Below are 114742 nucleotides of genomic sequence, written 5' to 3'. Positions count from 1 at the left end.
CGGATCGCGCTTGGCGCGCTGCTCGACCGTGTCGAGGGCACCGTAGACGATGCCTTCGGCGACCGACTTCTTGCCGTCGAGCATGACGGAGTTCATGAACTTGGACAGCACCACGTCCCCGAACTTCGGGTCGGGCAGGATTTCGCGCTTTTCGGGGCGACGACGACGGGACATTGTTTGATACCCTTCTTAACTTCAGGCGCCGGACGGAGCCGGCAGAGCCTTACTTCGGACGCTTGGCGCCGTACTTCGAACGGGACTGGCGACGGTCCTTGACACCCTGGGTGTCGAGCACGCCGCGCAGGACGTGATAGCGGACACCCGGAAGGTCGCGAACGCGGCCGCCGCGGATCAGGACCACCGAGTGCTCCTGGAGATTGTGGCCTTCGCCGGGGATGTAGCTGATCACCTCGCGCTGGTTCGTCAGACGAACCTTGGCGACCTTGCGAAGCGCCGAGTTCGGCTTCTTCGGGGTGGTCGTGTAGACGCGGGTGCAGACGCCGCGCTTCTGCGGGTTCTGCTCCATCGCAGGAACCTTGGATTTCGCCTTCTGCGGCTCGCGACCCTTGCGGATCAGCTGATTGATCGTCGGCATGAAGCCCTTCACCTTAAGTTACTTTACTGAGGCGCAAAATGCGCAAAAAACAGGGCGGCCAACCGGCCCCCTGGCCCTTGCGTCGCATCAGCAATGTTCAAGCTCTTGTGCCCGTCCAGGCACGGCATCTGGGTCTTCGAGAAGAACCACCACCGGCCCCGGGCGAGGCGGCCTATAGCCGCGAGTCCCAGATGGGTCAACGGGCGAAGTTTGCAAGGCCTTGAGCGGATTCGGTTTCGCCGCCCTCGGGCAGCCGCGACGGCTCAGGCCGCGGTCAAATCCAGCCGCCGCTCTATCCGTTCGATACGTGTCCTGAGCCCCGTCAGCTCCATGCGGATCTGGGCCAGGTCGCCCATCATCGCTGCAACATGCTGCTCCAGCGATGAAAGGCGCGCGTTCTGGCTTTCCTGAACCCGCCGGAAGTCGGCGAACTCGGCATGCATTCGCTTCAGCAGTTCCAGCGTGTGCTCAGCGACGTCCATGCATCCTGTCTACCGCATCGGCGATGAACAACCAACTACTCGGTCGTCTCGCCGGTCCACTCGTCATTGTCGTGGTCGCGCTCGGCCTGCTCCTTGGTCTTGTGGACCACCTTGTCCTTGTGCTCGGGCGGGCCGTAGATCGTGTAGAGGCGCAGCGGCTCGGCGCCGGAGTTGACGACGTTGTGGCGTGCGCCGGCCGGCACGATCACCGCGAAATCGTCCTTCACCGCATTGGCCGCGCCGTCGATATAGACGGTGCCCTCGCCTTCCTCGACGCGGAAGAACTGGTCGCGGTCCTCGTGGACCTCCTCGCCGATCTCCTCGCCCGGCTTCAGCGTCATCAGCACCAGCTGGAGGTTCTTGCCGGTGTAGAGCACCCGCCGGAAATCCTCGTTGGCGACGGTGACCTCCTCGATGTTGTCGCAATAGCCCTTCATTCGCTCTTCGCTCCTTTCGTGGCTCCTGAACACGCGCGGCGGCTGCGCTGTTCCCGCTCAACGGAGCGGATCGTGACCCCAGTTCATCAGCGAATAGCGCCAGCGCGAGGTCACCATGTTCTCCGGCTCCTGGGCACGGTGGCGGCGGACGAAGCCGACGACCTTGCGCATGTGGGCGTAATCCTCGTCGTCGCGCGCGGCGTCGGGCGTGCGCAGGATCGCGGCAATCCGCCGCGCCGAGGCCCGGCCGATGCTCTCGCTCTGCCCGGGCCGCGTCTGGCCGACCGCGCGGCTCTCCTCCGTTTCCAGCCACGCCTCGATCTCCTCGGCGCTCATGTTGACCGCCGCCTCGAACGCGGCGCGGATGCTGGCGCGGTCGGGCGTCACCCCTCGTTCTTCACGATCTCGCCGCCCTTGATGACGACGTCGACATCCTCGAGCGCGCGGACGTCGCGGATCGGATCGCCGTCGACGGCGACGATATCGCCCCAGCGGCCGATCGCGATCGCGCCGACGTCCTTCTCGCGGCCGAGAGCCTCGGCGGCGGTGCGCGTCGCCGCCTGGATCGCCTCCATCGGCGTCATGCCGTATTCGACCATATAGCGGAACTGGCCGGCGGCGGTGCCGTGCGGCATCACGCCGGCGTCGGTGCCGAAGACCATCTTCACGCCGGCGCGGTGCGCAGCGCGGAAATTGTCCCGCTGAATCTGCGCGACCTCGCGGTCCTTGCGCAGATTGTCCTCGAGCACGCCGTTCGCGGCGCCCTCGGCCTGGGTATATTCGGTGTTGAAGATGTCCATCGACAGATAGGCGCCGCGCTCCTTGGCAAGGCGAATGCCCTCCGCGTCGATCAGGCTGGCGTGCTCGATCGTGTCGATGCCGGCGCGGATCGCCGCCTTGATGCCGGCGGCGCCATGAGCATGGGCGGCGACCTTTAGGCCCCATTGATGGGCCTCCTCGGCGATCGCCCGCAATTCCTCCTCGGAAAGCTGCTGCTGGCCGGGCTCGGTGTTGCGGGAGAAGACTCCGCCGGTGGCGCAGACCTTGATCACCTCGGCGCCGTATTTGCGCTGCTCGCGCACCCGGGCGCGAAGCTCCTGCGGTCCGTCGCCCACCGCCTTGCCGCGCGCGGCGAGCGAGGGCGGAAGGTAGGTCTGGTCGCAATGGCCGCCGGTCGCGCCGAGCGCATGGGCGGCGGGCACGATGCGCGGGCCTTCGATCAGCCCCTCCTCGATCGCCTGCTTGTAGCCGACGTCGGAATAGTTTTCGGAACCGACGTTGCGCACCGTGGTGAAGCCGGCGCGGAGCATGTCGCGCGCATTCTGCACGCCCTGCGCCACCCAGAACATGTCGGTGAACTGCAGGCCCGAATAGCCGCCGTAGCGCGGATTGGCGTCGAGATGGACGTGCATGTCGATCAGGCCCGGCAGGATCGTCTTGCCGGGCAGATCGATGCGGCGCGCACCGTCGGGAATGTTGGGGCGGCCGCCGTTGCGCGACACCACGGTGGAGATGCGGCCGTCGGTGATCACCACCACCGGCTCCTCGACGACCCGGCCGGCGAGCACGTCGATCATCCGGTCGGCGGTGACGACGACCGTCTCTGCCGGCGCGGGAGCAGCGGCAGCGCCGGCCAGGAGCGCAAGGAGGAGTAGATGGCGCATCGGTAACGGCTCCGTCGGCAAGGTTGCACGCCGACCTAGCCGCAGCGAAACGGATTAGGCCAGCAGCTTCTTCATCTGGTCCAGCACCGTGATGCCGGAGAGCAGGCCGAACAGGGCGACGGCCCAGACCAGGGCCGCGATCCGATAGCCGGCGGGGCGCAGCTCCGGCGCGAGCAGGCGGCGATTCAGCACGATCAGCAGCGCCGAATAGACGAACATCATGAAGGCGGCGACGCAGCCGGCGATGACGAGCAGGACGAGCGGCTGGTCGATGCCGCTGGCGATGATCGCAATGCCGGTCAGCACGATCGTCCAGACGATGCCGGCATAGACCACGCTCTCGCTCCGCCGCCGCCAATAGTTGGTGCGCAACACGTCGGCGGCGAGGCGGCTGGTATAGTCGACGATGCCGAGCGCCGCGGCGAAGAGGGAGAAGGCGCCGATCGCGAGGAACAGGGTGCCGAACCAGGGCCCCACCCTGTCGGCCAGGATTCCGGCCTCGATCGCCAGGAAGGAGATGTCTCGCGGCAGCCCCTCGCGGCCGGAAAGCGTGGCGTAGGCGAGCAGCGAGGTGAACAGGATGGTGACGAAGCTGATCGCGACGAAGGTGGCGAGCTGCTCGACATTGGCGAAGCGCCACCAGGCCCGCCACCGCCCCATCGCCTCGGCATCGGGCTCGAAGCGCCAGCCCGTCGCGGCATCGGCGACCGGCTCGCCGGTCAGCGGGCTGACGATCCGCGGCGCGTGCGCGCCCATGCCGAAGCCCTTGTCGCGGATCCAGTTCGACTGGCAGAGATTCTGCCCGCCGCCGGCGCCGGCATAAGCAAGCGCACCGAGCAACAGCGGCCAGCCGAGCTCGCCCGCGGACATCGCGACTTGCGCGGCCATTGCCGGAGCCTCGATCCACGCGCCGGGCGGGATTGCGAACAAGGTGGCGACCACGATCAGCAGGCCGACCGCCGCGACCTTCAGCATCTGCGTTCGCTCGAGCGCCCGGTAGACGACCGGAGAGAGCGTCAGGACCAGGCCGATCGCGACCAGGATTCCGATCGCGATCCAGCGCACGTTCCCGCCGACGAGATAGGTGACGAGGGTGGCGGCGCCGGTCGCCCAGCCCGGCCAGAGATTGGCGGCGATGGCGAGCAAGGCGAAGACCAGGCCCCAGTGGCGGCCGAGGCGGCTGAAGCCGGTCAGCACCGTCTCTCCGGTCGCCAGCGTGTAGCGCTCGATCTCCATGTTGATGAAGAACTGGGTGGCGAGGCCGACGGCGGCGGCCCAGAGGAAGACGAGGCCGACCTGGCTCGCGATATAAGGGTAGAGGATGAACTCGCCCGAGGCGAGGCCGACGCCCGCGGCGACGATCCCGGGACCGACGATCCGCCACGGCGAGGCGGGCGGCGCGGGCAGCGTCGCCGGCTTGAGCGGCGGCAGATATCCCGCCTCGGCCTCCGTCCGCCCCTCGCCCGAACGGTTCATTGCGCCGGGGCCGTCACGCGCGGCGGCGGGGCGAACGGCGCGATGCCGAACTTCGCGTAGATCTCGCTCGGGAAATAGACCGTGCCGTCCTTCACCACCATCGAGATCGTCTTGATCGCTTTCAGGTCCTTCGTGGGATCGCCGGGGACGAGGAAGAAGTCGGCGAGCTTGCCCTTCTCGATCGAGCCGAGCCTCTGATCCTGGCCGAGATAGGCCGCCATGTCCCAGGTCGCGCGCTTCAGCACCTCCGCGGGGCTCATGCCGAGCCGCTGGAACAGCTCGAGCTCGCGGTGATAGGTGAAGGCGCCGCCGAGATCGGTGCCCGGCACGATCATCACGCCGCGCTGGTGCAGCGCCTTCAGCGTCGCGACGATCTGCTCAAAGGCGGCACGATAGGCAGCATCGTCGCCCGGCTCGGAGAGATCGACCCAGGCCTGCTTCGCCTGGCGCTGCTCGGCGACCGGGAGATGGTCGAGATAGTCGGCCATGCCGACGGGAACCTCGCCGTTCCGCGTCTGGGTGAACGTCTCGTGGATCGCGATCGTCGGATCGATCGCGATCTTCCGGCTGACGATCATGTCCATCGTCTTCCTGACCTTCGGCTGATCGAGGTCGAAGCCCTTGAGCCGCCGCAGCGCGGTCAGCCGCAGCAGGTTGCGCGTATCCTCACCGGGCTGGAGCACCCAGCCGAGCACGAACTGGTTGATATGGGTGAGCTCGTCATAGCCCGCCTCCATCATCGCATCGGCGGTCGAGAAGGCGGGCACGTGACCGGAGACGCGCATGCCGAGGCGGTGCGCCTCCGCGACCATGGCCGGCACCCACGCCGGATCGACGCTGTTGTAGATCTTGATCTGCCAATAACCGCGCGCGCCGTACCAGCGCACCGCTTCGACCGCTTGGGCCTCGGTCTCGGCGACGATGCCGTTGTTCGAGCTGAAGGGGCTGCGGCCCTCGATGAAGCCGCTCTTGACGATGCGCGAGCCGGCCGACCGGCCGCTCTCGATGCGCGCGATGATGGCTTCGAGCTCGTCATTGTCGTTGCCCATGTCGCGGATCGTGGTGATCCCCGCGGCGAGGTTGAGCACGGCGTCGTCCTCGGAGACGTGGCCGTGCATTTCGGTCATGCCCGGAACCAGCGTGCCGCCGGCTCCGTCGATCGTCACCTCGCCCGGCGTCGCCGGGCTGTCGAGCGGCTCGACGGCGGCTATCGCGTTGCGCCAGACCAGCACCGATTTGGGCTCGGTGAGCGCCAGCGCCTTGGGATCGAACAGGCGCACGTTGCGGATCCGCACCGGCGCCTCCCAGCGATGGGCGGCGGCCTTCTGGATCTCGGCGTAGCGCGCCGCCGACATCGTCTCGGCGAGATCGCGGAGCCTCTGGTCCTCGCCTTCATAGCCCTTGCGGACGGTGACGCCGCGGCCGCCGATCGAGGCGAACAGCCGGCCCTCGCCGTCGAGCAGGAAATAGGTCGGATTGAGGCTCATTCCGGTCAAGGCGTAGGCGGTGACCTCGATCGGCCCGCCGGCGCCGCGCACCGTCAGCGTCTCGCCCTTGTCGAGCCGCAGCGTCCCGCCGGGACGCGCGGGCATCTGGTGGTCGGAGTCGGCGAGCAGCGCGCGGCCGTAGAGTCCGAGCGCGAAGGGGCTGCCGTTCTGGGCGATGTAGAGGCTCGGCGCCTGGACCGCAGCGCGCCCCGAGCCTGTGGTGTCGGTCCAGCGCGCCGTCTTCCCGCTCAGGGCAAACGTCTCGTCCACCTTGCCGCCGAACGTCGTCGCGCCGGTCACCCGCCAGGCGGTGGGGATGCCGTTCGCATCGACGGTCAGCGTCTCGGCGATCGTCGGCCCGCGCCCGTTGTTCTTGACGTCCCATTCGATCGAGGTACGCGCACCCTCGGTCGTCGCATCGAGATGACCGACGTTCCGCCCGCCGACGATCACGGTGTAGCTTTCGCTCCGCGGTGCCGCGGACAGCGGTGCGATGGCGGTGGCGGAAAGAAGGGCGGCGGCGAGCGAAGAGGCACATTTCATGCCCGAGATAGAGCATGGCCTCCGACGGGCTTCAAGCCGGCCGGTTCAGCCGCGCCCGCACCGCGGCAACGAACGCCTCGGCGGCACCATCATCGTCTTCGAAGCCCCTGATTCGCACGAGATCATGCCGCAACTCTAAAACGATCTCGCGCACATCTACCCAGTTCGCGCGTCGGGTCTCAATGCGAACATCTTCAACCTCGTCCCAGACTGCAGGTCGTGCGCGGAGGCTCGGATGGAAAGATATGCCACGCTGAGACGCCGTGGCAGCGACTCCGTCGGCCCAGCGGTGGCCGAGCCGGACGAACCACCACAACAGGAGTCCGGCCGGAAGCAACCAGAGCACCGCTATGCCGCCGACGGTCGCGCCATTAGCGAGTTCGGCGAGGGCGCGCCGCCTGCCGTGCCCGAGGAAGCCGGGGCGAGCCGCTGCGACTCCGAAGGCGACGATGCAGACGGCGAGCAGGGGCAGCACACAGCCCATGTTGCCGGTGGCGAAGCGCAATTCCACGGACGTGCCGGCGTTCGGCTGCGCACTGGCCGGCGGCGTGTCGACAGAGTGTGAAGGCGGAATCACGCCGCTTCACAGCATGGGCGCCGGCTCTGCGCAATGAAGCGCTTATTGGCCGATCTTGCCCTGCAGCTGCTTCGCCTGGTCGAGGTGACGCTGGATCGGAGCCGCCACGGTCGATGCGTGCTGCTTGAGCGGTGCCGCGTCGCCGCTCGCGGCATAGCCCTGGACCAAGGCCAGCGCCGTCTCGTGCGCGGGTATTTGCTGGGAGAGGAAGAGCTTGTCGAAATCGGCGCCGCTCGCCGCCTGCAGCGCCTGCACATTGCCCTGCTGCTCCGCGGTCATGGCCGACAGGACGGGAACGGGCGGCTGCACCTGGGCCGCCGCCGTCTTGAGCTCGGCAGTCGATTTCTCGTGATCGGTCACCAGCATCCCGGCGAACGCCTTCACCTCGGCATCCTGCGCCTTCTGCTGCGCGAGCCGGGCGCTCTCGATCTCGAACATGTCGCTCGCCGCCGCCGTGGCGACGTAATCGGCGGCCGTTCCGGCCTCGGTGGTCGCCGCCGTGTTGCCGGTCGCGGGCTCGCCGGTCGCCATGTTGTCGGTGGCGAGGCTGTCGCTCGCCTCGGCGCTCTCGTTGGCGCCGCCGCCGCCGCTGCATGCGGCGAGGGTCAGGGCCGTCGACGCGAAAAGGATGGTGAGCCGCATTGCCGCTCCTCCTCGATCATGATGATCGGCCCCGAACGTCTCGCGAGAGGCGCCGTTCCGCCGCAGCGGAACGGATCGCTCAATAATGCAGCGCGCGTCCGTAGGCGTCGAGAACGCTCTCGTGCATCATCTCGGACAGCGTCGGGTGCGGGAAGACCGTGTGCATCAGGTCTTCCTCGGTCGTCTCGAGCTGCCGCGCGATCGCATAGCCCTGGATCAGCTCGGTGACCTCGGCGCCGACCATGTGCGCGCCGAGCAGCTCGCCGGTCTTGGCGTCGAAGACGGTCTTGATGAAGCCTTCCGCCTCGCCGAGCGCGATCGCCTTGCCGTTGCCGATGAAGGGGAACTTGCCCGTCTTCACCTCGTGCCCCGCCTCCTTCGCCTTGGCCTCGGTCAGCCCGACCGAGGCGACCTGCGGCCGCGAATAGGTGCAGCCCGGAATGTTCCAGGTCTCGAACGGATGCGGCTTCTTGCCGGCGATCGCCTCCACGCAGACCACGCCCTCGTGGCTGGCCTTGTGGGCGAGCCAGGGCGGACCGGTGACGTCGCCGATCGCATAGACGCCCTCGACGTTGGTGCGGCCGTAGCCGTCGGTGACGATATGGCCGCGGTTGGTCTCGATGCCGAGCGCCTCGATCCCGATGTTCTCGGTGTTCGGAACGATGCCGATCGCGACGATGCAGTGGGAGAATTCCTCGGTCGCGCCGCCCTTCAGCGTCGCCTTGACGCCGCTGGCGCCGGTCTCGATCTTCTCGACGCCGGAGCTGACGTGGATCTTCATCCCCTGCTTGGTCAGCGCCTTGTGCACGAACGCGGAGACCTCCTCGTCCTCGACCGGCAGGATGCGGTCGAGCATCTCGACGATCGTCACCTCGGCGCCCATGTCCGAATAGAAGCTGGCGAACTCGACGCCGATCGCGCCGGAGCCGATCACCAGCAGCTTCGACGGCATCTCGCTCGGCACCATGGCGTGGCGATAGGTCCAGATGCGCTTGCCGTCGGCCTTCGCGAACGGCAGGTCGCGGGCCCGCGCGCCGGTCGCGACGATGATGTGCTTGGCGTTGAGCTCGGTCGTCTTGCCGTCCTTGGTGACGGTGAGCACGCCCTTGCCCTTCAGCGCGCCGTCGCCCTCGACGACCGTGACCTTGTTCTTCTTCATCAGACCCTTGACGCCGGCGTTGAGCTGCCCGGCGACCTTACGGCTGCGGTCGACGATCTTGGCGAGGTCGAAGCTCACTTTCTCCGCCGAGAGGCCGTAAGCCGAGGCGTGGGTGAGATAATGGTTGATCTCGGAGGTCCTGAGCAGGGCCTTGGTCGGGATGCAGCCCCAGTTGAGGCAGATGCCGCCCAGCTTCTCGCGCTCGACGATCGCCGTCTTGAGCCCGAGCTGACTCGCCCGGATCGCCGCGACATAGCCGCCGGGCCCGGAGCCGAGAACGATGAGATCGTAAGTGTCAGCCATTCTCGCCCCCTCTTACGCCAGCATGCCGAGCGGGTTCTCGACCAGGCGCTTGAACGCCTGCATCAGCTGGGCGCCGTCGGCGCCGTCGATCGCGCGGTGATCGAAGCTGCCGGTGGCGCTCATCACGGTCGCGATCTGCAGGCTGTCGTCGACCACGTAGGGCCGCTTCTCGCCGGCGCCGATCGCCATGATCATGCCCTGCGGCGGATTGATCACCGCCTCGAACTGCTTGATCCCGTACATGCCCATGTTGCTGAGGCTGGCGGTGCCGCCCTGATATTCCTCGGGCTTCAATTTGCCTTCGCGGGCGCGGCCGGCGAGCTCCTTGATCTCGGTGGCGATCGCCGAGAGCGCCTTGGAATTGGCGTCCTTGACGATCGGCGTGATCAGCCCCGTCGGAGTCGAGACGGCGACCGAGATGTCGGCGCGCTGGAACGTCACCAGCTCGCTGCCCGTGTACATGACGTTGCAGCTCGGCACTTCCATCAGCGCCGCCGCCAGCGCCTTGATCAGCATGTCGTTGACCGACAGCTTGACCCCACGGCTCTCCAGCCCGGCGTTGAGCTCGGAGCGCAGCTTGAGCAATTTGTCGAGCTGGACGTCGACGGTGAGATAGATGTGCGGGACGGTCTGCTTCGATTCGGTGAGGCGGCGCGCGATCGTCTTGCGCATGTTGGAGAGCTTGACTGCCTCGTGCGGGATGTCCGGCACGCCGTGGACGACCGGCGCCGGCGCCGCTGCGGGCGCACCTGCCGGAGCCGCCGCGGGCGCTGCGGCCGGCCTGGGCTGACCCGGCCGGGCGCCGTCGATGTCCGCCTTGACGATGCGGCCGCCGGGGCCGGTGCCCTGCAGCGCCGAAAGATCGATACCCTTCTGCTCGGCCAGCCGCCGCGCCAGCGGGCTGGCCTTGACGCGGTCGCCTGCGCCGGGCTGCGCGCCCGTCGGCGCCGCCGCGGCGATCTTCTTGTCCTCGGCCGGGTTGGCGCCATAGCCCTTCACCTCGGGCGACGGCGCGGGCGTGGCCGGCTGGCCGGCGCCGGTCTCGCCGCCGTCCTTGGCGACGGGCTCGGCCGCCGCGGCCGGTGCGGAGGCGGCACCGACGTCCTCGCCCTCGGAGGCGATCAGCGCGATCACGGTGCCGACCTTCACCTCGTCGGTCCCCTCCGCGACGAGAATCTTGGCGATCGTCCCTTCGTCGACGGCCTCGAACTCCATCGTCGCCTTGTCGGTCTCGATCTCGGCGAGCAGGTCGCCGGCGGCGACGGTGTCGCCCTCCTTGACCAGCCATTTTGCGAGGGTGCCCTCTTCCATCGTGGGCGAAAGGGCGGGCATCTTCAGTTCGATGGGCATTTGCGCCGAACTCCTGGGCGTCGACTTGGCTTCATGCCCAAACAGCATAGGAAGGCCCGCGGTCAAGGCCTGTCCTTCGCGCGCACCGCCGCCAGCGCACCCGCCCGCCGTCCGCTGCGCTTGAAAGGCCTGTCGATCCGTCGCACCATGGCCGCTCGAAACGGGGGCAAGCATGGGTTCCTACCTGGTGGTGATCGACGACACGAACGAGGGACGAGTCGCGTTGCGCTATTCGGCGCGGCGCGCGGCGCGGACCGGCGCGAGCGTCGAAGTGCTGGCGATCGTGCCGCCGGCCGAGTTCGTCCAATGGGGCGGCGTCCAGGCGGCAATGGAGGAGGAGGCACGGCTTCGTGCCGAGGCGATGCTGCTCGAGGCGACCGGCGCGATCGTCGAGGAGGCGGGCATCCGCCCGTCGATCCTGGTCCGCCAGGGCGAACCGGAGAAAGCGATCGCCGAGCTGCTGAAGGAGCGCAGCGACATCTCGGCCTTGATCCTCGGCGCCGCCGCGGAAGGCGGGCCGGGGCCGCTGGTCACCCATTTCTCGGGGGCGATCGCCGGCACGCTCCCCTGCCCGCTCGTCATCGTTCCCGAGCGACTCGCCGAAGAGGCGCTGGACCGCCTGACCTGAGCGGCCGCCCTGCGGGGCGCGTGGAAGGGAACGGCCGGCGTCCCCCGGGGTTCAGCCCCGCTCGCCGGGATACGGCGCGACGCGGTGCGCCTTCACCCGCTTGGTCCTGACCTTCACCCGCGGCGCCGGAGCCCGCTCGGTGACATAATCGTAATAGGTCACCTGCTCGACCACGGGGGCGGTGGTCACCGTCGTCTCCGTCACCACCACCGGTCCGCACGAGCAGGCGCCATAGCCGTAGGTCGCGCCGTAGCCATAGCCGTAGCCCTGATGGTAGCCGGCCGGCGGCGGCGGCGGCCCGTAGCCCGGGCCCGGCGGCGGCGGGCCGTAATCGGGCCCTTCGGCATAGGCTTCGTCGCCGCCGCAGCCGTTGCGGTCGCAATTCTCGGCCCATTCATAGTCCCAGCGCTCGGGCTGGAAATCGCCGTCTCCGACATAGACCGGAATGCCGCTGCGATCGTAGCCCCAGCGATCCTGATAGCGGTCCCACTCATAACCGTAGCGGCCGTCGCGGACCCGGCCCTCGCGGTCGATCAGCAGGGCGTCGTCATAATAACGGATCCAGCGCGTGCCTGCGTAGGGCTGCGGGAAGCCGTACATCCCCCAGTTCTGGACGACGAACTGCGGGCCCCACCAGAAGGACGGAACGAAGCCGCCCCGGTTGATCCGCGAGATGTGCCCGAAGCGCCCGCCGCCGCCGCGCATATTGTGATGAAAGCGCGTGACATTGCCGCCGTGCATCTGGCCGGGCGCGTGACCGACCATCGCCCCCGGCGGCGGACGATGCATCTGGCGCATGCCGGCGCCGGGCCCGGCCGAGCCCAAATGGCTTCCCCGCGGCGCCATCGGCGCACCCTGGGCGCCGGCGGCCGCCGCGCCCGCGATCGCGACGGGCGGCACGGCATAAGGATCGGGATCGGACACGGTCTGGGCCGCGGCGACCGGCGCCAGAGCGGCCGATGCGGCCAATGCGACAACCAGCTTGAGCGTGCTCATCTCTGCAGTCCCCTGTGCGTAAGCAGGCGCGCCCGAACCGCAGGCCGGTCCTGACGTTAACGCTTTCTTAACGCTTGGACGCAGTTTTTTCTACCGAGGCGAGCCGCGGCGCCAGGAGCCGTGCCAAATCGACACAGCCGGCGACATCCTGCGCGTCGAACCGTGCGGTGCGTGGACTGTCGAGATCGATGACGCCGATCAGCATGCCTTCGTGCACCACCGGCACGACCAGCTCCGACGCCGAGGCGGAGTCGCAGGCGATGTGGCCGGGGAAGGCATTCACGTCCTCCACGCATTGCGGCTCGAGCGTCGCCGCCGCGGCGCCGCACACGCCTTTGCCGAACGGAATGCGGATGCACGCGGCGCGACCCTGGAACGGCCCGAGGACGAGCTCCCCCTCGACGTTGCGGTAGAAGCCGGCCCAGTTGAGGTCCGGCAGCGTCTCCCAGAGCAAAGCCGCGATGTTGGCCATGTTGGCGACCGCATCCGGCTCTCCGGCCGTCAGCGAATCGGCCGCCGCGACAAGCTCGCGGTACAACTCGGCCTTGTCTCCGGCCGCGATCCTGAAATCGTACACTCTCGTCTCCGTCTCTTCCGGCGGGCGCGCCGCTCAGTCGAGGCTGATCCGCCCGCGGCCCTGCTTGATTGCGCCGCGCTGCTTCTTGCCTTCGAGCCTCTTCGCCTTGGCGGCGCGCGACACCTTGGTCTTGATCCGCTTAGGCTTGCGGATGTGGGCCTTGCCGATCAATTCCGCCAGCCTCGCCCGCGCCTCCTGGCGGTTGGCGTCCTGGCTGCGGTGGGTGCGGGCGGTGATCACGATCTCGCCGTCGCTTGTCATCCGGCTGCCGGCGAGCTCCTTCAGCCGTCGGTAGACCGGCGGCGCCAGGCCGAGCTTGAAGACGTCGCAGCGCAATTGCACCGCGGTCGCCACCTTGTTGACGTTCTGCCCGCCCGGGCCGCTCGAGGCGATGAACGTCTCCTCGAGCGCGTCTTCCGGGAGGACGAAGGGCTCAGGCGTCTCCATCGGCGAACCCGGCGGCGGTGAAGGTCGGCGGCAACGGCGCCAGCGCCTCGATCGGCGCCTTGCCCGGCCGCTCGACGCTCAGCGTCCGCGCGTGAAGCAGCATCGGCCCCCGCCCCGCGCCGTAGACCGGGTCGCCCGCGATCGGCAGGCCGAGCCCTTCGGCGGCGTGGACGCGAAGCTGATGGGTGCGGCCGGTCTGCGGCATCAGCAGGAGCAAGGCCCGGCCGTCCTTCACCGCCAGGCGGCGCCACCGCGTTACCGCCGGCTTGCCCTTGTGCGCGTCCGGCACGATCCGCCATCCCGCCTCACGGCTCGAGATCTTGGCGAGCGGCATGTCGATCTCGCCTTCCTCCGCCTCCGGCACGCCGTCGAGCACGGCGAGATAGGTCTTTTCGACCCCGCCCGCCTCGAACGAAGCGGCGAAGCGCTTGTGCGCCTTGGGATTTCGCGACAGGAGAAGGCAGCCGCTGGTGTCGCGGTCGAGCCGGTGGACCGGCGCCGGCGGGCGCTGGAAGCCGAAGCGCAGGGCGGGCAGATAATGCTCGAGGCTCTCGCGGGTCCGGGGTCCGGGGTGGACGGCGAGGCCGGCGGGCTTGTCGATCACCAGCGCCTCGGCATCGATGAAGAGGACGCGATCTTCCCACATCGCGCCGCCCTGCCACGACTGTGGCGGATACGCAACGACCCGCGCAAGTTTCGGTAATCCGGCCTTAATCTCGAATTAACCTTTTGCGTTCATACCTCCAATAGTTAATGACTAGGCGACCAGCGAAGCGAGGGCGAAAAATGCCCTGCACGCGGAGCAAAAGGGGCGATGCCGATATGCGAGTGCTGCTGATCGAAGACGAGCCGACGACGGCGAAGAGCATCGAGCTCATGCTGGGCGCAGAAGGCTTCAACGTCTACACGACGGACCTTGGCGAAGAGGGTTTGGACCTCGGGAAGCTCTATGATTACGACATCATATTGCTCGATCTGAACCTTCCCGACATGCACGGTTACGACGTGCTGAAGAAGCTCCGCATGGCGAAGGTCGGCACGCCCGTCCTGATCCTGTCCGGCATCAGCGAGATGGATTCGAAGGTGCGCGCCTTGGGCTTCGGCGCCGACGACTACGTCACCAAGCCGTTCCACCGCGACGAGCTGGTCGCCCGCATCCACGCCGTGGTGCGCCGCTCCAAGGGCCACAGCCAGTCGGTCATCCGCACCGGCAAGCTGGCCGTCAACCTCGACGCCAAGACGGTCGAGGTCGACAGCGCCCGCGTCCACCTCACCGGCAAGGAATATGCGATGCTGGAGCTGCTCTCGCTCCGCAAGGGCACGACCTTGACCAAGGAAATGTTCCTCAACCACCTCTACGGCGGCATGGACGAGCCGGAGCTGAAGATCATCGACGTCTTCATCTGCAAGCTCCGCAAGAAGCTCTCCCTCGCCTGTGGCGGCGACAATTACATCGAGACCGTCTGGGGCCGCGGATACGTGCTGCGCGATCCGGACGACATCGAGCAGGCCCAGGTCGCGTAGCGCCGGCCGAAAGATCACGTACGCCGGACATCCGGCGTGGGGAAGAACCGGCGTCCGCGCGAGCGGGCGCCGGTTTTGCTTTGGGCCCCAGCCGCCTTCACGAATCGCGTGAAGCGGCTAGCGCGGCGGCTCGGCGCCGGGCAGCGCGATGGCCGATTGGCGCAGCACCAGCGCCGGACGCACGTCGGGCAGCGACAGCGGCTCGAGCGCGTCGCCGACGATCGGGGCGAGCAGCTTGAGGGCGGCCATGTTCCCCATCTCGCGGATCGGCAGCCGCACCGAGGTGAGGTTCGGCCAGACCCGCGCCGCCATCGGAAGATCGTCGAAACCGACGATCGAAAGCTGGGCAGGCAGATCGAGGCCGCGCTCGCGCGCCGCCTGCATCACCCCGATCGCCATGTCGTCATTGAGCGCGAAGATCGCGGTCGGCGGATCGGCGAGGCCGAGCAGCCTGTGCCCCATCTCGACGCCCGATTCGAACGTATAGGCGCCTGCCACGTCGCAGGCCGGATCCAGGGTGATCCCACGCTCGGCAAGCGCCGACAGGAAGCCTTGGCCGCGGACTTCCGACGAGCAGAAGGAGGAGGGCCCACGCACGAGCGCGATGCGCCGGTGTCCCTGGTCGACGAGCCAGCGGGCAGCCTCGGCGGCGCCGAGCTGGTCGTTGGTCGTGACCATCGCCTCCGGCTCGTCGAGCGCGAGGGCGGCGACCCGGACATAACGGCAGCCAAGCTCGCGGAGCAGGGCGATGATGCGCTCGTCCTCGGAAAGCGGCGGCGGCAGGATCGCGCCCGCCAGCCTTTGCCGCTCGACGAAGCCCCTGATGTCGTCGAGCAGCGAGGGCGCCTCGCGGGAGCAGGGATGCACGACCAGCTCGAATCCCAGGGGTCCCAGCGCGTCGAGGACGCCGAGCTGCATGTTGACGACGTAGGTGGGGCTCGGATTGTCGTAGATCAGGCCGACGAGGAACGAGCGCCGGAAGGCGAGGCTGCGCGCCTGGAGGTTCGGCGTGAAGCCGAGCGCGCAAATGGCGTTGTCGACCCGCTCGCGGACGTCCTCCCCGACCGTCGCGACGCGATTGATCACCCGCGAAACCGTCTTCTTCGAGACTCCGGCGAGGTGCGCGACGTCGTTGATCGTCGGCCGCTTTCCGGGGCCGGACGGAGTGTGCTCGTTGTCAGGCACGTCGGTCATCGTCCCCTCCGCGTCCGGGCGCCGGTTCCCGCGCGGCGCTGATCACTCCTGCCGCACCCTGGGACGGAGTGCGGATCCTCAATAGCAGTGGCGTGCCCATGGTCGACAGCCGCGCGATCAGCGTCCGAGGAACCCGAGCCGGCGTGCCCAGGCCTGCCAGTCCTGCGGCCAGCGCGATGCCGGCCGATCCGAAGCCAGGCTGAAGCCGAAGCCGTGGCCGCCCTCCTGGTAGACGTGAAGCTCGGCCGGGACCGCCGCGGCGGCAAGCGCGGCGTACAGGGCGAGACTGTTCGCCACCGGTACCGTCCGGTCGTCCGCAGCGTGGAAGACGAACGTCGGGGCGAGGCCGGATCGGACGCGCTCGTTGAGGGCGCGGGCCGCCTCGGCGCTCGCCTGGACGGCGCGGCCGGGCCGCGCGCCGATGTTCATCACGGCATAGCCGAGCACGGCCATGTCGGGTCGTGCGGAGAGGCGGTCGGCCGAATCCAGGGGATCGTAGACCGACGCGTCGTAGCGGGTAAGCGACGCCGCCGCGAGGTGGCCGCCTGCCGAAAATCCCATCACGCCGATCCGCGACGGATCGATGCCCCAGCGGGCGGCATTCGCGCGCACCAGGCGGACGGCGCGCTGCACGTCCTGAAGCGGAGCGTCATAACCGGCCGCCCAGCCATCGGCGGGCAACCGGTAATGGAGCACGAAGGCCGTGACGCCCTCACCGGTCAGGTAGCGGGCCCCACCCGCGCCTTCCTTGTCCACCGCCAGCCGCACGTAGCCGCCGCCGGGGAGCACGATCATCGCGGCGCCGTTCGGCCGAGCCGGTCGGAAGACCTCGAGGATCGGGCGCGACACGCGCATCACCGCGCGATCGTGCGCAGCCGGTGATCCACGTTCGAGAACGAGGCGGCGCGTGCTGACGCCGACGGATCCCGGGATCCTTCCCTTCGGCCAGAGCTCGATCACCTCGCTCGAGAGCAGTCCCGCCGGTTCCGGCGGCGCCGGGATGACGACCGGCCGCTGGGGGGTCCCGGTCAGATCCTCGCCCGCGGCGGGCCAGGTCTCGCCTTGCGGCGCCTGCGCCAGCGTCGGCGAGGCCGCGGCCGCCGCGAGCGTGATCGCCATCAGGTCGCGTCGGCTGAAGCCGTCGGTCATTTCAACACCACCTCGTTGTTGGTGCGGCTGATCTCCGCCGGCTGGCCATCGAGGGAAAGCCGGACGCGCACGCCGGCCGCGGGCGCACCGCGTGGCAATCCGATCGTCGCCACCGCCGTCTTGGGCCGGAGGTCGTCGGGCGCGGAAAGGGCGGGGAAGCGGCCGCGGCCGATCTCGCGCCCGCCTGCCTCGACGATCACCTGCCCTGCCGGCGAGGCTATGGCGCCGAGCCCGTGGACCGTCACGCGCATCCTGTTGCCGGAGACGCGGACGTCTTCCGGATCGATGCCGACGTCGGGGCGCGTCCAGCTGGGCTGACCGGCTTCGACCAGGTCCAACTCGATGACCGACTGGCCGGGCGGCAGCGACAGGCGCGTCTCCTCGCCCGGCCCGAACCTGACGATGCTGCTGCGGGGCGCATCGGCGCGGTCGTCCTGGTTCGCGTCCCTCCCCTCCGCGAGCGTCCAGCGGCCGGGGACCACGTCCGCCCCGACCATCGTCGCCTCCACGGGCACGCCGGTCAGATTGTAGGCGATCAGGCGGAGCTTGCTGCCCGAGGCCTCGGGAAAGAGCAGGGCGACGCTTTCGGCGCTGTCCGGTCCGGAGAAGCGCCACGACACGCGATTGCCGGGGAAGATCTGGCCGCGCCGGGAGGCGACCCCGCCGAGCCGCGAGCGCTGCAGGATCTCGGAGGGAATCTGGACGCGATCGGTCCAGAGCTCGCCCTCGGTCATCATCGACATGCGCTGGCTCGCCGACTGGATCTCGGCCGAATAGAGCTGTTCGAGATAGCTCTTGTCACCGGACGTCTGCCACGCACCGAAGCGCGCAAGGGCCAGGCTGCTCCCGGGACCACCGGTGTTCGACTGGCGGTAGGTGCTGGGCTCGCTGGCCGCTTTCTCGAAAATAGGCCCCCAGGTCTCCCGCTGGCCGAGCTCGGTCATCACGTCCGGGCCGAGCCCGACCAAGTTGCGCGGCGCGCCGGGCAGCAGGGGCCCGAGATATTTCCGCTCGCCCGTCCAGCGATAGGCGGCCCAGAAGGCGGAGGTCGAACCGCCGAGCCCGAGGCCGGCCGTGTTGCCGGCGGGGCCGCCCGGCTCGAATTCCGCATCGCTCGGCCAGTCGATCTGCGACGGAAGCGTCACGCCTTCGCCCTCGGCGGGCCTGGCGTGCGCCAGGAAGCCGTCGAGCGTCTGGACGATCGAGGCCCGCGTCCGCGGCGATCCGTTCCACTGCACCAGGAGCACACCCGGGTGGAACATCAGGAAGTTGTTGCCCTTCTGCCGCTGCCAAGGTCCCTCGCGCCACATGTCGCCGGCGGCAAAGGAGTTGGAGACGAAATGCCGGTGCCCGGCAGGATTGACCTCGGTCAGATCGTCGTAGCGCCGTGCGGTCGCCATCAGCTGTTCGATCGCCCGCGGGCTGCCCCAGTTGAGCAACGCATATTGGGCGACGGTGTTGATCCCTTCCTCGTAGGAATGGAGCTCGTCGGCGCGGATGGTGTTGAGGCCGTTCGTGATCATGCCGCTGCGGTAGATGGCGTCGAGCGTCGCCCCGACGCTCGCCCGAATGCGCTCCGGCTCGAGTCCCATCAGCGCGATCGGCGGCCATTGGTGGAGAAGGTCCGAATCGTCCGAGAGGCCGCCGCCGAAGCCGCCCTCGGGAATCTGTCGGTGATCGATCCACCAATCGACGAAATGCCGCGCGAGCTTCAGATCCTCGATCTGACGCTGCGCCCAGAGCGGCACGCCCGGCGTCGGCGCGCTCTGCGTGAACGGCGGCGGCGGCTGGTCGCCATTCTGCTCGGCCCAGTAGATCCGCCCCACGCGATTGTCGGGATCGGCGCGGAGCAGATCGGTGACGTCCCGCTCGAACTGCTCGTAGACCGGCAACAGCTTGTTGTTCGGCTGCTCCTCGACGAATTGCGCCAGCGCGCCGCGGACCTGCTCCTCGCGGTCGGCGACATGCTCGGCGAGCGCCGCCTCGCGCGGCTTGAAGACCAGGGAGATGCCGGCGCCGTCCAGCGCCGCCGCATCGAAATCAGGGCTGGCCGATGCGATCTGGAGGTAGACGCTGCGATCGCCCGGCAGCAGCCGGTCGCGCGTGTCGAGGAAGAGGGTTCGCGCCTCGCCCGGCTTCACCGACACGTTGACGTCGATCAGGTCGCGGTCGGGCCACAATGGGTCCTTGATACGGACGTTGAGCGGGATCAGCCCGCCATGGGTGGCGGTCGCGCGAAGCGCCGGGATCCGGAGCTCGATCCCGTCCAGCCCCTCGGCCATGTTGGTCCAGCCGTAGCTGAACCGCGCGACCGGATCGCCCGGTGCCACTGCCCTGAAGTCCGCGGGGATGAGCACATGCACCAGCGGCATCGAACGCCCTGCCCTGGCCGCGCGGGCCTTCCGCGGGGCCCCGGCGGGGAGCGCAACCACCGTCTGCCGCTCGTCGGCGACGAACCGGCCGGCGATGTAGCCGTTCAGCTCCGCGAGCGCCGGGTAATCGACCCCCGCACCCGCTTCCACCACATAGTTGAGCCGGGTCGCGCCCGCAGGCGCTGCGCCGGGCTCGACCATGAACAGACCGATCTCCCGGATCGGCGTCTCCTGGAGCCGGTTCTCGAACCGGAGCGCGCCTCCGGTGCGCGGCTCGGCGAGCTGCAGCACCGTGCGCTCCTGCCCCGGCGGCCTGACGCCGATCCTGGTCTCGTGGCCGTCCTTCAGCGCGGTCAGCGCCCCGTCGGCCGCGCCCTGGATCTCGATCCGGTTCCACGCCCGGTCGGGCAGGCTCAGCGTCAGCGCCTTGCCGCCTTCCGAATAGACGTTCCAGTCGGGCAGGACGAAATAGTCGCTGCGGCCGGCCAGCCGCGAACGATTGTAGACTCCGGGCCAGGTCGTCTCGCGCACGCCGTCATTGCCGCGCCAGAAACGGGCCTTGAGGTCGCGAGCCTCTTCCGGGCGCACCGTGGCGATCCGCGTCGAGGCTGCGGAGAGATAGGGCGGCGGATCGGCCGGGCGGTTGAAGCCGTAGCGCAGCCGCCATTCGTCCCGCCACGCGGCCTGGCCCAGGTCGCGCACCGGCGCTGCCGTGCCGGGCGTCGTTCTACCCTCGGCGAGGGCGAGGACCTCGGCGTCGCCGAGCATGTGGTCGAACGTCGAGACCGCGTCGATATCGCCGCCGCGCTGATAGTCGTAGGCGCTCTGCACCTGGTAGCCGGAGATGATGCGGCTGTGCGGCCCGAAGGCGTAGAGGGCGTTGTCGAGCACCGCCGCCTGCATCCTTCGCGCCGCCGGGCGGCCGTTCACGTAGAGGACGAGCCCCTTCGCCTCGTCCCAGGCGAGCGCGAAGTGGGTCCACCGGTCCTTGTCAGGGGCCGGGGCATCGAACGAAACCCGGACGCGCGCCAGGTTTGCGTCGGTGACGAAGGCGTCGAAGCCATGGCCGTTCCAGTCAAGCCGAAGGAAGGTCATGTCCCAGCTGGTGTGATCGGGATAGCCGACGCGGAAGATGACGAACTGCCGGCGGCCGATCGGCTGGTGCGATCGCCAGAAAAAGGACAGGGTGCCGCGCTGCGCGTAGAGATTTCCGGCAGCGCCCCAAGCCAGGATCTGGTTGTCGGCAGCCCGGGCGGCGCCGCCCTGGGCGCCATCCGCAACCAGATCGACATTCTCGAGGAACAGCGGACGCGCCTCGCCGGCCCCCCTCTCCGCCTCGAACCCGGTGTCGAGCGGCGCGCTGAACAGCAATCCGGCCTCGGCACCGGAGTCCGCTTGGGCCGCGACGGGCGCCCCGGAGACCAGCGCGGCGGAGGCGAGAAGCAGCGTACGAAGCATCATCTGGGCCTTTCCTGATCGTCTCCTGTCCGGCCGGCGGTCCTCGCCGCCTGGCCGCTCGCTGCCGTCCCTCAGTTCGGCGCCCCCGAGCTTTGCCCGAGCCGGTAGGCCGGCGTGGTGGCGACGACCGCCGGCGGCACGGCCGGCGGAACGAGTCGGGCAGCGCCATCGAGGCCCCGCCCCGTCACGTTGGCCATCGCGACCTTCGGGCCGGAGAAGACGTTCACGTCGATGGCCTCGAGAGTGACGTTGCGCATGTTGGCGAGCGTGATGCCGTGCCCGCACGTGCCCTTGATCCCGCGCAGCGTGAAGCCGTCGAGCGGCTTTTCCGGGTGGATGTTGACCGCCTCGACCAGGATTGGAACGTCCTTCACCCGGATGCGCTCGAAGGTGAAGTTGCGCACCGTCGGGATGCCCTCCAGCCCGGCGACCGGGAACTGGTCCTGCTTGCCGCTGTCGAGGAAGTTGAGCCGCAGGAAGCCGTAGCCCGCACCGGAGACGTCGAGATCGCGCATCGTGATGTCCTCGATGAAGGCGCCGCGTCCCGGCCGGCTCTTGATGTAGATGGCGAAGGTATGCGCCTGGAGGCATTGGCACCTCTCGACCAGCACGCGCCGGATGCCGCCGGACGTCTCGCTGCCGATGCCGATGCACGCCCAGCGCTTGTCGCGGAACACGCAGTCGGTGATGGTCACGTCCTCGGTCGGCCGGCCGATCACGTTCCCCTCCATGCCACGGCCGGACTTGAGCGAGATGCAGTCGTCGACCGTATCGAAATCACACCGGTCGATGTGCACGCGGCGGCATGAATCGACGTCGATGCCGTCGGCATTCCCTTTGACCGTGAGGTCGCGGAAGACCGCGTCCTCGCAATAGACCGGGTGGATCGACCACATGTCGTTCTGCTCGGTGTAGAGCTCGGTCACGCTGAGGCCGCGCACATCGACGAACTCGAGCAGCGCCGGGTGGCGCAGGCCCGATTCCGCCACCCGCCGGTGGATCTCCTTCGACGCGACGATCCGCCCCTTGCCGGTCAGGGTGACGTTTCGCGCGTCCTGCGCCCAGACCAGTCCGCTGTAGCCGGGCACCCATCGTCCTTCCCAGCGGACCTGCACGATGGGGTAATCGGCGAGATCGGGCGAGCCCTGAAGCGTCGCGCCGTCGCTCACCCGCAGCGTGGTGTTCGATCCGATGCGGAGCGCGCCGACGAGATAGGTGCCGGGAGAGACGAGCACTTCGCCGCCGCCCATCACCGCGCAGCGGTCGAGCGCCTGCTGCACCGCCGCCGTGTCCTTGGTCTTGCCGTCGCCGCGCGCGCCGAACTCGCGCGGGTCCAGCCGCAGGCGGAGGGCAGGGGTGTCGCTCCTGGCGGGCAGCCGCGGCAGCGCTTGTGCCTTTGCCGTTGCGGACGTGCCGAGCGCGGCGGCGATCGAGGTCAGACCGGCAGCGGCGAGGAAGGTGCGACGATTGGAAAGCATTCGGAACCTCATCGGCTGGGTGGCGGCAGGATCGGGTCGCGCGGGCTGCGCAGGATCGGACGCGGCGCGCCCGGCAGGATCGCGGCGATGTCGTCCGGCCTGAGCGGCTCGCCGACCGAGTTCACCGGATTGACCAGCCGCACCTTCGGTCCCAGCGCCGCGATCAGATCGGGCAGGTCGTAGCGGGTGAGCACGGCGGGAAGGTTGACCTCGGCCATGTCACGGCTGAGCGGCCGCGCTACGAAGTCGCGATAGCGAAGAATGCCGCCGTCGCTGGTCACGGCGGTCACGCGGGGATCGAGGACGCCGACGTGTAGCGCCACCGGCGCGAGCGCGCCGACTCCATAGATTTCCAGCCGGCTCGGATCGACCTCGGCGCGGGTGGCGAGCCAGCTCAGCGCGGCGAGGGCATCGTCGGTCCGCATCCCGATCGGCGTACGCCCGACCAGCAGCGCGCGGAGCGACAGCAAGGTCCAGTCGCCGGTCAGGGGGGACTTCGCTTCCTCCGTGCCGCCCGCACCTCTCGGCTCCAGCGCCAGCACGTTCCAGCCGGCCTGCGTCCAGCGCTCGAACAGGCCATTCGGTGCGGACAGCGCCGTCTGCGGCTGGTTGGCCAGGAACAGCATCGTCGGTCGGCGTCCGCGCGTCGCTGCGCGGGCATACAGGCCCTCGACGCGAAGGCCAGGGGCGGCGTCGAACCCGATACGCGAGAGGGCATAGCCGTCACGGCTCTCCGCCTGCGCCTCGGTGACGGCCGGGGCCGGAGCTCCGGGGGCGACCTGCGTGCGGGCGATGTCGCGGATCGCAATGCGCAGCCGCTCGAGCCGCGCCTGCGCCGTCTCTCCCTGCGGCACCTCCGGCGGCTGGGGCGCCTCACGGGCGATCACCGTCCGCAGCGTCTCGCCGCCACCGGAGGTCACGAGCTGTCCCGTTGGGGTGGCCCAGAGCCGGGTGGGATCACCCGTCACGATGCTCTGAAGGGCGGGCTCGCCGGACGTGTCCTTCAGCCACCGGTTGAAGAAACCGATGATCTTGGGCGCGATCGGAGCGAGGTTACCGTGGCCGCCGGGTCCCTCGATCATCGTGATGCGGTCGCCCGCGCCGAGGATCTCGTAGAACCGGCGCGCTTCCGCATAAGCCGCCCGGGCGCCGGCGATCGGGAACATGTCTCCGGTCGTCGAGACCACCGCATAGGGCCGCGGCGCGGCCGCCTCGATCCAGTCGGGAAGGTCGAGCCCGCGCTCGAGAAAGAAGGGGATCGACTGCTCGGCGTCCTGTGGCCCGGGGCCTCCGGGTGCGAGCAGATGATCGAAGTCGTTGACGTAGCAGGCGGTCGCGGTCGCCTTGATGCGCGGATCGATCGCCGCGAGATAGGCGGTGATGGTTCCGCCGCCGGAGCAGCCGAACGCGCCGATCCTCTGATCGTCGACATCGGCTCGCGCCATCAGCAGGTCCACGCCCCGGATCGCATCCTGGATGAAGAAGCGGGAGACGTGGCCGCCCGTCGGCAGCGCCTGGCCGAACGCCATCGAATGCTCGCCGGTCGGGCGCCCCACCTTGGAGGCTCCGATCTCCGGATCGTAATGCTGGATGCGCTCGCCCTCGCCGACGATGTCGATGGCGAGGACCATGAAGCCCGCGCGGGCGAGGTTCACCGCGAAGCCGTGACCGCCGAGACGGCCGTCGATGCCGTGACCCGGCTGGGTGATGATCGCCGGGAACGGCCCCTTGCCCTCGGAGGGCACGTAGAGATTCGCGGTGACGCGATACCCCGGCAGGCTCTCGTACCAGAGGTTCTCGAGCCGGTAGCCCTCCTCCTCGCTGCGTCCGGTGACCTCGAACGCAACCGGTCCGGTGACGCGTTCGAGCCGGATCATCTCGTCGAGCAGCGCCCGCACCCGGACCTGGCGCAGCCGCGCGTCCTCGGCCGTCGCGATCGCGGCGACGGTGGCGGCGCGCTTTGCCGCCTGCACGCGGGCGAGGCTCGTCAGATGCTCGATCAGACGATCACGCGCATTTCCCTGCGCCGGTGCCTGGGCGGAGAGCGGGGGCGCGGCGAGAAGCAACGCGAATGCTGCGGCGGCAGCCGAACGACGGCTATATCCCTTCATGGCGATCATCCCTCCTCTCCCTCAGCCCGACATGTCGGCGGGCTCGACCGCCGCTCCGGGCGTGGGCCCGGTCACCGCCTCCCCGTTGCGCCGCACGTTCTCGTAGCGCAGGCCCTCGACATGGCTGACGATGTCGGGCTCGGCGGCGCGGACGATCGTGCAATCGACGAGCCGGATGTCGCGGATCGGGGCGTGGGCGAAGCCCTGCAGGTCGAGCACGCGCTGGCAGCGGCCGACCACCATCCGCTCGACGGTCAGTCCCCTGAAGACGGGGGTGTAGGCGCCCTTGGCGCCTTCGCCGTAATTGTAGTCGATCGTGATCGCCGCCCGGCCGACCTGCCCCACCGTGACGTCCCGGACGTGGATGTTTTCCAGCGTGCCGCCGCGCGCCGCATTGTTCTTGAAACGGATCGCCGTGTTGAGCTGGGGGCTGTCCATCCGGCAATTCTCGACGAACACGTTGCGCACGCCGCCGGTGATCTCGCTGCCGAGGGTCACGCCGCCATGTCCGTCCGCGAAGGTGCAGCCCGAGACGATCACATTCTCGGTCGGCCGCTTCAGTCGGCGCCCGTCGGCGTTGCGGCCGGACTTGATCGCGATGCAATCGTCGCCCGTGTCGAACAGGCAGTTCTCGATCAGCACGTCGCGGCAGCTTTCGGGATCGCAGCCGTCGTTGTTCGGCCCATGACTCGAGATCGTGACGCCTCGGATCGTCACGTTCTCGCATTCGACCGGGTGGATCTCCCACATCGGCGACCGGATGATCGTCACGTTCTCGATCAGCACGTTGCGACAGCGATAGGGCTGGATGAATTGCGGCCGGATCGTCGAGCCGGGCCCGAAGACGCGCTTCGCAACGGGCACCTGCTCCTCGGCGAGGCGCTTCAGCCGCGCGCCCGGCCGCTCGGACCCGTCGGCGGGGCTGCGCGTCCAGTTCCACCAATGCTCGCGGTCCGCCTGGCCGTCGAGCACGCCATGACCGGTGATCGCCACGTTCTCGCAGTCGAGCGCGTAGATGAAGGGGGAGATGCCCATCAGCTCATTGCCTTCCATGCGGGTGAGCACCGGAGGGAAGTAGAGCGCGGGATCGCGTGCGAAGCGGATGATGCTGTCGCGATCGACATGGAGTTCGACGTTCGAGCGTAGGTGAATGGGACCGGTGAGCCAGACCCCGCCCTCGACCACGACACGTCCGCCGCCCGGCGCCCGCGAGGCGGCGGCGATCGCTTTGGCGAAGGCTTCGGTGGCGAGCGTCCTGCCGTCTGGCACGCCTCCGAATTGCTGGGGCGTGAAGCGGTTCGCGCGCGGAAAACGCGGCGGCCGGATTCGCCGGCGGATGGCTGCGGCCTCAGCCCAGGCCGGGTCGGCGCCGGACGCCGCCGTCGCGCCGCCTCCCAGGCTCAGGATCGCGACCGCGCAGCACGTTCCACCCAGAAAGCTCCGCCGATTGGTACGAATGGAGTCGATTGGCATCGTTCCGGACCCTCTTCGAGACAAAGACCGCGGCGTCCCCCTGAAGGGACGCCGCGGCAGCGGGAGGCCTCAGAAGCTGTAGCGGACGCCGGCGTAGAACTGCCGCCCGCTCTGGAAATAGTCGCCGACACGTTGGGCGACCGAGTCCGTGTACGAGATGGTCGGCTCGTTGGTGAGGTTGATGCCTTCGAGGCTGAGCGTCAGGTTGTCGAAGATCCGGTAGGAGATCGAGGCGTCCACATAGGTGGAGGATTTCGATCCCCCCACGTCGGTGTTGAAGCCCGCCGGCACCGACGTCAGGTAGTTGTCCCGGTAATTGGCCGAGACGCGCGCCTGGAAGGGGCCGTCCTCGTAATAGACGGTCGCGTTGAACGCGTTCTTCGACAGGTTGAGCAGCGGCTGCGTCACGGTGACGACCGAGCCGTTGGTCGTACTGGTGATGTAGTCGATGTCGGCGTCGACGTAGGTGTAGTTGGCCAGCACGCCGAAATTGGCCAGGAAGCCGGGCAGGAAGGTGAGCGCCTGCTGCAGGTTGAGCTCCAGGCCCTTGAGCGGTCCGCCCGGGGTGTTGATCACGTTCGAGATCTGGAACTGGTCGGCGGGCGTGAGGCCCGTGCCGGCGATCAGCGAGTCCGGCAGCCCGGTCGACGCGAACGTGCCCTGGACGGTCACGTTCTGCACGTAGGTCGAGATGTCCTTGTAGAACAGGCCGGCCGAGAGGATCGAGCCGCGTGCCGGATACCATTCGGCGGCGACGTCGAATGTCGTCGCGCGATAGGGTTCCAGGAACGGATTGCCGGTCGAGACCGAACGCGACGCACCGGCCACCGACACGTTGGTCGCGGCCGAGATGCTGGCGAGACCAGGCCGCGCCATCACCTTCGCCGCGCCGAAGCGGAGCAGGACGTCGCGCGACGGCTCGAGCACCAGGTTCATCGACGGAAGGTCGTCATCGTAGGAGCGACCGACCGTCGTCCATTCGAAGCCGCTCGGGTTCACCGTCGTCGGCACGGTCGCGTAGAAACCCGATTGCTGCCGGGTGTGGACCCGGCGGTATCCGATGTCGCCGCGCACCGGCATGCCGGCGAGCTCGAAGTTGAAGGCGAGCTGGATGTAGCCGCCGGTATCGCGCTCGCCGACCGTCCGGTTGTCGCCGCGGGCGCTCGGCGACGTGGCCGACAGCGCGAAGCGCGGATTGCCGCTGAACACGCCGTAGGCGGAGGCGATGGCGTCGAGGTTGGGCGTCAGCCAGCAGCGATCGGTGCCGGCCGGGAGGGGCAAGCCGTCGTAGCCGCAATAGAGCTCGGTGACCCCCGCAACCGTGGTGCCGGCCGGCAGCGCCGGGATGTTGGTCTCGCCGGCGGCGAAGCGCTGGCCACGCGCGTCGAAATCGTAATGCTTGTGCTGCAAGCCGCCGCTGAGGGTCAGATTGTCGTTGAGCTTGTAGCTGAGATCGATCTGCGCGGTGCGATAGGTATTGTCGTTCCAGTTCGGCCGGAGCCGGATGTCGGGGCCGCTGGCGCCGGTCCCGCCGGCCGCCGTGACCACCGGTCCGATGTACCAGTTGGCCGGATTGGTGACATCGAAGCCGTAGTTGATGGCGGGAAAGTTCATCCCCGTCTCGCGCATGTCGTACGAATAGCCGTCGACGTTCTGCCGATCCATCTGCGCGATCAGATCGTAGAAATTGTCGAAGTCGTTGTTCACGTAGCCGCCCAGCACGCTCATGCTGAAGCGATCGCTGAACTCATGCTCGAGGTGGACGGTGTATTGCTGGAAGGTGGTATCGTATTTGTCGATGTAGTTTTCCGAGCGGATATCGACATTGTCGAGGGCCATGTAGACGGCGGTCCCGTTCTCGTCGACTTCGAGGTCGCGGACCACCACCTCCGGCTTGCCCCCGGTGCTCGCAGGGCGGCTGAGCGAGATCGATTCGAGCTGGCGCTCGTTGCGCACGCCCTTGAACTTTGAGAACAGCGCATCGAAGGTCAGCAGCGTCTGCGGGCCGGGCCGCCACTGCAGCGAGCCGGTCACGCCGGTCCGCTTGGTCTCGAGATTATAGTCCTGATAGCGCAGGAACCGGGGGTAGCGCGTCGTCGCCTGGCTGGCGACGTTATAGGCGGGGAGATTGGTGCCCGCGCAGAGCACGGGCCGGGTCGCCGGATTGCAGAACCCGCCGTCGGCATTGCCCTGCTGCCAGCCGACCGTGGAGACGCCGTTCTGCAGCGTCGTCTTCTCGGAATAAGCGAGCGAGGCCGAGACTCCGAACTCGCCGACCCCGGTCTCCCAGCGGGCGCTCCCGAGAACGGCGAAGCGCGGATCGACCTGCTTCGAAAGATCGTTGTAGCCGGCCTGGGCGGAGACGGCGAGCACGTTGCGCTTCGAATCGAACGGGCGCGCGGTGTGGAGGTCGACGGTGGCGCCGAGCGACCCTTCCTCGACGCTGGCCGAGGGCGTCTTGCGGACGTCGATCTGGTTGAACAGCTCCGAGGCGAAGACGTTGAAGTCGAAGCCGCGGCCGCGGTTCGATCCGGTGGTCGCCTGCGCCTCGATGCCGTTGATGCGCACCCGGGTGAATTCGGCGCCGAGGCCACGGACCGAGATGTTGCGGCCCTCGCCGCCGTCACGCGTGATCGTCACGCCGGGCACGCGGGCGATCGATTCCGCGAGGTTGTTGTCGGGGAACTTGGCTATGTCCTCGGCGACGATCGTGTCGACCACGGCATTGCTGTTGCGCTTGAGGTTGAGCGCACGCTCGAGACTGCCGCGAAAGCCGGTGACGACGATCTCGCCCGAATCCTCCGCGCCGGCGGGCTCGGCCGCGTCAGCGGCCTCTCCTGCCGCCGGATCACCCGACTGGACGGCTTCGCCGGCGGGATCTCCGCCGGACGTAGCCTGTGCGAACGCCGGAGCGTGGAAGGCGATGCCCGCGAGTCCGAGGGCGGTGGCGCTCAACAGATACGAGCGAACTTTGCGCATGGATGATCCTCCCCATACCGATCTCACCGCATGTCCCCGCCTGCTCATTTGAGTCTGTCGGCCACTAAGACACCGGTGTCTCGCACTGTCTTGCGGTTGAGACACCGGTGTCAAGCCACTATTTCCACGGTGCAGTGCAGCATTTTTCCTCGCTGCTTCTTGCCTGGTCGGACGCCGCACTGGCGCACGGCCGCCCGTGCCGGCGCTGGACAGCCGCCGCCCGCCGAAGCACCGGCGCCTATTGCCGCTTTGCTGGACCTTCTTGATTCGAGGCCTGTGCCGCTGAGAGCATCACCAGCGCCGGAGCGGCGCCGGTCAAACGGCCTTCGCGGGAGGTGGTTTGCTTGGCCGTCCGCTCAACATCCTTGTCGCCGTCGTGCGCGCCGCTAAGCTCCGGGAAACAGAGTGGGAAAGAGGTCCCGATGAAGAGTCTTCTCGCCATGCTGCTCGCGGGCGGCGCAATCGCGGCGGCGCAAGCCCAAGCGCCTTCTCCGGCGCCCGCGACGATGGATGCGCTGCGACGCAACTTTCCCGCCGATCACGGCACGCTGGCAGCAAGCCTTGCCGGCAAGTCCATTCGGGAGACGGCGCCGCTGGTTCACGCCGGCATGCAGCGCTTCCTCCAGTCGCACCGCGAGAGCATCGTCGCCGCGCCGCCGGCCACGATCCTCGCGCTGGAGGCCCGCCAGGCCGCGCTTCTGCGTGCGGTGGAACGCAAGGACGTGCAGGTCTGCGCCAGGGTCGGCGATCGCGGGCTGTTCAGCACGGAGATGCTGCCGGCGCTGCCCGTCGCGGGTCTCGACGAATATGGCGCCGCCCTGATCGAGGCCGCCCGCCCGGCTGCGGGGAAAACCGCGGCGCCCGACCCGAACGCTGAAGATCTCACGGCCTGGATCGCGGCGATCGAGAAGATCCAGCCGGATGTTCCGGTGCAGAAGATGCTGCTGGACCGGGAGTTTCGGGCTGCCGCAACGCCCGCCCAGCTTTGCCGCGGCGCCGCGGCGATGCACGAGGCGGTGGCGAAGCTGCCGCAGCCGCAGGCCGAGCGGGTCGCAAGGATGTTGCTGAAGAGCTCGGTCGCCCCCGACGGACCCTGACGACCGTCGCAGCGCCGGTCCGCTTACGAAGCCTTCGGCGACACCAGCGGCAGCTCGGCCTGGTCCGGATCGAAGCGGTGCCAGCCGTTGGGGCCCAGCTTCTCGAGCGGCCGGAAGCGCGACTTGTAGGCCATGCGCCGCGAGCTGCCGACCCAATAGCCGAGATAGACGTAGGGCAGGCCGGCGCGGCCGGCGCGCACGATGTGATCGAGGATGATGTAGGTGCCGAGGCCGGGCCGGGTCTCGTCCTCCGGCTCGAAGAAGCTGTAGATCATCGACAGGCCGTCACCCTGCTGATCGGTCAGGCAGGCGCCGACCAGCCGCCCCGGCTTTCCGTCGACGGCCGGCTCGCGATATTCGATGACGTAGGTCTTGACCGGGCTTTGCTCGACCATGTCGGCAAAGTCGCTCTCGTCCATGCCGACCATGCCGCCGTCCGGATGGCGGCTCTTCAGGTAGCGGCGAAGCAGCTCATATTGCTCTTCGGTTGCCCAGGGCTTGCAGGCGGTGACCTCAAGATCGGCATGCCGGCGCAGCATGCGCCGCTGGGTGCCGTTGGGCTGGAACTCGTTGGCGACGACCCGCACCGACACGCAGGCGGTGCAATCGAGGCAGGACGGACGATAGGCGACGGCCTGGCTGCGCCGGAAGCCGATCCGGCCGAGCGCGTCGTTGAGCTCGGCCGCATGATGTCCGGTCAGCTCCGTGAACACCTTCCGCTCCGTCTTGCCCGGCAGATAGGGGCACGGCGCAGGGCTCGTCACGAAGAAGCGGGGAAAGCGGAAAGGTGCGCTCAACGTGGCTCCGGATGTTCAAGGCCTGGTTGCGGCGACTTGTATGCGGCTTCCAGGCCCGTTGGAAAGAACATGCTACGCTAAAAACGGAGACGGCCCCAAGCCGTTCCAGCGTGGGACGATCGCCTAGTGAATCTCTACCGGCTGGACGTTGAACCCCGCCTGACCGAGCCCGTCGACAAGCGCCTTCAACTGATCGGCATCGCGCGCCTCGCACTCGATCTCGATCGACGTGTCCTTGGCCGGCAGCGTGGTGAACACGCGCTGGTGATAGACCTCGATGATGTTGACGCGATGCTCGTCGAACAGCCGCACGACCCGGAACAGCGCACCCGGCACGTCCTGCAGCTGGATGCGCAGCCGGGCCATCCGCCCCGAGCGGGCGAGATCGCGCAGCAGCACCGTGGCCAGCAGCCGCGTGTCGATGTTGCCGCCGGTGAGGATCAGGCCGACGTTCCTGCCGGCAAAACGCTCGCGATGGCTGAGCAGGGCGGCGAGGCCGCTCGCGCCCGCGCCTTCCGCGACCGTCTTCTCGATCTGCAGGTAGAGGCTGACCGCGGTCTCGATGTCGCGCTCGGGGACGAGAAGGATGTCGTCGACGACGCCGCGGATGATTTCGGCGGTCGTGGCGCCCGGCTTCTTCACCGCGATGCCCTCGGCGATCGTGTCGCCCGCGGACGGCAGCTCCTTGCCGCTGATCCGGCAATACATCGACGGATAGAATTCGGTCTGGACGCCGATGATCTCGATGTCGGGGCGAAGCGCACGGGTGGCGATGCCGACGCCGGAGACGAGGCCGCCGCCGCCGATCGGAACGATCAGGGTGTCGATCTCCGGCGCATCGGCCAGCATCTCGAGCGCGACCGTCCCCTGGCCGGCAATGACCTGCGGATCGTCGAACGGATGAACGAAGGTGAGGCCGCGCTCCTGCTCGAGCCGCAGCGCGTGGGTATAGGCATCGTCGAAGCTGTCGCCGTGGAGGACGATCTGGGCGCCGTGCCCCTCGGTCTGCATCACCTTGATGGTGGGAGTCGCGGTCGGCATCACGATCGTCACCGGAACGCCGAGCCGACGGCCGTGATAGGCGACTGCCTGGGCGTGATTGCCCGCCGAGGCGGCGATCACGCCGCGGGAGCGGGTCGCCTCGTCCATCAGCAGCAACTTGTTGAGCGCGCCGCGCTCCTTGTAGGCGGCAGTGAACTGAAGGTTCTCGAACTTCACGTAGACGGTCGCGCCGGTGACCTCGGAGAGGGTTCGGCTGAGCAGGGTCGGCGTGTGCATCACAGCGCCCTCGATCCGGCGGGCGGCCGCCTCCACCTCGGCGAGAGTGACGATCGGGGCGGACTGGGGAGCGGGACTGGCCATCGCGGCGGCCTCTAACATGCGAAGGTCCTTCTGTCTCGGGGACTTGGCAGGCCCACGGCGTGCCATCTGGCGCCGCGCCGAAACTCCCCTTATTCGGGCCTCTCCGCATCCGCCCGAGAAGGCCCGTCCGATGAAGAAGCTCCTGGCGGCCGCCGCTGCCGCCCTGTTCTGCGTCTCCCCCGCCGCCGCCGACGTGCTGGTGGACAACGTCAACGGCTACACGCTGACCAGCGAAGGCCGGCTGGTCCGCTTCGCCGCTTTGCTGGTCGGGGACGACGGCAAGGTCGAGCGGCTCTTCCAGCGCGGGGACAAGAAGCCCGAGCGCACCCGGTACCGCTATGACGCCCAGGGCAAGACGCTGATCCCGGGCCTGATCGACGGCCACGGCCATGTCATGGGCCTCGGCTTCACCGCCCTCCAGCTCGACCTCTCCGACACCGGCTCGCTCCAGGAAGCGCAGGCGAAGATCGCCGCTTATGCCGCGGCGAACCCGAGCCCGCGCTGGATCGTCGGCCGCGGCTGGAACCAGGAACGCTGGGGCCTCGGCCGCTTCCCGACCGCGGCCGACATCGACGCGGTGGTGAAGGATCGGCCGGTGTGGCTCGAACGAATCGACGGACATGCCGGCTGGGCGAACAGCCTGGCGATGAAGGAAGCCGGGATTACCGCGAAAACGGCGGCCCCTGGCGGCGGCAAGATCGAAAAGGGTGCGGGCGGACAGCCGAGCGGCATCTTCGTCGATGCGGCGAGTGAGCTGGTCGCCAAGGTCGTCCCCGCCCCGCTCCCCAGGATCCGCGACCAGGCTCTCGCCAAGGCGCAGGAGCTGATGCTCTCGAACGGCCTCACCGCCACCGCCGACATGGGGACCAGCCCCGAGGACTGGCTGACCATCCGCCGCGCCGGTGACGCCGGCCGGCTGAAGGTGCGGATCATGTCCTACGGCGCGGGTATCGAGTCGATCCTCGCCGTCGCCGGCACCGGCCCCACGCCCTGGCTCTACGACGGCCGCCTGCGCATGGGCGGCGTCAAGCTCTACCGCGACGGCGCGCTCGGCTCGCGCGGCGCCTGGCTCAAGCATCCCTACAAGGATTCGCCGCGCGAGAGCGGGCTCGGCTTCCTGCGCGACGACGAGATCCGCAACCTGATGAGCCGCGCGGCGATGGACGGCTTCCAGGTCGCCGTGCATGCGATCGGCGATGCCGCCAACGCCCAGCTGCTCGGTGCGATCGAGGAGCTCGCCGATACCTACAAGGGCGATCGCCGCTGGCGCGTCGAGCACGCCCAGATCGTCGATCCGGCCGATCTTCCCCGCTTCGCCCGCTTCGGCACGATCGCGTCGATGCAGCCTGTCCATGAAGCGTCGGACTGGCGGATGGCCGAGGCGCGGATGGGCATGGAACGGCTCGGCGGCGCTTATGCCTGGAAGACGATGCTGGCCAACAAGGTCCCGCTCGCCTTCGGCTCCGACTTCCCGGTCGAGAGCCCGAACCCGTTCCACGGGCTCGCGGTCGCGATCAGCCGCGAGGATGCGCAGGGGCAGCCGCCGGGCGGCTGGATGCCCGAGCAGCGCCTCAATCTCGAGCAGGCGCTGCGCGCCTTCACGCTCGGCGCCGCCTACGCCGGATTCGCCGAGGATCGGATCGGTACGCTCGAGCGCGGCAAATATGCCGATTTCGTGCTGATCGACCGCGACATCTTCGCCGATCTGTCGCCCGCCGCGATCCGCGAGACCAAGGTCCTCCAGACCTGGATCGCCGGCACCCGCGCCTGGCCGAACTGACTACAATCCTCCCTGTCGCCGCAGGCGATGGGGAGGGCTGTTATCCTACCAGCCCCGTCACTGCACCGACGGTGAGGATCTGCGGCAGCACCTTGGGCGCGGCGGCGCGCGGCGCGTACCAGAGGTAGAGCGGCACGCCGGAGCGGTCGTGCTTCTCGAGGAAGCGGCCGATCTCGGCATCGCCGCGGGTCCAGTCGCCGACCAGTACCGCCACGTCCCGGGTCTCGAACGCCTCGGCCACCTCGTCCCGTGCGAGAACCGCTTTCTCGTTGACCTTGCAGGTGACGCACCAATCGGCGGTGAAATAGACGAAGACCGGCCGCCCCTCGGCGCGCAGGGCGGCAAGGCGCTGCTCGCTGAACGGCTCGGCGCCGAGCTCGCCGGCGTCCCGCGCCGCGGCGGGCGACGAGACGATGGGAACGAGGAACAGCGCCGCCGTCACGGCCAGCACCGCCGGCGCCAGGGCGGCCCAGCCATGGCGATTCCCGGCCCACCAGAGGGCGGCCGCAACGATCACGGTCGCGCCGAGCCCCAGCGCGACACCGCTCGTGCCGGCCTGCCGCTCCAGGATCCAGGCCAGGCCGAGCGCGGTCAGGAACATCGGGATGGAAAGGACGCGCCGGAAGCGGACCATCCACGGCCCCGGCCTGGGCAGCCGCCGCCGCAAGGCGGGGACGAAGCCGAGCAGCAGGAAGGGCAGCGCGAGGCCGAGGCCGAGGCCGGCGAAGATGGCGAGCGCCGCCGCTTCCGGCAGAACGAGCGCGGCGCCGAGCGCGGCGCCCATGAACGGACCGGTGCACGGGGTCGCGACGAACGCCGCCAGCGCGCCGGTCCAGAAAGCGCCGGCCGTGCCGCCGCTCTCCGCCAGCCGCCCGCCGCCGCCGAGCGACGGCAGCTCGAACAGCCCGGCCAGGTTGAGCGCGATCGCCGTCACCAGCAGCAGCAGGAACAGGATTACCCGCGGGTCCTGCAGCTGGAAGGCCCAGCCGGCCGCGGCGCCCCCCGCCCGCAGCGCGAGCAGGGCGGCGCCGAGCGCGAGGCAGGTGCCGACCACGCCGAGCGTGTAGGCCATGGCTTCCCGCCGCACGTTCTTCTCCTCGCCGCCCGCTTTGGCGAGGCTCAGCGCCTTCAGGCTGAGGATCGGGAAGACGCAGGGCATGACGTTCAGCAACAGGCCGCCGAGCAGCGCGCCGCCAAGCGCCAGCAGGATCGCGGCGGCGACACTTTCGTCCGATCGTTCGGCGACGTGCACCGGCTTGCCCGCATCGGGCACGGGGCCGGGCGTCGCGCGCAGCGTCAGCCCCTGCCCGTTGCCGAGGCCCAGGACGCCGTCCACCGCTTGCGGTGCGAGCGGCCCCGCCGGCGTCTCGATCACCACCACGTCGCCGGTGCGGGAGACGGTCTGCACGGCGGAATGGTCGATCGCCCCTTCCGTCTCGGGGAAGAAATAGGGATCGTCGAGCGCCACCGCCGCCGGGAGCGGAATGGCGATGCGCAGCATCTTGCCCGCGCGATCGAAACGCGCCGGGCTGCCGAGCGGCCTCGGCATGGCTTCGCGCCAGCGGTCGAAGCGCGGCTCTCCGCGACCGCTGCCGACCTTCAGGTCCAGCGCCAGCTCGGCGCTTTCGGGGACGCAGATCTGGTCGGTGCAGACCAGATAATCGGCCTTGCCGCGGATCGGCAGCATCGTCCCCGGAGCGAGGCCGCGCGGCACGGCGAGATCGATCAGCAGCGCATATTCGCCTTCGTAGACATAGTTCATCAGCCCGGCGACGGTGAGCCGCTGAGGGACCGGATAATCAGGGTCTCCAGCCGTCACCCCGGCCGGCAGCTGCCAGGCGATGGGGCGCGACGCGGCGTCGCCGGCGTCTTCTCGATGATCTCGGTTCGCACCGCCTGGTGGAAGCTCAGGATCACGCGGGTGACGGCCTCGAGGCTGAAGGCCTGGAAGCGCTCGAGCTCGAAGATCGAGGCTTCGAGACGCAGCAGCAGGCCGGGATTGGCGCTGTCCTCCAGCATCTCGCGGCCGGGCCAGCCCTCCGGCCATTCGGCGCGGCGGAAGACGGTGGCGAGCCCCTCGGGCAGCGGCCGGGCCGCTGCGCGGAACGAGGCGGGCACGATGGCGAAGCCGCTGAACGGCGGGCCGCCCATGAACTTGGAGCCGGTGATGAAGACGATCGCATCGCGGGCGAGATAATCGGCGATCGCCGGGGAGGTGATCCGCGCCTGGCAGGCGTCGACGACGAAGCTCACCCGGTCGCCGTGCGCGGCGCGCAGCCGGTCGATGTCGTCCAGCGAGGGCAGGATAAGCCCCGTCTTCGATCCGTGGACGACGTGGATGAGGACGTGGCGCCCCTCGTCGCGGACGCCGGCGATCGCCGCTCCCATCTTGTCGGCGATCACCGAGGAGGGACGGGCGCGGCCGTGATCGTCGCGGACCGGGATGTCGATCATCTCGACGTGAGTCTCGCCGATGCCAGGCACCGGCGTGCCCGCGACCGTGGCGATGCCCAGCGCGGTGCTCTCGGCGAAATAGCGGCCGAAGGCGGAATGGATGCAGCCGCTGCCGACTTCGTCCGCGCCGAGCAGGATGTTGTGGGTGCCGCGGCCGCGGCCGGCGACCGAGGCCAGCGCGACATATTCGAGGTCGGTGCCGGAGGGCGCGAAGACGATGTCGGCGTCGCCCGGGATCGCATAAGCGGCACGGATCCGTTTCCGAAGCCGGCTCAAATGCTCTCCATAGGCCACGGCGGACGGCGTCGCGCCGATCGCCTCGATCAGCCTTTCGGCGACTTCATGGGCAGCCGGGGAGATGTCGTTCGCGGTCGACGATGCATAAGCAAGGACGCTGCTCGGCCTCGGCGCCGAATAATAGCGGTTCAGCCCGGTCGCCGGGTCCAGCAGGATGCGCGCGTCTCCGCCCTTCGTCATCGCCACGGTCGCCGCGCTGTCCTCGTGCATCAACTCTTCTCCTCCTCGGACGGCCCCTGTAACGGCGCTCTTGGCCTGCGACCATGGCCGCATTATGTCGCGCCCACCGCCACCCGGCGGCCTCCTTCGAAAGGCTCTCATCCTCGTGCCCGAGCAAATCCGTCCTCTCACGATCCCCCAGGAAGCCAAGGACCGGCTTCGGATCATGTTCATCGCCAAACATGCTCTTTGGGATGGTGGGCTGCACCCAGAGGACGGCAATCACGCGCTCTATCACGTCGAGGTCCGCGAGATCCTCAGGGAGCTCGGCCTCAACCTGACGCTCGCCAACCGTTACGACACCCTGTTCGAGAAGCCGGACGTCGATTTCGTCTTCCCGCTCCTCAACCGCGGCGGCTTCCTCAACAGCGAGATGATGCTGCCCCTGCTCTGCACGCGCGCCGGCCTGCCGTTCCTCGGCGCCTCGCCGATCCTGCGCGGCCTCGCGGACGACAAGCACCTCACCAAGATGGCGGCGCACGCCCGCGGCATTCCGACGGCGCCGTGGACGGTCTACCGCCGCGGCGCGCCGGTCGATCCGGCGCGCTGCCCGGCCGGCGAGCGGCTGGTGATCAAGCCCAACGCCTCCTCGGCGAGCTGGGGCGTTCAGGACGCGCACGACTGGGCCGGCGTCGAAGCGGCGGTCGCGAACATCCACAGCCAGAATCACGACGCGATCGTCGAGCCGTTCCTCAACGGCAGCGACGTCGAGGTTCCGGTGATCACCATCGACGGCAAACCGGTGGTGATGCCGATGATGCTGTTCGAGCAGGCCGATCCGACCCACCTGCGCACCTATTACGAGAAGCGCGACCTCGTCGACCGTGCCCAGAAGTACCAGCTGGTGCCGTTCGAGGATGCGGAGTGGATGCCGATCATCGCCGAGCACACCCGCAGGATGGCCGAAGAATTCCGCCCGTTCGATTACGGCCGCTTCGAGTTCCGGCTCGACCGCGAAGGCGGCAAGGTCCAGTTCCTCGAGGTGAACCTGCAGGCGAATCTGTGGTCGCAGAAGGTCTATGGCCGCTCCGCCAACCTCGCGGGCCTGAGCCAGTCGCAGCTGATCGAGACGATCCTCTGCGAGAGCCTGCGCCGTCACGGTCTTCTCGAACATTGAGCCCGCGCCCCTGATTGGCTATCGCCCCGGCAGCATCAAGGATCTGAACACATGGCCGAATTCGCCCTTCCCAAGAACAGCAGGATTTCCTCCCGGGGCAAGAACCACAAGGCTCCGGCCGGCGGACGGGTGAAGAAGTTCAAGATCTACCGCTACGATCCCGAGACCGGGGAGAACCCGCGCTACGACACGTTCGAGCTCGATCTCGACGAGACCGGGCCGATGGTCCTCGACGCCCTGCTCAAGATCAAGAGCGAGGTCGATCCGACCCTCACCTTCCGCCGCTCGTGCCGCGAGGGCATCTGCGGCTCGTGCTCGATGAACATCAACGGCCGCAACGGCCTCGCCTGCACGACCGCGATCGAGGATTACAAGGGCGACGTCCGCATCACTCCGCTGCCGCACATGGACGTGGTGAAGGACCTGGTGCCGGACTTCACCCATTTCTTTGCCCAATACGCCTCGATCGAGCCGTGGCTGAAGACCAAGACGCCCGATCCTTCCGGCAAGGAGCGGCTGCAGTCGCCGGAGGACCGGGCCAAGCTCGACGGTCTTTACGAGTGCATCCTCTGCGCCTGCTGCTCGTCCTCCTGCCCGAGCTATTGGTGGAATTCGGACCGCTTCCTCGGCCCGGCGATCCTGCTCCAGGCCTATCGCTGGCTGGCCGACAGCCGCGACGAGATGACGGGAGAGCGGCTCGACGAGCTCGAGGATCCGTTCCGCCTCTATCGCTGCCACACGATCATGAACTGCGCGAACGTCTGCCCCAAGGGCCTCAACCCCGCCAAGGCGATCGCCGAGACCAAGAAGATGCTGGTCGAGCGCGCGGTCTGACGCGCCGCGTCATCCCGGCGCGGGCCGGGACCTCGTGGCGGCGGTCCGGGCCCTTCCGACCGGGGGTTCCGGTCTCCGCCGGAATGACGGATTGACGAACATGCGCATCCACCCGCAGATCCGCCACGCGCCCGATCCCGATCATCCCGGCTGGTCTACCTGGGACCTGCCGGGCGACGGCCGCTTCGCGTCGACGGTCGGCAAGCTTCTCGTCCGGGCCGAAGCGCCGGCGCGCGCCCGGGTCCGCATGTTCCCGGGCGAGGCGCACACCAACCTCTCCGGAGCGATGCACGGCGGCGCGGTGATGACCTTCATCGACATGGCCTTCTTCGCCGGCGGAGCGCTGGCCGGCGCCGACGTCGCCTTCGCGGTGACGCTCGATTGCGAGACCCGCTTCCTCGCACCGGGCAAGCCCGGGACCCCGCTCGACGCCGAGGTCGAGATCCTGCGCGAGACCGGCCGCCTCGTCTTCCTGCGCGGCCTCCTCGTCCAGGACGGCGCGGCGATCGCATCCTTCTCCGGAACGCTTCGCAAGGCGAAGGGATGAGCGGCGTCGTCGCCAGCTACGAGGCGCTGATCGCGGCGGGCGAGCTGCGCGCCGATCAGGACCAATGCGCCGCCGCGGCCGTTCTCGACCGGGTCGCCGCCGAGCTCGCGCGGACCCGGAAGCGCGGCATTTTCGCCCGCATCGCCGGCAAGGGACCGCCGGCGCCGCGCGGAGTCTATCTGTGGGGCGGCGTCGGTCGCGGCAAATCGATGCTGATGGAGCTGGCCTATCGCGCCATCCCGATCGAACGGAAGCGCCGCGTCCACTTCCACGAATTCATGCTCGAGGTGCACGAGCGGCTGCGCGAGGAGCGCCGCAAGGAGGAAGGCGATCCGATTCCGCCGGTCGCCCGCGCCATCGCCGCCGAGGCGCGTCTGCTCGCCTTCGACGAGATGGTGATCAACAACAGCGCCGACGCGATGATCCTCTCCCGCCTCTTCTCGCACCTGCTGGACGAGGGGGTGACGGTGATCACCACCTCGAACCGGCCGCCGCGCGACCTCTATCTCGGCGGACTCAACCGCGAGCTCTTCCTGCCGTTCATCGACCTGATCGAGCGCGAGCTCGACGTCGTATCGCTGAACGGCCCGACCGACTATCGGCGCGCCCGGCTCGGAGGCTTCCCCACCTGGTACGTGCCGAACGGCCCCGAGGCGACCGAGGCGCTCAGCGCCGCCTTCTTCCGCCTCACCGATTATCCGCCCGAGGACCGGGAGCACGTCCCCTCGGAGGACATTCCGCTCCAGGGCGGCCGGACGCTGCACGTGCCGAAGAGCCTGAAGGGTGTCGCCGTCTTCTCGTTCAGGCGGCTCTGCGGCGAGCCGCGCGGCGCGGCCGACTATCTGGCGATCGCCCGGCGCTATCACAGCGTCATCATCGTCGGCATTCCGAGGATGGGGCCGGAGAACCGCAACGAGGCGGCGCGGTTCGTCACGCTGATCGACGCCCTCTACGAGCATAAGGTCAAGCTGCTCGCCGCCGCCGACGCCGATCCCGCCGGCCTCTACCAGGCGGGCGACGGCGCCTTCGAGTTCGAGCGCACCGTCTCCCGTCTGATCGAGATGCAGAGCGAGGACTATCTCGCCGCGGGGCACGGCGAGGACGGTTGACCGGCAGGCGGGGCCGCTGCAGCCTTCCCCGATCCTCCACGGGAGCTCTGCCGATGCGCCTTCTCGCCCCCCTCCCCCTGCTGCTTCCCTCCGTCGCCTTTGCCGCCGAGCCCAATGCGGACCGCTGGGACGCGAAGGCGCGCGAGCTGCTCGAGCGCTCGGTGGCCTTCCCGACCGTGGCCGGGCGCGGCCAGGTGCCGGCGCAGGCGGCCTATTTCGCCGATCAGCTGAAGGCCGCTGGCTGGGCGGAGGGCGACCTCCACATCCTTCCCTATCAGGCGGCGCCGGACAACCAGACGGCGGCGCTGATCGCCCGCTGGCCGGCGACGGGTAAACCGGGCGGGAAGCCGATCCTGCTGATGGCCCATCTCGACGTCGTCGACGCGAAGCGGGAAGACTGGTCGATGGACCCTTTCCGGCTGGTCGAGCAGGACGGCTATTTCTACGGCCGCGGCACCAGCGACAACAAGGGCGGCGCGGTGGCCCTGGTCACCGCCCTGCTGCGCCTGCGCGCCGAAGGATTCAGGCCGAAACGCGACCTCGTCCTGTTCTTCACCGGCGACGAGGAGACGACCGGCGAGGGCGCGCGGCTCGGCGCGGCCGAGTGGCGCAAGTGGACCGATGCCGAATTCGCCTTGAACTCGGACGCCGGCGGCGGCGGCTTCGACAAGCAGGGGCGGCCGCTCGGCTTCTCGCTCCAGGCCGCGGAGAAGACCTATTCGATGTACAGCTTCACCGTCCGCAACCGCGGCGGCCACAGCTCGAAGCCGCGCAAGGACAATGCGATCTACACGCTCGCCGAGGCGCTGAAGCGGCTCGAGGCGCATCGCTTCGCGCCGATGCTGAACGAGACGACCCGCGCCTATTTCTCGGTGCGCGAAAAGAGCGAGACGGGGCCGCTCGGCGACGCGATGCGCGCCTGGCTCAAGGATCCGGCGGACGGCGCCGCCGCCGACGCAATCGAGGCCGACGAGGGCGAGGTCGGCATCACCCGGACGCGCTGCGTCGCGACCCGGCTCGAGGGTGGCCATGCGGACAATGCCCTGCCCCAGCTCGCCCGCGCCACCGTCAATTGCCGGATCATGCCGGGCGTCGAGCCCGCTGCCGTCCGCGACGAGCTCGAGCGGGTGGTGAACGATCCCGAGGTCACGGTCGAGCGCACCGACGATCAGAAGATGTCGCTCGCCTCGCCGCTCCGCCCCGACGTGGTCGCCGCTTATACGGCCGCCGTCCACCGCCGGCACCCGACCGCCCCGATCATGCCGGAGATGAGCACCGGGGCGACCGACGCACGCCCGTTCCGGGTCAGCGGCATTCCTGTCTACGGCGTCGACGGCGCCTGGGGCGTGGTGCCGGACGACCTTCGCGCCCACGGCCGGGACGAGCGGCTGCCGGTCAAGGCCTTGTACGACGACGTCGACCATTGGGTCGACATGCTGAAGGCACTCGCGGGCAAATAGCGGAGTCGGGATCCCGCCTGCGCCCGCGGCGGCGCGCTGTCGGCGGGAAGCCGCTTCAGCACGGCGCCGTCCGCCGATCGCACGGGATTCCGTCCAAGGCGCGGACCTGCTTGAAAAATCGCGTTCGCACCGGTTGCCCCTCGCGCCGCACGGGTTTAAGCGGGCGCCACATCTGCGGCTGCCTCCTGCAGCCGGACCCCGACTTTTGAGATGAAAGGACTGGGAGTCGCATGGCTCGTAAGAAAATCGCCCTGATCGGTTCCGGCATGATCGGTGGAACCCTCGCCCACCTCGCCGCGATCCGCGAGATGGGGGACATCATCCTCGTCGACGTCGCCGAAGGCATTCCGCAGGGCAAGGCGCTCGATCTCGCCCAGGCCGGCCCGGTCGAGGGCTTCGACGCGCGCCTCACCGGCACCAACGATTATGCCGACATCGCCGGCGCCGACGTCTGCATCGTCACCGCCGGCGTCGCCCGCAAGCCCGGCATGAGCCGCGACGACCTGCTCGGCATCAACCTCAAGGTGATGAAGGCGGTCGGCGAGGGCATCAAGACCCACGCGCCCGACGCCTTCGTGATCTGCGTCACCAATCCGCTCGACGCGATGGTCTGGGCGCTGCGCGAATTCTCCGGCCTCCCGCACAACCGGGTCGTCGGCATGGCCGGCGTGCTCGATTCCGCCCGCTTCCGCCACTTCCTCGCCGAGGAGTTCAACGTCTCGGTCGAGGACGTCACCGCCTTCGTGCTCGGCGGCCATGGCGATACGATGGTGCCGATCGTCGAATATTCGACGGTGGCCGGCATCCCGATCCCGGACCTCATCAAGATGGGCTGGTCGACCCAGGAGAAGATCGACGCGATCGTCCAGCGCACCCGCTCGGGCGGCGGCGAGATCGTCGCCCTGCTGAAGACCGGCTCGGCTTATTACGCCCCGGCGACCAGCGCGCTCGAGATGGCGGAGAGCTATCTCAAGGACAAGAAGCGCGTGCTTCCGTCCGCCGCCTATCTGACCGGCCAGTACGGCGTCGACGGCCTTTATGTCGGCGTGCCGGTGGTGATCGGCGCCGGCGGCGTCGAACGGATCGTCGAGATCGGGCTGGACGACCAGGCGAAGCAGAACTTCCAGGTCTCGGTCGACGCCGTGAAGGAGCTGCTGGTCGCCTGCAAGGGCATCGATCCCTCGCTGGAGGGCTGAGGCGCACGTGCGCGCCTTCGCCGCCATCTTCCAAGATCCCGCTCCCTGAGCGCCGGAGAAATCTGAATGTCCATTCTCGTCAATTCGAACACCAAGGTCATCACCCAGGGCTTCACCGGCAAGCAGGGGACCTTCCACACCGAGCAGGCGATCGCCTACGGCACCAAGGTCGTCGGCGGCACCTCGCCCGGCAAGGGCGGCTCGACCCATCTCGGCCTTCCCGTGTTCGACACGGTGCTCGAGGCGCGCGAGGCGACCGGCGCCGACGCTTCGGTGATCTACGTGCCGCCGGCCGGCGCGGCCGATGCCATCCTCGAGGCGATCGACGCCGAGGTGTCTCTGATCGTCGCGATTACCGAGGGCATTCCGGTGCTCGACATGGTCCGGGTCAAGCGCGCCCTCGCCGGCTCCAGCTCGCGGCTGATCGGCCCGAACTGCCCCGGCGTCCTCACCCCGGGCGAGTGCAAGATCGGCATCATGCCGGGCAACATCTTCAAGAAGGGCTCGGTCGGCGTGGTCAGCCGCTCCGGCACCCTCACCTACGAGGCGGTGTTCCAGACCTCGAACGAAGGCCTCGGCCAGACCACGGCCGTCGGCATCGGCGGCGATCCGGTGAACGGCACCAACTTCATCGACGTGCTCGAGCTGTTCCTCGCCGACGAGGCGACCCAGTCGATCATCATGATCGGCGAGATCGGCGGCTCGGCCGAGGAGGAAGCCGCCCAGTTCCTCAAGGACGAGGCGAAGCGCGGCCGCTCCAAGCCCACCGTCGGCTTCATCGCCGGCCGCACCGCGCCTCCGGGCCGCCGCATGGGCCATGCCGGCGCGATCGTTTCGGGCGGCAAGGGCGGCGCCGAGGACAAGATCGCGGCCATGGAGGAGGCTGGAATTCGCGTCTCGCCGAGCCCATCTGAGCTCGGAAAGACCCTCGTCCAGCTTCTTGGCGTCTAAAGAGGGAAAGAGCGGGGAAACCGGACGTTTCCCCGGGACACATCTGAGAAGGCGGTAATCGTGGATATTTTCGGCGGCGGCGAACGGGAACAAGGCCCCAGCTGGGCGCGCGACAACTGGCCCGTGACCGATCTCGATCCGGTCAACGCCGGGCTCGATCCCACCTTGATGGCGATCGAGAAGGTCGCGGCCAAGGCGAAGACGGCCGCGGCCGCCTCCGGAAAATCCGATGCCGAGGTCGAGCAGGCGGCCCGCGATTCGATCCAGGCGATGACGCTGATCCGCACCTATCGGGTGCGCGGGCACCTCGCCGCCGATCTCGATCCGCTCGGTCTCGCCCAACGCGAGCTGACCCCGGAGCTCACCCCCGAATATCACGGCTTCACCGGCGCCGCACTCGATCGCAAGGTCTATCTCGGCGGCGTGCTCGGCCTCGAATGGGCGAGCGTCCGCGAGCTCGTCGAGGTGCTGAAGGCCAATTATTGCGGCAAGGTCGGCCTCGAGTACATGCACATCAACGATGTGGAGGAGCGCAAATTCCTCCAGGATCGGATGGAAGGCCGCGACGCCGAGATTCGCTTCACCACCGAGGGCAAGCAGGCGATCCTCGCCAAGGTGATCGAGGGCGAGCAGTGGGAGCGCTTCCTCGCCCGCAAATATGTCGGCACCAAGCGCTTCGGCCTCGACGGCGGCGAATCGATGATCCCCGCGCTCGAGGCGGTGATCAAGTACGGCGGCGTGCTCGGCGTCCAGGAGATCGTGATCGGCATGGCCCATCGCGGCCGCCTCAACGTGCTCTCCAACGTGATGGGCAAGCCCTATCGCGCGATCTTCAGCGAGTTCGCCGGCGGCGCCTCGAACCCGGCCGACGTCGGCGGCTCGGGCGACGTCAAATACCATCTCGGCACCTCGTCGGACCGCGAGTTCGACGACGTCAAGGTCCACCTCTCGCTGCTGCCCAATCCGAGCCATCTCGAGGCGGTCAATCCGGTCGTGCTCGGCAAGGCCCGCGCCAGCCAGGTCGCGCGCGGCGATGACGAGGGCAGCCAGGTGCTCCCGGTCCTGCTCCACGGCGACGCCGCCTTCGCCGGCCAGGGCATCGTCGCCGAGATCCTCGGCTTCTCCGGCCTGCCGGGCTACGGCACCGGCGGCACCGTCCACTTCATCATCAACAACCAGGTCGGCTTCACGACCTCGCCGCAATTCGCGCGCTCGTCGCCTTACCCGTCCGACGTCGCCAAGATGGTCCAGGCGCCGATCCTTCACGTCAACGGCGACGATCCGGAGGCGGTGACCTTCGCCTGCAAGCTGGCCATCGAGTTCCGCCAGACGTTCAAGCGCGACATCGTCATCGACATGTGGTGCTACCGCCGCTTCGGCCACAACGAGGGCGACGAGCCGAGCTTCACCCAGCCGCAGATGTACGCGAAGATCCGCAGCCATCCGCCGGTCTCGGAGCTGTACGGCGCGCGCCTCGTCTCCGAAGGCGTGATCGACGCCGGCTGGGTCGACGGCCGGGTCGCGGAATTCACCGCGGTGCTGGAGAACGAGTTCGAGGCCGCCAAGACCTATCTCCCGAACAAGGCGGACTGGTTCGAGGGCCGCTGGACCGGCCTCGGCCGTCCGGAAGGTCCGGTCACCGCGCGGCGCAATGCCGAGACGGCGATCGACGCGGACGTCGCCCGCGAGGTCGGCAAGATCCTCACCACCGTCCCGGAGGGACTCATCGTCCACAAGACGCTGCAGCGGGTGATCGACGCCCGCCGCCAGATGTTCGAGACCGGCGAAGGGTTCGACTGGGCAACCGGCGAGGCGCTCGCCTTCGGTGCGCTGGTCCACGAAGGCTATCAGGTCCGCCTCTCCGGCCAGGACAGTGGTCGCGGCACCTTCAGCCACCGCCACTCGGTCTGGGTCGATCAGAACGACGGCCACAAATACATTCCGCTGACCAGGGTCGGCAGCGGCCGCTTCGAGGTGCGCGACAGCCCGCTGTCCGAATTCGGCGTGCTCGGCTTCGAATATGGCTATGCTCTGTCCGATCCGCAGACCTTGGTGCTGTGGGAAGGCCAGTTCGGCGATTTCGCCAACGGCGCGCAGGTGATCATCGATCAGTTCATCGCCAGCGGCGAGGCGAAGTGGCTGCGCGCCAACGGCCTCGTCATGCTGCTGCCGCACGGCTACGAGGGCCAGGGACCGGAGCACAGCTCCGCGCGTCCCGAGCGCTATCTGCAGCTCTGCGCCGAGGACAATATGCAGGTGGCGAACGTCACCACGCCGGCCAATTACTTCCACATGCTGCGCCGGCAGATGCACCGCGACTTCCGCAAGCCGCTGATCGTGATGACTCCGAAGTCGCTGCTCCGCCACAAGCTGGCGGTCTCGACGCTCGCCGATTTCACCGGCGACAGCCACTTCCGGCGGATCCTCTCGGATCTCAACGCGCCGCGCGACGAGGACGTGAAGCGTCTCGTCCTGTGCACCGGCAAGGTCGCCTACGAGCTGATGGAGGCGCGCGACAATGCGGGCGATCGCAACACGTCGATCGTGCGCATCGAGCAGCTCTATCCGTTTCCGTCGGAGCCTCTGGTCAAGCGCCTGAAGCGGATGACCAGTCTCGAGGACGTGGTCTGGGCCCAGGAAGAGCCGAAGAACAACGGCTATTGGACCTTCGTCGAGCCCTATCTCGAGCAATGCCTCGTCGATGCCGGCGTCAGGCCGCAGCGCCCCGCCTATGCCGGCCGCGCCGCCTCCGCCTCGCCGGCCACGGGCCTCGCCAAGCGCCATGCCGCCGAGCAGGCGGCGCTGATCGCCGATGCGCTGGGTCATTCCAGCGACCCCGTGTCGCAGCGCAAAGCCGGATAAAAAGGGAGTAGAATGGCCACCGAAGTTACCGTTCCGACGCTCGGCGAATCGATCACCGAGGCGACCCTTGGCCAGTGGCTCAAGAAGCCGGGCGAGGCGGTGAAGGCCGACGAGCCGATCGCCAGTCTGGAGACCGACAAGGTCGCGGTCGAGGTCCCCTCCCCGGTCGCCGGCGTGATGGGCGAGCAGCTCGTCGCCGAGGGCGACACCGTTGCCGTCGGCGCGGTCATCGCCCGCGTCGAGAGCGGCTCCGGCGCCGCGGCGGCGCCCGCCGCTGCCGCTGCCGCGCCTGCCGCTCCGAGCGTGTCCGAGCCGCCCGCGTCCACCCCGGTGAACCCCGCCGGCGCGGGCGAGAATATCGAGCTTCGCGACGAGGATGCGGCCGCCGGCCCGCTCACCCTGTCTCCCTCGGTGCGCCGCCTGGTGCTCGAGTTCGGCCTCGATCCGTCGAAGATCAAGGGCAGCGGCAAGGACGGCCGGCTGACCAAGGACGACGTGCTGGCCGCGGCCAAGAACGCGCCGGCGGCTTCGGCGCCGGCCGCCCAGTCGGCCGCGCCCGCTCCCTCCTCGCAGTCCGCCGCGCCGGCAGCGAGCGCGGGCGGCGGCGTCGAGCGGCGCGAGGAGCGGGTGCGGATGACCCGCCTGCGCCAGACGGTCGCGCGCCGTCTCAAGGAAGCGCAGAACACGGCCGCGATGCTGACCACCTTCAACGACGTCGACATGACGGCGGTGATGGAGGCGCGCTCGCGCTACAAGGACCTGTTCGAGAAGAAGCATTCGATCCGCTTGGGCTTCATGGGCTTCTTCGTGAAGGCGGCGGCGCTCGCCGCCCGCGACGTGCCGGCGGTCAATGCCTCGATCGAGGGCGACGAGATCGTCTACCGCGACTATCTCGACGTCTCGGTGGCCGTGTCCGCGCCGAACGGCCTGGTCGTGCCGGTGATCCGCAACGCTCATGCCATGGGCTTTGCCGAGATCGAGAAGACGATCGCCGATTTCGGCAAGCGCGCCAAGGAAGGCACGCTGACCATGGCGGACATGACCGGCGGCACCTTCACCATCTCCAACGGCGGCGTGTTCGGCTCGTTGCTCTCGACCCCGATCATCAACCCGCCGCAGTCGGCGGTGCTCGGCATGCACCGGATCGAGGAGCGGCCGGTGGTGCGCAACGGCCAGATCGTCGCCCGGCCGATGATGTACCTGGCGCTGAGCTACGACCACCGCCTGATCGACGGCCGCGAGGCGGTCACCTTCCTCGTCCGCATGAAGGAAGCGCTTGAGGATCCGACGCGCCTCCTCATCGACCTCTGAGCAACACACACCATATATCCGGGTAACCGGACGCGGCGAGGTCGGACGGAGTGCCGGCCTCGCATCGCGACAGAAGGAAGCGAGACATGGCAGAGACCAATTTCGACGTGATCGTGATCGGGGCGGGACCGGGCGGCTATGTCGCGGCGATCCGCGCGGCCCAGCTCGGGCTGAAGACCGCCTGCGTCGAAAGCCGCGAGACGCTCGGCGGTACCTGCCTCAACGTCGGCTGCATTCCCTCCAAGGCGCTTCTCCACGCCTCCGAACTGTTCGAGGAAGCGAGCCACGGCACGCTCGCCAAATGGGGCGTGAAGACCAGCGGCGTGGAGATCGATCTCGACGCCATGCACGCCGAGAAGGCGAAGGCGGTGAAGGAGCTGACCGGAGGCATTGCCTTCCTGTTCAAGAAGAACAAGATCGAGTGGCTGAAGGGGCAGGCGTCCTTCACCGGCGCCAACAGCATCCAAGTCGCCGGCACTGCTTACACGGCGAAGAACATCGTCATCGCCACCGGCTCTTCGGTGACGCCGCTGCCCGGCGTGACGATCGACAATGAGGTCGTGATCGATTCGACCGGCGCGCTCGCGCTGCCGAAGGTGCCGAACCACCTCGTCGTGATCGGCGGCGGCGTGATCGGCCTCGAGCTCGGCTCGGTCTGGCGGCGCCTCGGCGCCAAGGTCACCGTCGTCGAATATCTCGACGAGATCCTGCCCGGCATGGACGGCGAGGTCCGCAAGGAAGCGCGCAAGATCTTCAAGAAGCAGGGCTTCGAGATCCGCACCTCGACCAAGGTCAGCGGCGTCGAGCGCCGCGGCGCCGGCGCCGTCGTGACGGTGGAGCCCGCCGCCGGCGGCGCTGCCGAGACGATCGAGGCGGACGCCGTCCTCGTCTCGATCGGCCGCCGGCCGAACACCGACGGGCTGGCGCTCGAGAAGGCCGGGCTTGCGGTCAACAAGCGCGGCCAGATCGAGGTCGATCATGATTTCGCCACCAATGTGCCGGGCATCTGGGCGATCGGCGACGTGACGCCGGGCCCGATGCTCGCCCACAAGGCCGAGGACGAGGGCGTCGCCGTCGCGGAGAACATCGCCGGCCAGACCGGGATCGTGAACCACGAGGTGATCCCCGCGGTGGTCTACACCCATCCGGAGATCGCCTCGGTCGGCAAGACCGAGGACGAGCTGAAGGACGCCGGCATCGACTACAAGGTCGGCAAGTTCCCGATGATGGCGAACAGCCGCGCCAAGACCAACCGCGACATGGACGGCTTCGTCAAGGTGATCGCCGACGCCCGCACCGACCGCGTGCTCGGCGTCCACATCATCGCCTCGGTCGCCGGCACGATGATCGCCCAGGCCGCCCAGGCGATGGAGTTCGGCGCCACGTCCGAGGACATCGCCTACACCTGCCACGCCCACCCGACCCATTCCGAGGCGGTCAAGGAAGCGGCGATGGCGGTCCAGGGCCTGCCGATCCACATCTGAGCCAGCCTTCCAATCCTCCCCGCTTGCGGGGAGGATCTCTCACGCTTCCCCTGCCCCGCCCCACGCCCTAGAAACGGCGCGAATTGGGGGGCGCCGCATGAAGCTTCGTCAGCAACTTCGCCGCTGGCACATCTGGCTCGGCTGGATCGTGGCCCTGCCCTTTCTTGCCTGGACGGTGAGCGGCCTGGTCATGGTCGCGAAGCCGATCGAGGAGGTGCGCGGCGAGGATCTGATCGCCGAGGCGCCGCCTTTGCCGCTTGGACTCGTTCCGGTGCCACCGGCGATCGGCCCGCGGCCGGTCGCCTCGCTGAAGCTGGAGGCCCGCGCCGACGGCCCGCGCTGGATCGTCCGCTACCAGGACGGGGAAAGCCGCCGCGCCGATCCCCGCGACGGCCGGCTGCTGCCGCCGCTCGGTGCCGCCGAGGCGGCGCGCGAGCTCGCCGCTCGCTATGCCGGCAAGGGCTCGATCCGCGCGATCGACCGCATCTCGCGCGATGCACCGCCGATCGACCTGCGCCGGCCGATCGACGCCTGGCGGGTGACGATGACCGACGGTACCCGCTTCTACCTCGACGCGGCGACCGGCGAGATCGTCGCGCGCCGGACGCGCTGGTGGCGCGTCTACGATTGGATGTGGGGCCTCCACATCATGGATCTCGAGACTCGCGAAGACACCCACAATCCGCTCGTCATCGGCTTCGGCATCCTCGGCCTCGCGACCACGCTCATGGCGCTGGTGATGTTGCCGCTGACCATCCGCCGCCGCCGCGGCGCGGAAGGGCCGAGCGAGCGTGTCTAAGCGGCGGTGGACATGCTAAGCGGCCGGAATGCCGCCGCTCCCCATTCGCGTCGATCTCGATCCTTTGCTCGTCTATCTCGACTGGGCGGGCCTCGCCGTCTTCGCTTTGTCCGGGGCGCTGGTCGCCGCGGCGCACCGCCAGACCCTGGTGACCTTCTTCTTCTTCGCCGTTTCCACCGGCGTCGGCGGCGGCACGGTGCGTGATCTGCTGATCGGCGCGCCGGTCTTCTGGGTTCATCAGAATGCCGTGATGCTGATCTGCCTCGCCGCCGCCCTGCTCGTCTGGTTCCTCCCCGCACGGGTCTGGCACGGCCGGGCCCTGCTCTGGCTCGATGCCGCGGGACTTGCCGCCTATGCCACCTACGGGGCCGCCAAGGGCCTTGCCTACGGCGTCGCGCCGATCCCCGCGATAGGCATGGGCGTGCTCACCGGCTGCGTCGGCGGCATATTGCGGGACGTCCTCGCGGGGCAGCCCTCGATCCTGATGCGCCCCGAGCTCTACGTCACGGCGGCGGCGCTCTCCGCAGCTCTCTCGGTTCTTCTCGTCCAGCTCGGCGTCAATGCGATGATCGCCGCTCTGCTCGCGACCGCGGCCGGCTTCGCATTGCGCGGCGCGGCGATCGCGTTCAGCCTGTCGCTGCCGGCCTATCGCCGCTGACCGGGCGCGGCTCGCGCGGGGGATCGGTCGGCGCCGCCAGCATCCTCTGCCACAGGCCGACGTCGATCCACCGGCCGAGCTTCCACCCCACCTGGCGGTAGACGCCGGCCGGCGCGAAGCCGAAGCGCTCGTGCAGCTTCACGCTGGACGGATTGGGAAGGCTGATCGCGGCGATCGCCTGGGTGAAGCCCTGCGCCTCGAGCGTCCCGATCAGCGGTCGGTAGAGCGCGCTGCCGATCCCGCGCCGTTCCACGCCCTGGCGCACGTAGACGCTGGTCTCGACCGCGAAGCGGTAGGCGGTGCGCGTCCGGAACGCTGCGGCGGAGGCGTAGCCGGCAATCTCTCCCGCCTCCTCCGCGACCAGCCAGGGATAGAGGTCCCCGCCGCTCTCGATCCGCGGGGCCATCTCGGCCGCGTTCGGCGCGACCTCCTCGAACGTCACGATCGAGCCATCGACATAAGGCGCATAGATGCGCGCGATCGCGGCGGCGTCCCTGGCGGTCGCCGCCCGGATCCTCACACGCCGATCATCCGCAGCAGCATCGCGGCGAGGCCGTCCTTGCGCGGCCGGGCGATCGCTTCCGATCCCGGGCAGGCGAGGCAGCGCGCCTGGACCGAGGCGCCGGTGACCAGAAGCTCGGCGTCCGCGGCGGCACGCGCCATCATCTGCCGCTGGATCAGCCCCATCCTGCCGAACGCGTCGGGCGAGGCCTGCTCCTCCTCCTCGCCGCTGGCGAGCGCCATCAGCAGGGTATCGGCGAAGCTGGGACCCGGCTCGAGCCAGACGGGCCGCGCATCGTCGCCGTCCACCTTGGCGAGCCGCGCCGCCTCGGCGATCGCGTCGTCGAGCCCCCCAAAGGCGTCGACGAGGCCGAGCTGACGCGCGGTGCCGCCGTCCCAGACGCGGCCCTGGGCGATCTGGTCGACGCGCGCGACCGGCATTTTCCTCTTCTCGGAGACGAGCGTCAGGAAGCGCCGGTAGGTGCTCTCGACGCCCATCTGGAGCAGCTGGTCGGCCTCGGGCGAGGGGCCGCGCAGCAGGTCGGGCTCGCCCGACAGCGGCGTCGTCTTCACCCCGTCGGCGCCGACGCCGAGCTTGGTCAGCGCACCCTCGAAGCTGGGCAGGATGCCGAACACCCCGATCGAGCCGGTGATCGTCGAAGGCTCCGCATAGATCTTGTCGCCGGCCATCGAGACCCAATAGCCGCCCGAGGCGGCGAGGCTGCCCATCGACACCACCACCGGCAGGCCCTTCGCCTTGGCGGCGAGCACCGCCTGGCGGATCCGCTCCGAAGCGAGGGCCGAGCCGCCCGGGGAATCGACCCTGAGCACGAGCGCCTTCAGATCGTTGTCGCGCAGGCCGCGCTCGATCGCGCGGACGATCGTCTCGGCGCCGGCGGTGCCGAGCTGCGCATCGCCGTCGACGATCTCTCCGGCGACGGTGACGATCCCGATCGACCCCGCCTCGTCGCTCACCGGGTAGCTGGACGTCCAGGCATCGAAGGCGATGTCGCGGAAGCTGCCGGGGACGTCCGCATATTCGGTGCCGGTGATCTCCGCCACGCGTCGGTCGAACGCCTCGCGGTCGCCGACCTTGTCGACCAGGCCGGCGGCGAGCGCCGCCTTGGCCATGTCGCCGCCCGCCGCCTGGATCTGGGCCGCGGCCTGGCCGGCGTAAGCGGCGATCTGCGCCTTGGGCCGGGCCTGACGCACGTTCTGCTGCCAGCTCTCCCACATCGCGCCGTAGAGCGCCTGCATGTTCTCGCGCGATTCCGGAGACATCTCGGTGCGCGTGAACGGCTCGACCGCCGCCTTGTAGGTCCCGACCCGATAGACGTTGGCGGTGACGCCGAGGCGGTCGAGCAGACCCTTGTAATAAAGATTGCTGCCACCCGGCCCGGTGACGAGGACGCCACCCATCGGGTTCAGCCACACCTCGCTCGCGTGGGCGGCCAGCATGTAGCTGTCGTCGTCATAGGCCGTCGCGTAGGCGAGCACCGGCTTTCCGGTGCGTTTTACCGCGTCCAGCGCCTCGGCGACCTGGGCGAGCGTCGCCTGGCCGCCGCCCGAGAAGATGTCGAGATCGAGGACCACGGCCTGGATGCGGGCGTCCCCGGCCGCTTTCTCGAGGCCGTGAACGATGTCGCGAAGCCGGTATTCCTTGGCCACCCCGCCGCTCAGCACGTCGGTCGCACTCGCCTGCGCGGGCTGCTCGACGATCGGCCCCGAGAGGTCGAGCACCAGCGCCCCCTTCTCTCCCGAGCCGATGGTCGGACGCGCCGACATCGCCGCGAACAGCATGGCAAAGAACAGGATCATGAGCAGCAGGACGAGCCCGTCCTTGATCCCGACGAGCAGTCTCCACACTTTTCCGGCGAACTTCATTGGGCGTTTCCCAGGCGAGAGCGTTTCGGCCAACGGCTAGCCGAGCCGCCCTCCCCTGTAAATCGCGCCGCCCGATCGCTGTCTGCGAAGCTGCCGATTTTCCGCCGCACAGCCGCTTGACGGCGGATGAACAGCGACTACATCGGCGCCGCTGGCACTCACCGGGGGTGAGTGCTAACAAGGTTCAACCAGGCGACTGCCGCACCTCATCAGGGGGGAGAGCAGCCGCATAGCAAAGAAGAGGTGACGTGCATGACTTTTCGTCCGCTCCATGATCGGGTGCTCGTGCGCCGCGTCGAGGCCGAGGAGAAGACGGCCGGCGGCATCATCATTCCGGACACCGCCAAGGAGAAGCCGCAGGAAGGCGAAGTGATCTCCGTCGGCTCCGGCAGCAAGGCCGAGGACGGCACCGTGACCCCGCTCGACGTCAAGGCCGGCGATCGCATCCTGTTCGGCAAGTGGTCGGGCACCGAGGTCCGTCTGAACGGCGAGGACCTGCTGATCATGAAGGAATCCGACATCCTCGGGATCGTCGGCTGAGCCTCAAGACCCTGCACATCAGACCATAGAAAAAGAGGAAGACAGACATGGCAGCGAAAGACGTACGCTTTTCGCGCGACGCCCGTGAGCGGATCCTCCGCGGCGTCGACACCCTCGCCGACGCGGTGAAGGTGACCCTCGGCCCCAAGGGCCGCAACGTCGTGATCGACAAGAGCTTCGGCGCGCCGCGCATCACCAAGGACGGCGTCACCGTCGCCAAGGAGATCGAGCTCAAGGACAAGTTCGAGAACATGGGCGCGCAGATGCTGCGCGAGGTCGCCTCGAAGACCAACGATCTGGCCGGTGACGGCACCACCACCGCGACCGTTCTCGCCCAGGCGATCGTTCGCGAGGGCATGAAGTCGGTCGCCGCCGGCATGAACCCGATGGACCTGAAGCGCGGCATCGATCTCGCCGTCGCCAAGGTCGTCGAGGACATCAAGGGCCGCTCGAAGGCCGTCGCCGGCTCGAACGAGATCGCCCAGGTCGGCATCATCTCCGCCAATGGCGACACCGTCGTCGGCGAGAAGATCGCCGAGGCGATGGAGCGCGTCGGCAAGGAAGGCGTGATCACGGTCGAGGAAGCCAAGGGCCTCGAGTTCGAGCTCGATGTGGTCGAGGGCATGCAGTTCGACCGCGGCTACCTCAGCCCCTATTTCATCACCAACCCGGAGAAGATGCAGGTCGAGCTCAACGACCCGTACATCCTGATCCACGAGAAGAAGCTCTCCAACCTGCAGGCGATGCTTCCGATCCTCGAGGCGGTGGTGCAGTCGGGCCGTCCGCTCCTGATCATCGCCGAGGACATCGAGGGCGAGGCGCTCGCCACCCTCGTCGTCAACAAGCTGCGCGGCGGCCTCAAGGTCGCGGCCGTCAAGGCGCCGGGCTTCGGTGATCGCCGCAAGGCGATGCTCGAGGACATCGCGATCCTGACCAACGGCGAGATGATCAGCGAGGATCTCGGCATCAAGCTCGAGAGCGTCACGGTGAACATGCTCGGCCAGGCCAAGCGCGTCACCATCGACAAGGACAACACCACGATCGTCGACGGCGCCGGTTCGCGCGACCGTATCGAGGCACGCGTCGGTGCGATCCGCCAGCAGATCGAGAACACCACCAGCGACTATGATCGCGAGAAGCTCCAGGAGCGCCTCGCCAAGCTCGCCGGCGGCGTTGCCGTGATCAAGGTCGGCGGCTCGTCCGAGGTCGAGGTCAAGGAGCGCAAGGATCGCGTCGACGACGCGCTGCACGCGACCCGCGCGGCCGTCGAAGAGGGCATCGTTCCCGGCGGCGGCACCGCATTGCTCTACGCCACCAAGGCGCTCGAGGGCATGAAGGGTCAGAATGACGACCAGACCCGCGGCATCGACATCGTCCGCAAGGCGATCACCGCGCCGGTCCGTCAGATCGCCGAGAACGCGGGCAATGACGGCGCCGTCGTCGCCGGCAAGCTTCTCGACGGCAACGACGAGACGCTCGGCTTCAATGCCCAGACCGAGACCTACGAGAACCTGGTCCAGGCCGGCGTGATCGACCCGACCAAGGTCGTCCGCACTGCCCTCCAGGATGCGGCCTCGGTCGCCGGTCTCCTGATCACCACCGAAGCGGCGGTGTCGGAGCTTCCGGAAGACAAGCCGGCGGCCCCGATGGGCGGCGGCATGGGCGGCATGGGCGGCATGGACTTCTAAGGCGCAAGACGGCCTCCGCCGGCTCGGCCGGCGGAGGACTCGTCTTGGCCCGGCCGGCCGGGCGGCGGCACAAGCCGCCGAACCGGTCCGACGCCGGCGCGAGCTTGGCCCGCGCAGTCCAGTGCAAACGAAAGAGGGGCCGGAGCGGCAGCGCTCCGGCCCCTTCTTCGTGCCCGGCGGCGAACGCCTTATTGCGCGGTTGTCGCCTCGGGCGGCAGCGGGTTCGCCGCCGCATTGCCCGGCGCCTCATCGGAGACATTCGCACCTTCCGGCACGGCCGCCGGCACATCCCCGTTGCCGAGCGGGGCATTCTCGACGGCCAGGCTGTCGGCGCTCGTGTCGAGCATCTCCGCGGCATTGTTCAGCTCTTCGCTCTCCTCGGCAGTCGGGGCGCTGGAATCGCCGCCGCCGCAGCCGGTCAGCAGGAGTGCGGCCGCCGCAAGTCCGGTTCCGATGATCGTGCGCATGGTGGCTCCTTCCTCTTTCCAGCGTGTTTGCCGCATGCGCGCGCAAATAAAAAGGGCCGCGCACCAGGCGGTGCGCGACCCTCTTCGCTTCCAGGTCCGTCAGGACTTAGTGAGCGGCGTTGCTCGCGGCGTTGGCAACGTCCTCGGCAGCGTTCTCGATGCCGTTGCCGGCGTTCTCGAGAGCATTGCCGGCCGCGTCGAGCGCGTTGTTGGTGGCGTCGACGGCGCCGGCCTCGTTGGCCGAGACGTTGACGTCGGTGCCGGCCTCGGTCTCGGTGACGTTGAGGTCGGTGGTGTTGTTGGTCGTCTCGGTGTTCGAGCCCGAGCAAGCGGCGACGCCAAGGGCCGCGACGGCGGCCAGGGTGAGACCAATTTTCTTCATGAAATTTCCCCTCCAATTGGAGCTGCTGATGATCCGCTGGGCGAGGTGCCGTGGCTTGCGCCCAACCGGCTCTCCAGCGTCGCGTTGTGTACAAAAGCAGGAACAGTATGTCTACCGGTTTGGTAAGCAATTGCGCTGAACCGTTTTTTACGCGTCTGTAACCATGAAACCGCGCTGCGCGGAATGATCGCTCGCGATCCGCGCGCAGGTCCTTGACCGGCATATAAAGATATCTTTATATCCTTATCTATGCTCCTCCCATCCGAGATATTCCGCACCCTCGCCGATCCCACGCGGCTGCGCATCCTGACGCTGCTGCGGGCCATGGAGCTCTCGGTCGGCGAGCTCGCCCAGGTCCTGGGGCAGAGCCAGCCGCGTGTTTCGCGCCACGTGAAGATCCTGATCGACGGCGGGCTCGTCGAGCGGCGCAAGGAGGGAAGCTGGGTCTTCCTCAGCCTCGGCGCGGAGGAGCGCGTCGGTCCGCTCTTCGACCTGCTCGATCGTTGGGCCGGGATCGACCCCGACGAAGGGTGGGCACGCGCCGACGCCGCCCGTCTCGCCGCGGTGCAGGCCGATCGCGCCGCCGCCGCCGAGCGCTATTTCGCCGCCCATGCCAAGGATTGGGACGAGATCCGCTCGCTCCACATCGCCGAGAGCGAGGTCGAGGCCGCGATCGCCCGTGCCCTCGCCGAGCGGCCGATCGGGCGGCTCGTCGATATCGGCACCGGCACGGGCCGGATGATCGCTCTGTTCGGGCCCGCGGCGAGCCAGGCGCTCGGCGTCGATCGCTCGCCGGAAATGCTGCGGCTCGCGCGGGTCAAGCTCGCCGAGGCGGGGCTTCCCGCCGCCGAGCTTCGCCAGGGCGACATGTACGCGCTGCCGCTGGCCGAGAGCTCGGCCGATACCGTGATCCTCCACCAGGTGCTCCATTTCGCGCAGCAGCCGGAGACCGCGGTCGCCGAGGCGGCGCGGCTGCTCGCGCCGGGCGGACGACTTCTCGTCGTCGATTTCGCCGCGCACGAGCGCGAGGAGCTGCGCACCCGCGACGCCCACGCCCGTCTCGGTTTCTCCGACGAGGCGATGCTCCGCTATCTGCAGAACGCCGGCCTCGACGCCCGCGTCATCGAGCATCTCGAAGGCGGTGAGCTCACCGTCACCATCTGGGCCGGCGAACGGCCCGAAGCCAAATTGAAGGTCGTCGCATGAGCAGTCTCGCCCCCGGCATCGCCAGCTGGCGCAAGCCCCTGTTCGAGGACGTCGCCGGCGATATCGCCGTTTCGTTCGAATTCTTCCCGCCCAAGACCGAGAAGATGGAGCAGACGCTCTGGGAGTCGGTGAAGACGCTGGAGCCGCTGGCGCCGCGCTTCGTCTCCGTCACCTACGGCGCCGGCGGCTCGACCCGCGAGCGTACCCACAACACCGTCGCCCGGATCGCGCAGGAGACGAGCCTGGCGCCCGCTGCGCATCTCACCTGCGTCGAGGCGAGCCGGGGCGAGATCGACGAGGTCGCCCGCGCCTATTGGGACGCCGGGGTCCGCCACATCGTCGCCCTGCGGGGCGATCCGCCCGAGCTCGGCCGCCCGTTCGCGCCGCACCCGCAAGGCTATGCCAGCGCCGCCGCGCTGGTCGAGGGGCTGAAGCGCATCGCGCCGTTCGAGATCTCGGTCGCGGCCTATCCGGAGGTCCATCCGGAGGCGGTCAGCAAGCAGTCGGACCTCGACAATTTGAAGCGCAAGATCGACGCCGGCGCCGATCGCGCCATCACCCAGTTCTTCTTTTCGCCCGAAAGCTACTTCCGCTTTCGCGACGAGGCGGCGGCGGCAGGAATTGGCGCCGAGATCGTGCCTGGCATCCTGCCGGTGTCCAACGTCGCCCAGACCCGCAAGTTCGCGGCCGCCTGCGGCGCCGGCATCCCGCCCTGGATGGACCGGCTGTTCGAAGGCCTCGACAATCTCCCGGCCGCGCGCCAGCTGATTGCCGCGACAGTCGCGGCGGAGCTCTGCGGTCAGCTCTACGCGGGCGGCGTCCGCAATTTCCATTTCTACACCCTCAACCGGGCCGAGCTCGCTTACGCGATCTGCCATCTTCTTGGCCTCCGCCCGAAAGCAGACCAGCAGGAGCAGGCGGCATGAGCGCGCGCGACAGATTCACCCGGGCCGCGGCGGAGCGCATCCTGCTCACCGACGGCGCCTTCGGTACCGAGATCCAGAACCGCAAGCTGACCGAGGCCGATTATCGAGGCGATCTCGGCCTGGCGCGCGACCAGAAGGGCAATAACGACATCCTCGCCCTCACCCGGCCGGACATCGTCGATGCGATCACCCGCGCCTATCTCGCCGCCGGCTCCGACATCGTCTCGACCAACACGTTCAGCGCCAACCGGATCAGCCAGGCCGATTACGGCGCGGAGCACCTCGTCCAGGACATCAACCGCGCCTCGGCCCGGCTCGCCCGCACGGCCGCCGATGCCGCCGAAGCCGCCGATGGCCGACCGCGCTTCGTCGCCGGCGCGATCGGCCCGACCAACAAGACCCTGTCCCTGTCCCCGAACGTCAACGATCCCGGCTATCGCGAGATCGATTTCGACGGGCTGAAGGAGGTCTATCTCGAGCAGACCGAGGCGCTGCTCGAAGGCGGTGCGGACTTCATCCTGATCGAGACGATCTTCGATACGCTGAACGCCAAGGCCGGGATCGTCGCGGCGATCGAGGCGAGCGAGCGGCTCGGCCGCGACGTGCCGCTGATGATCTCGATGACGATCACCGATCTTTCCGGCCGCAACCTCTCGGGGCACACGGTGGAGGCCTTCTGGTACGCCGTCCGGCACGCCCGGCCGCTCACCATCGGGCTCAACTGCTCGTTCGGCGCCCAGCAGTTGCGGCCGCACGTCCAGGCCCTCGCCCAGGTCGCGGACGCGCTGATCATGGCTTATCCCAACGCGGGCCTGCCGAACGAGCTCGGCGCCTATGACGAGCTGCCGGAGCAGACCGCCGCCTTCGTGCGCAGCTGGGCCGAGCAGGGGCTGGTCAACGTCCTCGGCGGCTGCTGCGGCTCCACCCCGGCGCATATCGCCGCGATCGCCAAAGCCGTGGCCGGCGCCGCGCCACGCCGGATCCCCACGATCGGCAACGTCACCCGCCTCGCCGGCCTCGAGCCGATGACCATCGCCGCCTGATCGCCCCTCTCCCCTTCAGGGGAGAGGCCGGGAGAGGGGGAGTCTTCCCTCGCACGAACATCCGAGATTGCCCATTTCATGACCGCCACCGCCCTCACCACCGACACCGCCGCCGACACCGCCTCCTCCAGCTTCGTCAACGTGGGCGAGCGCACCAACGTCACCGGCTCGGCCCGCTTCAAGAAGCTGGTCATGGCCGGCGACTATGCCGCCGCGGTCGAGGTCGCTCGCCAGCAGGTGGAGAACGGCGCCCAGGTCATCGACATCAACATGGACGAAGGCTTGCTCGACGCTGAGGCGGCGATGACGACCTTCCTCAAGCTGATCGCGGCCGAGCCCGACATCGCCCGCGTTCCGTTCATGATCGACAGCTCGAAATGGAGCGTCATCGAGGCGGGGCTGAAGTGCGTCTCCGGCAAGCCGATCGTCAACTCGATCAGCCTCAAGGAAGGCGAGGAGGAGTTCCTCCGCCTCGCCCGCAAGGTTCGCGCCTACGGCGCCGCCGTGGTGATCATGGCGTTCGATGAGACCGGCCAGGCCGACACCAAGGCCCGCAAGGTCGAGATCTGCGGTCGGGCCTACGATCTCCTCGTCCGCGAGGGCTTCCCGCCCGAGGACATCATCTTCGATCCGAACATCTTCGCGATCGCCACCGGGATCGACGAGCACCGCCGCTACGCGCTCGACTTCATCGAGGCCTGCCGCGAGATCAAGGCGCGCTGTCCGCATGCCCACATCTCCGGCGGTCTCTCGAACCTGAGCTTCTCGTTCCGCGGCAACGAGCCGGTGCGCCGCGCGATGCACTCGATCTTCCTCTACCACGCGATCCCGGCCGGGCTCGACATGGCGATCGTCAACGCCGGCCAGCTCGACGTCTACGATTCGATCGATCCGGAGCTGCGCGAGGCCTGCGAAGACGTGATCCTCGACCGCAGGGACGATGCGACCGAGCGGCTGGTGACGCTCGCCGAGAAATATCTCGGCTCCGATCCCGCCAAGGAGAAGGAAGCGGCCGAATGGCGCGGTTGGCCGGTCGAAAAGCGGCTCGAGCACGCGCTGGTCAAGGGCATCGACGCGTTCGTCGTCGAGGACACCGAGGAAGCGCGACAGCGGGCCGATCGTCCGATCCACGTCATCGAAGGGCCGCTGATGGACGGCATGAACGTCGTCGGCGACCTGTTCGGCTCGGGCAAGATGTTCCTGCCGCAGGTGGTGAAGTCCGCCCGGGTGATGAAGAAGGCGGTCGCCCACCTCATCCCGTTCATCGAGGAGGAGAAGGAGAAGAACGGCGCCACCCAGGGCAAGGGCAAGGTCGTGATGGCGACCGTGAAAGGCGACGTTCACGACATCGGCAAGAACATCGTCGGCGTCGTCCTGCAATGCAACGGCTTCGAGGTGATCGATCTCGGCGTGATGGTGCCGTGGCAGGAGATTCTCAAGGCGGCGAACGAGAACCAGGCCGACATGATCGGCCTCTCCGGCCTGATCACGCCGTCGCTGGACGAGATGGTGACGGTGGCGACCGAAATGCAGCGCGAGGGCATGACCCTGCCGCTGCTGATCGGCGGCGCCACCACCAGCAAGGTCCATACCGCGCTGAAGATCGATCCTGCCTACGAAGGGCCGGTGCTGCACGTCCTCGACGCCAGCCGGGCGGTGGGCGTCGCGTCGTCCCTCGTCTCGGAGACGCAATGCGAGCCGCTCGTCGCGCGAACGGCGGAGGACTATCGGCAGGTGCGCGAGACTCGCGCCGGCCGCGGCCACAGCGAGCTTTCGCCGCTCGCCGAGGCGCGCGCCAACGCCTTCGCTTTCGATCCGGACGGGAAGCCGCCGGCGCCGCAGCGTCCCGGTATCCAGCATTTCAACGACTGGCCGATCCGCGACCTGCGCGCCTCGATCGACTGGACGCCCTTCTTCCGCGCCTGGGAGCTGGCCGGCACCTATCCGGCGATCCTCGAGGATCCGATCGTCGGCGAGAGCGCGACCTCGCTGTTCAAGGACGCCCAGGCGATGCTCGACCGGATCATCGCCGAGCACTGGCTGGTCGCCCGCGGCACCGTCGGCCTGTGGCGCTGCCGCCGCGACGGCGACGACGTCCACGTCCTCGCCAGCAACGAGGAGACTCGCATTCCCTTCCTCCGCCAGCAGGTGAAGAAGCGCGAGGGCCGCGCCAACATGTGCCTCGCCGACTTCATCGATCCCGCCGGCGAGGACTGGATCGGCGGCTTCGCCGTCGGCATCCACGGCCTCGAGCCGCACCTCGAGCGCTTCAAGGCCGAGAATGACGATTATTCGGACATTCTCCTCAAGGCGCTGTCCGACCGGCTCGCGGAGAGCTTCGCCGAGGTGCTCCACGCCCATGTCCGCACCAGCGTCTGGGGCTATGCCGACGAGCATTTCACCAATGCCGACCTGATCCGGGAAACCTATCAGGGCATCCGCCCCGCGCCCGGCTATCCGGCCTGCCCGGATCACAGCCTGAAGCCGGTGCTGTTCGAGATGCTCGGCGGCGAACCGGCCGGCGTGACGCTGACCGAGAGCTTCGCGATGTGGCCGACGTCCGCCGTGTCGGGATTCTATTTCGGCCACCGCGACAGCCAGTATTTCGGCGTCGCGCGGATCGGCCGTGACCAGCTCGAGGATTATGCGGCGCGGCGCGCGGTGAGCGTCGAGGAAGCCGAGCGCTGGCTCCGCCCGAACCTGGATTGATCCTCCCCGCTCGCGGGGAGGGGGACCACGCCGCGCAGCGGCGTGGTGGAGGGGGTCCCGAGACCCACCCACGCGCGCATGGCCGGGCACATCCTCCCCATTGAGGGGAGGTGGCGCGCGAAGCGCGACGGAGGGGTGTCAGCGCGGTCAATTGCGCACAGCGTGCTGACGGACGCTGACGCCCCTCCACCAGCCTCCGCCTTCGGCTACGGCTGGTCCCCCTCCCCTTGTAGGGGAGGCAAACAGAAGGCCGCCGCAGCACCCGCTGCGACGGCCTTTGTGATTCAGCGCGTGGCGCGCCTCAGTACACGCGCGCCTTGGGCTTGATGTACTCGATCTCGTCGGTGAGCGTGTATTCGTGCACCGGGCGATAATCGATCGTCACCTTGCCCTGATCGAACCACGTCACCGTGTGCTTCAGCCAGTTGACGTCGTCGCGGTTCGGATAATCCTCGTGCATGTGCGCGCCGCGGCTCTCCTTGCGGTTGGCGGCGCTGTGCATCGTCACCACCGCCTGGCCGATCAGATTGTCGAGCTCCATCGTCTCGATCAGATCGGTGTTCCAGACCAGGCTGCGGTCGGTGACGTCGATATCCGCCATCTGCTTGTAGATCTCGTCGATCCGCGTCTTGCCTTCCTCGAGCGTCGCCTCGGTGCGGAACACCGCGCAATCGGCCTGCATCGTGCGCTGCATGCGGTTGCGGATCGTCGCGGTCGGGCTGCCGCCCTTGGCGAAGCGGAAGCGGTCGAGACGCGAGAGCGCGAACTCTTCCGAGCCCTTCGGCGCCGGCGGGAGCGCGCTGCCCGGCTTGACGATGTCGCCGAGCCGGTGGCCGGTGGCGCGGCCGAACACGACCAGATCGATCAGGCTGTTCGAGCCGAGGCGGTTGGCGCCGTGGACCGAGACGCACGCCGCCTCGCCCACCGCGAACAGGCCGGGGACGACGCTGTCCGGATTGCCGTCCTTCAGCGTCACCACCTCGCCGTGATAATTGGTCGGGATGCCGCCCATGTTGTAATGGACGGTCGGGACCACCGGCAGCGGCTGGCGGGTCAGGTCGACGCCGGCGAAGATCTTGCCGGTCTCGGTGATGCCCGGCAGACGCTCGGCCAGGATCTTGGCGTCAATATGGTCGAGGTGAAGGTAGATATGGTCCTTCTCCTTTCCGACGCCGCGGCCCTCGCGGATCTCCATTGCCATCGAGCGCGAGACGACGTCGCGGCTGGCGAGATCCTTGGCGCTCGGCGCGTAGCGCTCCATGAAGCGCTCGCCCTCGGAGTTGGTCAGGTAGCCGCCCTCGCCGCGCGCGCCTTCGGTGATCAGCACGCCGGCGCCGTAGATGCCTGTCGGGTGGAACTGGACGAACTCCATGTCCTGCAGCGGGAGGCCGGCGCGCAGCACCATCGCATTGCCGTCGCCGGTGCAGGTGTGGGCCGAGGTCGCCGAGAAATAGGCGCGGCCGTAGCCGCCGGTGGCGAGCACCACGGCATGGCTGCGGAAGCGGTGGATCGTGCCGTCCTCCATGCACAGGGCGATCACACCCCGGCATTCGCCATTCTCCATGATCAGGTCGATGGCGAAATATTCGATGAAGAAATCGGCGTCGTACTTCAGGCTCTGCTGGTAGAGCGCGTGGAGCATGGCGTGGCCGGTGCGGTCGGCGGCGGCGCAGGTGCGCTGCGCGGGCGGGCCGGCGCCCATGTTCTGCATCATGCCGCCGAACGCGCGCTGGTAGATGCGGCCTTCCTGGGTGCGGCTGAACGGCACGCCGAAATGCTCGAGCTCGTAGACCGCGGCCGGCGCCTCGCGGCAGAGATATTCGATCGCGTCCTGGTCGCCGAGCCAGTCGGAGCCCTTGACCGTGTCGTACATGTGCCAGGTCCAATGGTCCGGGCCCATGTTGCCGAGCGAGGCGGCGATGCCGCCCTGCGCCGCGACGGTATGGCTTCGGGTCGGGAAGACCTTGGTGATGCAGGCGGTCTTCAGGCCCTTTTCGGCGGCGCCCATCGTCGCGCGGAGGCCGGAGCCGCCGGCGCCGACGACGACGACGTCATAGGCATGGTCGATGATCTTGTAGGCCTCAGCCATTGGAAGCGTCCCCGCCGAAGGCGATCTTGAGCACAGAGAAGAAGGCGAGCGCGGCGCCCGCGATCGTGAAGAAGTTGAGCAGCACGATCGAGAAGAGCTTCATGCCCTCCTCGTGGACATAGTCCTCGATCACCACCTGCATGCCGAGCTTCAGATGCCAGAAGGTGGTGACGATCAGCAGCAGCATCGGCACGGCGGCGATCGGATCGCGCAGCCAGGCGGTGACGGTGCCGTAGTCGAGCGAGGGCAGCCGCAGGATCGAGGCGATCAGCCATACGAACAGCACGAACGCCGCGATCGAGGTCAGCCGCTCCAGCCACCAGTGATGCGCGCCCGAGCGGGCCGAGCCGAGGCCGCGGACGCGGCTGAGAGGGGTTTCCATCCGCATCACTTCACCCCCAGGACGACGAACCAGAACAAGGCGGTCAGCAGTGCCGAGCCGACCAGGGTCATGTTCGCCCAGAATTTGTTGGTCGACAGCTCGAAGCCGGCGCCGATGTCCATCACCAGGTGGCGGATGCCGGAGAGCGTGTGCTGGAAGAAGGCCCAGGAAAGGCCGACCCCGATGACGATGCCGATCCAGCTCGTCGCCCAGGACACGAAGGTCCCATAGGCCTCGGGGCCGCTCGCCGCCGCGGCCAGCCACCACACCAGGGCGGCGGCGCCGATCGTGGCGAGGCCGCTCCCCGTCACGCGGTGAAGGATCGAGACCAGCATGTGCGGCCCCCATCGCCAGATCGTGAGATGCGGCGAGAGCGGACGCGATGGATTGCGGTGCATGAGGCGAAGCTCCCTGAAGACCGGCCGCTCTTAGGAAAGCGAGGAGCGGGAGACAAGCGGGCGATGCGGTCCCGATGGCTAACGCGATGTTAAACCTTTGGCTTCAGGAAAGTGGCCTTTCGGACCAGGTCTGATCAACGGGGATATTCATGGCGACGGAACAGGGGGCGGTGCAGCTGCAGGAGCGGATCGGACGATTCGATCCGGATGGGAGCCTGACCGAGGGCTGTCGCGAGCTGGTCGCGCTGTTCACCGCCCAGGGCGAGCGGATCGCCCGGGCGTTCGTCACGCATCTCGGCGAGGCGCATGTCGGGCCGACGCGATTCACCGCCGAAGAGCTCGACACGCTCGTCCCGATGATCCAGGCCTATCTCGTCACCAAGCACAGCAATCTGAGCGGGCAGGCATGGGCGGACACCGCCGCCGGCTTCATCCGCGACGCCGCGAAGCGCGACATCTCGCTCACCACCCTGCTCTCCTCGGTCAGCGCCGCCGCGCAGGAAGCGCATGCCGTCGTCATCGAGGACACCGGAGAGGATGTCGAGCGCCTCGCCCGCTTCGGCCGCTGCCTCACCGCCTGCACCCTGCTCGAGGCCGAGGTGTTCGCCGCCCAGTTCCGCCCAGTTCAGCAAGGAGATCGTCAGCGTCGCCGAGCGCACCGCCTCGGACAGCCAGATGCTGCGCGCCCAGGCCTCCGACGCCTCGGCGGCGGCGCGGGGCATGCTCGGCAAGACCAGCGAGGTCGCCGCGGCGGCCGAGCAGTCGGCGCTCGCCATGCGCGAGGCCGCCCAGACCGCGGCGGGCCTGATCCGCGCGATCGAGGACGCCCGCAACGAGGTCGAGGTCGCCGCCGGCGTCGCGACTCGCGCCGGCGACCAAGCCTTCCAGGCCGTCCAGGTCAGCCAGGCGCTCTCCTCCCACGTCGGCGCGATCGAATCGATCCTCGGCCTGATCCGCGACATCGCCGGCCAGACCAACCTGCTCGCGCTCAACGCGACGATCGAGGCGGCCCGCGCCGGCGACGCCGGCCGCGGCTTCGCCGTCGTCGCCCAGGAGGTGAAGTCGCTCGCCAGCCAGACGGCGCGCGCGACCGACGACATCGCCGGCAAGATCGCCGCCATCCAGCAGGCCGCCAAGTCGACTCTCGCCGCCAACGGCTCGATCCAGACCACGGTCGAGGAGGTCCAGCATTCCGCCGACCGCATTCGCGAGGCGATGGAGGTGCAGGCGCAGACCGTGACGATGATCACCGCCGCCGTCGACGAGACCGCCCTCGCCGCCGACTCGATGTCCTCGACGATCGCCGCGATCCGGCAGGACACCGAGACGGTCGCCAGCGAGATCGACGGGCTGACGAAGAATTTCGGCCATGTCGACGAGCAGATGGCCCGCTTCAAGGCCGCCACCACCCAGTTCGTCAACGGCTTCGCGGCCTAGGTCCCTCACCCTCCCTCTCCCCAAGCGGGAGAGGGGGCGACGATCAGGCCCAGCCCCCCTCTCCCTTCAGGCGAGAGGGAGGGGCCCGCCCGGCGCAGCCGGGTGGGAGGGTGAGGGCCCCTACCCCCTTCCAACCGTCCCGCGCTGCCGCTAGTCCGCGGCACATGACCCAGCGCAACATCCTCGTCACCGGCACCAGCCGGGGCATCGGCGAAGCGATCCTCGGCTCGCTCGCCGGCCACAATGTCGTCGGCCACTCCACCCGCGGCGGCGACGGCATGATCGCCGCCGATCTCGACCGGCCCGGCGCCGCCGAGGCCTTGTGGAGCGAGGCGCTGCAGCGGCTCGGCGGGCGGATCGACGTGCTGGTCAACAATGCCGGCATCTTCGAGCCGGCGCCGATCCAGGCCGAGCATGACGAATGGGTCGCCGCCTGGGAGCGGACGATGCGCGTCAACCTCACCGCCGCGGCCGAGCTCTGCCGCCTCGCCGTCCGCCACTTCCGCGACCACGGCCAGGGCGGACGGATCGTCAACGTCGCCAGCCGCGCCGCCTATCGCGGCGATTCGCCGAACCATTGGCATTATGCCGCGTCCAAGGCCGGCATGATGGGCATGACCAAGTCGATCGCCCGCGGCTATGCGGCCGAGAACATCCTCGCTTTCGCGGTCTGCCCCGGCTTCACCATGACCGGCATGGCCGAGGATTATCTGGAGAGCCGCGGCGGCGACAAGTTGCTCGCCGATATCCCGCTCGGCCGCGTCGCCGGCGTCGACGAGGTCGCCGAGACGGTCCGCTGGTTCGCGATCGATGCGCCGGACTCGGCGACCGGCGCGGTGATCGACGTCAACGGCGCCTCTTATGTCCGCTAGGTCGCGGACGGCGGAGCAGGCCGAGGACGGGGCCGGCAGCTGGAAGGCCTCCTTGCCCTGCTCCAAGGCCGAGGCCGAGGCGCTGCAGGAGGACATCTCGCCGCTCGCCTTGCTCGACGAGCCACCGGTGCTGATGTCGAGCGAGCCCGATCCGGCGCGGCCCGACGAATGGCGGCTCGACGCCTATTTCGCCGCCGAGCCGACGGCCGAGATGCTGGCGATGCTGCAGGCGCTGGCGCCGAGCTCCGCCGGCGCTGCCCCGACCGTGGAGAGAGTCGAGGCGCGCGACTGGGTGACGCTCAGCCAGCAGGGCCTGGAGCCGATCCAGGCCGGACACTTCTTCGTCCACACGCCGGCCCATCGCGACAAGGTGCCGGCCGATTCGATCGCATTCGAGATCGATGCCGGCCGCGCCTTCGGCACCGGCCAGCACGAGACGACCAGCGGCTGCCTCGTCGCTCTCAGCAAGCTCAAGGACCAGGGCATCCGCGTCTCAAACCTGCTCGACCTCGGCACCGGCACCGGCCTGCTCGCCTTCGCGGCGATGCGCCTGTGGCCGACTGCGCGCGCCGCCGCGTCGGACATCGATCCCGTCTCGATCGAGGTCACCGAGGAGAATGCGGCGATCAACCAGATCCGCGTCGGCCGCGGCCCGGGCCATGTCGAGCTCGCTGTCGCCGCCGGGCTCGAGCACGGCCGGCTGCGCCAGCGCGCGCCCTACGATCTGATCATCGCCAACATCCTCGCCGGGCCGCTGATCGAGCTCGCGCCCTCGGTCTCCAAGGCGCTGGAAGCCGGCGGCCGGCTGATCCTCGCCGGCCTGCTCGACAGCCACGCCGGAGCGGTCGCCGCCGCCTACCGCCGGCACGGCCTGATGCTGGGCTTCCGCGTCCAGCATGGCGAATGGCCGACCCTGGTCATGCGCAAGCGCAAGTCGCTCGGCTGGCGCTGATCCTCCCCGCTCGCGGGGAATGATCAGGCCGTCGTGCCCCCGGCACGACTGCAGCCTGCTGGGAGCAGGCTGCACCTGATCATCAACCGTCGATGATCATCGCCGTGAAGGCGAGGTGGATGCCGAGCAGGATCGCGAACACCACCGGGAAGTAGACGTATTTGTGCCGGAACCGCCGCGTGCGGTCGCGCAGGCTGGCGCGCGGAATGGTGTCCAGGAAGCGCATGAAGCGCAGCTGCTCGCCGAGGTCGGCGGCGCCGAACGGCACCGGCGGCACGATGTGCCTTTTGTGGCGCGCCCAGCGGCCCCCATAAGGTTCGACCAGCCCGTCGCTGTGCAGGACCAGATCGGGGGCCTTGCCGAGGTGACGCAGGACGATGATGTCGGTCTCGGTGTCCTTTCCGATCTCCGGCCGATAGCCCTTGCGGACCAGGGCGTGGAGACGCTCCAGAACCGGCGGCGGAGTCTCCGGACCGAGCACCTCGACCGTATAGGCTTGCGCCTTCAGTTCATGATCGACGATCTCGGTGCGCATGCCGCCTGTTCCCCTGTTGACCCGGGAGCCATAGCACCGACTGTGTTAGCCAGGCAATGCACCCGCGCAAAAAATGCGCGTCTTCAGGAGGATGACGCGACGATCGCGTTCCACCCGGCCTCGTCGATCACCTCGATGCCGAGCTCCTGCGCCTTCTTGAGCTTCGAGCCGGCACCGGGACCGGCGACCAGCAGGTCGGTCTTGGCGGAGACCGATCCGGAGACCTTGGCGCCGAGCCGTTCGGCCTGCGCCTTGGCCTCGTCGCGCGACAGCGTCTCGAGGCTGCCGGTGAACACCAGCGTCTTGCCGGAGACCGGGCTTTCCTTGGTTTCCCAGACGAGCGCGCTCGGGGCGACGCCGGCGGCGAGCAGATCGTCGACCACCGCGCGATTGTGCGGCTCCTCGAAAAAGTCGATCAGCGCGCCGGCCACCTCGCCGCCGACGCCCGGCGTCTCGATCACCGCCGCCGCCGCGGCGTCGCGGCGCTGGCGGAACTTGTCGTCGCTCTCGCCGAGCGCCTGGGTCACGTCCGCCCTGGCCGCCCGCGCGCGGTCGATCATCTCGCGACAGGCCTCGAACGTGCCGTAGCGACGGGCGAGATCGCGCGCGGTCACTTCGCCGACATGGCGGATGCCGAGCGCGAACAGGAAGCGGTCGAGCGGCGGCCGGCGGCGCTCGTCGATCGCGGCCAGCAGATTGTCGACCTTGGTCTCCGCCCAGCGCTCGCGCGACAGCAGCGTTTCGCGCTTCTCGTGCAGGCGGAAGATGTCGGCCGGCGAGGCGATGATGCCGTCGCGGAAGAAGTCCTCGATGTTGGTGATGCCGAGTCCGGTGATGTCCAGCGCGTGGCGCGAGGCGAAGTGGCGGAGCCGCTCCACCCTTTGCGCCGGGCAGACCAGCCCGCCGGTGCAGCGCACGTCGACCTCGCCCTCCTCGCGCACCGCCTCCGATCCGCATTCGGGGCAATGGTCGGGGAAGACATAGGCCGGCCGTTCCGCGTCCGGGGTCAGGTTCTGCAGCACCTGGGGGATGACGTCGCCGGCGCGCTGGATCAGCACGCGGTCGCCGGGCCGAACGCCGAGCCGGGCGATCTCGTCGGCATTGTGGAGGGTGGCATTGGTGACGGTGACGCCGCCGACGGTCACCGGGGTCAGCCGCGCGACCGGCGTCAGCTTGCCGGTGCGGCCGACCTGGACCTCGATCGCCTCGAGCAGGGTCTCGGCGCGCTCGGCGGGGACTTTGTGGGCGATCGCCCAGCGCGGCGCCCGCGCCACCTGCCCGAGCCGGCGCTGAAGCTCCAGCGAATCGACCTTGTAGACCACGCCGTCGATGTCGAACGGCAGGTCGGCGCGGCGGCTCTCGATGCCGCGATAATGGGCGAGGAGATCCTCCACCGATGTGAAGCGCTTCAGATCCTCCGAGACCGGCAGCCCCCAGGTCTCGATCGCTGCCATCACGCCGAGCTGGGTCTCGGCGGGCAGGGCCGAGACCTCGCCCCAGCCATGGGCGAGGAAGCGCAGCGGGCGCGCGGCGGTGACCGAGGCGTCGATCTGGCGCAGCGACCCCGCGGCAGCGTTGCGCGGATTGGCGAACTGGCGGTACTTGAGCTCGCCCTCGTGGTCCGGTCCCGCCTTCGCCTCGGCCTCCGCCTTCAGGCGCGCGTTCAAGGCCGCGAAATCCGCCTTGGACATGTAGACCTCGCCCCGCACCTCGAACACGGCGGGCACGTCGCCGGGCAGCCGTTCCGGTATGTCGCCGATCGTGCGGACGTTCTGGGTGACGTCCTCGCCCTGGGCGCCGTCGCCCCGGGTGGCGGCGAGCTTCAGCACGCCGCGCTCGTAGCGCAGCGAGCAGGACAGGCCGTCGATCTTCGGCTCCGCGGTGAGCGCAATCTCGGCATCGTCGGAGAGCTTCAGGAAGCGCCGGACGCGGCCGAGGAAATCCTCGACGTCTTCGGCCGAGAAGGCGTTGTCGAGGCTGAGCATCGGCAGTGCGTGCGGCACCTTGCGCAAGGGGCCGCTCGGCGCCGCCCCGACCTGGCGCGACGGACTGTCCTCGCGCACCAGGTACGGGAATTCCGCCTCGAGCGCGGCGTTGCGCCGGACCAGCGCGTCATAATCGGCATCGCTGATCTCCGGCGCGTCCTGGTCGTGGTAGAGCCGGTTGTGATGGGCGATTTCGCGGGCGAGCTTCTCCAGCTCGGCGGCAGCTTCGAGGTCGGTCATGACGCCGCGATAACAAGAAGCGCGGCGGGGAAGAAGACGCCGGAGCCTTATTCTCGTCATCCCGGCGAAAGCCGGGATGACGATTTAGGAAAAGCACTCCGCGAGGAACAGCTTGAGGCTTTCCCACGAGCGCCGTGCCGCCACCGCATTGTACAGCACCCCGTTCTCCGGCGCGTTGGCCTTGGGGTTGGTGAAGCCGTGCATCGTGCCGCCGTAGCCGTGGATCTGCCAGTCGGCGCCGGCGGCGCTCAGCTCCGCGGCGAGGGCGGTGACCGCCTCCGGCGGCACCATCGGATCGTCCCAGCCGTGATAGGCGACGACCTTCGCCCGGATCGGCGTCCCCTCCCGGTTGCCGGGCGCGCCGAACAGGCCGTGGAAGCTGGCGACGCCGCGCACGTCGGCGCCGGTGCGGGCGAGATCGAGGACGCACAGCCCGCCGAAGCAATAGCCGATCGCCGCCACCCGGGTCGCGTCGACTTCGGGAAGCGCCCGCACCGCCTCGACGATCGCCAGCATCCTGTCCTGCAGCCTCGCCCGGTCGTCGAGAAACGGCCGCATCAGCGCCGAGCTCTCCTCGCGCGTCCGGCCGAGCACGCCCTTGCCGTAGAGATCGGCGGCGAAGCCGGCATAGCCGAGGCCGGCGAGCCGCCCGGCCACCGCGACCTCGTTCTCGCCGCGACCCGCGAACGTGTGCAGCACGATCACCGCGGGGCGCGGTCCGGCGCCCTGGTCGACGGCGAGCACCCCCTCCAGCGCGGTGCCGTCGTGCGCGTGGCCGACGGTCCGCGTCGTGATCATGCCGCCTCCAGCAGCCGTCCGGCCTGCGCTCGGGCTTCGTCGGTCACTTCGGCACCCGAGAGCATGCGCGCGATCTCCTCGCGCCGGCGGCTGTCGTCGAGCAACTGGACGCTGGTGCGGGTGACGAGGCCGTGGCTCTTCTCGATGAAGAAGTGGCGGTTGCCGCGCGCGGCGACCTGCGGGCTGTGGGTGACGACCAGCAATTGCGCGCTGTCGGAGAGGCGATGAAGGCGCTCGCCGATCGCGCTCGCCACCGCGCCGCCGACGCCGCGGTCGATCTCGTCGAAGATCATCGTCGCCGCGCCGCCGCGCTCGGCCAGCGCCACCTTCAGCGCCAGGATGAAGCGGGAGAGCTCGCCGCCGCTGGCGATCTTGGCGAGCGGCGCGAACGGCGCGCCGGGGTTGGTCGAGATCTCGAACTCCACCCGGTCCTGGCCGAGCGGGCTCCACTGCGCCTCGGCCAGCGTCTCGACCACCGTGCGGAACTGGGCGGCATCGAGCTTCAGCGGCGCGAGCTCGCGCGCCACGGCGGCGTCGAGTCGCTCGGCGGCGGCGTGGCGCTGCACGGAAAGCGCCGCGGCGGCGGCCCGATAGGCGGAATGCGCCTCCGCCACCGCCTGCTCGAGCCGGTCGAGGCTGCGCGTCCCCGCCTCTAGCGCCGCCAGCTTGGCGGCGAGCTCCTCGGCGAGCGCCGGCAGCGCATCGGGATCTACGCGGTGCTTGCGCGCCACCGCCCGGATTTCGAACAGCCGCGCTTCCGCCTCCTCGAGCCGGGCCGGATCGTAGGCGAGCGCGTCCGCCGCTTCGGCGAGCCGGTCCTCGGCATCGGACGCCTCGATCAGCGCCCGGTCGAGCGCCGCGAGCGCCTCGCCGAGCCGATCGTGCTGGTCGGCGATCCGCTCGAGCCGCCGCGCGGCCTGGCGGAGCAGTGACAGGCCGCCGTCCGATCCGTCGAGATACTGGCCGACTGCGGCGATGTCCTCGGCAAGCCGCGCGCCTTTCTGCATATTGGCGCGGAGCGCGGCCAGCTCCTCCTCCTCGCCGGCCTGCGGCGCCAGGCGGCCGAGCTCGGCCGAGGCATGCTCGACGAACTCGCGGTCACGCTCCGCTGCATCGAGCGCGTCGCGGGCGCGGGCGAGCGCGTCTTCCGCCTCGCGCCAGCCGCGGTAGAGCCGCTCCGCCTCGCGGGTGTCGATTCCGCCGAACGTGTCGAGCAAGGCGCGGTGGCCGCGCGCGTTGAGCAGACCCCGGTCGTCGTGCTGGCCGTGGATCTCGACCAGGCTGGCGCCGAGCTCGCGCAGCAGGCCGACCGAGGCGGACTGATCGTTGACCAGGGCGCGACTGCCGCCGTCGGCCTTGACGATGCGGCGGATCACCAGCGGCTCGCCCGGCTCGCCGGCGAGGCCGTTCTCGCGCAGCAGCTCGTGCGCGGCATGGCCGGCGGGCAGCTCGAAGCTGACGCTGACCACCGCCTGCGCCTGGCCGGTGCGGACGAGGCCGCTGTCGGCGCGGGCGCCGAGCGCCAGGCCGAGCGCGTCGAGCAGGATCGATTTGCCGGCGCCGGTCTCGCCGGTCAGCACGCCGAGCCCGGGGCCGAACTCCAGGTCCAGGCTCTCGATCAGGACGACGTCGCGGATGGAAAGCCCGGTCAGCATGACGGCCCCCTCAGGCCGTCACCCCGGCGAAGGCCGGGGTCTCGGCGAGCAATGTCGTGACCTTCCGGGAAATCCCGGCTTTCCCCGGGACGGCGCCGGAAGCGCACCTCAAGCGGCAGGGGCCGGTGCGTGCTTCTGCACCAGCTCGTAGGCGCGCTCATACCATTTGGTGTTCGGATAATTGGCGCCGAGCACGGCCGCGGCGCGGCGCGCTTCCTCGGGGATGCCGAGCGCGAGATAGCTCTCGGTCAGCCGCATCAGCGCCTCGGGAGCGTGGCTGGTGGTCTGATATTCGTCAATCACCACCCGGAAGCGGTTGACCGCGGCCAGCCACTGGGCGCGGCGCTGGTAGAAGCGGCCGACCTCCATCTCCTTGCCGGCGAGGTGATCGCGGACGAGATCGATCTTCAGCCGCGCGTCGGCGGCGTAGCGCGTCGTCGGGTAGCGGCGGACCAGCTCGTTCAGCGCGTCGAGCGCCTGGCGGGTGGTCCGCTGGTCGCGGGTCACGTCCTCGATCTGCTCGTAATAAGAGAGCGCGATCAGATAATGGGCGTAGGGCGCGTCGCGGTTGCCTGGATGGATCGAGAGGAAGCGCCGGGCGGATTCGATCGACTTGGTATAGTCGCGCGCCGCGTAATAGCTGAACGCGCTCATCAGCTGCGCGCGCCGCGCCCAGACGGAATAAGGATGCTGCCGCTCCACCTCGTCGAACAGCGCCGCGGCCATCGCATATTGGCCGCCGTCCAGCCGCTGCTTGGCGAGGCTGTAGAGGGTGGTGACGTCGCGGGCGACATATTGCGTGTCGGCGCGGGTCTTCTTCCCGTTGCTGGCGCAGGCGGCGAGCGGGAGAACCATCGCCAGCATCACGGCGGCGGCAATCGGACGTGTCGAGGAACGGAGCATGGACGGCTTCTTAACGGAGGGTTTGGCCGGGGCCAAGCGGATACGGAGGGGTTGGCGTTCGGGCGATGACCCGCGGTTTAATGGTTCGCTTGTAGAGCGGGCGCGAATGCTGCGCGTCCTCACCCTCTCGACCCTCTTCCCGGACGCGCGACGGCCCACGTTCGGCGTCTTCGTCGAGCGGCAGACGCTCGGTCTCGCCGCCCGCGCCGATGCGGCGGTGGAGGTCGTCGCCGGCGTCGGGCTTCCGCCCTGGCCGCTCTCGCTCCATCCGCATTACCGCGACCGGCGCGCGCTGCCGCGCAAGGAGGAATGGAACGGTCTCGCCGTCCATCGCCCGCGCTTCCGTGTCGGACCCGGCCTTGCGGCGCGCTCGGGCCGCGCGCTGGCCGCGGCCGCCCTGCCGTGCCTCCGCCGCATCCGCGCCCGCTTTCCGTTCGACGTGATCGACGCCGAGTTCCTCTGGCCCGACGGCGTCGCGGCGATGCACCTGTCGCGGGCGCTCGGCATCCCCTTCTCGGTCAAGGCCCGGGGCAGCGACGTGCATTATTGGGGCACCCGGCCGGAGGTCCGCGGTCAGATCGTCGAGGCGGCGTACGCGGCCGGCGGCCTGCTCGCGGTCAGCGCTGCGCTGAAGGCCGACATGGCGGCCCTCGGCATGCCCGAGGATCGGATCCTGGTCCATCACACCGGCGTCGATCTCGCCCTCTTCGCGCCGCGCGACCGGACGGAGGCGAAGGCGGCACTCGGTATCGACGGCCCGCTGATCGCCTCCGTCGGCGCGCTGATCCCGCTCAAGCGCCAGCATCTGGTGATCGAGGCGCTCGCCACCCTGCCCGGCGTCCATCTGATCCTGGTCGGCGATGGGCCCGAACGGCGTCGGCTCGAGACGCGTGCCGCGTCGCTTGGCGTGGCCGACCGGGTGCGCTTCCTCGGCAACCGCCCGCACGCCGAGCTTCCGGCATTGCTCGCCGCCGCCGACGTCATGGTGCTCCCGTCGGAGCGGGAGGGCCTCGCCAACGTCTGGCTGGAATCGCTCGCCTGCGGCACGCCTGTGGTGATCACCGACGTCGGCGGCGCCCGCGAGGTGATCGATCGCCCCGAAGCAGGCACTCTGGCCGCGCCAAACTCCGCCGACCTCGCAAACGCCATCGCCGCGCTTCTCGCCGCCCCGCCCGCCCAGGAACGGGTGCGCAGAAGCGCCGAGAGGTTCGGCTGGGAAAAGAACAGCGACGCCCTGTTCGAGCATCTCAGCGCCGTAGCAGCGGCAACCTGACTAATCCTCCCTGTGGGCGGAGCCCATGGGGAGGATTATGATCGCCTAGGCGAGCGGCATCAGAGCGGCGGCGATCCAGCGTTCCTCGGCGCGCAGCAGGCCCCAGGTCCGCGCCGCGGCGCGGCTGTCCATCACCTCGACGCCGACGCCGCGCGCCTCGAGGCTGCGGATCAGCGCGCGGGCCGGGAAGCGGATCGTCGGGCCGGTGCCGAGCAGGATGAACTCGGGCGCCGGGTTCAGCGCCAGCACCGGCGCGAGGTCGCTTTCGGCGAGGTCGGCGACCGCCGGAGCGCGCCAGGCCTGCGCCCATTCCGGGGTCAGCAAGACGGCCGGATAGACACTGCCGTCGACCGAGAAGCCGCCCGCGGCGAAGCCCTGGACCAGCGGCCCCTGCGGGGAATCGGGATCGCGGTCGAGCCGCGGCATCCCCTATCACCCTTCGTTGAGGCTCGCGACCCGCTCGGCGCCGGGCGCGCCGGCGCTGGTCTTGGGCAGGAAGCTGTCGGCGCTGACGCCGAGCCAGACCAGGACCGGCGAGGAAATGTAGATCGAAGAATAGGTGCCGACGAAGATGCCGAGCAGGATCGCGATGGTCAGGCCGAAGATCACCTCCGGCCCGATCAGCAGCAGCGCGAGCAGCGCGAACATGATCGACAGCGAGGTCACCATCGTGCGCGACAGCGTCTCGTTGAGCGAGAGGTTGAGCAGCGGCACGATGTCCATCTTGCGGTATTTGCGCAGATTCTCGCGAATCCGGTCGTAGATCACCACCGTGTCGTTCAGCGAATAGCCGACGATGGTCAGGATCGCCGCGACGACGTTGAGGTTGAACTCGAGCTGGGTCAGCGAGAAGAAGCCGATCGTCATGCAGACGTCGTGGAACAGGGTGAGGAGCGCCCCGACGCCGAACTGCCATTCGAAGCGGAACCAGATGTAGACGGCGATGCCGAGCATCGCCAGCGCCACCGAGATCGCGCCCCATTTGTAGAGCTCGTTAGAGACTTTGCCCGAGACGCTGTCGACCGCGAACTTGGCGTCGGCATGCTTCGCCTGGATCGCCTTGCGAACCTTGGACGCCACGGCGGCGGCGGCCGCGTCCCCGCCCTCTTCGGGAAGACCCATGCGGATCGACAGGGTGTTGGGGTCGCCGAACTCCTGGATGCTCGCATCGCCGACGTTGAGCCCGCTGACGGTCGCGCGGACGTCCTCGATCGGCGCCTTCTTCTCGAACTTCACGGTGATCATCTGCCCGCCGACGAAATCGACGCCGAGGTTCAGGCCGCGTACCCCGACCAGGGCGATCGAGGCGATTGTGACGATGATCGACAGCACCAGCGCGACGTTGCGCCAGCGCATGAAGTTGATGTTGGTATTGTCCGGGACGAGCTTGAGGAGGCGCATCGGGGCGTTCCTAGATATGGAGTTCGGTGGGACGCGCGCGGCGCGCCCACAGAGCAACCAGCATGCGGGTGACGTTCACCGCGGTGAACACCGAGGTGACGATGCCGATCGAGAGCACGACCGCGAAGCCTTTGATCGGGCCGGTGCCGAACGTGTACATGATCACCGCCGCGATGACGTTGGTGATGTTCGCGTCGAAGATCGCGGTGCTCGCCTCGCGATAGCCGGCCTCGATCGCGTCGCGCACCTTCCGGCCGCTTCGCAGCTCCTCGCGTATTCGCTCGTTGATCAGCACGTTGGCGTCGACCGCGGCTCCGATGGTGAGCACGAAGCCGGCGATGCCTGGCAGGGTCAGCGAGGCGCCGAACACGGCCATGATGCCGAGGATCATCAGCGCGTTGAGGATCAGGCCGATCATCGCATAGACGCCGAAGCGGCCGTAGGTGATCAGCATGAACAGGATCACCGCCGCGGTGGCGACCGCCGCCGCGATCGTGCCCCAGTAGATCGAATCGCGCCCGAGCTCCGGGCCGATCGTCCGCTCCTCGATCACCCGCAGCTCGACCGGCAGCGCGCCCGAGGCGAGCTGGACGGCGAGCTGGTTGGCGGTCTCGACCGTGTAATTGCCCGAGATGATCGCGCCGCCGCCGAGGATCGGCTCGTTGATCGTCGGCGCGGAGAGGACGATGTTGTCGAGGACGATCGCGAACGGCTTGCCGACATTCTCGCGGGTGACGCGGGCGAAGGCCTTGGCGCCGGACTGGTCGAACGAGATGCTGACCACCGGTGCGTTGGTCTGGGGGTCATAGCTCTGGCGTGCGTCGGTGAGCTGGTCTCCGGTGACGATCGCCCGCCGCTTGACCGCGATCGCGCCGCCGCCCTGCATCGGCAGGACCTGGCTGCCGATCGGGGCGCGGCCCTGGATCAGTTGGTCGCGGGTCGCATTCTCGTCGACCATCTTGAACTCGAGGCGCGCGGTCTTGCCGATCAGCGCCTTCAGGCCCTCCGGATCCTGGAGGCCCGGAACCTGGACGAGGATCCGCTGCGCGCCCTGGCGGATCACGGTCACTTCCTTGGTGCCGCTCGGATCGATGCGGTTGTAGACGACCTCGCGCGCGCTCGCCATCGCGTCGTTCAGCGCCTTCTCGAGCCCGGCCTGGGTCGGCGCCATTACGATCCGGTTCTGGTCGAGAACGTTCACCGTCCAGTCGCGCGGGCCGAGGCCGACCGGCTGCGTCTGGCGGCGCGCGAAGTCGACCGCGGCGTCGATCTGGGCCGGGTTGCGAACCATGAAGGTCAGCCGGCCGCCGGCGTTGGAGATCTCGCCGATCTCGATCGGCGTCGATTCCCGCCGCAGGCCGACGCGGATCTGGTCCTCCATCTTCTCGAGCCGCTGCTTGGCGACGTCGCTGGTATCGGCCTCGAGCAGCAGGTGGCTGCCGCCGGCGAGGTCGAGGCCCAGGTTGATGCGGGCGCTCGGCAGCCAGGCCGGCCATTTGCCGACCTGCGACTCGGGCAGCAGGCTCGGCACGGCGAGCAGCACGCCGATCAGGCAGAGGAGGCTGATGCCCCAGACTTTCCAGCGCGGGAAATCGAGCATGTCAGTCGTTCGCCGGCTTGGTGCCGTGCGGGCGGACCTCGCTCAGCATCGTCTTGATCACGCGGACGCGGACGTTCTGCGCGATCTCGAGCTCGACCTCGGTCTCGTCGACTCGCGTCACCTTGCCGATCAGGCCGCCGGTGGTGACGGCCGTGTCGTTCTTCTTCACCGCGCCGATCATGTCGCGATGCTGCTTCATCCTCTTGCTCTGCGGACGGATCAGCAGGAACCAGAAGGCGACGAAGATCAGGACGAGCGGGAGGACCTGGGCGATGATGGCCCCGCCCCCGGAAGCGGCGGCGGCGCCGGTCGATGCATAAGCAGGCGATGCGAACATGGGATCTTACCTGGTGAGGGACCGGCGCTGGAACAAGCATCCGGATAAAGTGGCGGGCGGTTAACATGCGTTCGGCTGATTGTGCAAGCAGCCGCCGGGAAAGGGCGCGCCGGCGCGGCGGGCGCATCGTCCGGCTTGCGCTCTGACGCCGGCGGTTCTAGAGGCGCGGCTTCGGTTGCCGGGAAATCCCGGCCCGATCGGTCGGGGCGTAGCGCAGCCTGGTAGCGCATCACACTGGGGGTGTGGGGGTCGCTGGTTCGAATCCAGTCGCCCCGACCATTTTTCCTTCTTCGCCGCTGTCCGTTCGCGGGGCCCGCCCGGGCCTGGCGCGTCGCCGCATTGCAGCGCCTGCGCCTTGCTCCCACATGGAGCGCGCAACACACGCGGAGCAATCATGACGACGATCGTCTCGGTACGGAAGAACGGCAAGGCGGTGATCGCCGGCGACGGCCAGGTCTCGCTGCAATCGACCGTGATCAAGCCCAATGCGCGCAAGGTCCGGCGGATCGGCGACGGCTCGGTGATCGCCGGCTTCGCCGGCGCGACCGCCGACGCCTTCACCCTGTTCGAGCGGCTGGAGCGCAAGCTCGAGCAGCACCACGGCCAATTGATGCGCGCCGCAGTCGAGCTCGCCAAGGACTGGCGGACCGACAAATATCTGCGCAACCTCGAAGCGATGATGATCGTTGCCGACAAGGAGGCGACCCTGATCCTCACCGGCAATGGCGACGTGCTCGAGCCGGCGACCGGCGTCGCGGCGATCGGCTCGGGCGGCAATTTCGCGCTCGCCGCCGCCACCGCTTTGTTCGATTATGAGCAGGACGCCGAGACGATCGCGCGCAAGGGCATGAAGATCGCCGCCGACATCTGCGTCTACACCAACGAGAATCTGACGGTGGAGACGGTCGACACCGCCGGATGAGGGCTGGCTTCGGGGCGGAGGGGTATCGCACGGCGGCGCGCGATCGGCGACGTTGCGCTAGGTTAACGATCTTTTGACGCCGCTATCGTATATCTGCGTAGGTGGCGGGCGACGAGTGGGGTCGCCCGGCCAGCTGGGAGATCTCCATGTCCCCGATCAGCGACAATGACCTCGCCGATATCGAAGCCATCGCCGCCACCGGGCGGCCGATCCCCGGCCTGATCGTCCGCAGCATCATCCTGCGGCTTCGCGAGGCCGAGGCCGCGGCGAAGCTGCCCGAGGAAGAGCCCCGCCCGATCCTCGCCTGACGGGCGGCAGGGCTGGAGCGCCGGCCATCGACCCGGCGCGAAAACTCTCTATCGTGGCCGTGTGGAAACCGACCGCCGCACCCTGCTCGCCTCCGCCGCGCTCGGCGCCGGCGGGCTGCTGCTGCCCGGCTGCGCGACGACGGGGGCCACGCCTCCCGCCGCCGCGCCGACCGGCTGCCTTCCGCCGGTCGAGGTCTCCGAAAGCCGGCTGATCCGCACCGCGGTCGGGCTGCGCCCCTATCGCGCGCCGGGCTTCGTCGTCCGCGCCGAGGCGCTCGGCGACAAGAGGCTGGTCCACAATTACGGCCATGGCGGCGCCGGGATCACGCTGAGCTGGGGCAGCGCCCGGCTGGCGACCGCCCTCGGCCTGCCGGAACATCAGGGCGCCGTCGCCGTGATCGGTGCCGGCGTGATGGGGCTCACCACCGCCCGGCTGGTGCAGGAGGCCGGCTTCCCTGTGACGCTCTACGCGGCGGCGCTGCCGCCGGAGACCACGTCCAACGTCGCCGGCGGCCAGTTCCACCCGTTCGGCCATTTCCGCGAGGACGCGGTGACGCCGGAATGGCGCGCGCAGTTCCGCGCCGCTGCCGATTACAGCTGGCGGCGCTTCCAGATCATGATCGGCGACGATTACGGCATCCGCTGGCTGCCCACCTACACCGAGGCGAGCGCGCCCGAGTGGAAGCTGCTGCCCACCTTCCCGCCGGTCAACCGGGTGCTCGGCCGGGGCGAGCATCCGTTCCCGGTCGAGAGCATCGTCCGCTACGACACGCTTTACGTCGAGACCGGCCGTTTCCTTCGGCAGCTGATCCGCGACGTCGAGAGCAGCGGCGGCCGCATCGCGGTGCGATCGTTCGACAGCCCGGCCGCGATCGCGGCGCTTCCCGAACGGCTCGTGTTCAACTGCACCGGCCTCGGCGCCCGCGCTTTGTTCGGCGACGAGGCACTCCAGCCGGCGCGCGGCCAGCTCGCCATCCTGCTGCCGCAGCCGGAGGTGCGTTACGCCTTCACCGGCAGCGCCGGCTACATGTTCCCGCGTGCCGACGGCATCATCCTCGGCGGCACATTCGGGCTCGGCGACTGGTCGCTCGAGCCCGATCCGGCGACCACCGCGCGGATCCTCCGCCGCCACCAGGCTCTGTTCGAGGGGTTGCGCTGCACCGCTTGATTTGGCCGCGCCGGGAGCCATCTAGCGGATGATGACCTACCAGAATTCGATCGGCGGCGCCGCCGCCGCGCCCGCTCCCGACCTCAAGGCTGCGCTCACCCCCAAGGCGGTGGTGGCCGCGCTCGACGCGCACATCGTCGGCCAGACCGAGGCCAAGCGCGCGGTCGCCGTGGCGCTCCGCAACCGCTGGCGGCGCCAGCAGCTTCCCGAGGGCCTGCGCGAGGAAGTGACGCCGAAGAACATCCTGATGATCGGGCCGACCGGCTGCGGCAAGACCGAGATTTCGCGCCGGCTGGCGAAGCTCGCCGACGCGCCGTTCGTCAAGGTCGAGGCGACCAAGTTCACCGAGGTCGGCTATGTCGGCCGCGACGTCGAGCAGATCGCGCGCGACCTGGTCGAGGAGGCGGTGCGGCTCGAGAAGGAGCGGCGGCGGATCGCGGTCAAGGACGCCGCCGAGCAGGCGGCGATGGACCGGCTGCTCGACGCTCTGACCGGCAAGGGCGCCAGCGAGGCGACCCGCGAAAGCTTCCGCCAGCGCTTCCGCGAGGGCCATCTCGACGACAGCGAGGTCGAGCTCGAGCTGGTCGAGGCGCCGAACATGCCGTTCGAGGTGCCCGGCATGGGCGGCCAGGTCGGCATGATCAACCTCTCCGACATGATGTCCAAGGCGCTCGGCCAGCAGCCGCGCAAGCGCCGCCGGCTGAAGGTGCGCGAGGCCTGGGCCCGGCTGGTCGAGGAGGAGGCCGACAAGCGCCTCGACCAGGACGACGTGACCCGCACCGCCCTCGTCGACGCGGAGGCGAACGGCATCGTCTTTCTCGACGAGATCGACAAGATCGCCGTCTCCGACGTGCGCGGCGGCTCGGTCAGCCGCGAAGGCGTGCAGCGCGATCTGCTGCCGCTGATCGAGGGCACCACAGTCTCGACCAAATATGGTCCGATGAAGACCGATCACATCCTCTTCATCGCCAGCGGCGCCTTCCACGTCGCCAAGCCGTCGGATCTGCTGCCCGAGCTCCAGGGCCGGCTGCCGATCCGTGTCGAGCTGAAGGCGCTGACCGAGGACGATTTCGTCCGCATCCTGTCGGAGACCGAGGCGAGCCTCAGCGAGCAATATCGCGCGCTGATCGCCACCGAGGGAGTCGAGATCGCCTTCACCGACGACGGCCTCCGCGCGATCGCGCGCATCGCCGCCGAGGTGAATGCGCAGGTCGAGAACATCGGCGCCCGGCGCCTGCAGACGGTGCTCGAGAAGTTGCTCGAGGACGTCAGCTACGAGGCCGCCGAGCGCGCCGGCGAGACCGTCACCGTCGATGCCTCCTATGTCGAGAAGCAGCTCGCCGAGATCGCCCGCAACACCGATCTGAGCAAGTACGTGCTCTAATCCTCCCGGCTTCCCGGGGAGGGGGACCGCCGCCGAAGGCGGTGGTGGAGCAGGTTCGGAGACTCGCACGACCCTGGTCAGTGCAGGGCTCACAACCCCCTCCACCGCTCGCTGCGCGATCGGTCCCCCTCCCCGTCCCGGGGAGGATCAGTGATCCCGGCCTTCCTTCGGGTTCACCCCGCCCGCGACGCCGCCGTCATTCTCGGTATCGCCTTCGACCGTATTGTCGCCTTCGATCAGGTTCGCGTCGTCCGCACTCTGCCGTGCGAACAGGCCGGCCGACTGGCCGATGCCGGGGTTCCGCTTGAGATCGTCCTGGAGGTCCACGGGGGTCTCGTCGGGTCGCAAATGCTTGTTGCTCATCGTCGCTCTCCTTCGGCCCGGAAACGCCCGCCGCGGCGACATGTTCTGCGACCCGCGACCAGCCGCCCAAAGCGCGCCGCAGCCTGAACCGGTCGTTGTTTTAGGTTAATGAAACTGCACCCATAACGCCGGCGTTGAGGCGACAAGATCCAACAGTGAGGAAGCGTTATGCGTAAAGTCACCCTTGCCCTGCTGGCGGCCACCATGGCGATGCCGGTGATGCCTGCCAGCCCGGCCTTCGCCCGGGACGACGGTTATTACAACGGAAAGGTCTGGCGCGATTCCCAGGGCCGCCTGCGCTGCAAGCGGAAGAACGGAACCACCGGCCTGATCGTCGGCGCCGGTGCCGGCGCCCTCGCCGGCCGCGCGATCGACACCCGCGGCGAGCGCACCACCGGCACCGTGGTCGGCGCCGTGGCCGGCGCGCTGGTCGGCCGCGAGATCGACCGCAGCCGCGGCCGCCGCTGCCGCTGAGCAGCTTATTTCGTGAAGCGTAGGGAGCGGGGCGTCGAAAGGCGCCCCGCTCTTTTCGTGCCCGCCGCTCTTTTCACGCTGCGAGGGACCCGTCCTTGGTGCGCCGCGTTAGCCGCCTCTCACCACAGGAGGCGCCGGTGCGCATTCATCACCTCAATTGCGGTACCGATTGCCCGCTCGGCGGCGCCTTGTTCGACGGGCGCAGCAAGGGCGTGACCGGCCACCTCGTCTGCCACTGCCTGCTGATCGAGACCGGCGAGGGGCTCGTCCTCGTCGACACCGGCTACGGCCTGAGGGACGTCGATCACCCCCACCGGCCGCCCCATCCGCGCATCACCAAAACGATGCGCGGTCTCCTCAACATCAAGCTTCGCGAGGAGGAGACCGCGATCCGGCAGATCGAGCGGCTCGGCTTCTCGGCCCAGGACGTGCGCCACATCCTCCTCACCCATCTCGATTTCGATCACGCCGGCGGGCTCGAGGACTTCCCCGACGCGACCGTGCACGTGATGGACGCCGAATACAGCGCGGCGACCGGTCCCCGGCCGGGCTTCGTGCTCCGCAACCGCTATCGCCCCGCGCAATTCGACGAGGTGCGCCGCTGGAAGCGCTACAGCGGCCAGGGCGAGGCCTGGTTCGGCTTCCCGGCAGTGCGCGCGCTCGAAGGGCTGCCGCCGGAGATCCTGTTCGTGCCGCTCCCCGGCCACACCTGGGGCCACGCGGGGATCGCCGTCCAGTCCGGCGGCCAATGGCTGCTCCACGCCGGCGACGCCTATTTCTATCGCCACGAGGTGCGCCGGCTGAAGCGCCGCTGCACTCCGGGCCTGCGCGCCTATCAGACGATGATGGAGGTGGACCGCGCCGCGCGGCTCGCCAACCAGGAAAGGGTGCGGCGCCTCTCCGTCGAGCATGGCGCCGAGGTGCGGGTGATCTGCGCCCATGACGTCGCGGAATTCGAGGCCTGCGCGGCCGGCCGTCCGCTCTGAAGGCAGGCGGGCGCGCCAGAGCGGGCTTCGGCACATCCCGCCGGACCCATCGACCAGGAATTCAAAAGCTCCGGTCGGGCTGAGCCTGTCGAACCCTCTTCCTGACCCGGACGGGGCAGCAGAACGGGGGCTTCGACGAGCTCAGCCCGAACGCGCTCGTGCGTTCGGGCTGCTGCTCGAGAACGGAGGCGCCGCGGCTCAGCCCTGGCCGCTGCTCCCGCCGCCGCCGCCGGCCGTGTCGCCGCCGCTGCTGCCGGTCGAGGCCGAGGCGCCGGCCGTGCCGCCGCTCTTGCGCCGGCTGCCGCCGCGCGAACCGGATGCCGCCTTGGCGCCCGAGCTGCCCGACGAGCCGCTCGCGCCGGAGCGCCCGCGCCCGCCGCTGGTCTTCGCCGCGGCGCCCGCCGCGCCGCTCGCCGCCGCCTTGGCTTTCGTGCCGGTGCTGCTGCCGCCGCCCTTCTTCGCGCCGCCGCTGCCCGACGAACGGCTGCTCGTCTTCGCCGTACCGCTGCTCGCGCCGGCGCTGCTCGCCTTGCTGCGGGCGCGGCTGGTCGAGGTCTTGGCGCGGCTGCTCGCGCCCGCCGCCTTGCGGCCGCCGCTCTTCTTCGCCGTGCCGCTGCCGCTCGAGCGGGCGCTGCTGCTGCCGCCGGAGCTTGATGCCGTGGAGCCGCCGCTCTCGCCCTCGCCGACGCTGAGCATGCGGCGCACCGCGTCGGTCGCCGCCGAGACGATCGCCGCGCCGATCTTCGACGCGCTGTCGGCCGCGGCGCTGGCGGTGTCGAGCGCATCGCTGCTCGCGTCGCGCACCGTCTTGCGGACGCGCGCATTGGCGGTGAGCGCCGCCGCGGCGGCGACCAGGCCGGCCGCCATCATCGAGCGCGCCACCGGATTCTGCGCGAGCTCGGCGGCGCGCTGCCCCGCCTCCTTCAGCGCGTCGGGAAAGGCGGCAGCGGAGGTCCAGCCCTCGTCCTTGCCCTTTTTCTTGGAGCCGTTCTGATTCGCATCGTCGGAGTTAGAGTTCGCCATACCCAGTCTCCCTCTCGTAACTGATGCGTAACAGACGAGCGGAGGGCTGAACAGTTCCCTCTTCCCCTCTCCCTTACAGGGATGCGCTGGGTGCAGGCTGCCCCGCAGCCTGCAGTCGTGCCGGGCGCGCGACGTCCGCGCATCATGGCGAGCGACGCGAACAAGGAGAGGGGGAGTCGGCCAGGCGCGCGGCCTCGTCGGCCATTGCCTTGCACTCTCGTCCCCTCTCCCCAACCCTCTCCCCTGAAGAGGAGAGGGAGATAGCTTACCTCTGCGTCTCTTCCCGCTCGAACTCTTCCGCCTCGCTCTGGCCGCGGTCCTGGTGCTCGGCCTGGTCGTCGGCGAACTCGCTGACGCTGCTCGATCCGTCGAACATCACGCCGCGTCCGCCGCCCTGCTCCTCGTCGAAGCGCTCGCCGCGCGACTGGCCGGACGGGGCGCGGCCGATCTCGCTGCTGTCCTCGGACCGGCCGCCCTCGCTGAGGTCGCCGCCGGCGAGGCCGGACTGGCTGCCCTGCGCCGGCTGGCCCTCGCGCTGCATCGTCACGTTCTGCGACTGGCCGTAGCCGCCGGTGCCGCTGGAGCCGCCGGCGTTGCTCCGGTCGCTGGCGGTGGTGCCGCCGCCGACCGGTTCGGCCTGGGCCTGGTTCATGTTGCCGCCGAACTCGCCCGAGCCGCCGCCCGATTGCGACTGCTGGAGGTCGCGCCCGCTCATGCCGGTGTCTTTGTCGTTCGCCATCGTCACTCTCCTGTCTGTTCGTCGTCGACATTCTCGGCGCGGCCGAGATCGTCATAGCGGTAGCGCTCCCCGTCGGGCGCGGTCGCGTCGCGCCCGGGCTGGACGACGCCGCGCGGATCGTCGCCGCGGCCCTTCTCCGCCTCGACGCTCTCGGGGATCTCGTGGTGGCGGGCCTCGTCGCTGCCCGGCGTCGGATGGCCGCTGCCTTCCCTGCCTGCGCTCATGATCAGACCCCCTCGTCGGAGTCGATCGGCCGTTGTTCGGCGTGGTCGATCCGCCGCGGCGCGCCGAGCGGCTCGATGCCGGCGCCGGCGACCGGATCGCCGTCATAATCCTCGCGGGGATTGCCGCCGCCGCCGGCGCCCGAGCCGCTGCCGTGCACCTCGCCGCTCTTGGGATCGAAGGTCGCCGGACGGCCGCGCTCGTCGGCATTGGGGCCGCGCGGGCTCTCGGCGGGGCTGCCGCCGCCGGTCTCGGGGAAATCCGGCCGCGGCCGGTCTTTCGCTGTGTCTGTGTCCGCCATGTTCGGGGCTCCTTTGCCCCTTTGAACGTCCCGCCCCGCAGCGCCGTTCCCGGCGCGAGGCAGCCCGGCGGCTCGGATCAGAGCGGCTTGGCGGGCTTCGGCGCCTCGGCCATGCGGATCGCGCCGCCCACCGGAACCGACAGCAGCCGGCGCAGCTTGGCGCGGAATCCGGCGAGATCGGCGCCGCTCAGCTGAGAGCGGCTGACGAAGCGCACGCTCGCCGGGTTCACCGATACGCCGTTCCTGTAGAGCTCGTAGTGAAGGTGCGGGCCGGTCGAGAGGCCGGTCGAGCCGACATAGCCGATCACCTGCCCCTGGCGCACCGCGCTGCCCGGGCGGACGCTGATCTGGCTCATGTGCGAATAGCTGGTCGAGATTCCGTCGGCATGGGCGAGCATCACCCGGCGGCCGTGGCCGCCGGCCCAGCCGGCCGAGACCACCCGGCCGTCGGTGGCGGCGAGGATCGGCGTGCCGTAGCCGGCGCGGAAGTCCATGCCGCGGTGCATCCGCGAATAGCCGAGGATCGGGTGGCGGCGCATGCCGTAATTGGACGAGACCGAGCCCGGCACGGGGCGCTGCAGGGTGCCGGTGGTGCGGCCGACGCCCGACGCTTCGAACCATTGGCTCCGGCCGCCCTGCTCCCATTGCAGCAGCTGGAGCTCCTTGCCGCTGGCGCGCTGCAGGCCGGCGAACAGCAGCTGGCCGGTCTGGGTCTCGCCGGTCTCGGCACGGCGATGCTCGAGGATGATGTCGAAGCGGTCGGACGCGCCGAGCGAGGAGATCTCGGTCTGGGCGGCGAGCGCGCGGATATAGGCTTCCACCGCTTTGGCCGGCGCGCCGGCGGCACGGGCGGCGCGATAGAGGCTGTCGCCGACCACGCCCTGGATGCGCAAGGGCGTCTCGTCGACCGCGATCGCCGTGCGGGACACCGCGAAGCCGGCGCCGCTGCGCGTCAGCGACAGGGCCAGATCGAAGCGGGCGCGGAAGGAGAGCGATTCGAGCGGCCGCGCGACGCTGCGGTTGGGCCGGCGGCCGAGCACGATCTGCATCGCGCTGCCCGGCTTCAGGCTGTCGAGCGGCACCACGCCGCCGACCAGGTCGGCGACCGCGCTCGCCTCGGCGCCCGAGACGCCGGCGCGGGTCAGCGCGCGGGCGAAGCCGTCGCCCTGGCCGAGCGTGGCGATCAGCTCCAGCGTCGGACGCTCCGGCGTGTCCATCAGCGGCTGCACCGCGTCGGTCGGCGCCATCCGTCGGCCGGTGTCGGCGCCGTAGGCGAGCGGCGAGATGGCGAGGGCGCGCGCCTGCTCCCAATGCTGGTCGGACAGCGGCGCGGCCGACGCGCTGGGGATCGGCTCGAAGCCGGGCGCGAGCGAGATCGCGGCGGCGCACAGGCCGAGGCAGGTGGCGAGACCGCGAAACCAGGTGAGCGAGCCGATCGAGGCGCCGAGGTCGACGACCAGCTCGACGCGGCGGCGCGCCTGCGGCGCGGCACGGCGGCTGCCGAACGGCGCGCCGGTGCGCAGGCTCAGCGGATCGGCGCTCAGCACGGCGGCGCCCGATCCGGCCCCGCCGGCGGTGAAATTCGTGAACTGGTACAAGGCGGTCTTACCCCCGGCCGTTTTCCGCCCGATCACGAAGGGGCCCGCAGGCGCCGCGCTCCGTGTCGAGCCCGGGGAATGTCCCAGAACAGGGTTAAGCCAAGTTTAAATTCGCTCCGTCGCCGCCGGGCGCTGCGGCGAAGCGCCGGCGGGAGCCGATGAATGGATGAATCGTTCCCTGCTCTAGCGGGAGGTCATTGCGCTCGCCGCCCGGAGGCCCGATCTAATTCTCATGAGCCAGTACGCGCGGGCCCCGCTGACGGCCATCCTCGGGCCGACCAACACGGGCAAGACCCATCTCGCGGTCGAGCGGATGGCGGCCCACTCCTCCGGAATGATCGGCTTCCCCCTCCGCCTGCTCGCCCGCGAGGTCTACGACCGGATGGTGAAGATGAAGGGCGCCGGGCAGGTCGCCTTGATCACCGGCGAGGAGAAGATCCTGCCGCGCGATGCGCGCTGGTTCCTCTGCACCGCGGAATCGATGCCGATGGAGCGCGATTTCGCCTTCGTCGCGCTCGACGAGGCCCAGCTCGGCGCCGATCCGGAGCGCGGCCACGTCTTCACCGATCGGATGCTCCACGCCCGCGGCCGGGAGGAGACGATGATCCTCGGCTCCGAGGCGCTGGCACCGATGGTGCGGGCGCTGCTGCCCAAGGCCGAGATCATCGGCCGTCCGCGCTTCTCCACCCTCTCCTATGTCGGCCCGACCAAGCTCTCGCGCCTGCCGCCGCGCTCGGCGATCGTCGCCTTCTCGGCCGAGCAGGTCTACGCCGTCGCCGAGATGCTGCGCCGGATGCGCGGCGGCGCGGCGGTGGTGATGGGCGCGCTCTCGCCGCGCACCCGCAACGCCCAGGTCGCCATGTACCAGGCCGGCGAGGTCGATTATCTCGTCGCCACCGACGCGATCGGCATGGGCCTCAACATGGATGTCAGCCATGTCGCCTTCGCCGGCCTCTCCAAGTTCGACGGGCGCCGCCGCCGCCGGCTGACGCCGGCCGAGATGGCGCAGATCGCCGGCCGCGCCGGCCGCCACCAGCGCGACGGCACTTTCGGGTCGCTGACCTTCGAGGGGGAGCTCGCCGCCGAATTCCGTCCCGAGGAGATCGAGGCGATCGAGGAGCATCGCTTCGCGCCGCTCGACCATCTCTACTGGCGCGAGGGCGATCCCGATTTCCGCAGCGTCGAGGCGCTGATCCGCTCGCTCGAGCGGCGGCCGACGTCGCCCGGTCTGCGCGCCGCGCCGGAAGCGATCGATCTTGCCGTGCTGAAGCGTCTCGCCGAGGATCCCGACATCGCCGCGCGCGCCAGCGGCCACGAGCGCGTCCGCCGCCTCTGGGCCGCGTGCGGGCTGCCCGATTTCCGCAAGACCGGACCGGAGCATCACGCCCGCCTCGTCGGGCGCATCTATCTCCACCTCAGCGAGGGCGACGGCCGCATCCCGCAGGGCTGGTATTCGGCCCAGGTGTCGGCGCTGGACAACGTCCAGGGCGACATCGACACGCTCGCCGACCGCATCGCCGGGGTCCGGACCTGGGCCTATATCGCGCACCGTGTCGACTGGCTCTCCGACCCGGCGACGATGGCCGAGCGCACCCGCGAGGTCGAAGAGAAGCTCTCCGACGCGCTGCACGAGCGGCTGACCCAGCGCTTCGTCGACCGGCGCACCTCGGTCCTGCTTCGCGACATCGGCCGCAAGGGCGCCGGCGAGTTCCCGGTGATCGTCGACGAGCAGGGAGAGGTCACCGTCGGCTCCTTTCCGATCGGCCGCCTCGAGGGCTTCGCCTTCGAGGTCGATCCGACCGCCAGGCACGCCGACCGCAAGATGCTGCTCGCCACCGCCGAGCGGCGGCTCGGCGGCGAATATGAGAAAAGGGCGGCGGCGCTCGCCGCCGACAGCGACGATCATTTCACGCTGCGCACCGAGCCGGGCCAGCCGGTCGCCCTGCTGTGGCGCGGGCACGAGGTCGCCCGGCTCGGCCAGGGCAAGAACCTGCTCTCGCCGAGAATCCTGATCGACCGCCGTCTCGACCGGCTGTCCGAGCGCGGCCGCGACATCGTCAGCGAGCGGCTGAGCCTGTGGGTGCGCCACCAGGTCGAACGCTGGCTCGCCCCGCTGCGTGCCGCCGGCGCCGCCGCCCAGGACCCCGGCTCGCCCCCGGCGGTGCGGGCGATCCTCGCCATGCTGGTCGACGAAGGCGGGATCGTCGCCCGCGAGGCGGTGGCGAAGCCGCTCGCCTCGCTCGAGCGCGAGCAGAGGAAGCTGATCACCAATTTGCGCATCCGCATCGGCGCGCTCGATCTGTTCATGCCGGATCTGCTCAAGCCGGAGCCGCGGCGCTGGCGCACCGCGCTGCGCACCGCCGCCTCCGGCGGGGCGATGCCCGAGCTGCCGCCCGAATCGGCCGTCGTCCTCCCCGCCCCGCCCGAGGCCGAGCGGCGGCCGCTCGCCCGGCTCGGCTACCGGCCGCTCGGCCCGCAGATGCTCCGCGTCGACCTGGTCGAGCGCCTCGCCAAGCGCGCCTTCGAGGCGCGGGCGGGCAAGGCCGAGGGCTTCGTCGACGAGCCGCTCGCCACCTCGCTCGGGCTGCAGCCGCAGGCGGTGGCCAAGCTGATGCGCGATCTCGGCTTCCGCCCGACCGGCAGCGACGCAGGCTGGGTGTGGCGCGGGGCCGGCCGACGTCGCCCGGAACGCACCGCCGACCCCTCCCACGCCTTTGCCGCGCTCGCAGGGCTCAGGCGTGGCTGACACGCTCCGGCTCGACAAGTTCCTGTGGTTCGCCCGGATCGTGAAGACCCGGAGCCTCGCCCAGACCCTCGCCGAGGACGGGCGGCTGCGGATCTCCGGCCGGGTGGTCGATCGTGCCCACGCACCGGTGCGAGTCGGCGACGTGCTGTCCTTCGCGATTCGCGGTAAGGTGCGCGTGCTCCGCATCGAGGCCCTGCCCGCCCGGCGCGGGCCGCCGGTCGAAGCGCGGACGCTCTACACCGAGCTGCCGGATGGCCCGTTGACGAGCGAAGGCGGCGGCGACTAGAGCCGGCTCGTACAGGGAGAAGCAAATGACCTACGTCGTCACCGAAGCGTGCATCCGCTGCAAATATATGGACTGCGTGGAAGTGTGCCCGGTGGACTGCTTCTACGAAGGCGAGAACATGCTCGTCATCAACCCCAACGAGTGCATCGATTGCGGCGTCTGCGAGCCGGAATGCCCGGCCGAGGCGATCCTGCCGGACACCGAGGCGGGGCTGGAGAAGTGGCTCGAGATCAATTCCACTTATTCGGCGGAATGGCCGAATCTCACCCGCAAGCGCGAATCTCCGGCCGATGCCGACGAGCACAAGGGCGAGGAAGGGAAGTTCGAGAAGTATTTCTCGGCCAGCCCGGGCGAGGGCGATTGAGCCGCGCATAGCGGCATTTCAGTTGCAAAGACATGATTGATCCCGCCATTGGACGGGAATCTGCCACGGACCGCCTAAAAGAGTAGCTTTTTCGCACTCTTTGAGGTATAGACGCGTGCATCGAAGGCGGGTGCGCAGCGCATCCCGCGTGAAGCGATTCATCAGGCAAGCCGCAGAGGCTTTGAGACTCGTCTGTGGGGGGACGATTCGGGTGTCTGCAGGCGTTTCCATGGGAAGGTCGAATAGATGGCAGCGAAGGCGTTGAGCTTCGACGTTGGCGATTATGTGGTGTACCCCAAGCACGGCGTCGGCCGTGTCATCGAACTGCAGAGCACGGACATCGCCGGCATGCAGCTCGAGCTCTATGTGCTGCGCTTCGAGAAGGAGCGGATGACGCTCCGCGTCCCGACCAACAAGGCCGAGAGCGTCGGCATGCGCAAGCTCTCGTCGGACAAGACGATGCAGGAGGCGCTGGCCACCCTCAAGGGCAAGCCGAAGGTCAAGCGCACCATGTGGTCGCGCCGCGCCCAGGAATATGAGGCGAAGATCAACTCGGGCGACCTCGTGTCGATCGCCGAGGTGACCCGCGACCTGTTCCGCGCCGACGACCAGCCGGAGCAGAGCTATTCCGAGCGCCAGATCTTCGAGGCGGCGTCGAGCCGACTCGCCCGCGAGCTGGCGGCGATGGAGCAGATGGACGAGCCGAAGGCGCTCGAGAAGATCCTCGAGATCCTCAACAAGGCCGCGGCCATCTACAACAAGGACAAGGCGGTCGAGAAATAAGCCTCTCGACAGGCTCTCCAACGAACGGGCGGCCCGGTGACGGGCCGCCTTTTTCGTTTGCGGCCGGTGCCTTGCACGTGTATTATAAGTGCAATACAGTTAGGGGAGAGAGATCGATGCGCAACCTCGTCGCGCTGCTCGGGTCGACGCTGCTGGTGGCGGCCTGCAATTTCTCTGCGGATGCGCAGAATCACGATTCGGGCGAGAACAAGGGCAGCGGCAGCCGCACCTTCCAGGTCGGCGCCTTCGATCGCGTCGCGCTCGGCGGCTCGCACAATGTGATCGTCACCGTCGGCGGCGCGCCGTCGGTTCGCGCGGAGGGCGATCTGGCGGTGATTGACCGTCTCGACATCCATGTCGAAAATGGCGAACTGTCGATCGGCACCAAGGAGGGCTTCTCGCTCGGCTGGAAGTCGCAGCACAAGCCGGTCACCATCTTCGTCACCGCCCCCAGCCTCGCCGGTGCCTCGATCGGCGGATCGGGCGACATGAAGATCGACCGGGTGAGCGGCGAGCGCTTCGCCGCGGCGATCGGCGGCTCGGGCGACATGCAGATCCAGAGGGTCGAGGTGCGCGACGCGCGATTCTCGGTCGCGGGCTCGGGCAACATCCAGGCGATCGGCAAGGCGGAGACCGGCGAGGTCTCGATCGCCGGCTCGGGCGACGTGTCGCTCGACGCGTTCGAGGTGCAGCGCGCCAAGGTCTCGGTCGTCGGCTCCGGCGACGTCCGAGCCCGGGTGATGCAGAGCGCCGACGTCTCGATCGCCGGCTCGGGCGACGTCGAGCTCAGCGGCACCGCCAAGTGCAACGTCTCCAAGATGGGCTCCGGCGACGTGAGGTGCGTCGGCTAGCGACGGCGCCGGGGCGCCCGGCCGTCATCGCGGCGAAATTGATCAGGTGCAGCCTGCCCCCAGCAGGCCGCAGCCGCTCCGGGGGAGCCGCGACCTGATCAAGACCTCGTGGAGGGTTCTCGCAGGCGCGAATGGAGCGCCTTTCCCCTACCCAAACCGTCACCCCGGCGAAGGCCGGGGTCTCCGGGGGAGTTCGCGCAGACGCTGATGGAGTACTCCAAACCCGCTCAGGCTAACCACTGAGGTCCCGGCCTTCGCCGGGACGACGTGACTTGGCCCCCCTTTTCCTCCCCGTTAACCATTCCTGCGCCATGCTCCCGCGCATGACACGCCCCGTCCTCCTCGCCTCCCTCCTCCTCGCCGCCGCGCCCGCCGTCGCGGCGGAGCGCAATTACTCGGTCACTGATTTCGACCGCATCCAGGTCGAGGGGCCCTATCAGGTTACCGTCACCACCGGCGGCTTCTCGCGGGCGCGCGCCGTGGGCGATCAGGCGGCGATCGACCGGCTCAGCCTCGACGTCCAGGGCCGCACCCTCAGGATCCGTGCCAATCGTGCCGCCTGGGGCGGCTATCCCGGCGCGCGCAGCGGAACGGTCCGGATCGAGATCGGCGCTCGCAGCCTGACGATGGCGAGCGTGATCGGCCCGGGCAGCCTCGCGGTCGATCGGGCGAAGGGGCTGAAAGTCGATCTCAGCGTCTCGGGTAGCGGGCGGCTCGCCGTCGCCGCGGTGGACGCGGACAATCTCGGCATCGGCCTGCTCGGCTCGGGCACGATCAGCGCCGGCGGCAAGGCCAGGCAGGCGCGCGTGACCATCCAGGGCAGCGGCAATCTCGAGGGCGAGAGCCTCGCCGCCGACGATGCGGTGGTGATCGCCGACACCGCCGGCCGCATCGCCTTCGCGGCGCGGCGCACCGCCAGGGTCACTGCCTCGGGCCCGGGCGAGGTGTCGATCGCCGGCGCCGCCTCCTGCACCGTCACCGGCCCGGCCGCCGCGGGCGTTACCTGCGGCCGCTGAGCCTGACCAGGCTTTCAACCTGAGGCCGCCGCCGCTTTCGCCGCCTCCAGCGGCCGGTCGAGGTCCAGCGCCTTCACCACCTCCACCGCCTCGTCGAAGCCGGCGCCGCAGAAGGTCGGAACGCCGGCCGCCTCGATGCTTTGCAGCAGCGCGCCCTCCTCGCCCGACCGGCAGGTGCCGTCGACGTCACGGATGAACACACCGCCGACGCGGGCGCCGAACCTCTCGACCGCCCGCGCGTAAATCGCGACGTCGCGCTGACCGTTGTCGCCGATCAGCAGGAAGCGGAAGCCGGGATAGAAGGCCAGCACCGTCTCGATCGCCGCGAGCTTGTGCGCGTCGTGCCCGGCGTCGATCAGTCGGTTGCTGTCGATGCCATAGTCCTTGAGGAACATCGGCCCGTGCGGGATGCCGTTCAGCTCCATGAACTCGGCGATGAAGCCGTAGAGGTTCCAGGGCGAAGAGGAGACGTAGAAGAAGGGTCGTGCCGGCGCGACATGGTCGCGCGCGATCATGCCGTAGAGCTTGGAGGCGCCGGGCACCGCCAGCCGCTCGTCCGGCCGCTCAATCAGCACCCGGCGCCAGTTCTTCACGAAATCGGTCGCGCCGGTCTCGATCACCGTATCGTCGATGTCGGAGATGATTCCCCAATTGCCGTCTGCACCCGGCGCGATCACCGGCACGTCGATCCGCGCCGCCTGCGCCTCCCGGCCGGGAGTCGAGAGCGTCACCTGCTCCCACCGCGTACCGTGCGGCAGCGGCGCGTCGACCGGCAGTTCGAACCCGAAATAGCCCTCCTCGTCGCTGACCGCGGTGAGCGTCCGGCCGTAACCCTCCAGGCGGACCTCGATCCCGGGAAGCTCGTGGCTGTTGTAGATGTCGAGCATCGCCCGCAGCCGCGCCACCAGACCCTCGCCGGCATCGAGCGGCGCGCCGTAGCGCACGATGCGGCCCCGCACCCGCGCCACGTCGGCGTTGCGGTAGCCGGCATAAGCGAGCAGCCGCACCTTGCGGTCGAACCCCTCGCCGCGGTCGAGCACGTCGTGGATCCAGTCGACGTCCCGCTCGAGGCCGGCGACGATCGAATGGAAGAGACGGTGCAGGGCGGATCCGGCCATGGCTTGCGAACCGCCCCGGCCGCCGTCCGGTTCCGTGCCGCCGCGCTCAGTCCTCGGCGATGTGGCTGTGGTCGCGCGTGTCGCGCATCGTCGCGTAGACGATCAGCGACACCGCGATCAGGCCGGTGACGTACCAGTAGAAGGCGTTCTCGATTCCCCGGTCCTTGAACCACAAGGCGGCATATTCGGCGGTGCCGCCGAACAAGGTGTTGGCGAGCGCGTAGGGGAGCGCCACGCCCAGAGCGCGGATGTGGGCGGGGAAGAGTTCGGCCTTCACCACCGCGTTGATCGCCGTATAGCCGCTGACGATGATCAGCGCGCCGAGGACCAGGGCGAAGGCGGCGAAAGGGCTCGAGACCTCCTCCAGCGTGGTGAAGATCGGCACGGTCAGAAGCGTGCCGAGCAGGCCGAAGCCGATCATGATCGGCTTGCGCCCGATCCGGTCGGACAATGCGCCGACCGCCGGCTGCAGCAGCATGTAGACGAACAGGGCCGCGGCGGTGATCTCGGTCGCCGTCTCGCGCCCGAAGCCGGAGGTGTTGACCAGGAACTTCTGCATGTAGGTCGTGTAGGCGTAGAAGGCGAGCGTGCCCCCGGCGGTGAGGCCCATCACCAGCAGCGCCTCTTTGGGATGGTCGCGGAAGAGGGCGAGGCTGCTCGAGCGTGGCGCCTCCCGCTTCCGCGCATTCTCGAAGCTCTGCGTCTCCGCGAGCCGCCGGCGCAGCCAGAAGACGACGATGGCGAGCAGGGCGCCGATCGCGAACGGCACGCGCCAGCCCCAGCTCTCCAGCGCCGCCTCGCTGAGGCTCGCCTGCAGCACGAGGAGCACGGCGAGCGCGATCAGCTGGCCCGAGATCAGGGTGACGTACTGGAAGCTGGAATAGAAACCGCGGTGGCGGCGCTCGGCCATCTCGCTCAGATAGGTGGCGCTGGCGCCATATTCGCCGCCGACGCTGAGCCCCTGCATCAGCCGCGCGAGCACCAGGATCGCCGGCGCCAGCGCGCCGATCGTCGCATAGGTCGGCGTCACCGCGATCAGCAGCGAGCCGAGGCACATCAGCGTCACCGACAGGGTGAGCCCCGCCTTGCGGCCCCGCCGGTCGGCATAGATGCCCATCAGCCAGGCCCCGATCGGCCGCATCACGAAGCCGACCGCGAAGATCGCCGCGGCGCTCAGCAATTGCGCGGTCTGGTCCCCCTTCGGGAAGAAGACCGGCGCGAAATAGAGGGTGAAGGCCGAATAGACGTACCAGTCGTACCATTCGACGAGGTTGCCGGCCGAGCCGCCGATGATGTTGCGGATCCGATGCGCCCGCTGCGGCCCCTCGCTCGCTGCCGCCGTTTCCATCCGCCCCCTCCTCGCCTGGTGCGCCTGCGATAACGGGGAGGACGGAGGGCTTCAATTGGCAAGGCGTACCCCTCTCCCCTGAAGGGCAGAGAGAGCTCACGCCTCCGCCAGTTCCACGATCAGCACCACGCTGCGCGGCGCCAGCGTGAACATCGTTCCTGCCGGATGCTCGGCGCCGTCGAGGGAGCTGTCGGCCAGCACCCGCCATTGCCGGTCGCCGCGCGACGCCGGCAGCACGAAATTGCACGGCTCGCCCCCCCGGTGGATCAGGACCGCCAGCCGCTCCTCTTCTGCCGACAGCAGCATGGCGAGGCTCTCGCCCTGCGGCCATTCGGAATCGCCCATCGCCCTTCCCTCCGGCGCGAGCCACTGGACGTCGCCCTCGCCGGCCAGGAAGCGGTCCTCGCGCAGCAGAGGATGGGCGTGGCGGAGCGCGATCAGGCGCTGGGTGAAGGCGCGCAGCCCCTCGTCCGCTCTGTCCCAGTCGAGCCAGCTCGTCTCGTTGTCCTGGGCATAGCCATTGTTGTTGCCGGCCTGGCCGTGGCCGAGCTCGGCGCCCATCGCCAGCATCGGGGTGCCGCGCGCCAGCAGCAGGGTGGCGAGCAGCGCCCTCTGGTCGCGCCGCCGCGCCTCGCTCACCGCCCGGTCGTGGCTCGCCCCTTCGACGCCGTTGTTCCAGCTGAAATTCTCGTTCGAGCCGTCGCGATTGCCCTCGCCGTTCGCCTCATTGTGCTTGGCCTCATGAGCGACGAGATCGGCGAGGGTGAAGCCGTCGTGCGCGGCGACGAAGTTGACGCTGCGCGACGGCCGCCGCTTGCCCGCGAACAGGTCGGCCGAGCCGGCGAGGCGCGTCGCGAGCGGTCCGAGCAGGCCGCCGTCGCCGCGCCAGAAGCGGCGGACGTCGTCGCGGAAACGGTCGTTCCATTCGCCCCAGGCGCCGCCGAAGCGCCCGACCTGATAGCCGCCCGGGCCGATGTCCCACGCCTCGGCGATCAGCTTCAGCTGCGACAGCTCCGGGTCCTGCTCGATCGCGGCGAGCAGCGGCGCCTGGGGATCGAAGCCGTCGTCGCGCCGGCCGAGGCAGGTGGCGAGATCGAAGCGGAAGCCGTGGACCCCGCCCAGCCGCGCCCAGCATCGCAAGGAGTCCATTGCCAGCCGCACCACCGGCGCGCGGTCGAGCGCGAGCGTGTTCCCGCAGCCGCTGTCGTCGACGTAGAAGCGGGCGTCCTCGCGGCGCAGCCGATAGTAGCTCGCATTGTCGAGCCCGCGCAGCGACAGCGTCGGGCCGAGCGCATCGCCTTCGCCGCTATGGTTCAGGACGACGTCGACGATCGTCTCGATACCCGCGACGGCGAGCGCCTCGACCGTCGCGCGGATCTCGGCCCAGCCGCCCGGCGCCAGCCGCGGGTCGGGGGCGGCGAAGGCCACCGGATTGTAGCCCCAGTAATTGGAGAGGCCGAGCGGGCCGAGATGGCGCTCGTCGATCCACGCCGCCGCCGGCAGGATCTCGACGCTGGTCACGCCGAGCCGGACGAGATGGTCGATCGCCGCCGGGTGCGCGAGCCCCGAGAAGGTGCCCCGCACCGCCTCGGGCACCTCGCCGTGGCGCATGGTGAAGCCGCGGACGTGGAGCTCGTACAGGACGGTCTCGGCCCAGGGCACGAACGCGCGGCCCAGGGCCGGCCGCTCTCCACCTGAGTCTTTGCCATTCGCCCTTTCAGGGGCCTCCGTGACGATCGCCTTCGGCATGAACGGGGCGCTGTCGCGCGTGTCGAAGCCGAGATCGTCGCCGCCCTCCGGATAGCCGAACATCGTCGGGTGCAAGGCGAACTGCCGGTCGATCAGCCGCGCGTGCGGATCGACCAGCAGCTTGTTCGGGTTGAATCGGTGCCCCTCGGCCGGCGCGAACGGGCCGTGCGCCCTCAGCCCGTAGCGCGCCCCGACAGGGACGCCCTCGATATGGCCGTGCCAGACGTCGCCGCTGCGCTCGGGCAGGCGGATCCGCGCGATCTCGCGCGTGCCGTCGGCGTCGAACAGGCAGAATTCGATCCCTCCGGCATGGGCCGAGAAGATCGCGACGTTGACGCCCGCGCCCTCCGGCGTGACGCCGAGCGGCTCCGGCCTCCCCTCCCCCAGCCTCATTTGCGCACGCGCTTCCTCGCGGGAGCGGGCGCCGGGGCGAGCGACGCATAGAGCGCGGCATAGTCCTTGGCCGGGCCGTGCCAGGAGACGTCGGTCGCCATGCCGTTGCGCTGCAGCTGCGCCCATTCGTCGGGGCGGCGCCACAAGGCCGCGGCGTGACGGATGGCGCCTTCGAACATCGTCGCATTGACCGGCGCGAACTGCACCCCGGTCGCGACCCCCGCCGCCCGCGCCACCGGGCTGGCGTCGATCACCGTGTCGGCGAGGCCGCCGACCCGCGCCACCACCGGCACCGCGCCGTAGCGCAGGGCACAGAGCTGGGTGAGGCCGCACGGCTCGAAGCGGGAGGGCACGAGCAGAGCGTCGCACCCGGCCTGGATGAGATGGGCGAGCCCCTCGTCATAGCCGATCACGCAGCCGACCCGCCCCGGGTTGGCGGCGGCGGCGGCGCGGAAGCCGTCTTCGAGAGCGGCATCGCCGGCGCCGAGCAGGGCGAGCTGGGCACCCTCGTGCAGCAGCACCGGCAGCCCGTCGAGCAGCAGGTCGAGCCCCTTCTGCCAGCCGAGCCGCGAAATGACGCCGAACAGCAAGGCTCCCGGCGCCTCCTCGAGGCCGAGCCGCGCCTGCAGCGCCGTCTTGTTCGCCGCGCGCCGGGCGAGCGCGTCCGGCCCGTAGGGCGCCGCGATCAGATCGTCGGTCGCCGGGTCCCAGACGTCGGTGTCGATGCCGTTGAGGATTCCGGTCAGGCGGTCGGCACGGCCGCGGAGCAGGCCCTGCAGCCCCATGCCGAACTCGTCCGAGCAGATCTCGTCGGCATAAGTGGGGGAGACGGTGGTGATCCGGTCGGCGAGCCTGAGCCCGGCCTTCAGGAAGCTGATCTGGCCGTGATATTCGACGCCGTCGACGGTGAAGGCAGCGTCCGGCAGGCCGAGCGGCCCGAGCAATTCGGGCGGGAAGACGCCCTGGAAAGCGAGATTGTGCACCGTCATCACGGTCGGCACCGCCGCGCCTTTCCCGTAGGCGAGATAGGCCGGGGTCAGCCCGGCCTGCCAGTCGTGGCAGTGGATCACCGCGGGCGCGAAGGCGGGGACCAGGCCGCGGCCGAGCGCCGCCGCCACCTGCGCCAGCGCCGCGAAACGGAAGCCATTGTCCGGCCAGTCGCGGCCGTCCGGCCCGAGGTACGGGTTTCCAGGGCGGTCGTAGAGGTGCGGCGCATCGAGCACGAACAGGTCGAGGCCCTTGGCGCGGCCGGCGAGCAGCCGCGCGGCGCCGCCGAACAGGTCGGGGAAGGCGTGGACCACCTGCTTGCGGCCGAGCGCGGCGAGCACCGCCGGATAGCCGGGCACCAGGCTGATCACCGTGATTCCTTCCGCCTTCAGCGCGCCGGGCAGCGCCCCGGCGACGTCGGCGAGGCCGCCGGTCTTGATCAGCGGAAAGATTTCGGAAGCGACGGAGAGAACCGTCCGCTTCATCGGCCGATCGCGTCGATCATCGGCTGGGTGATCAGGCAGACGCCCTGGTCGGTGCGGCGGAACCTCTTCGCGTCGAGCTCCGGATCCTCGCCGACGACGAGACCGGCCGGGATCTCCACCCCGCGGTCGATGATCACGTTGCTCAGCCGGGCGTGCCGCCCGATGTTGACCCGCGGCAGCACCACCGCGCAGTCGAGCTCGGTGAAGCTGTTCACCCGCACCCCGGTGAACAGCAGGCTGTTCGCCACCTTGCCGCCCGAGACGATGCAGTCGCCGGAGACCAGGGAGGTGATCGCCTCGCCGCGGCGGCCGTCCTCGTCGTGGACGAACTTGGCCGGCGCGACCATCTCGCTGTGCGTCCAGATCGGCCAGCTGTGGTCGTAGATGTCGAGATCGGGCGTGACCGTGGTCAGATCGATGTTCGCCTGGAAATAGGCGTCGAGCGTGCCGACGTCGCGCCAGTAGCTCGGCGCCTCCTCGGTCGATCTCAGCGCCGATCGGCCGAACAGATGGGCATAGGCCTTGCCGCCCTTCACCAGCTTCGGGATGATGTCCTTGCCGAAGTCGCGGCTCGAGTTCGGATCGGCCGCGTCCTCGCGCAGCAGCTCGAACAGCTTCTTCGTCTCGAATACGTAGATGCCCATGCTGGCGAGCGCGACGCCGGGCTTGCCCGGCATCGGCGGCGGATCCTTCGGCTTCTCGTGAAACTCGATGATCCGGTCGTTCTCGTCGATGTGCATGACGCCGAACGCCGACGCTTCCATCCGCGGCACCTCGATGCAGCCGACGGTGACGTCTGCGCCGGTCTCGACATGCTCGCAGAGCATGATCTCGTAATCCATCTTGTAGACGTGGTCGCCCGCCAGGATGACGATGTATTGCGGCATGTAGGACGCGATGATGTCGATGTTCTGGTACACGGCGTCGGCGGTGCCGAGGTACCACAGCTCCTCCGAGACGCGCTGGCTCGCCGGCAGGATGTCGAAGCTCTCGTTGCGCTCGGAGCGGAAGAACGACCAGCCGCGCTGCAGATGGCTGATCAGGCTGTGCGCCTTGTACTGGGTGGCGACCGCGATCCGCCGGATGCCGGAATTGAGCGCGTTGGACAGAGCGAAGTCGATGATCCGCGTCTTGCCGCCGAAATAGACCGCCGGCTTGGCGCGGCGGTCGGTCAGCTCCATCAGCCGGCTGCCGCGTCCCCCCGCGAGCACATAGGCCATGGCGTGGCGGGCGTAAGGTCCGTGGTTGCGCGCATTCGACGGCATTCGTTGCTCTCCTTCATGCACGTCCAACCGTCCACCTTGGCGCTGGTTTCATGCGTCTCCGGGCGTGAGGTACAGGGTGGAAAGCGGGGGTATGGTGATCTCCGCCGACGCGGGAAGGCCGTGCGCCGGGTGCTCGGCCGCGACGACGCTGCCGAGATTGCCCATGTCGCTGCCGCCGTAGACCGCCGCGTCCGAGTTGAAGATCTCGCGCCAGCGGCCCGCGGACGGCAGGCCGATGCGATAGAGGTGCCGCGGCACCGGGGTGAAATTGCTGACCACCGCCACCGGCGGATCGCCGGGGCCGCCGAAGCGCAGCCAGGCGAGCACCGACTGGTCGGCGTCGTCGGCGACGATCCAGCGGAAGCCCTCGCCCTCGCAGTCGCGGGCGTGGAGTGCCGGGACGCTCCTGTGCAGCCGGTTCAACTCCGTCACCGCCGCCTTCAGGCCGGCGTGGAGCGGCTCGCCGAGCAGATGCCAGTCGAGCTCGGTGCCGAACGCCCATTCCTTCAGCTGGCCGAACTCCTGGCCCATGAACAGCAATTTCTTGCCGGGATGGCCCCACATGAAGCCGTAATAAGCGCGGGCGGTGGCGAATTGCTGCCAGCGGTCGCCCGGCATCCGCCCGACGATCGACTTCTTGCCGTGCACCACCTCGTCGTGGCTCAGCGGCAGGATGAAGTTCTCCGAAAAGGCGTAGTGCAGCCCGAAGGTGAGCTGGTGGTGGTGGAAGCGGCGGTGGACCGGCTCGCGCGACACATAGTCGAGCGTGTCGTTCATCCAGCCCATGTTCCACTTGAAGCCGAAGCCGAGCCCGCCGGCATGGACCGGGGCCGAGACGCCGGGCCAGGCGGTCGATTCCTCGGCGATCGTCATCCGGTCGGGAAAAGCGCCGTAGAGGATCGCGTTAAGCTCGCGCAGGAACGCCTCGGCCTCGCGATTCTCGCGCCCGCCCTCGGCGTTCGGCACCCATTCGCCGGCGGCACGCGAATAATCGAGGTAGAGCATCGAGGCGACCGCATCGACGCGCAGGCCGTCGATGCCGAACACCTCCAGCCAGTAGAGCGCGTTGGCGATCAGGTAATTGACCACCTCGCGCCGGCCGAAATCGTAGATCGCCGTCCGCCAGTCGGGGTGGAAGCCGCGGCGTGGATCGGGATGGTCGTAGAGATGGGTGCCGTCGAAACGCGCGAGGCCGTGGACGTCGCAGGGGAAATGCGCCGGCACCCAGTCGAGGATCACGCCCAGGCCGGCGTCGTGCGCGGCGCGGACCAGGCGGCCGAAGCCGGCGGGATCGCCGAACCGCCGGGTCGGCGCGAACATGCCGATCGGCTGGTAGCCCCAGCTGTCGTCGAGCGGATGCTCGGAGACCGGCAGGAACTCGAGATGGGTGAAGCCCATCTCCGCCGCATAGGGCACGAGCCGCTCGGCGAGCATGTCGTAGCTGTTGAAGCCGCCGTCCGGCCGGCGCTGCCACGAGCCGAGATGGACCTCGTAGATCGACATCGGCGCCCGCCGCGGATCGGCCGCGCCCGCATAGGCTCCCCGCGCCTCGGGAAAGGCGTCGAGCCGCTCGACCACCGAGGCGGTGCCCGGCCTCAGCTCCGAGCCCATGCCGACCGGATCGGCCTTTAGCGGCAGCAATTCGCCGCCGGGACCGATGATCTCGTATTTATAGCCTTCCCGGGCTTCGAGCTCGGGGACGAAGATCTCCCAGATGCCGCTGTCGACTCGCTTGCGCATCGGATGGCGGCGCCCGTCCCAGCGGTTGAAGTCGCCGACCACCGCGACCCGGCGCGCGTTCGGCGCCCACACCGCGAAGGCGACGCCGGCGACGCCCTCATGGACGATCGGATGGGCGCCGAGCCTCTCCCACAGGCGGCGGTGCGCACCCTCGCCGAGCAGATGGTCGTCGAGCGGCCCGAGCACCGGCCCGAAGCGATAGGCGTCGGCCAGCTCCCAGGCCTCCTCGCCGCGCTCGGCGCGAAAGCGGTACGCCGCGAGATCCCCCGCGATCAGCCCCTCGAAGAACCCGTCGTCATGGACCCGCTCGAGCGATCCGAGCGTCTTGCCTCTGCCGTCGATCAGGGTGAGCCGCTCGGCGCCGGGAACGAAGGCCCGGACGACGGTCCCCGCCTCGTGCTTGTGCGGCCCGAGGATCGCGAACGGGTCCGCATGGCGGGCGGCCGCGATCGCGGCCACCTCGGCCTCGGAGATCCGCCAGGCGGCGGCGCTCTTTCCTATCTTCCCGGCGGTACGTTCCAGATGTCCTCCGCATATTCCCGAATGGCACGATCCGAGGAGAACCAACCCATCTGCGATATGTTCATCATCGCGCTCGTCCACCAGCCTTTCGGGTCGCGCCAGCGAGTCGCCACCTCGGCCTGCTTCGCCGCATAAGCGTCGAAATCGGCCGAGACCAGGAAATGATCGTGGAAGGTGATCGCGTCGATCAGGCCGCGGTAGCGTTCCGGCTCGTCGGGCGAGAAGCGGCCGGAGCCGATCTCGTCCAGCGCCTGGGCCAGCGTCGGCGAGGCGGCGATCGTCTCGCGCATGTCGAGCCCGGCCGCCCGGCGCGCCTCGACCTCGGCCGCGGTCATGCCGAAGATGAAGATGTTGTCCTGGCCGACATGCTCGAGGATCTCGATGTTGGCGCCGTCCAATGTGCCGATGGTCAGCGCGCCGTTCAGCGCCAGCTTCATGTTGCCGGTGCCCGAGGCCTCCATGCCGGCGGTCGAGATCTGCTCCGAAAGGTCGGAGGCCGGGATGATCCGCTCGGCCAGGCTGACGTTGTAGTTCGGCAGGAACGCGACCTTTAGCCGCCCGCGCAGCGTCGCATCGGCATTCACCACCCGGGCGACGTCGCCCGCCAGTTTGATGATCAGTTTCGCCTGGTGGTAGCTCGCCGCCGCCTTGCCGGCGAAGATCTTGACCCGTGGCGTCCAGTCGGCGGTCGGATGGGCCCGCATCGCGCCGTAGAGCGCCACCGTCTCGAGGATGTTGAGCAGCTGGCGCTTGTATTCGTGAATGCGCTTGATCTGGACGTCGAACATCGCGTCCGGATCGACGCGCACGCCGCAGCGCTCGTCGATGATCGCCGCCAGCCTCTCCTTGTTCGCCCGGCGCACCGCCGCCAGCCGGCCGTGCAGCGCCGTGTCGTGCGCGTGCTCGGCGAGGCGCGCCATCCGCTCCGGATCGTCGAGCACCTGCGGGCCTGCGACGTCGACCAGCAGCCGGGTCAGCCCCGGATTGGCCTCGTGCAGCCAGCGCCGGAAGGTGATGCCGTTGGTCTTGTTGACGATCCGCCCCGGGAAATGCGCGTGGAAGTCGCGGAACACCGTCTCCTTCATCAGCTCGGTGTGCAGCGCGGAGACGCCGTTCACCCGGTGCGAGCCGAGGAAGGACAGCGCGCCCATCCGCACCCGCCGCGGGCCGTGCTCGTCGATCAGCGACACGGCGGCGAGCGTCGCCTCGTCGCCGGCGCCCTGCTTGCGCAAACGATCGAGGTGGAGCGCGTTGATCAAATAGATGATCTGCATGTGGCGCGGCAGCAGCCGCTCCATCAGCGGCACCGGCCAGCTCTCCAGCGCCTCGGGCAGCAGGGTGTGGTTGGTGTAGGAGAAGACGCGGGTGGTGATGTCCCAGGCCTTTTCCCAGCCGACATGGTGCACGTCGACGAGCAGCCGCATCATCTCGGCGACGCCGATCGCAGGATGGGTGTCGTTGAGCTGGATCGCGACCTGGTCGGGCAGGGTGTCGATCGGCTCGCTGTCGAGATGGCGGCGGATCAGGTCCTGGAGCGAGGCCGAGGCGAAGAAATATTCCTGGCGCAGCCGCAATTCCTCGCCGGCCGAGCTCTCGTCGGACGGATAGAGCACCTGGCTGATCGCCTCGGCCCGCGCCCGCGCCTCGAGCGCGCCGACATGGTCGCCGCGGTTGAAGGCGTCGAGCCGCAGCGGATCGGGCGCGCGCGCCGACCACAGGCGCAGCGTGTTGACGTGCCGGCCGCGCCAGCCGACCACCGGCGTGTCGTAGGCGATGGCGTCGACCGTCTCGGCCGGCGTCCAGGCCGCCGGGCCGTGGCCGTCGGTGCCGTCGGCATGGACCGCCTCGACCGTGCCGCCGAAGCCGATCGGGATGGCGATCTCGGGCCGCTCGAACTCCCAGGGATTGCGATGGGTCAGCCAGGTGTCGGGGAATTCCTGCTGCCAGCCGTCCTGGATGACCTGGCGGAACAGGCCGTTCTCGTAGCGGATGCCGTAGCCGTGCGCCGGGATGCCGAGGCTCGCCATCGATTCCATGTAGCAGGCGGCGAGCCGGCCGAGGCCGCCGTTGCCCAGCGCCGGATCGGGCTCGAGGCTGCGCAGCGCCTCGAGGTCGACGCCGAGTTCGGCGAGCGCCGCCCGCATCGTCTCGGTGAGACCGAGGTTGTTCAGCGAGTCCATCAGCATCCGGCCGATCAGGAACTCGAGGCTGAGATAATAGACGCGCTTCTTCTTCTCGGCCTTGGTGGTGCGGGTCGAGGCCATCCAGCGCTCGATGGTCCGGTCGCGCACCGCCAGGCACGTCGCCAGGAACCAGTCGTGCTCGCGCGCCGCGATCGGGTCCTTGCCGACCGAATAGGCCAGCTTGCCGACGATCAGCCGCCGGAGCGCCGCCACATCCTCGTCCTGCGACGGCAAAGCGAGCTGGCTCACGGCGCCCTCTCCCAACTGGCTGGCGGTGAAACGATGATAGCCCATGGAATTCCCGGCAAAAGCACAAAGCGCGCAGCCTAGGGTGACGTCATGACCCCCGCAATGTTGGAATTGTGCTTACGCGCAATCCTCCCCGTCCGCCCCGCGGACGGGGAGGGGGACCAGCCGTAGCCGCAGGCGAAGGCTGGTGGAGGGGTAATGCGAGTCCGCCGCGAGGAAAAGCCGAACCTGCACTCCATGGCGCACCACGTGGCGATGGGGTAATCTACCCCTCCACCATCCGTCGCTGCGCTCCGGCTGGTCCCCCTCCCCGCGCTGCGCGCAGGGAGGCTGAATGCGGCGGGCTTCCGCGGGGTCGAGGGCTATGGAGTCACCGACAAATGCCGCCGTGCTCAGGGCCCGGGCTTTGCGCAGGTCGATGAGCCCTCCTGAGCATCTGCTCTGGCGGGCGCTGAGGACTCGCCCTGCCGGCCGGAAGTTCCGTCGCCAGCACCCCCTCGGTCCGTTCGTGGCCGACTTCTACTGTGCCGCGGCGAAGCTCGTCATCGAGGTGGACGACGCCGCTCACGGCCTGGGCAATCGACCCCGGCAGGACGCACGCCGGGACGGCTGGATGGCCGCGCAGGGTCTTCGCGTGATTCGATTCGATGCCGCCGACGTGATGAACAACCTGGAGGCGGTGGTCGCGGCCATCGCCCGCGAAGCAGTCCGCTGAGCGCCAGCAGTCCCCCTCCCCCTCGCCTGCGGCGACGGGGAGGAGTGCAATTCACGTCACCACATCCGGCCGCGCCCGGCCGGTGATCCGCGCGATCCCGGCCAGCTCTTCGGCCGCGGCGATCAGCGGCTGCAGCGCGGTGCCGACGTCCATGCCGAGGTCGCCGCCCGCCGGCTCGTAGCGCTCGAGATAGACGCGCAGGGTCGCGCCTTCGGTGCCGGTGCCGGACAGGCGGAAGACGATGCGCGAGCCATCGTCGAACCGCACCCTCAGCCCCTGGTTGCGGCTGAGCGACTGGTCGGTCGGGTCGAGATATTCGAAATCGTCGGCGCCGGCGACGGCGAGGCCGTTCGCCCGCGTACCGGCCAGCCCGCCCAGACGCGCGCGCAGCCCGTCCATCACCTGGTTCGCCGCGTCGACGGCAAGCGCCTCGTAATCGTGCCGGGCGTAATAATTGCGCCCGAAGCGCGCCCAATGGTCGCGCAGGATCTCGGCGACGGAAACGCGCCGCTTCGCCAGCACGTTGAGCCAGAGCAGCACCGCCCAGACCCCGTCCTTCTCGCGCACGTGGTTCGAGCCGGTGCCGGCGCTCTCCTCGCCGCAGATCGTCACCAGCCCCGCGTCGAGCAGATTGCCGAAGAACTTCCACCCGGTCGGAGTCTCGTAGAGGCCGATGCCGAGCGCCTCGGCCACCCGGTCGGCGGCCTGGCTGGTCGGCATCGAGCGGGCGATGCCGGCGATCCCGCCCTGGTAGGCCGGGGCGAGATGGGCGTTGGCGGCGAGCACCGCCAGCGAATCCGACGGCGAGACGAACATCCCCTTGCCGATGATCAGGTTGCGGTCGCCGTCGCCGTCGCTCGCCGCGCCGAAATCGGGCGCGCCCTCGCCCATCATCTCGTCGTACAGCGCCTTAGCGTGGACGAGGTTCGGGTCGGGGTGGTGGCCGCCGAAATCGGGCAAAGGCGTGCCGTTCACCACACTGTCCTCCCGCGCCCCGAGGCGGCGGAAGATCTCCCTTGCATAGGGGCCGGTCACCGCGTGCATCGCGTCGAAGCGGATGCGGAAGCCGCCGGCGATCATCTCCCTTATCGCCGCGAAGTCGAACAGCCTCTCCATCAGCTCGGCATAATCGGCGACCGGGTCGACCACCTCGACGACCATGTCGCCGACCCGGCTCTCGCCGTCGCGGTCGAGGTCGACGTCCGGCGCGTCGGCGATCAGCAGCCGGTCGATCTCCCTGGTCCGCGCGTAGATCGCGTCGGTCAGCTTTTCGGGCGCCGGTCCGCCGTTCGAGACATTGTACTTGATCCCGAAATCCTCGTCCGGGCCGCCGGGATTGTGGCTGGCCGAGAGCACCAGGCCGCCGAGCGCCTTGCGCAGCCGGATCAGGTGCGACGCGGCCGGGGTCGAGAGGATGCCGCCGCGCCCGACGATCACGCGGGCGAAGCCGTTCGCCGCCGCCATGCGGATGGCGGTCTGGATCACCTCGCGATTGTAGAAGCGGCCGTCGCCGCCGATCACCAGCGCCGCGCCCGCCTTGCCCTCGACGACGTCGAACACCGCCTGGATGAAATTGGCGGCATAATGCTCCTGCTGGAACACCCGCACCTTCTTGCGCAGCCCCGACGTGCCGGGCTTCTGGTCGGCATAGGGGCGGGTGGCGACCTGGTTCATTCTAGCCTCTCATTCCGGATGCGACACGAAAACGCCTGGCCCCGCCGCCGGTTGCGGGCAAGGAAGTTCTTTATTCCTCCCCTCCCCATCGGGGGAGGGGGTAGGGGGTGGGGCAGCCGCGAGGGGGCTCGATGCCCCTGAGCGGCTCATGGCGCCTTCGGCCCCATCGCGGGGCCTCAGCCGCCACCCACCCCGCAATCCCCTCCCTCGAGGGCGGGGAGGTAAGAAGAAAGGGGCGGAGGCGCCCTCACACCCTCCTCACCGCCCACGGCGCCTCGTCGAACAGCTCGGCCACCGAGAAGGTCAGGCCATCCACCTCGATCGTCGTCTCCCCCCACCAGGCCGGCGCGATCCGCAGATCCCCCGCGCCCTTCAGCGGCTCGGCGACGTGCAGCGGCACCGCAACCAGCACCCGCTCGCCCTCGCGCTCGCGCAGGAAGGCGAAGACGTTTTCCGCCCGCGGGCCCGTCGCCTCGACCCGCCGGAACGCGCCGCGCGCGAACAGCGCCGGGCTCTCGCGGCGCAGCGCCAGCGCGCCGGCGATCGCGCGCTGCTTGACCGCCCCCGAGCGCCACCCCCCGTCGCCGCCGCGCTCCAGCGCCGCCACCCGCGCCGCGAAATCGACCGGCCGGCGGTTGTCCGGATCGACCAGGCTGAAGTCCCAGAACTCCGTCCCCTGGTAGCAATCGGGCACGCCCGGGACGGTGCAGCGCAGCACCGCCTGGGCGATGCCGTTCAGCGCCCCCGCCGCCTCGATCTCGGCGACGAAAGCGTGGAGCTCGCCGGCGAAGGCCGGGCCGGTGAGGTGGCGGACGAGGCCGGCGCAGGCCGCTTCATAGGCCTCGTCGGGCTGGGTCCAGGACGAGCGGAGCTTGGCCTCGCGCAGCGCCTTGGTCTGCCAGGCGATCACCCGCTCGGCGAACGCGCCGACCCCCTCGGCATCGCCCGGATCGAGGTCGAGCGGCCAGGCGCCGACCAGGGTCTGGAGCAGGGCGTAGGCGTCGCCGCGATCGACCTCGTCCGGCACCAAGGACAGCCATTCGCGCGCCGCCTCGATCCAGCGCTCCGGCCGCTCGCTGAGCACCGCGAGGCGGGCGCGGACGTCCTCGCCGCGCTTGTGGTCGTGGGTCGCGGTGGCGAGCATCGCATCGGGGAATGTCGCCAGCCGCTCCGCGCCCGCCGCGGCGAAATGCTCCGGGGACGCCGCCAGCCGCGCCGGATCGAAGCCGACGTCGGTGCGCGACAGCAAACGGCCGTAACGATAGAAAGCCGTGTCCTCGACCGCCTTGGCCGAGACCGGCGCCGAGAGCTGCTGGAAGCGCCGCACCGCCTCGCGCATCAGCCCCCTGTCGCCCGGCCCTTCCCCGGCCAGCCAGCCGACCACCAGGTCGACCAGCGGCGCCTCGGCCGGTCCGACCTCGTCACGCGCCCGCGCCGCCGCCCGGTCGCGGATCCAGGCGTCGCTCGCCGGCGCGTCGGGCCCGTAGGTGCGATAGGCGGGAAAGACCGAGAGCAAAAAGGTCAACGCCCGGCGCAGCGCCCCGGCCGCGACGTCGCGGGTCGCGAGGTCCGAGCGGGCCAGCGCGTGGAAGGCGGAGACCGCCGCCGCCAATTGGCCCGAGAAGCTGCGCGCGAGGATCTCGAGCCGCGCCGCTTTCTCCTCCGCGGCGAAATCGGCCGGCCGGCCGCTGAGCTCGGCCCAGAAGGCGCCGAGCGGCTCCGCGCCGCGCGCGTCGTGGAGCAGGGCCGCCGCCGCGTTCATGTAGTCATAGCCGCTGGTCCCGTCGGTGCCCCATTCCTCGGGCAGCCGCTCGCCCTCGGCGAGGATCTTCTCGACGACCAGATAGGCGGGTCCCTTCGGCGCGTCGTCCGGCCGTGCGGCCGCCGCCGACGTCAGCGCGTCGCGCAGCCGCCGGCAATAGCCGCCGGGATCGGCGAGGCCGTCGACATGGTCGATCCGCACCCCGTCGATCAGCCCCTCCGCATAGAGCCGCAGCGGCAGCGCGTGGACCGCGTCGAACACGGCTGGGTCCTCGACCCTCAGACCGGCCAGCTCGGTGATCTCGAAGAAGCGCCGCCAGTTGATCTCGTCGCCGGCAACCCGCCACCAGGCCAGCCGCCAGTGCTGCCGCTCGAGCAAAGCGTGGAGCCGCTCGCGACCGCGCGGGTCGCGGCCGTCGTACAGCGCCCTGAGCCGCGCCAGCGCCCCGCCCTCGGCGAGCAGCGCCGCCTGATCCTCGCGCCGGATCGGGAAGCGGTGGGTGCCGTAGGCGACAATCGCGAAGCCGCGCCCATCCTGGTCGAGCACCAGGTCTCCCGACGCCAGCGCCTCGGCGTAGGGCGCGCCGAGGAAGGGCGCGAGCACCTTCCCCTTCAGCGCCGGATCGGCCGGCGCCCAGTCGACGTCGAAGAATTTCGCATGGTCGCTCGCTTCGCCTTTCTCGAGCAGGTCGAGCCACCATTCATTGTCGCTGCCGCCCACCGCCATGTGATTGGGCACGATGTCGAGGATCAGGCCCATCCCCCGCGCCCTCAGCGCCGCAACCAGCGCCCGGAACCCCGCCTCGCCGCCGAGCTCCGGATTGACCCGGGTCGGATCGACCACGTCATAGCCATGGTTCGAGCCTGCCCGCGCCGTGCCGATCGGCGAGGCATAGACATGGCTGATCCCGAGCGCGTCGAGATAGGGCACGAGCGGCAGCGCGTCGGCAAAGGTGAAGCCGGCATGGAACTGCAGCCGGTACGTGGCGCGGGGCGGGAGGGGGGTGGTCATAAGTCCTCCCTGTCAGCGCGCAGCGCTGATGGGGAGGGGGGTGTAGGCGCGGCGGCATGCCAGCGGCATGCCGAGAGCCGCAACCGGCTGCGGAGCAGCCGTCGGCCGAAGGGTGGTGGAGGGGCCGGGTCGAACGAGGCGGGGCCCTGCCCCTCCACCGCGCTGCGCGCGGTCCCCCTCCCCATCAGCGCTGCGCGCTGACAGGGAGGACTGGTCACGCTGACCCTCATTCCCCCTTCCTCACGCTGTCGATCCTCTTCACTCTCGCCTCCGCGCCCCTGAACAAATTCTTCGCATTGTCCGGCATCCGCCGCCGCCAGTTGGGGTGCTCGTCGACCGTCCCCGGCAGGTTCGGCGCCTCGTCGAGCCCGAACAGATCCTCGGCCGGGAACAGGGCGAGCGCGCAGGACGTCGCCGCGACGAAGGCGCAGGCGGCGTCGACCGCCGGCGCCGGATCGTCGAGCGCCGGCTCCGGCCCCTCGGCCAGCCCCTCGTTGACCGCCTCGCGCCACAGCCGGGTCCGGTCCTCGGCCCGCTCGGCCCGCGCCTCGTCCATCGTCTCGCCGGTCAGCTTCTCGCGCCAGTCGAGGTCGCGCCCCTGCCACCAGCCGGCGACCGGCGGCAGGTCGTGGGTCGAGGTCAGCGCCACCGCCTGCGCGTCCCACCATCGCGGCGGGCGGAAGCCATTGTCCCAATGCCGCTCGAACGGGAGGACGCGCATGCCGTAGAGGCCGCGCGCGATCATCCCCTCGCGGAATCCCGGCGGGATGACGCCGAGATCCTCGCCGATCACCGCCACCCGCGCCCGGTGCGATTCGAGCGCGACCAGCCGCATCAAATCGGCCTCGGGCATGGTCACATAGGCGCCCTCGGTCGGCGATCCGCCCTCCGGCACCAGCCACAGCCGCCGCAGGCCCAGAGCATGGTCGATGCGGATCGCGCCGGCGTGGCGCATCGCGGTCCGCAGCATGCGCAGGAACGGCGCGAAGCCGCTGCGGCGCAAAGCGTCCGGCGCGAAGCCGGTCAGCGCCCAATTCTGCCCCGCCGCCTGGAACAGGTCGGGCGGCGCGCCGATCGACAGGCCGGAGAGCAATTCCTCGCGCGCGCTCCAGGCGTGGCTGCCGCCCGGATCGAGCCCGACCGCGAGATCGGCGACCAGCCCGATCGTCATCCCCGCGTCCTTGGCCGCGCCCTGCGCCCGGCCGAGCGACAGGTCCGCCGCCCATTGCAGGAACATCTGGAAGTCGATCTCGCGAACATGGTTCGCGGCGAATTCGGCCACCGCCGGCGAGGCGGGGTCGCGATACTCGACCGGCCAGTCCTGCCAGCCCCTTGCGCCGGTCTCGCGGAAGAAATGGCCGTGCAGCGCCTCGAACACAGCGTGGCGGCGCAGCGCCTCGCCCTGGTGTTCGGCCCAGGCGCGGAAGGCGCCGGCGCGCAGCCACTCGGCGTTCGAATAGCCGCGCCGGAAGCCGAGCTCGAGCGCGCCCAGCCGCGCCCGCGCGGCGCCCGCCCAGTCGATCAGCGGCGGCGCCTGCGGCCCGATGCTGTCGGCGACGCCGGCCACGCCGGGATCGATCAGCAGCGGGTTGAGCCACTCGCGGCTCGACGGCGAATAGGGGCTGCAGCGCTCCGGATCGGCCGAGAACAGGGCATGGACCGGGCTGATCGCCAGCGCATCGGCGCCCCGCGCCGCCGCCTCGGCGGCGAAGTCCGCGACCGCGCCGAAATCGCCCAGCGCCCGCCGCGTCCTGAGCGCATAGATCTGCACCGACGCCCCCCAGGCGCGCCCGCCGCCCCGCGCCACCGGCAGCGGCCAGGCCCGCGCTGGCGCGACGGCCAGCGTGACCACGCCGCCGTCATGCTCGAGCCGGTGATAGCCCGGCGCGTCGATCGTCAGCCCCGCGACATCGACATCGCGCGCGCTCCCGTCCTCGAGCACCAGCCGCGCCCGCCCGGCGAGCCCCGGCACCTCCACCGGCGCGCCCGCATCGGCGGTGACGAACGAGGGGGTCTCATCGGAGCGCAGCCGCCGCATCGCCTCGGCGCAGTCGCTGGCGGTTGCGCAATCATGCCCCAGCGCCGTGAGGATCCGCCGCACGTTCTCCAGCGCCACCACCTGCGGCGCCCCGACCGCGTCGTTCCACTGCACCTGCACCCCCGCCGCTTCGGCGAGAGCGAGCAGCGCCTCGTCATCCGTCATTGCCGTGCCTCCCGGGAGGCTCCCGGCCCCTCCACCGCACTTCGTGCGGTCCCCCTCCCCATCCGCTTTGCGGACAGGGAGGATGAGGCGCCGACTCGCTCGACAGTCCTCCCTGTCGCCGCAGGCGATGGGGAGGGGGACCATGCGAAGCATGGTGGAGGGGCCG

98 protein-coding genes, 1 tRNA gene and 1 pseudogene (1 of these 100 cut by a window edge) are annotated in these 114742 nt (G+C 69.4%); 40 read left to right on the top strand and 60 right to left on the bottom strand.

Translation table 11 applies throughout. From position 1 onward, the window contains the following. From rpsG to E2493_RS08145, 12 genes are all read right to left on the bottom strand, one after another. Window positions 1-174: the 5' end (the start) of a 30S ribosomal protein S7 gene (rpsG, locus tag E2493_RS08200; RefSeq protein ID WP_135085578.1), read on the bottom strand. Its footprint begins 297 nt before the window's first position; 174 of the gene's 471 nt are visible here — the first part of the coding sequence; its start codon is at window positions 172-174; the stop codon falls past the left edge of the window. Between the two features lie 49 nt (window positions 175-223). Then, window positions 224-595, bottom strand: a complete 372-nt coding sequence (gene rpsL / locus E2493_RS08195) for a 30S ribosomal protein S12 (protein WP_028969180.1) — start codon at window positions 593-595, stop codon at window positions 224-226. A gap of 263 nt (window positions 596-858) precedes the next feature. After that, window positions 859-1077, bottom strand: coding sequence for a hypothetical protein (locus tag E2493_RS08190; protein WP_135085576.1), 219 nt, complete (start codon window positions 1075-1077; stop codon window positions 859-861). Window positions 1078-1112: 35 nt separating this feature from the next. Beyond that, on the bottom strand, window positions 1113-1514 hold the full coding sequence (locus E2493_RS08185; RefSeq protein WP_135085574.1) for a cupin domain-containing protein: 402 nt from the start codon (window positions 1512-1514) through the stop codon (window positions 1113-1115). A gap of 57 nt (window positions 1515-1571) precedes the next feature. Then, entirely contained in the window at window positions 1572-1901 is a 330-nt protein-coding gene (locus tag E2493_RS08180) for a DUF3140 domain-containing protein (protein ID WP_135085572.1), read from the bottom strand. After that, window positions 1898-3178, bottom strand: a complete 1281-nt coding sequence (locus tag E2493_RS08175) for a Xaa-Pro dipeptidase (protein ID WP_135085570.1) — start codon at window positions 3176-3178, stop codon at window positions 1898-1900. The genes E2493_RS08180 and E2493_RS08175 overlap by 4 nt, the downstream gene beginning before the upstream one ends. Window positions 3179-3232: 54 nt before the next feature. Next, complete coding sequence (locus tag E2493_RS08170; RefSeq protein ID WP_167737447.1) at window positions 3233-4654, bottom strand: Nramp family divalent metal transporter; 1422 nt, start codon at window positions 4652-4654, stop codon at window positions 3233-3235. Then, window positions 4651-6684, bottom strand: a complete 2034-nt coding sequence (locus E2493_RS08165) for an amidohydrolase family protein (protein ID WP_135085568.1) — start codon at window positions 6682-6684, stop codon at window positions 4651-4653. Before E2493_RS08165 ends, E2493_RS08170 begins: the two co-directional genes overlap by 4 nt. Window positions 6685-6715: 31 nt before the next feature. Next, window positions 6716-7195, bottom strand: coding sequence for a hypothetical protein (locus E2493_RS08160; protein ID WP_135085566.1), 480 nt, complete (start codon window positions 7193-7195; stop codon window positions 6716-6718). Between the two features lie 108 nt (window positions 7196-7303). After that, on the bottom strand, window positions 7304-7903 hold the full coding sequence (locus tag E2493_RS08155; RefSeq protein ID WP_135085564.1) for a DUF4142 domain-containing protein: 600 nt from the start codon (window positions 7901-7903) through the stop codon (window positions 7304-7306). A gap of 79 nt (window positions 7904-7982) precedes the next feature. Then, window positions 7983-9365, bottom strand: coding sequence for a dihydrolipoyl dehydrogenase (gene lpdA, locus E2493_RS08150; protein WP_135085562.1), 1383 nt, complete (start codon window positions 9363-9365; stop codon window positions 7983-7985). A gap of 12 nt (window positions 9366-9377) precedes the next feature. Further along, on the bottom strand, window positions 9378-10715 hold the full coding sequence (locus tag E2493_RS08145; RefSeq protein WP_135085560.1) for a pyruvate dehydrogenase complex dihydrolipoamide acetyltransferase: 1338 nt from the start codon (window positions 10713-10715) through the stop codon (window positions 9378-9380). Between the two features lie 172 nt (window positions 10716-10887). Between E2493_RS08145 and E2493_RS08140 the strand changes: the two genes are divergently transcribed. Beyond that, window positions 10888-11343, top strand: a complete 456-nt coding sequence (locus E2493_RS08140) for a universal stress protein (protein ID WP_135085558.1) — start codon at window positions 10888-10890, stop codon at window positions 11341-11343. A gap of 51 nt (window positions 11344-11394) precedes the next feature. On the opposite strand, the gene E2493_RS08135 is transcribed toward E2493_RS08140, so the two are convergent. The 4 genes from E2493_RS08135 to E2493_RS08120 form a co-directional block, all read right to left on the bottom strand. Beyond that, complete coding sequence (locus E2493_RS08135) at window positions 11395-12339, bottom strand: RcnB family protein (protein WP_135085556.1); 945 nt, start codon at window positions 12337-12339, stop codon at window positions 11395-11397. 67 nt (window positions 12340-12406) lie between these two features. Next, window positions 12407-12916 carry a GAF domain-containing protein gene (locus E2493_RS08130; RefSeq protein WP_135085554.1) on the bottom strand — a complete coding sequence of 170 codons (510 nt, stop codon included), beginning with the start codon at window positions 12914-12916 and terminating at the stop codon, window positions 12407-12409. Between the two features lie 33 nt (window positions 12917-12949). Next, window positions 12950-13363, bottom strand: a complete 414-nt coding sequence (gene arfB, locus E2493_RS08125; protein ID WP_135085552.1) for an alternative ribosome rescue aminoacyl-tRNA hydrolase ArfB — start codon at window positions 13361-13363, stop codon at window positions 12950-12952. Next, the gene (locus E2493_RS08120; protein WP_135085550.1) at window positions 13350-14009 is read right to left on the bottom strand and encodes an RluA family pseudouridine synthase; all 660 of its coding nucleotides are present in this window, start codon (window positions 14007-14009) and stop codon (window positions 13350-13352) included. The genes arfB and E2493_RS08120 overlap by 14 nt, the downstream gene beginning before the upstream one ends. A gap of 176 nt (window positions 14010-14185) precedes the next feature. On the opposite strand from E2493_RS08120, the gene ctrA reads away from it, so the two are divergent. Continuing rightward, on the top strand, window positions 14186-14887 hold the full coding sequence (ctrA, locus tag E2493_RS08115) for a response regulator transcription factor CtrA (RefSeq protein ID WP_135085548.1): 702 nt from the start codon (window positions 14186-14188) through the stop codon (window positions 14885-14887). Between the two features lie 117 nt (window positions 14888-15004). On the opposite strand, the gene E2493_RS08110 is transcribed toward ctrA, so the two are convergent. The 7 genes from E2493_RS08110 to E2493_RS08080 form a co-directional block, all read right to left on the bottom strand. Then, window positions 15005-16081: a LacI family DNA-binding transcriptional regulator gene (locus E2493_RS08110; RefSeq protein ID WP_135085546.1), complete on the bottom strand. Its 1077-nt coding sequence runs from the start codon at window positions 16079-16081 to the stop codon at window positions 15005-15007. Window positions 16082-16198: 117 nt separating this feature from the next. Continuing rightward, complete coding sequence (locus E2493_RS08105; protein ID WP_135085544.1) at window positions 16199-17230, bottom strand: alpha/beta hydrolase; 1032 nt, start codon at window positions 17228-17230, stop codon at window positions 16199-16201. After that, on the bottom strand, window positions 17227-21063 hold the full coding sequence (locus E2493_RS08100) for a LamG-like jellyroll fold domain-containing protein (RefSeq protein ID WP_135085542.1): 3837 nt from the start codon (window positions 21061-21063) through the stop codon (window positions 17227-17229). Before E2493_RS08100 ends, E2493_RS08105 begins: the two co-directional genes overlap by 4 nt. Window positions 21064-21131: 68 nt before the next feature. Continuing rightward, window positions 21132-22538 carry a glycoside hydrolase family 28 protein gene (locus E2493_RS08095; protein ID WP_225421228.1) on the bottom strand — a complete coding sequence of 469 codons (1407 nt, stop codon included), beginning with the start codon at window positions 22536-22538 and terminating at the stop codon, window positions 21132-21134. An 8-nt stretch (window positions 22539-22546) separates the two neighbouring features. Next, entirely contained in the window at window positions 22547-24649 is a 2103-nt protein-coding gene (locus E2493_RS08090; protein WP_167737446.1) for an acetylxylan esterase, read from the bottom strand. A gap of 21 nt (window positions 24650-24670) precedes the next feature. After that, on the bottom strand, window positions 24671-25918 hold the full coding sequence (locus E2493_RS08085; RefSeq protein ID WP_225421227.1) for a glycoside hydrolase family 28 protein: 1248 nt from the start codon (window positions 25916-25918) through the stop codon (window positions 24671-24673). Window positions 25919-26191: 273 nt separating this feature from the next. Further along, window positions 26192-29101: a TonB-dependent receptor gene (locus E2493_RS08080; protein WP_167737445.1), complete on the bottom strand. Its 2910-nt coding sequence runs from the start codon at window positions 29099-29101 to the stop codon at window positions 26192-26194. A 422-nt stretch (window positions 29102-29523) separates the two neighbouring features. On the opposite strand from E2493_RS08080, the gene E2493_RS08075 reads away from it, so the two are divergent. Then, a complete protein-coding gene (locus tag E2493_RS08075; protein ID WP_135085532.1) occupies window positions 29524-30198 on the top strand; it encodes a hypothetical protein in 675 nt (224 codons plus the stop codon). 23 nt (window positions 30199-30221) lie between these two features. Here E2493_RS08075 and E2493_RS08070 read toward each other — a convergent pair whose 3' ends face one another. Together E2493_RS08070 and E2493_RS08065 are read right to left on the bottom strand one after the other, a co-directional pair. After that, window positions 30222-30995 (bottom strand): arginyltransferase, encoded by a 774-nt coding sequence (locus E2493_RS08070; protein ID WP_135085530.1) that lies wholly within the window; start codon window positions 30993-30995, stop codon window positions 30222-30224. A 123-nt stretch (window positions 30996-31118) separates the two neighbouring features. Continuing rightward, window positions 31119-32375: a threonine ammonia-lyase gene (locus E2493_RS08065; protein ID WP_225421226.1), complete on the bottom strand. Its 1257-nt coding sequence runs from the start codon at window positions 32373-32375 to the stop codon at window positions 31119-31121. A 112-nt stretch (window positions 32376-32487) separates the two neighbouring features. Between E2493_RS08065 and E2493_RS08060 the strand changes: the two genes are divergently transcribed. Beyond that, window positions 32488-34137 (top strand): amidohydrolase, encoded by a 1650-nt coding sequence (locus E2493_RS08060; protein WP_135085528.1) that lies wholly within the window; start codon window positions 32488-32490, stop codon window positions 34135-34137. Between the two features lie 40 nt (window positions 34138-34177). On the opposite strand, the gene E2493_RS08055 is transcribed toward E2493_RS08060, so the two are convergent. Next, a complete protein-coding gene (locus E2493_RS08055; protein WP_263854062.1) occupies window positions 34178-35956 on the bottom strand; it encodes a protein-disulfide reductase DsbD family protein in 1779 nt (592 codons plus the stop codon). After that, the gene (locus E2493_RS08050; protein ID WP_135085526.1) at window positions 35953-37098 is read right to left on the bottom strand and encodes a PLP-dependent aminotransferase family protein; all 1146 of its coding nucleotides are present in this window, start codon (window positions 37096-37098) and stop codon (window positions 35953-35955) included. Before E2493_RS08050 ends, E2493_RS08055 begins: the two co-directional genes overlap by 4 nt. A gap of 175 nt (window positions 37099-37273) precedes the next feature. Between E2493_RS08050 and E2493_RS08045 the strand changes: the two genes are divergently transcribed. The 12 genes from E2493_RS08045 to E2493_RS07990 all read left to right on the top strand — a co-directional run bounded on the left by E2493_RS08045 (window position 37274) and on the right by E2493_RS07990 (window position 51435). After that, complete coding sequence (locus E2493_RS08045) at window positions 37274-38224, top strand: D-alanine--D-alanine ligase family protein (protein WP_225421225.1); 951 nt, start codon at window positions 37274-37276, stop codon at window positions 38222-38224. Window positions 38225-38275: 51 nt separating this feature from the next. Beyond that, entirely contained in the window at window positions 38276-39058 is a 783-nt protein-coding gene (locus tag E2493_RS08040) for a succinate dehydrogenase iron-sulfur subunit (protein ID WP_135085522.1), read from the top strand. A 100-nt stretch (window positions 39059-39158) separates the two neighbouring features. After that, entirely contained in the window at window positions 39159-39605 is a 447-nt protein-coding gene (locus E2493_RS08035; RefSeq protein ID WP_135085520.1) for a PaaI family thioesterase, read from the top strand. Continuing rightward, window positions 39602-40714 (top strand): cell division protein ZapE, encoded by a 1113-nt coding sequence (zapE, locus tag E2493_RS08030; protein WP_135085519.1) that lies wholly within the window; start codon window positions 39602-39604, stop codon window positions 40712-40714. The genes E2493_RS08035 and zapE overlap by 4 nt, the downstream gene beginning before the upstream one ends. A gap of 53 nt (window positions 40715-40767) precedes the next feature. Further along, window positions 40768-42174, top strand: a complete 1407-nt coding sequence (locus tag E2493_RS08025; protein ID WP_135085517.1) for a M20/M25/M40 family metallo-hydrolase — start codon at window positions 40768-40770, stop codon at window positions 42172-42174. 230 nt (window positions 42175-42404) lie between these two features. Beyond that, the gene (gene mdh, locus E2493_RS08020) at window positions 42405-43370 is read left to right on the top strand and encodes a malate dehydrogenase (protein ID WP_135085515.1); all 966 of its coding nucleotides are present in this window, start codon (window positions 42405-42407) and stop codon (window positions 43368-43370) included. A 66-nt stretch (window positions 43371-43436) separates the two neighbouring features. Beyond that, the gene (sucD, locus tag E2493_RS08015; protein WP_135085513.1) at window positions 43437-44321 is read left to right on the top strand and encodes a succinate--CoA ligase subunit alpha; all 885 of its coding nucleotides are present in this window, start codon (window positions 43437-43439) and stop codon (window positions 44319-44321) included. Between the two features lie 60 nt (window positions 44322-44381). Continuing rightward, complete coding sequence (locus tag E2493_RS08010; protein WP_225421224.1) at window positions 44382-47183, top strand: 2-oxoglutarate dehydrogenase E1 component; 2802 nt, start codon at window positions 44382-44384, stop codon at window positions 47181-47183. Between the two features lie 12 nt (window positions 47184-47195). Further along, complete coding sequence (odhB, locus tag E2493_RS08005; protein ID WP_135085511.1) at window positions 47196-48494, top strand: 2-oxoglutarate dehydrogenase complex dihydrolipoyllysine-residue succinyltransferase; 1299 nt, start codon at window positions 47196-47198, stop codon at window positions 48492-48494. Window positions 48495-48580: 86 nt separating this feature from the next. Beyond that, on the top strand, window positions 48581-49978 hold the full coding sequence (gene lpdA, locus E2493_RS08000) for a dihydrolipoyl dehydrogenase (RefSeq protein WP_135085509.1): 1398 nt from the start codon (window positions 48581-48583) through the stop codon (window positions 49976-49978). Between the two features lie 97 nt (window positions 49979-50075). Then, window positions 50076-50777: a PepSY domain-containing protein gene (locus E2493_RS07995; protein WP_135085508.1), complete on the top strand. Its 702-nt coding sequence runs from the start codon at window positions 50076-50078 to the stop codon at window positions 50775-50777. A gap of 28 nt (window positions 50778-50805) precedes the next feature. After that, window positions 50806-51435, top strand: coding sequence for a trimeric intracellular cation channel family protein (locus E2493_RS07990; protein WP_135085506.1), 630 nt, complete (start codon window positions 50806-50808; stop codon window positions 51433-51435). Here E2493_RS07990 and E2493_RS07985 read toward each other — a convergent pair. Beyond that, entirely contained in the window at window positions 51404-51955 is a 552-nt protein-coding gene (locus tag E2493_RS07985; RefSeq protein ID WP_191992979.1) for a GNAT family N-acetyltransferase, read from the bottom strand. The two genes, E2493_RS07990 and E2493_RS07985, sit on opposite strands and share 32 nt — an antisense overlap. Beyond that, a complete protein-coding gene (sppA, locus tag E2493_RS07980; RefSeq protein ID WP_135085504.1) occupies window positions 51952-53820 on the bottom strand; it encodes a signal peptide peptidase SppA in 1869 nt (622 codons plus the stop codon). The genes E2493_RS07985 and sppA overlap by 4 nt, the downstream gene beginning before the upstream one ends. Before the next feature lie 252 nt (window positions 53821-54072). Here sppA and groES point away from each other — a divergent pair, with 252 nt between their 5' ends. Both groES and groL read left to right on the top strand, forming a co-directional pair. Further along, complete coding sequence (gene groES, locus E2493_RS07975; protein ID WP_135085502.1) at window positions 54073-54360, top strand: co-chaperone GroES; 288 nt, start codon at window positions 54073-54075, stop codon at window positions 54358-54360. A gap of 47 nt (window positions 54361-54407) precedes the next feature. Beyond that, window positions 54408-56048 (top strand): chaperonin GroEL, encoded by a 1641-nt coding sequence (gene groL, locus E2493_RS07970; protein WP_135085500.1) that lies wholly within the window; start codon window positions 54408-54410, stop codon window positions 56046-56048. A gap of 188 nt (window positions 56049-56236) precedes the next feature. Here the strand turns inward: groL and E2493_RS07965 are convergent, their stop codons facing one another. Continuing rightward, window positions 56237-56515: a hypothetical protein gene (locus tag E2493_RS07965; RefSeq protein ID WP_135085498.1), complete on the bottom strand. Its 279-nt coding sequence runs from the start codon at window positions 56513-56515 to the stop codon at window positions 56237-56239. A gap of 106 nt (window positions 56516-56621) precedes the next feature. Then, window positions 56622-56897, bottom strand: coding sequence for a hypothetical protein (locus tag E2493_RS07960; protein ID WP_135085496.1), 276 nt, complete (start codon window positions 56895-56897; stop codon window positions 56622-56624). A gap of 249 nt (window positions 56898-57146) precedes the next feature. Here E2493_RS07960 and E2493_RS07955 point away from each other — a divergent pair, with 249 nt between their 5' ends. The 4 genes from E2493_RS07955 (at window position 57147) to metH (ending at window position 62781) form a co-directional block, all read left to right on the top strand. Then, the gene (locus E2493_RS07955) at window positions 57147-58103 is read left to right on the top strand and encodes an ArsR/SmtB family transcription factor (RefSeq protein ID WP_135085494.1); all 957 of its coding nucleotides are present in this window, start codon (window positions 57147-57149) and stop codon (window positions 58101-58103) included. Beyond that, window positions 58100-59029 carry a methylenetetrahydrofolate reductase gene (gene metF, locus E2493_RS07950; protein WP_135085492.1) on the top strand — a complete coding sequence of 310 codons (930 nt, stop codon included), beginning with the start codon at window positions 58100-58102 and terminating at the stop codon, window positions 59027-59029. The genes E2493_RS07955 and metF overlap by 4 nt, the downstream gene beginning before the upstream one ends. Further along, complete coding sequence (locus E2493_RS07945; protein WP_135085490.1) at window positions 59026-60072, top strand: homocysteine S-methyltransferase family protein; 1047 nt, start codon at window positions 59026-59028, stop codon at window positions 60070-60072. The genes metF and E2493_RS07945 overlap by 4 nt, the downstream gene beginning before the upstream one ends. A 78-nt stretch (window positions 60073-60150) precedes the next feature. After that, entirely contained in the window at window positions 60151-62781 is a 2631-nt protein-coding gene (gene metH / locus E2493_RS07940; RefSeq protein WP_135085488.1) for a methionine synthase, read from the top strand. Window positions 62782-63082: 301 nt separating this feature from the next. On the opposite strand, the gene sdhA is transcribed toward metH, so the two are convergent. The 4 genes from sdhA to E2493_RS22230 form a co-directional block, all read right to left on the bottom strand. Further along, window positions 63083-64870, bottom strand: a complete 1788-nt coding sequence (gene sdhA / locus E2493_RS07935) for a succinate dehydrogenase flavoprotein subunit (protein WP_135085486.1) — start codon at window positions 64868-64870, stop codon at window positions 63083-63085. Next, window positions 64863-65252: a succinate dehydrogenase, hydrophobic membrane anchor protein gene (gene sdhD / locus E2493_RS07930; RefSeq protein WP_404828302.1), complete on the bottom strand. Its 390-nt coding sequence runs from the start codon at window positions 65250-65252 to the stop codon at window positions 64863-64865. Before sdhD ends, sdhA begins: the two co-directional genes overlap by 8 nt. Window positions 65253-65257: 5 nt before the next feature. Beyond that, a complete protein-coding gene (gene sdhC / locus E2493_RS07925) occupies window positions 65258-65650 on the bottom strand; it encodes a succinate dehydrogenase, cytochrome b556 subunit (protein WP_135085482.1) in 393 nt (130 codons plus the stop codon). A gap of 134 nt (window positions 65651-65784) precedes the next feature. After that, window positions 65785-66372 (bottom strand): hypothetical protein, encoded by a 588-nt coding sequence (locus E2493_RS22230; protein ID WP_404828301.1) that lies wholly within the window; start codon window positions 66370-66372, stop codon window positions 65785-65787. Between E2493_RS22230 and E2493_RS22225 the strand changes: the two are divergent. The 3 genes and pseudogenes from E2493_RS22225 to E2493_RS07910 all read left to right on the top strand — a co-directional run. Continuing rightward, window positions 66353-67087, top strand: a pseudogene (locus E2493_RS22225) (methyl-accepting chemotaxis protein); the annotation flags it as partial. The gene E2493_RS22230 and the pseudogene E2493_RS22225 sit on opposite strands and share 20 nt — an antisense overlap. 164 nt (window positions 67088-67251) lie before the next feature. Further along, window positions 67252-67959 carry an SDR family NAD(P)-dependent oxidoreductase gene (locus E2493_RS07915; RefSeq protein ID WP_135085481.1) on the top strand — a complete coding sequence of 236 codons (708 nt, stop codon included), beginning with the start codon at window positions 67252-67254 and terminating at the stop codon, window positions 67957-67959. Further along, entirely contained in the window at window positions 67949-68911 is a 963-nt protein-coding gene (locus E2493_RS07910) for a 50S ribosomal protein L11 methyltransferase (protein WP_135085480.1), read from the top strand. Before E2493_RS07915 ends, E2493_RS07910 begins: the two co-directional genes overlap by 11 nt. An 82-nt stretch (window positions 68912-68993) precedes the next feature. On the opposite strand, the gene E2493_RS07905 is transcribed toward E2493_RS07910, so the two are convergent. The 5 genes from E2493_RS07905 to E2493_RS07885 form a co-directional block, all read right to left on the bottom strand. After that, complete coding sequence (locus tag E2493_RS07905) at window positions 68994-69446, bottom strand: hypothetical protein (protein WP_135085479.1); 453 nt, start codon at window positions 69444-69446, stop codon at window positions 68994-68996. A gap of 83 nt (window positions 69447-69529) precedes the next feature. After that, window positions 69530-71671: an NAD-dependent DNA ligase LigA gene (gene ligA / locus E2493_RS07900; RefSeq protein ID WP_135085478.1), complete on the bottom strand. Its 2142-nt coding sequence runs from the start codon at window positions 71669-71671 to the stop codon at window positions 69530-69532. An 84-nt stretch (window positions 71672-71755) separates the two neighbouring features. Beyond that, window positions 71756-72469: a dienelactone hydrolase family protein gene (locus tag E2493_RS07895; protein WP_135085476.1), complete on the bottom strand. Its 714-nt coding sequence runs from the start codon at window positions 72467-72469 to the stop codon at window positions 71756-71758. Further along, the gene (gene recN / locus E2493_RS07890; RefSeq protein WP_135085474.1) at window positions 72466-74124 is read right to left on the bottom strand and encodes a DNA repair protein RecN; all 1659 of its coding nucleotides are present in this window, start codon (window positions 74122-74124) and stop codon (window positions 72466-72468) included. The genes E2493_RS07895 and recN overlap by 4 nt, the downstream gene beginning before the upstream one ends. A 108-nt stretch (window positions 74125-74232) precedes the next feature. Beyond that, entirely contained in the window at window positions 74233-75027 is a 795-nt protein-coding gene (locus tag E2493_RS07885; protein WP_135085472.1) for an outer membrane protein assembly factor BamD, read from the bottom strand. A gap of 106 nt (window positions 75028-75133) precedes the next feature. Here E2493_RS07885 and E2493_RS07880 point away from each other — a divergent pair, with 106 nt between their 5' ends. Further along, window positions 75134-76300 (top strand): glycosyltransferase, encoded by a 1167-nt coding sequence (locus E2493_RS07880; RefSeq protein ID WP_135085470.1) that lies wholly within the window; start codon window positions 75134-75136, stop codon window positions 76298-76300. A gap of 45 nt (window positions 76301-76345) precedes the next feature. Here E2493_RS07880 and E2493_RS07875 read toward each other — a convergent pair whose 3' ends face one another. Genes E2493_RS07875 through yajC form a run of 4 tightly spaced genes read right to left on the bottom strand, consistent with a single transcriptional unit; the run spans window position 76346 to window position 79638 of the window. Next, window positions 76346-76726: an Mth938-like domain-containing protein gene (locus tag E2493_RS07875; protein ID WP_135085468.1), complete on the bottom strand. Its 381-nt coding sequence runs from the start codon at window positions 76724-76726 to the stop codon at window positions 76346-76348. A gap of 6 nt (window positions 76727-76732) precedes the next feature. Beyond that, a complete protein-coding gene (gene secF, locus E2493_RS07870) occupies window positions 76733-77701 on the bottom strand; it encodes a protein translocase subunit SecF (protein WP_135085466.1) in 969 nt (322 codons plus the stop codon). Window positions 77702-77711: 10 nt separating this feature from the next. Next, on the bottom strand, window positions 77712-79301 hold the full coding sequence (gene secD, locus E2493_RS07865) for a protein translocase subunit SecD (RefSeq protein WP_135085464.1): 1590 nt from the start codon (window positions 79299-79301) through the stop codon (window positions 77712-77714). A 1-nt stretch (window position 79302) separates the two neighbouring features. Next, a complete protein-coding gene (gene yajC / locus E2493_RS07860) occupies window positions 79303-79638 on the bottom strand; it encodes a preprotein translocase subunit YajC (RefSeq protein ID WP_135085462.1) in 336 nt (111 codons plus the stop codon). A 202-nt stretch (window positions 79639-79840) separates the two neighbouring features. Between yajC and E2493_RS07855 the strand changes: the two genes are divergently transcribed. The 5 genes from E2493_RS07855 (at window position 79841) to hslU (ending at window position 83420) form a co-directional block, all read left to right on the top strand. Next, window positions 79841-79917, top strand: a tRNA-Pro gene (locus E2493_RS07855). 115 nt (window positions 79918-80032) lie between these two features. Beyond that, window positions 80033-80560: an ATP-dependent protease subunit HslV gene (hslV, locus tag E2493_RS07850; protein WP_135085460.1), complete on the top strand. Its 528-nt coding sequence runs from the start codon at window positions 80033-80035 to the stop codon at window positions 80558-80560. 146 nt (window positions 80561-80706) lie between these two features. After that, window positions 80707-80868 carry a hypothetical protein gene (locus E2493_RS21160; protein ID WP_167737444.1) on the top strand — a complete coding sequence of 54 codons (162 nt, stop codon included), beginning with the start codon at window positions 80707-80709 and terminating at the stop codon, window positions 80866-80868. 61 nt (window positions 80869-80929) lie between these two features. Further along, window positions 80930-82036, top strand: a complete 1107-nt coding sequence (locus E2493_RS07845) for an FAD-dependent oxidoreductase (protein ID WP_225421223.1) — start codon at window positions 80930-80932, stop codon at window positions 82034-82036. A 31-nt stretch (window positions 82037-82067) separates the two neighbouring features. Next, window positions 82068-83420 carry an ATP-dependent protease ATPase subunit HslU gene (gene hslU, locus E2493_RS07840; RefSeq protein ID WP_135085458.1) on the top strand — a complete coding sequence of 451 codons (1353 nt, stop codon included), beginning with the start codon at window positions 82068-82070 and terminating at the stop codon, window positions 83418-83420. A gap of 147 nt (window positions 83421-83567) precedes the next feature. On the opposite strand, the gene E2493_RS07835 is transcribed toward hslU, so the two are convergent. Further along, window positions 83568-83783 (bottom strand): hypothetical protein, encoded by a 216-nt coding sequence (locus E2493_RS07835; RefSeq protein ID WP_135085456.1) that lies wholly within the window; start codon window positions 83781-83783, stop codon window positions 83568-83570. Between the two features lie 168 nt (window positions 83784-83951). On the opposite strand from E2493_RS07835, the gene E2493_RS07830 reads away from it, so the two are divergent. Next, complete coding sequence (locus tag E2493_RS07830; RefSeq protein ID WP_135085454.1) at window positions 83952-84257, top strand: glycine zipper 2TM domain-containing protein; 306 nt, start codon at window positions 83952-83954, stop codon at window positions 84255-84257. A 137-nt stretch (window positions 84258-84394) separates the two neighbouring features. Continuing rightward, the gene (locus E2493_RS07825; RefSeq protein ID WP_135085451.1) at window positions 84395-85243 is read left to right on the top strand and encodes an MBL fold metallo-hydrolase; all 849 of its coding nucleotides are present in this window, start codon (window positions 84395-84397) and stop codon (window positions 85241-85243) included. A 198-nt stretch (window positions 85244-85441) separates the two neighbouring features. On the opposite strand, the gene E2493_RS07820 is transcribed toward E2493_RS07825, so the two are convergent. The 5 genes from E2493_RS07820 to E2493_RS07800 form a co-directional block, all read right to left on the bottom strand. Next, window positions 85442-86266 carry a hypothetical protein gene (locus E2493_RS07820; protein WP_135085449.1) on the bottom strand — a complete coding sequence of 275 codons (825 nt, stop codon included), beginning with the start codon at window positions 86264-86266 and terminating at the stop codon, window positions 85442-85444. 265 nt (window positions 86267-86531) lie between these two features. Next, the gene (locus tag E2493_RS21155; RefSeq protein WP_167737443.1) at window positions 86532-87005 is read right to left on the bottom strand and encodes a hypothetical protein; all 474 of its coding nucleotides are present in this window, start codon (window positions 87003-87005) and stop codon (window positions 86532-86534) included. 2 nt (window positions 87006-87007) lie between these two features. Continuing rightward, window positions 87008-87229: a hypothetical protein gene (locus E2493_RS07810; protein WP_135085446.1), complete on the bottom strand. Its 222-nt coding sequence runs from the start codon at window positions 87227-87229 to the stop codon at window positions 87008-87010. A 2-nt stretch (window positions 87230-87231) separates the two neighbouring features. Further along, window positions 87232-87528, bottom strand: a complete 297-nt coding sequence (locus E2493_RS07805) for a hypothetical protein (protein WP_135085444.1) — start codon at window positions 87526-87528, stop codon at window positions 87232-87234. A gap of 77 nt (window positions 87529-87605) precedes the next feature. After that, a complete protein-coding gene (locus tag E2493_RS07800) occupies window positions 87606-89126 on the bottom strand; it encodes a M23 family metallopeptidase (protein WP_135085442.1) in 1521 nt (506 codons plus the stop codon). A 232-nt stretch (window positions 89127-89358) separates the two neighbouring features. Between E2493_RS07800 and E2493_RS07795 the strand changes: the two genes are divergently transcribed. From E2493_RS07795 to E2493_RS07770, 6 genes are all read left to right on the top strand, one after another. Further along, window positions 89359-91872 carry a helicase-related protein gene (locus E2493_RS07795; RefSeq protein ID WP_135085440.1) on the top strand — a complete coding sequence of 838 codons (2514 nt, stop codon included), beginning with the start codon at window positions 89359-89361 and terminating at the stop codon, window positions 91870-91872. Further along, window positions 91865-92158, top strand: a complete 294-nt coding sequence (locus E2493_RS07790; protein WP_167737442.1) for an RNA-binding S4 domain-containing protein — start codon at window positions 91865-91867, stop codon at window positions 92156-92158. The genes E2493_RS07795 and E2493_RS07790 overlap by 8 nt, the downstream gene beginning before the upstream one ends. A 25-nt stretch (window positions 92159-92183) precedes the next feature. Further along, window positions 92184-92522: a ferredoxin FdxA gene (fdxA, locus tag E2493_RS07785; protein ID WP_135085436.1), complete on the top strand. Its 339-nt coding sequence runs from the start codon at window positions 92184-92186 to the stop codon at window positions 92520-92522. A gap of 246 nt (window positions 92523-92768) precedes the next feature. Further along, a complete protein-coding gene (locus tag E2493_RS07780) occupies window positions 92769-93305 on the top strand; it encodes a CarD family transcriptional regulator (protein WP_135085434.1) in 537 nt (178 codons plus the stop codon). A 116-nt stretch (window positions 93306-93421) separates the two neighbouring features. Next, window positions 93422-94156, top strand: coding sequence for a head GIN domain-containing protein (locus E2493_RS07775; RefSeq protein ID WP_135085432.1), 735 nt, complete (start codon window positions 93422-93424; stop codon window positions 94154-94156). 323 nt (window positions 94157-94479) lie between these two features. Then, complete coding sequence (locus E2493_RS07770; RefSeq protein WP_167737441.1) at window positions 94480-95172, top strand: GIN domain-containing protein; 693 nt, start codon at window positions 94480-94482, stop codon at window positions 95170-95172. A gap of 14 nt (window positions 95173-95186) precedes the next feature. Here E2493_RS07770 and E2493_RS07765 read toward each other — a convergent pair whose 3' ends face one another. The 7 genes from E2493_RS07765 to E2493_RS07735 form a co-directional block, all read right to left on the bottom strand. After that, window positions 95187-96290, bottom strand: a complete 1104-nt coding sequence (locus E2493_RS07765; RefSeq protein WP_135085428.1) for a phosphatase domain-containing protein — start codon at window positions 96288-96290, stop codon at window positions 95187-95189. Window positions 96291-96336: 46 nt separating this feature from the next. After that, complete coding sequence (locus E2493_RS07760) at window positions 96337-97638, bottom strand: MFS transporter (RefSeq protein WP_135085426.1); 1302 nt, start codon at window positions 97636-97638, stop codon at window positions 96337-96339. Window positions 97639-97734: 96 nt separating this feature from the next. Next, window positions 97735-99780: a glycogen debranching protein GlgX gene (gene glgX, locus E2493_RS07755; RefSeq protein ID WP_135085424.1), complete on the bottom strand. Its 2046-nt coding sequence runs from the start codon at window positions 99778-99780 to the stop codon at window positions 97735-97737. Then, complete coding sequence (glgA, locus tag E2493_RS07750) at window positions 99777-101252, bottom strand: glycogen synthase GlgA (protein WP_135085422.1); 1476 nt, start codon at window positions 101250-101252, stop codon at window positions 99777-99779. Before glgA ends, glgX begins: the two co-directional genes overlap by 4 nt. Beyond that, the gene (gene glgC / locus E2493_RS07745) at window positions 101249-102517 is read right to left on the bottom strand and encodes a glucose-1-phosphate adenylyltransferase (RefSeq protein WP_135085420.1); all 1269 of its coding nucleotides are present in this window, start codon (window positions 102515-102517) and stop codon (window positions 101249-101251) included. The genes glgA and glgC overlap by 4 nt, the downstream gene beginning before the upstream one ends. A gap of 48 nt (window positions 102518-102565) precedes the next feature. Beyond that, entirely contained in the window at window positions 102566-104716 is a 2151-nt protein-coding gene (glgB, locus tag E2493_RS07740; protein ID WP_225421222.1) for a 1,4-alpha-glucan branching protein GlgB, read from the bottom strand. Window positions 104717-104754: 38 nt separating this feature from the next. Continuing rightward, complete coding sequence (locus E2493_RS07735; RefSeq protein WP_225421221.1) at window positions 104755-107211, bottom strand: glycogen/starch/alpha-glucan phosphorylase; 2457 nt, start codon at window positions 107209-107211, stop codon at window positions 104755-104757. A 334-nt stretch (window positions 107212-107545) separates the two neighbouring features. On the opposite strand from E2493_RS07735, the gene E2493_RS07730 reads away from it, so the two are divergent. Further along, the gene (locus E2493_RS07730) at window positions 107546-107926 is read left to right on the top strand and encodes an endonuclease domain-containing protein (RefSeq protein ID WP_318531686.1); all 381 of its coding nucleotides are present in this window, start codon (window positions 107546-107548) and stop codon (window positions 107924-107926) included. A 51-nt stretch (window positions 107927-107977) separates the two neighbouring features. On the opposite strand, the gene E2493_RS07725 is transcribed toward E2493_RS07730, so the two are convergent. The 3 genes from E2493_RS07725 to malQ all read right to left on the bottom strand — a co-directional run bounded on the left by E2493_RS07725 (window position 107978) and on the right by malQ (window position 114576). Beyond that, window positions 107978-109600, bottom strand: a complete 1623-nt coding sequence (locus tag E2493_RS07725; protein WP_135085414.1) for an alpha-D-glucose phosphate-specific phosphoglucomutase — start codon at window positions 109598-109600, stop codon at window positions 107978-107980. Between the two features lie 247 nt (window positions 109601-109847). Beyond that, window positions 109848-112373, bottom strand: coding sequence for a malto-oligosyltrehalose synthase (gene treY, locus E2493_RS07720; protein WP_135085412.1), 2526 nt, complete (start codon window positions 112371-112373; stop codon window positions 109848-109850). A gap of 226 nt (window positions 112374-112599) precedes the next feature. Next, the gene (malQ, locus tag E2493_RS07715) at window positions 112600-114576 is read right to left on the bottom strand and encodes a 4-alpha-glucanotransferase (protein ID WP_135085410.1); all 1977 of its coding nucleotides are present in this window, start codon (window positions 114574-114576) and stop codon (window positions 112600-112602) included. Between the last annotated feature and the right edge of the window lie 166 nt (window positions 114577-114742).

Origin of the sequence: Sphingomonas parva (ex Maeng et al. 2020), from assembly GCF_004564275.1 — a bacterium.
GTDB lineage: Bacteria > Pseudomonadota > Alphaproteobacteria > Sphingomonadales > Sphingomonadaceae > Allosphingosinicella > Allosphingosinicella parva.
This window is presented reverse-complemented; position numbering and strand designations above follow the sequence as displayed.

Bases quoted from the DNA above. Each gene is read 5' to 3' on its own strand.
- recN (WP_135085474.1), bottom strand. From the start codon at position 74,124: ATGCTGACCGGGCTTTCCATCCGCGACGTCGTCCTGATCGAGAGCCTG.
- sdhC (WP_135085482.1), bottom strand. From the start codon at position 65,650: ATGCACCGCAATCCATCGCGTCCGCTCTCGCCGCATCTCACGATCTGG.
- E2493_RS08170 (WP_167737447.1), bottom strand. From the start codon at position 4,654: ATGAACCGTTCGGGCGAGGGGCGGACGGAGGCCGAGGCGGGATATCTG.
- E2493_RS08190 (WP_135085576.1), bottom strand. From the start codon at position 1,077: ATGGACGTCGCTGAGCACACGCTGGAACTGCTGAAGCGAATGCATGCC.
- arfB (WP_135085552.1), bottom strand. From the start codon at position 13,363: ATGGAGACGCCTGAGCCCTTCGTCCTCCCGGAAGACGCGCTCGAGGAG.
- yajC (WP_135085462.1), bottom strand. From the start codon at position 79,638: ATGTTCGCATCGCCTGCTTATGCATCGACCGGCGCCGCCGCCGCTTCC.
- E2493_RS08060 (WP_135085528.1), top strand. From the start codon at position 32,488: ATGAAGAAGCTCCTGGCGGCCGCCGCTGCCGCCCTGTTCTGCGTCTCC.
- secF (WP_135085466.1), bottom strand. From the start codon at position 77,701: ATGCGCCTCCTCAAGCTCGTCCCGGACAATACCAACATCAACTTCATG.
- lpdA (WP_135085509.1), top strand. From the start codon at position 48,581: ATGGCAGAGACCAATTTCGACGTGATCGTGATCGGGGCGGGACCGGGC.
- E2493_RS08045 (WP_225421225.1), top strand. From the start codon at position 37,274: ATGTTCATCGCCAAACATGCTCTTTGGGATGGTGGGCTGCACCCAGAG.
- glgC (WP_135085420.1), bottom strand. From the start codon at position 102,517: ATGCCGTCGAATGCGCGCAACCACGGACCTTACGCCCGCCACGCCATG.
- E2493_RS08095 (WP_225421228.1), bottom strand. From the start codon at position 22,538: ATGCTTTCCAATCGTCGCACCTTCCTCGCCGCTGCCGGTCTGACCTCG.
- rpsL (WP_028969180.1), bottom strand. From the start codon at position 595: ATGCCGACGATCAATCAGCTGATCCGCAAGGGTCGCGAGCCGCAGAAG.
- E2493_RS08175 (WP_135085570.1), bottom strand. From the start codon at position 3,178: ATGCGCCATCTACTCCTCCTTGCGCTCCTGGCCGGCGCTGCCGCTGCT.
- E2493_RS08065 (WP_225421226.1), bottom strand. From the start codon at position 32,375: ATGTTAGAGGCCGCCGCGATGGCCAGTCCCGCTCCCCAGTCCGCCCCG.
- E2493_RS08165 (WP_135085568.1), bottom strand. From the start codon at position 6,684: ATGAAATGTGCCTCTTCGCTCGCCGCCGCCCTTCTTTCCGCCACCGCC.
- E2493_RS07765 (WP_135085428.1), bottom strand. From the start codon at position 96,290: ATGGCCGGATCCGCCCTGCACCGTCTCTTCCATTCGATCGTCGCCGGC.
- E2493_RS07990 (WP_135085506.1), top strand. From the start codon at position 50,806: ATGCCGCCGCTCCCCATTCGCGTCGATCTCGATCCTTTGCTCGTCTAT.
- E2493_RS07760 (WP_135085426.1), bottom strand. From the start codon at position 97,638: ATGGAAACGGCGGCAGCGAGCGAGGGGCCGCAGCGGGCGCATCGGATC.
- E2493_RS08080 (WP_167737445.1), bottom strand. From the start codon at position 29,101: ATGCGCAAAGTTCGCTCGTATCTGTTGAGCGCCACCGCCCTCGGACTC.
- E2493_RS07775 (WP_135085432.1), top strand. From the start codon at position 93,422: ATGCGCAACCTCGTCGCGCTGCTCGGGTCGACGCTGCTGGTGGCGGCC.
- zapE (WP_135085519.1), top strand. From the start codon at position 39,602: ATGAGCGGCGTCGTCGCCAGCTACGAGGCGCTGATCGCGGCGGGCGAG.
- hslV (WP_135085460.1), top strand. From the start codon at position 80,033: ATGACGACGATCGTCTCGGTACGGAAGAACGGCAAGGCGGTGATCGCC.
- fdxA (WP_135085436.1), top strand. From the start codon at position 92,184: ATGACCTACGTCGTCACCGAAGCGTGCATCCGCTGCAAATATATGGAC.
- E2493_RS07770 (WP_167737441.1), top strand. From the start codon at position 94,480: ATGACACGCCCCGTCCTCCTCGCCTCCCTCCTCCTCGCCGCCGCGCCC.
- E2493_RS08140 (WP_135085558.1), top strand. From the start codon at position 10,888: ATGGGTTCCTACCTGGTGGTGATCGACGACACGAACGAGGGACGAGTC.
- E2493_RS07895 (WP_135085476.1), bottom strand. From the start codon at position 72,469: ATGATCACGACGCGGACCGTCGGCCACGCGCACGACGGCACCGCGCTG.
- hslU (WP_135085458.1), top strand. From the start codon at position 82,068: ATGACCTACCAGAATTCGATCGGCGGCGCCGCCGCCGCGCCCGCTCCC.
- E2493_RS07730 (WP_318531686.1), top strand. From the start codon at position 107,546: ATGCGGCGGGCTTCCGCGGGGTCGAGGGCTATGGAGTCACCGACAAAT.
- E2493_RS07780 (WP_135085434.1), top strand. From the start codon at position 92,769: ATGGCAGCGAAGGCGTTGAGCTTCGACGTTGGCGATTATGTGGTGTAC.
- sdhA (WP_135085486.1), bottom strand. From the start codon at position 64,870: ATGGCTGAGGCCTACAAGATCATCGACCATGCCTATGACGTCGTCGTC.
- glgX (WP_135085424.1), bottom strand. From the start codon at position 99,780: ATGAGGCTGGGGGAGGGGAGGCCGGAGCCGCTCGGCGTCACGCCGGAG.
- E2493_RS07995 (WP_135085508.1), top strand. From the start codon at position 50,076: ATGAAGCTTCGTCAGCAACTTCGCCGCTGGCACATCTGGCTCGGCTGG.
- sucD (WP_135085513.1), top strand. From the start codon at position 43,437: ATGTCCATTCTCGTCAATTCGAACACCAAGGTCATCACCCAGGGCTTC.
- E2493_RS08040 (WP_135085522.1), top strand. From the start codon at position 38,276: ATGGCCGAATTCGCCCTTCCCAAGAACAGCAGGATTTCCTCCCGGGGC.
- E2493_RS08075 (WP_135085532.1), top strand. From the start codon at position 29,524: ATGAAGAGTCTTCTCGCCATGCTGCTCGCGGGCGGCGCAATCGCGGCG.
- E2493_RS07885 (WP_135085472.1), bottom strand. From the start codon at position 75,027: ATGCTCCGTTCCTCGACACGTCCGATTGCCGCCGCCGTGATGCTGGCG.
- E2493_RS07910 (WP_135085480.1), top strand. From the start codon at position 67,949: ATGTCCGCTAGGTCGCGGACGGCGGAGCAGGCCGAGGACGGGGCCGGC.
- mdh (WP_135085515.1), top strand. From the start codon at position 42,405: ATGGCTCGTAAGAAAATCGCCCTGATCGGTTCCGGCATGATCGGTGGA.
- lpdA (WP_135085562.1), bottom strand. From the start codon at position 9,365: ATGGCTGACACTTACGATCTCATCGTTCTCGGCTCCGGGCCCGGCGGC.
- E2493_RS08145 (WP_135085560.1), bottom strand. From the start codon at position 10,715: ATGCCCATCGAACTGAAGATGCCCGCCCTTTCGCCCACGATGGAAGAG.
- E2493_RS08100 (WP_135085542.1), bottom strand. From the start codon at position 21,063: ATGATGCTTCGTACGCTGCTTCTCGCCTCCGCCGCGCTGGTCTCCGGG.
- malQ (WP_135085410.1), bottom strand. From the start codon at position 114,576: ATGACGGATGACGAGGCGCTGCTCGCTCTCGCCGAAGCGGCGGGGGTG.
- secD (WP_135085464.1), bottom strand. From the start codon at position 79,301: ATGCTCGATTTCCCGCGCTGGAAAGTCTGGGGCATCAGCCTCCTCTGC.
- E2493_RS08105 (WP_135085544.1), bottom strand. From the start codon at position 17,230: ATGACCGACGGCTTCAGCCGACGCGACCTGATGGCGATCACGCTCGCG.
- E2493_RS07955 (WP_135085494.1), top strand. From the start codon at position 57,147: ATGCTCCTCCCATCCGAGATATTCCGCACCCTCGCCGATCCCACGCGG.
- E2493_RS07915 (WP_135085481.1), top strand. From the start codon at position 67,252: ATGACCCAGCGCAACATCCTCGTCACCGGCACCAGCCGGGGCATCGGC.
- E2493_RS08185 (WP_135085574.1), bottom strand. From the start codon at position 1,514: ATGAAGGGCTATTGCGACAACATCGAGGAGGTCACCGTCGCCAACGAG.
- E2493_RS07820 (WP_135085449.1), bottom strand. From the start codon at position 86,266: ATGGCGAACTCTAACTCCGACGATGCGAATCAGAACGGCTCCAAGAAA.
- E2493_RS07905 (WP_135085479.1), bottom strand. From the start codon at position 69,446: ATGCGCACCGAGATCGTCGATCATGAACTGAAGGCGCAAGCCTATACG.
- treY (WP_135085412.1), bottom strand. From the start codon at position 112,373: ATGACCACCCCCCTCCCGCCCCGCGCCACGTACCGGCTGCAGTTCCAT.
- metH (WP_135085488.1), top strand. From the start codon at position 60,151: ATGACCGCCACCGCCCTCACCACCGACACCGCCGCCGACACCGCCTCC.
- E2493_RS07725 (WP_135085414.1), bottom strand. From the start codon at position 109,600: ATGAACCAGGTCGCCACCCGCCCCTATGCCGACCAGAAGCCCGGCACG.
- glgA (WP_135085422.1), bottom strand. From the start codon at position 101,252: ATGAAGCGGACGGTTCTCTCCGTCGCTTCCGAAATCTTTCCGCTGATC.
- odhB (WP_135085511.1), top strand. From the start codon at position 47,196: ATGGCCACCGAAGTTACCGTTCCGACGCTCGGCGAATCGATCACCGAG.
- E2493_RS07880 (WP_135085470.1), top strand. From the start codon at position 75,134: ATGCTGCGCGTCCTCACCCTCTCGACCCTCTTCCCGGACGCGCGACGG.
- groL (WP_135085500.1), top strand. From the start codon at position 54,408: ATGGCAGCGAAAGACGTACGCTTTTCGCGCGACGCCCGTGAGCGGATC.
- E2493_RS08035 (WP_135085520.1), top strand. From the start codon at position 39,159: ATGCGCATCCACCCGCAGATCCGCCACGCGCCCGATCCCGATCATCCC.
- ligA (WP_135085478.1), bottom strand. From the start codon at position 71,671: ATGACCGACCTCGAAGCTGCCGCCGAGCTGGAGAAGCTCGCCCGCGAA.
- metF (WP_135085492.1), top strand. From the start codon at position 58,100: ATGAGCAGTCTCGCCCCCGGCATCGCCAGCTGGCGCAAGCCCCTGTTC.
- E2493_RS08110 (WP_135085546.1), bottom strand. From the start codon at position 16,081: ATGACCGACGTGCCTGACAACGAGCACACTCCGTCCGGCCCCGGAAAG.
- E2493_RS07805 (WP_135085444.1), bottom strand. From the start codon at position 87,528: ATGGCGGACACAGACACAGCGAAAGACCGGCCGCGGCCGGATTTCCCC.
- E2493_RS07830 (WP_135085454.1), top strand. From the start codon at position 83,952: ATGCGTAAAGTCACCCTTGCCCTGCTGGCGGCCACCATGGCGATGCCG.
- E2493_RS07810 (WP_135085446.1), bottom strand. From the start codon at position 87,229: ATGAGCGCAGGCAGGGAAGGCAGCGGCCATCCGACGCCGGGCAGCGAC.
- E2493_RS08120 (WP_135085550.1), bottom strand. From the start codon at position 14,009: ATGTGGGAAGATCGCGTCCTCTTCATCGATGCCGAGGCGCTGGTGATC.
- E2493_RS22230 (WP_404828301.1), bottom strand. From the start codon at position 66,372: ATGCCCCGCGCCGCCGCCGAGGCGTCGGAGGCCTGGGCGCGCAGCATC.
- E2493_RS21160 (WP_167737444.1), top strand. From the start codon at position 80,707: ATGTCCCCGATCAGCGACAATGACCTCGCCGATATCGAAGCCATCGCC.
- E2493_RS07795 (WP_135085440.1), top strand. From the start codon at position 89,359: ATGAGCCAGTACGCGCGGGCCCCGCTGACGGCCATCCTCGGGCCGACC.
- E2493_RS08135 (WP_135085556.1), bottom strand. From the start codon at position 12,339: ATGAGCACGCTCAAGCTGGTTGTCGCATTGGCCGCATCGGCCGCTCTG.
- E2493_RS07835 (WP_135085456.1), bottom strand. From the start codon at position 83,783: ATGAGCAACAAGCATTTGCGACCCGACGAGACCCCCGTGGACCTCCAG.
- E2493_RS07875 (WP_135085468.1), bottom strand. From the start codon at position 76,726: ATGCCGCGGCTCGACCGCGATCCCGATTCCCCGCAGGGGCCGCTGGTC.
- E2493_RS08050 (WP_135085526.1), bottom strand. From the start codon at position 37,098: ATGCACGAGGACAGCGCGGCGACCGTGGCGATGACGAAGGGCGGAGAC.
- ctrA (WP_135085548.1), top strand. From the start codon at position 14,186: ATGCGAGTGCTGCTGATCGAAGACGAGCCGACGACGGCGAAGAGCATC.
- E2493_RS08155 (WP_135085564.1), bottom strand. From the start codon at position 7,903: ATGCGGCTCACCATCCTTTTCGCGTCGACGGCCCTGACCCTCGCCGCA.
- E2493_RS07945 (WP_135085490.1), top strand. From the start codon at position 59,026: ATGAGCGCGCGCGACAGATTCACCCGGGCCGCGGCGGAGCGCATCCTG.
- groES (WP_135085502.1), top strand. From the start codon at position 54,073: ATGACTTTTCGTCCGCTCCATGATCGGGTGCTCGTGCGCCGCGTCGAG.
- sdhD (WP_404828302.1), bottom strand. From the start codon at position 65,252: ATGGAAACCCCTCTCAGCCGCGTCCGCGGCCTCGGCTCGGCCCGCTCG.
- E2493_RS07960 (WP_135085496.1), bottom strand. From the start codon at position 56,897: ATGAAGAAAATTGGTCTCACCCTGGCCGCCGTCGCGGCCCTTGGCGTC.
- E2493_RS08090 (WP_167737446.1), bottom strand. From the start codon at position 24,649: ATGAAGGGATATAGCCGTCGTTCGGCTGCCGCCGCAGCATTCGCGTTG.
- E2493_RS21155 (WP_167737443.1), bottom strand. From the start codon at position 87,005: ATGGCGAACGACAAAGACACCGGCATGAGCGGGCGCGACCTCCAGCAG.
- E2493_RS07965 (WP_135085498.1), bottom strand. From the start codon at position 56,515: ATGCGCACGATCATCGGAACCGGACTTGCGGCGGCCGCACTCCTGCTG.
- sppA (WP_135085504.1), bottom strand. From the start codon at position 53,820: ATGAAGTTCGCCGGAAAAGTGTGGAGACTGCTCGTCGGGATCAAGGAC.
- E2493_RS08025 (WP_135085517.1), top strand. From the start codon at position 40,768: ATGCGCCTTCTCGCCCCCCTCCCCCTGCTGCTTCCCTCCGTCGCCTTT.